General features: G+C 71.1%; 101 protein-coding genes, 1 pseudogene and 1 riboswitch (2 of these 103 only partly in view). Of the genes and pseudogenes, 58 read left to right on the forward strand and 44 right to left on the reverse strand.

The window, feature by feature from the left end:
• On the reverse strand, positions 1–1,879 hold the 5' portion of the coding sequence (locus CLV71_RS47440) for a hypothetical protein (RefSeq protein ID WP_166663900.1). Its footprint begins 104 nt before the window's first position; only the first 1,879 of its 1,983 coding nucleotides appear in the window; its start codon is at positions 1,877–1,879; its stop codon lies beyond the left edge, outside the window.
• A gap of 206 nt (positions 1,880–2,085) precedes the next feature.
• Positions 2,086–3,399 carry an aspartate aminotransferase family protein gene (locus CLV71_RS03165; protein WP_133900998.1) on the reverse strand — a complete coding sequence of 438 codons (1,314 nt, stop codon included), beginning with the start codon at positions 3,397–3,399 and terminating at the stop codon, positions 2,086–2,088.
• A gap of 122 nt (positions 3,400–3,521) precedes the next feature.
• On the opposite strand from CLV71_RS03165, the gene CLV71_RS03170 reads away from it, so the two are divergent.
• The 9 genes from CLV71_RS03170 to CLV71_RS03210 all read left to right on the forward strand — a co-directional run bounded on the left by CLV71_RS03170 (position 3,522) and on the right by CLV71_RS03210 (position 12,639).
• On the forward strand, positions 3,522–4,538 hold the full coding sequence (locus CLV71_RS03170; RefSeq protein ID WP_166663901.1) for a Gfo/Idh/MocA family protein: 1,017 nt from the start codon (positions 3,522–3,524) through the stop codon (positions 4,536–4,538).
• Positions 4,535–5,410, forward strand: coding sequence for a Gfo/Idh/MocA family protein (locus tag CLV71_RS48355; protein WP_133901000.1), 876 nt, complete (start codon positions 4,535–4,537; stop codon positions 5,408–5,410). Before CLV71_RS03170 ends, CLV71_RS48355 begins: the two co-directional genes overlap by 4 nt.
• Complete coding sequence (locus tag CLV71_RS03180) at positions 5,410–6,273, forward strand: fumarylacetoacetate hydrolase family protein (protein ID WP_133901001.1); 864 nt, start codon at positions 5,410–5,412, stop codon at positions 6,271–6,273. The genes CLV71_RS48355 and CLV71_RS03180 overlap by 1 nt, the downstream gene beginning before the upstream one ends.
• A gap of 29 nt (positions 6,274–6,302) precedes the next feature.
• Positions 6,303–7,898, forward strand: coding sequence for an ABC transporter substrate-binding protein (locus CLV71_RS03185; protein ID WP_133901002.1), 1,596 nt, complete (start codon positions 6,303–6,305; stop codon positions 7,896–7,898).
• 65 nt (positions 7,899–7,963) lie between these two features.
• Positions 7,964–8,923, forward strand: coding sequence for an ABC transporter permease (locus CLV71_RS03190; RefSeq protein WP_133901003.1), 960 nt, complete (start codon positions 7,964–7,966; stop codon positions 8,921–8,923).
• Positions 8,920–9,822, forward strand: coding sequence for an ABC transporter permease (locus CLV71_RS03195; protein WP_133901004.1), 903 nt, complete (start codon positions 8,920–8,922; stop codon positions 9,820–9,822). Before CLV71_RS03190 ends, CLV71_RS03195 begins: the two co-directional genes overlap by 4 nt.
• Entirely contained in the window at positions 9,819–10,802 is a 984-nt protein-coding gene (locus CLV71_RS03200) for an ABC transporter ATP-binding protein (protein WP_133901005.1), read from the forward strand. The genes CLV71_RS03195 and CLV71_RS03200 overlap by 4 nt, the downstream gene beginning before the upstream one ends.
• Positions 10,799–11,788: an ABC transporter ATP-binding protein gene (locus CLV71_RS03205; RefSeq protein WP_208297355.1), complete on the forward strand. Its 990-nt coding sequence runs from the start codon at positions 10,799–10,801 to the stop codon at positions 11,786–11,788. The genes CLV71_RS03200 and CLV71_RS03205 overlap by 4 nt, the downstream gene beginning before the upstream one ends.
• Positions 11,788–12,639: an IclR family transcriptional regulator gene (locus tag CLV71_RS03210; protein WP_133901007.1), complete on the forward strand. Its 852-nt coding sequence runs from the start codon at positions 11,788–11,790 to the stop codon at positions 12,637–12,639. Before CLV71_RS03205 ends, CLV71_RS03210 begins: the two co-directional genes overlap by 1 nt.
• Positions 12,640–12,641: 2 nt before the next feature.
• Here CLV71_RS03210 and CLV71_RS03215 read toward each other — a convergent pair whose 3' ends face one another.
• The gene (locus tag CLV71_RS03215) at positions 12,642–13,019 is read right to left on the reverse strand and encodes a RidA family protein (protein WP_133901008.1); all 378 of its coding nucleotides are present in this window, start codon (positions 13,017–13,019) and stop codon (positions 12,642–12,644) included.
• Between CLV71_RS03215 and CLV71_RS03220 the strand changes: the two genes are divergently transcribed.
• The 4 genes from CLV71_RS03220 (at position 13,018) to hisD (ending at position 17,861) form a co-directional block, all read left to right on the forward strand.
• A complete protein-coding gene (locus CLV71_RS03220; RefSeq protein WP_133901009.1) occupies positions 13,018–14,586 on the forward strand; it encodes an N-acyl-D-amino-acid deacylase family protein in 1,569 nt (522 codons plus the stop codon). The two genes, CLV71_RS03215 and CLV71_RS03220, sit on opposite strands and share 2 nt — an antisense overlap.
• Complete coding sequence (locus CLV71_RS03225) at positions 14,580–15,416, forward strand: amidohydrolase family protein (protein WP_133901010.1); 837 nt, start codon at positions 14,580–14,582, stop codon at positions 15,414–15,416. Before CLV71_RS03220 ends, CLV71_RS03225 begins: the two co-directional genes overlap by 7 nt.
• On the forward strand, positions 15,416–16,504 hold the full coding sequence (locus CLV71_RS03230; RefSeq protein ID WP_133901011.1) for an alanine racemase: 1,089 nt from the start codon (positions 15,416–15,418) through the stop codon (positions 16,502–16,504). Before CLV71_RS03225 ends, CLV71_RS03230 begins: the two co-directional genes overlap by 1 nt.
• 64 nt (positions 16,505–16,568) lie before the next feature.
• Positions 16,569–17,861 (forward strand): histidinol dehydrogenase, encoded by a 1,293-nt coding sequence (hisD, locus tag CLV71_RS03235; protein WP_133901012.1) that lies wholly within the window; start codon positions 16,569–16,571, stop codon positions 17,859–17,861.
• Between the two features lies 1 nt (position 17,862).
• Here hisD and CLV71_RS47450 read toward each other — a convergent pair whose 3' ends face one another.
• The 3 genes from CLV71_RS47450 to CLV71_RS03245 form a co-directional block, all read right to left on the reverse strand.
• A complete protein-coding gene (locus CLV71_RS47450) occupies positions 17,863–18,021 on the reverse strand; it encodes a hypothetical protein (protein WP_166663902.1) in 159 nt (52 codons plus the stop codon).
• A gap of 126 nt (positions 18,022–18,147) precedes the next feature.
• Positions 18,148–18,399 carry a hypothetical protein gene (locus CLV71_RS03240; RefSeq protein ID WP_133901013.1) on the reverse strand — a complete coding sequence of 84 codons (252 nt, stop codon included), beginning with the start codon at positions 18,397–18,399 and terminating at the stop codon, positions 18,148–18,150.
• Between the two features lie 373 nt (positions 18,400–18,772).
• The gene (locus CLV71_RS03245; RefSeq protein WP_133901014.1) at positions 18,773–20,254 is read right to left on the reverse strand and encodes an MFS transporter; all 1,482 of its coding nucleotides are present in this window, start codon (positions 20,252–20,254) and stop codon (positions 18,773–18,775) included.
• A 78-nt stretch (positions 20,255–20,332) separates the two neighbouring features.
• Between CLV71_RS03245 and CLV71_RS03250 the strand changes: the two genes are divergently transcribed.
• From CLV71_RS03250 to CLV71_RS03260, 3 genes are all read left to right on the forward strand, one after another.
• Entirely contained in the window at positions 20,333–20,998 is a 666-nt protein-coding gene (locus CLV71_RS03250) for a TetR/AcrR family transcriptional regulator (RefSeq protein ID WP_133901015.1), read from the forward strand.
• A 61-nt stretch (positions 20,999–21,059) separates the two neighbouring features.
• Positions 21,060–22,223, forward strand: coding sequence for a TolB-like translocation protein (locus CLV71_RS03255; protein WP_133901016.1), 1,164 nt, complete (start codon positions 21,060–21,062; stop codon positions 22,221–22,223).
• Positions 22,224–22,290: 67 nt separating this feature from the next.
• A complete protein-coding gene (locus tag CLV71_RS03260; RefSeq protein ID WP_133901017.1) occupies positions 22,291–23,250 on the forward strand; it encodes a hypothetical protein in 960 nt (319 codons plus the stop codon).
• Here the strand turns inward: CLV71_RS03260 and CLV71_RS03265 are convergent.
• Both CLV71_RS03265 and CLV71_RS03270 read right to left on the reverse strand, forming a co-directional pair.
• Positions 23,183–23,806, reverse strand: a complete 624-nt coding sequence (locus tag CLV71_RS03265) for a phosphatase PAP2 family protein (RefSeq protein ID WP_133901018.1) — start codon at positions 23,804–23,806, stop codon at positions 23,183–23,185. The genes CLV71_RS03260 and CLV71_RS03265 overlap by 68 nt on opposite strands.
• 8 nt (positions 23,807–23,814) lie before the next feature.
• On the reverse strand, positions 23,815–24,633 hold the full coding sequence (locus tag CLV71_RS03270; RefSeq protein WP_133901019.1) for an alpha/beta fold hydrolase: 819 nt from the start codon (positions 24,631–24,633) through the stop codon (positions 23,815–23,817).
• A gap of 78 nt (positions 24,634–24,711) precedes the next feature.
• Between CLV71_RS03270 and CLV71_RS03275 the strand changes: the two genes are divergently transcribed.
• Genes CLV71_RS03275 through CLV71_RS03290 form a run of 4 tightly spaced genes read left to right on the forward strand, consistent with a single transcriptional unit; the run spans position 24,712 to position 29,699 of the window.
• Positions 24,712–25,560 carry a helix-turn-helix domain-containing protein gene (locus tag CLV71_RS03275; RefSeq protein ID WP_133901020.1) on the forward strand — a complete coding sequence of 283 codons (849 nt, stop codon included), beginning with the start codon at positions 24,712–24,714 and terminating at the stop codon, positions 25,558–25,560.
• A gap of 54 nt (positions 25,561–25,614) precedes the next feature.
• Positions 25,615–28,044, forward strand: a complete 2,430-nt coding sequence (locus tag CLV71_RS03280) for an alpha/beta fold hydrolase (protein ID WP_133901021.1) — start codon at positions 25,615–25,617, stop codon at positions 28,042–28,044.
• Positions 28,045–28,062: 18 nt separating this feature from the next.
• Positions 28,063–29,067: a sensor histidine kinase gene (locus CLV71_RS03285; RefSeq protein WP_133901022.1), complete on the forward strand. Its 1,005-nt coding sequence runs from the start codon at positions 28,063–28,065 to the stop codon at positions 29,065–29,067.
• Positions 29,064–29,699 (forward strand): response regulator, encoded by a 636-nt coding sequence (locus CLV71_RS03290; RefSeq protein ID WP_133901023.1) that lies wholly within the window; start codon positions 29,064–29,066, stop codon positions 29,697–29,699. Before CLV71_RS03285 ends, CLV71_RS03290 begins: the two co-directional genes overlap by 4 nt.
• Positions 29,700–29,741: 42 nt before the next feature.
• Here the strand turns inward: CLV71_RS03290 and CLV71_RS03295 are convergent, their stop codons facing one another.
• Positions 29,742–30,602: a DUF4394 domain-containing protein gene (locus CLV71_RS03295; protein WP_133901024.1), complete on the reverse strand. Its 861-nt coding sequence runs from the start codon at positions 30,600–30,602 to the stop codon at positions 29,742–29,744.
• 150 nt (positions 30,603–30,752) lie between these two features.
• Between CLV71_RS03295 and CLV71_RS03300 the strand changes: the two genes are divergently transcribed.
• Positions 30,753–31,193 carry a hypothetical protein gene (locus tag CLV71_RS03300; RefSeq protein WP_133901025.1) on the forward strand — a complete coding sequence of 147 codons (441 nt, stop codon included), beginning with the start codon at positions 30,753–30,755 and terminating at the stop codon, positions 31,191–31,193.
• Here CLV71_RS03300 and CLV71_RS03305 read toward each other — a convergent pair.
• From CLV71_RS03305 to CLV71_RS03315, 3 genes are all read right to left on the reverse strand, one after another.
• Positions 31,126–34,311, reverse strand: a complete 3,186-nt coding sequence (locus tag CLV71_RS03305; RefSeq protein WP_243866195.1) for an AfsR/SARP family transcriptional regulator — start codon at positions 34,309–34,311, stop codon at positions 31,126–31,128. The genes CLV71_RS03300 and CLV71_RS03305 overlap by 68 nt on opposite strands.
• Before the next feature lie 94 nt (positions 34,312–34,405).
• Positions 34,406–36,406 carry a sigma-70 family RNA polymerase sigma factor gene (locus CLV71_RS50395; protein ID WP_341771423.1) on the reverse strand — a complete coding sequence of 667 codons (2,001 nt, stop codon included), beginning with the start codon at positions 36,404–36,406 and terminating at the stop codon, positions 34,406–34,408.
• 10 nt (positions 36,407–36,416) lie between these two features.
• Positions 36,417–36,737 carry a YciI family protein gene (locus CLV71_RS03315; protein WP_133901026.1) on the reverse strand — a complete coding sequence of 107 codons (321 nt, stop codon included), beginning with the start codon at positions 36,735–36,737 and terminating at the stop codon, positions 36,417–36,419.
• 138 nt (positions 36,738–36,875) lie between these two features.
• Here CLV71_RS03315 and CLV71_RS03320 point away from each other — a divergent pair, with 138 nt between their 5' ends.
• Genes CLV71_RS03320 through CLV71_RS03330 form a run of 3 tightly spaced genes read left to right on the forward strand, consistent with a single transcriptional unit; the run spans position 36,876 to position 38,422 of the window.
• On the forward strand, positions 36,876–37,532 hold the full coding sequence (locus CLV71_RS03320; RefSeq protein ID WP_133901027.1) for a DUF998 domain-containing protein: 657 nt from the start codon (positions 36,876–36,878) through the stop codon (positions 37,530–37,532).
• 12 nt (positions 37,533–37,544) lie between these two features.
• Positions 37,545–37,904: a DUF1801 domain-containing protein gene (locus tag CLV71_RS03325; RefSeq protein ID WP_133901028.1), complete on the forward strand. Its 360-nt coding sequence runs from the start codon at positions 37,545–37,547 to the stop codon at positions 37,902–37,904.
• 56 nt (positions 37,905–37,960) lie between these two features.
• The gene (locus CLV71_RS03330) at positions 37,961–38,422 is read left to right on the forward strand and encodes a P-loop NTPase family protein (RefSeq protein ID WP_133901029.1); all 462 of its coding nucleotides are present in this window, start codon (positions 37,961–37,963) and stop codon (positions 38,420–38,422) included.
• Between the two features lie 43 nt (positions 38,423–38,465).
• Here CLV71_RS03330 and CLV71_RS03335 read toward each other — a convergent pair whose 3' ends face one another.
• Entirely contained in the window at positions 38,466–41,501 is a 3,036-nt protein-coding gene (locus CLV71_RS03335; RefSeq protein WP_133901030.1) for an AfsR/SARP family transcriptional regulator, read from the reverse strand.
• A 362-nt stretch (positions 41,502–41,863) separates the two neighbouring features.
• Between CLV71_RS03335 and CLV71_RS03340 the strand changes: the two genes are divergently transcribed.
• The 4 genes from CLV71_RS03340 to CLV71_RS03355 all read left to right on the forward strand — a co-directional run bounded on the left by CLV71_RS03340 (position 41,864) and on the right by CLV71_RS03355 (position 46,751).
• The gene (locus tag CLV71_RS03340; RefSeq protein ID WP_133901031.1) at positions 41,864–42,952 is read left to right on the forward strand and encodes a SagB family peptide dehydrogenase; all 1,089 of its coding nucleotides are present in this window, start codon (positions 41,864–41,866) and stop codon (positions 42,950–42,952) included.
• A gap of 18 nt (positions 42,953–42,970) precedes the next feature.
• Complete coding sequence (locus CLV71_RS03345; RefSeq protein WP_133901032.1) at positions 42,971–44,242, forward strand: MFS transporter; 1,272 nt, start codon at positions 42,971–42,973, stop codon at positions 44,240–44,242.
• Between the two features lie 86 nt (positions 44,243–44,328).
• Entirely contained in the window at positions 44,329–45,510 is a 1,182-nt protein-coding gene (locus tag CLV71_RS03350) for a GGDEF domain-containing protein (protein ID WP_133901033.1), read from the forward strand.
• 14 nt (positions 45,511–45,524) lie between these two features.
• Entirely contained in the window at positions 45,525–46,751 is a 1,227-nt protein-coding gene (locus CLV71_RS03355) for a GGDEF domain-containing protein (protein ID WP_133901034.1), read from the forward strand.
• 10 nt (positions 46,752–46,761) lie between these two features.
• On the opposite strand, the gene CLV71_RS03360 is transcribed toward CLV71_RS03355, so the two are convergent.
• Positions 46,762–47,412, reverse strand: a complete 651-nt coding sequence (locus CLV71_RS03360) for a QsdR family transcriptional regulator (RefSeq protein WP_166663903.1) — start codon at positions 47,410–47,412, stop codon at positions 46,762–46,764.
• A 79-nt stretch (positions 47,413–47,491) separates the two neighbouring features.
• On the opposite strand from CLV71_RS03360, the gene CLV71_RS03365 reads away from it, so the two are divergent.
• Positions 47,492–48,991 (forward strand): carboxylesterase/lipase family protein, encoded by a 1,500-nt coding sequence (locus CLV71_RS03365; protein WP_133901035.1) that lies wholly within the window; start codon positions 47,492–47,494, stop codon positions 48,989–48,991.
• Positions 48,992–49,006: 15 nt separating this feature from the next.
• On the opposite strand, the gene CLV71_RS03370 is transcribed toward CLV71_RS03365, so the two are convergent.
• Complete coding sequence (locus CLV71_RS03370) at positions 49,007–49,594, reverse strand: DUF1707 SHOCT-like domain-containing protein (RefSeq protein ID WP_133901036.1); 588 nt, start codon at positions 49,592–49,594, stop codon at positions 49,007–49,009.
• A gap of 362 nt (positions 49,595–49,956) precedes the next feature.
• Between CLV71_RS03370 and CLV71_RS03375 the strand changes: the two genes are divergently transcribed.
• The gene (locus tag CLV71_RS03375) at positions 49,957–50,817 is read left to right on the forward strand and encodes a geranyl diphosphate 2-C-methyltransferase (RefSeq protein WP_133901037.1); all 861 of its coding nucleotides are present in this window, start codon (positions 49,957–49,959) and stop codon (positions 50,815–50,817) included.
• 29 nt (positions 50,818–50,846) lie between these two features.
• Complete coding sequence (locus CLV71_RS03380; protein WP_133901038.1) at positions 50,847–51,962, forward strand: family 2 encapsulin nanocompartment cargo protein terpene cyclase; 1,116 nt, start codon at positions 50,847–50,849, stop codon at positions 51,960–51,962.
• 73 nt (positions 51,963–52,035) lie between these two features.
• On the opposite strand, the pseudogene CLV71_RS49160 reads toward CLV71_RS03380, so the two are convergent.
• The 3 genes and pseudogenes from CLV71_RS49160 to CLV71_RS03395 all read right to left on the reverse strand — a co-directional run.
• Positions 52,036–52,596: pseudogene (locus tag CLV71_RS49160) on the reverse strand (glycosyltransferase); the annotation flags it as partial.
• A 489-nt stretch (positions 52,597–53,085) separates the two neighbouring features.
• Positions 53,086–53,577 carry a DUF309 domain-containing protein gene (locus CLV71_RS03390; protein ID WP_133901040.1) on the reverse strand — a complete coding sequence of 164 codons (492 nt, stop codon included), beginning with the start codon at positions 53,575–53,577 and terminating at the stop codon, positions 53,086–53,088.
• 20 nt (positions 53,578–53,597) lie between these two features.
• Positions 53,598–54,629 carry a fatty acid desaturase family protein gene (locus CLV71_RS03395; protein ID WP_133901041.1) on the reverse strand — a complete coding sequence of 344 codons (1,032 nt, stop codon included), beginning with the start codon at positions 54,627–54,629 and terminating at the stop codon, positions 53,598–53,600.
• A 594-nt stretch (positions 54,630–55,223) separates the two neighbouring features.
• On the opposite strand from CLV71_RS03395, the gene CLV71_RS03400 reads away from it, so the two are divergent.
• The 3 genes from CLV71_RS03400 to CLV71_RS03410 all read left to right on the forward strand — a co-directional run bounded on the left by CLV71_RS03400 (position 55,224) and on the right by CLV71_RS03410 (position 58,410).
• Entirely contained in the window at positions 55,224–55,445 is a 222-nt protein-coding gene (locus CLV71_RS03400; RefSeq protein ID WP_133901042.1) for a hypothetical protein, read from the forward strand.
• 58 nt (positions 55,446–55,503) lie between these two features.
• Positions 55,504–56,511, forward strand: a complete 1,008-nt coding sequence (locus CLV71_RS03405) for a methyltransferase (RefSeq protein ID WP_424923861.1) — start codon at positions 55,504–55,506, stop codon at positions 56,509–56,511.
• Between the two features lie 264 nt (positions 56,512–56,775).
• The gene (locus CLV71_RS03410; RefSeq protein ID WP_133901043.1) at positions 56,776–58,410 is read left to right on the forward strand and encodes a cellulase family glycosylhydrolase; all 1,635 of its coding nucleotides are present in this window, start codon (positions 56,776–56,778) and stop codon (positions 58,408–58,410) included.
• 52 nt (positions 58,411–58,462) lie between these two features.
• Here CLV71_RS03410 and CLV71_RS03415 read toward each other — a convergent pair whose 3' ends face one another.
• Positions 58,463–59,269: a pectate lyase gene (locus CLV71_RS03415; RefSeq protein ID WP_243866197.1), complete on the reverse strand. Its 807-nt coding sequence runs from the start codon at positions 59,267–59,269 to the stop codon at positions 58,463–58,465.
• Positions 59,270–59,660: 391 nt separating this feature from the next.
• Here CLV71_RS03415 and CLV71_RS03420 point away from each other — a divergent pair, with 391 nt between their 5' ends.
• Complete coding sequence (locus tag CLV71_RS03420; RefSeq protein WP_133901044.1) at positions 59,661–60,908, forward strand: hypothetical protein; 1,248 nt, start codon at positions 59,661–59,663, stop codon at positions 60,906–60,908.
• The gene (locus CLV71_RS47455) at positions 60,905–61,909 is read left to right on the forward strand and encodes a hypothetical protein (protein WP_166663904.1); all 1,005 of its coding nucleotides are present in this window, start codon (positions 60,905–60,907) and stop codon (positions 61,907–61,909) included. The genes CLV71_RS03420 and CLV71_RS47455 overlap by 4 nt, the downstream gene beginning before the upstream one ends.
• A 127-nt stretch (positions 61,910–62,036) precedes the next feature.
• Here CLV71_RS47455 and CLV71_RS03430 read toward each other — a convergent pair whose 3' ends face one another.
• From CLV71_RS03430 to CLV71_RS03455, 6 genes are all read right to left on the reverse strand, one after another.
• A complete protein-coding gene (locus CLV71_RS03430) occupies positions 62,037–63,443 on the reverse strand; it encodes an ABC transporter substrate-binding protein (protein ID WP_133901045.1) in 1,407 nt (468 codons plus the stop codon).
• A 58-nt stretch (positions 63,444–63,501) separates the two neighbouring features.
• Entirely contained in the window at positions 63,502–64,416 is a 915-nt protein-coding gene (locus CLV71_RS03435; protein ID WP_243866199.1) for a carbohydrate ABC transporter permease, read from the reverse strand.
• A complete protein-coding gene (locus CLV71_RS03440) occupies positions 64,413–65,372 on the reverse strand; it encodes a carbohydrate ABC transporter permease (protein WP_133901046.1) in 960 nt (319 codons plus the stop codon). Before CLV71_RS03440 ends, CLV71_RS03435 begins: the two co-directional genes overlap by 4 nt.
• 100 nt (positions 65,373–65,472) lie before the next feature.
• Complete coding sequence (locus CLV71_RS03445) at positions 65,473–66,207, reverse strand: SAM-dependent methyltransferase (protein WP_133901047.1); 735 nt, start codon at positions 66,205–66,207, stop codon at positions 65,473–65,475.
• 46 nt (positions 66,208–66,253) lie between these two features.
• Complete coding sequence (locus tag CLV71_RS03450; RefSeq protein ID WP_133901048.1) at positions 66,254–67,489, reverse strand: NAD(P)-binding domain-containing protein; 1,236 nt, start codon at positions 67,487–67,489, stop codon at positions 66,254–66,256.
• Between the two features lie 10 nt (positions 67,490–67,499).
• Complete coding sequence (locus tag CLV71_RS03455) at positions 67,500–68,057, reverse strand: OsmC family protein (RefSeq protein ID WP_133901049.1); 558 nt, start codon at positions 68,055–68,057, stop codon at positions 67,500–67,502.
• Positions 68,058–68,200: 143 nt separating this feature from the next.
• On the opposite strand from CLV71_RS03455, the gene metX reads away from it, so the two are divergent.
• The 12 genes from metX to CLV71_RS03515 all read left to right on the forward strand — a co-directional run bounded on the left by metX (position 68,201) and on the right by CLV71_RS03515 (position 81,614).
• The gene (gene metX / locus CLV71_RS03460; protein WP_133901050.1) at positions 68,201–69,400 is read left to right on the forward strand and encodes a homoserine O-acetyltransferase MetX; all 1,200 of its coding nucleotides are present in this window, start codon (positions 68,201–68,203) and stop codon (positions 69,398–69,400) included.
• Between the two features lie 19 nt (positions 69,401–69,419).
• Complete coding sequence (locus CLV71_RS03465; RefSeq protein ID WP_133901051.1) at positions 69,420–70,769, forward strand: O-acetylhomoserine aminocarboxypropyltransferase/cysteine synthase family protein; 1,350 nt, start codon at positions 69,420–69,422, stop codon at positions 70,767–70,769.
• A complete protein-coding gene (locus CLV71_RS03470; RefSeq protein ID WP_133901052.1) occupies positions 70,766–71,248 on the forward strand; it encodes a CoA-binding protein in 483 nt (160 codons plus the stop codon). The genes CLV71_RS03465 and CLV71_RS03470 overlap by 4 nt, the downstream gene beginning before the upstream one ends.
• Before the next feature lie 477 nt (positions 71,249–71,725).
• On the forward strand, positions 71,726–72,574 hold the full coding sequence (locus CLV71_RS03475) for an ABC transporter ATP-binding protein (RefSeq protein WP_133901053.1): 849 nt from the start codon (positions 71,726–71,728) through the stop codon (positions 72,572–72,574).
• A complete protein-coding gene (locus CLV71_RS03480) occupies positions 72,571–73,446 on the forward strand; it encodes an ABC transporter permease (RefSeq protein WP_133901054.1) in 876 nt (291 codons plus the stop codon). The genes CLV71_RS03475 and CLV71_RS03480 overlap by 4 nt, the downstream gene beginning before the upstream one ends.
• A 21-nt stretch (positions 73,447–73,467) precedes the next feature.
• On the forward strand, positions 73,468–74,523 hold the full coding sequence (locus CLV71_RS03485; RefSeq protein WP_133901055.1) for an ABC transporter substrate-binding protein: 1,056 nt from the start codon (positions 73,468–73,470) through the stop codon (positions 74,521–74,523).
• 48 nt (positions 74,524–74,571) lie between these two features.
• Positions 74,572–75,255, forward strand: coding sequence for a GntR family transcriptional regulator (locus tag CLV71_RS03490; protein ID WP_133901056.1), 684 nt, complete (start codon positions 74,572–74,574; stop codon positions 75,253–75,255).
• Between the two features lie 35 nt (positions 75,256–75,290).
• Positions 75,291–77,408, forward strand: coding sequence for a hydantoinase/oxoprolinase family protein (locus CLV71_RS03495; protein ID WP_166663905.1), 2,118 nt, complete (start codon positions 75,291–75,293; stop codon positions 77,406–77,408).
• The gene (locus CLV71_RS03500) at positions 77,405–78,277 is read left to right on the forward strand and encodes a fumarylacetoacetate hydrolase family protein (RefSeq protein ID WP_133901058.1); all 873 of its coding nucleotides are present in this window, start codon (positions 77,405–77,407) and stop codon (positions 78,275–78,277) included. The genes CLV71_RS03495 and CLV71_RS03500 overlap by 4 nt, the downstream gene beginning before the upstream one ends.
• A gap of 31 nt (positions 78,278–78,308) precedes the next feature.
• A complete protein-coding gene (locus tag CLV71_RS03505) occupies positions 78,309–80,393 on the forward strand; it encodes a hydantoinase B/oxoprolinase family protein (protein WP_133901059.1) in 2,085 nt (694 codons plus the stop codon).
• Positions 80,390–81,160 (forward strand): fumarylacetoacetate hydrolase family protein, encoded by a 771-nt coding sequence (locus tag CLV71_RS03510; protein WP_133901060.1) that lies wholly within the window; start codon positions 80,390–80,392, stop codon positions 81,158–81,160. Before CLV71_RS03505 ends, CLV71_RS03510 begins: the two co-directional genes overlap by 4 nt.
• 88 nt (positions 81,161–81,248) lie before the next feature.
• Entirely contained in the window at positions 81,249–81,614 is a 366-nt protein-coding gene (locus CLV71_RS03515) for an HPF/RaiA family ribosome-associated protein (RefSeq protein ID WP_133901061.1), read from the forward strand.
• Positions 81,615–81,620: 6 nt separating this feature from the next.
• Here the strand turns inward: CLV71_RS03515 and CLV71_RS03520 are convergent, their stop codons facing one another.
• Genes CLV71_RS03520 through CLV71_RS03530 form a run of 3 tightly spaced genes read right to left on the reverse strand, consistent with a single transcriptional unit; the run spans position 81,621 to position 83,611 of the window.
• Complete coding sequence (locus CLV71_RS03520; RefSeq protein ID WP_133901062.1) at positions 81,621–82,616, reverse strand: hypothetical protein; 996 nt, start codon at positions 82,614–82,616, stop codon at positions 81,621–81,623.
• Positions 82,613–83,203 carry an RNA polymerase sigma factor gene (locus tag CLV71_RS03525; RefSeq protein WP_166663906.1) on the reverse strand — a complete coding sequence of 197 codons (591 nt, stop codon included), beginning with the start codon at positions 83,201–83,203 and terminating at the stop codon, positions 82,613–82,615. The genes CLV71_RS03520 and CLV71_RS03525 overlap by 4 nt, the downstream gene beginning before the upstream one ends.
• A gap of 36 nt (positions 83,204–83,239) precedes the next feature.
• Entirely contained in the window at positions 83,240–83,611 is a 372-nt protein-coding gene (locus CLV71_RS03530; RefSeq protein WP_133901064.1) for a DNA polymerase ligase N-terminal domain-containing protein, read from the reverse strand.
• 101 nt (positions 83,612–83,712) lie between these two features.
• Here CLV71_RS03530 and CLV71_RS03535 point away from each other — a divergent pair, with 101 nt between their 5' ends.
• Positions 83,713–84,039 (forward strand): hypothetical protein, encoded by a 327-nt coding sequence (locus tag CLV71_RS03535; RefSeq protein WP_133901065.1) that lies wholly within the window; start codon positions 83,713–83,715, stop codon positions 84,037–84,039.
• A gap of 4 nt (positions 84,040–84,043) precedes the next feature.
• Here CLV71_RS03535 and pnuC read toward each other — a convergent pair whose 3' ends face one another.
• The 3 genes from pnuC to CLV71_RS03550 all read right to left on the reverse strand — a co-directional run bounded on the left by pnuC (position 84,044) and on the right by CLV71_RS03550 (position 87,146).
• Complete coding sequence (pnuC, locus tag CLV71_RS03540) at positions 84,044–84,679, reverse strand: nicotinamide riboside transporter PnuC (RefSeq protein WP_133901066.1); 636 nt, start codon at positions 84,677–84,679, stop codon at positions 84,044–84,046.
• 16 nt (positions 84,680–84,695) lie between these two features.
• Positions 84,696–84,821, reverse strand: a riboswitch (FMN riboswitch).
• 63 nt (positions 84,822–84,884) lie between these two features.
• Positions 84,885–86,126, reverse strand: a complete 1,242-nt coding sequence (locus CLV71_RS03545) for an MFS transporter (protein ID WP_133901067.1) — start codon at positions 86,124–86,126, stop codon at positions 84,885–84,887.
• Positions 86,127–86,243: 117 nt separating this feature from the next.
• Entirely contained in the window at positions 86,244–87,146 is a 903-nt protein-coding gene (locus CLV71_RS03550) for a tetratricopeptide repeat protein (RefSeq protein WP_166663908.1), read from the reverse strand.
• 343 nt (positions 87,147–87,489) lie between these two features.
• Between CLV71_RS03550 and CLV71_RS03555 the strand changes: the two genes are divergently transcribed.
• Positions 87,490–90,216, forward strand: a complete 2,727-nt coding sequence (locus CLV71_RS03555; protein WP_133901069.1) for a lectin — start codon at positions 87,490–87,492, stop codon at positions 90,214–90,216.
• Positions 90,213–91,463 (forward strand): ricin-type beta-trefoil lectin domain protein, encoded by a 1,251-nt coding sequence (locus CLV71_RS03560; protein ID WP_133901070.1) that lies wholly within the window; start codon positions 90,213–90,215, stop codon positions 91,461–91,463. The genes CLV71_RS03555 and CLV71_RS03560 overlap by 4 nt, the downstream gene beginning before the upstream one ends.
• Before the next feature lie 183 nt (positions 91,464–91,646).
• Here the strand turns inward: CLV71_RS03560 and CLV71_RS03565 are convergent, their stop codons facing one another.
• Positions 91,647–92,513 carry a sigma-70 family RNA polymerase sigma factor gene (locus CLV71_RS03565; RefSeq protein WP_133901071.1) on the reverse strand — a complete coding sequence of 289 codons (867 nt, stop codon included), beginning with the start codon at positions 92,511–92,513 and terminating at the stop codon, positions 91,647–91,649.
• A gap of 81 nt (positions 92,514–92,594) precedes the next feature.
• Between CLV71_RS03565 and CLV71_RS03570 the strand changes: the two genes are divergently transcribed.
• A complete protein-coding gene (locus tag CLV71_RS03570; RefSeq protein WP_133901072.1) occupies positions 92,595–93,044 on the forward strand; it encodes a carboxymuconolactone decarboxylase family protein in 450 nt (149 codons plus the stop codon).
• 37 nt (positions 93,045–93,081) lie between these two features.
• Here CLV71_RS03570 and CLV71_RS03575 read toward each other — a convergent pair whose 3' ends face one another.
• From CLV71_RS03575 to CLV71_RS03605, 7 genes are all read right to left on the reverse strand, one after another.
• Entirely contained in the window at positions 93,082–95,178 is a 2,097-nt protein-coding gene (locus CLV71_RS03575) for a S1 family serine peptidase (protein WP_133901073.1), read from the reverse strand.
• Positions 95,179–95,339: 161 nt separating this feature from the next.
• A complete protein-coding gene (locus CLV71_RS03580; RefSeq protein WP_133901074.1) occupies positions 95,340–98,087 on the reverse strand; it encodes a discoidin domain-containing protein in 2,748 nt (915 codons plus the stop codon).
• A 37-nt stretch (positions 98,088–98,124) separates the two neighbouring features.
• Positions 98,125–100,737 (reverse strand): hypothetical protein, encoded by a 2,613-nt coding sequence (locus CLV71_RS03585; protein ID WP_133901075.1) that lies wholly within the window; start codon positions 100,735–100,737, stop codon positions 98,125–98,127.
• Complete coding sequence (locus tag CLV71_RS03590; RefSeq protein ID WP_133901076.1) at positions 100,734–101,546, reverse strand: carbohydrate ABC transporter permease; 813 nt, start codon at positions 101,544–101,546, stop codon at positions 100,734–100,736. The genes CLV71_RS03585 and CLV71_RS03590 overlap by 4 nt, the downstream gene beginning before the upstream one ends.
• Positions 101,543–102,406, reverse strand: a complete 864-nt coding sequence (locus tag CLV71_RS03595; RefSeq protein WP_208297356.1) for a carbohydrate ABC transporter permease — start codon at positions 102,404–102,406, stop codon at positions 101,543–101,545. The genes CLV71_RS03590 and CLV71_RS03595 overlap by 4 nt, the downstream gene beginning before the upstream one ends.
• Positions 102,403–103,665: an ABC transporter substrate-binding protein gene (locus tag CLV71_RS03600; protein ID WP_208297357.1), complete on the reverse strand. Its 1,263-nt coding sequence runs from the start codon at positions 103,663–103,665 to the stop codon at positions 102,403–102,405. The genes CLV71_RS03595 and CLV71_RS03600 overlap by 4 nt, the downstream gene beginning before the upstream one ends.
• A 96-nt stretch (positions 103,666–103,761) precedes the next feature.
• Positions 103,762–104,964, reverse strand: coding sequence for an ROK family transcriptional regulator (locus tag CLV71_RS03605; RefSeq protein WP_133901077.1), 1,203 nt, complete (start codon positions 104,962–104,964; stop codon positions 103,762–103,764).
• Positions 104,965–105,196: 232 nt separating this feature from the next.
• On the opposite strand from CLV71_RS03605, the gene CLV71_RS03610 reads away from it, so the two are divergent.
• Positions 105,197–105,889 carry a GH12 family glycosyl hydrolase domain-containing protein gene (locus CLV71_RS03610; RefSeq protein ID WP_133901078.1) on the forward strand — a complete coding sequence of 231 codons (693 nt, stop codon included), beginning with the start codon at positions 105,197–105,199 and terminating at the stop codon, positions 105,887–105,889.
• On the opposite strand, the gene CLV71_RS03615 is transcribed toward CLV71_RS03610, so the two are convergent.
• On the reverse strand, positions 105,868–106,326 hold the full coding sequence (locus tag CLV71_RS03615; protein WP_243866200.1) for a MarR family winged helix-turn-helix transcriptional regulator: 459 nt from the start codon (positions 106,324–106,326) through the stop codon (positions 105,868–105,870). The two genes, CLV71_RS03610 and CLV71_RS03615, sit on opposite strands and share 22 nt — an antisense overlap.
• A gap of 67 nt (positions 106,327–106,393) precedes the next feature.
• On the opposite strand from CLV71_RS03615, the gene CLV71_RS03620 reads away from it, so the two are divergent.
• Entirely contained in the window at positions 106,394–107,332 is a 939-nt protein-coding gene (locus CLV71_RS03620; protein ID WP_133901080.1) for an NAD-dependent epimerase/dehydratase family protein, read from the forward strand.
• 104 nt (positions 107,333–107,436) lie between these two features.
• Positions 107,437–108,975 (forward strand): AMP-binding protein, encoded by a 1,539-nt coding sequence (locus tag CLV71_RS03625; protein ID WP_133901081.1) that lies wholly within the window; start codon positions 107,437–107,439, stop codon positions 108,973–108,975.
• Here the strand turns inward: CLV71_RS03625 and CLV71_RS03630 are convergent, their stop codons facing one another.
• Entirely contained in the window at positions 108,976–109,560 is a 585-nt protein-coding gene (locus CLV71_RS03630; RefSeq protein WP_133901082.1) for a TetR/AcrR family transcriptional regulator, read from the reverse strand. It lies immediately after the preceding gene.
• A 119-nt stretch (positions 109,561–109,679) separates the two neighbouring features.
• On the opposite strand from CLV71_RS03630, the gene CLV71_RS03635 reads away from it, so the two are divergent.
• Positions 109,680–110,867 (forward strand): acyl-CoA dehydrogenase family protein, encoded by a 1,188-nt coding sequence (locus CLV71_RS03635; RefSeq protein WP_133901083.1) that lies wholly within the window; start codon positions 109,680–109,682, stop codon positions 110,865–110,867.
• Here the strand turns inward: CLV71_RS03635 and CLV71_RS03640 are convergent.
• Genes CLV71_RS03640 through CLV71_RS03650 form a run of 3 tightly spaced genes read right to left on the reverse strand, consistent with a single transcriptional unit; the run spans position 110,864 to position 113,629 of the window.
• The gene (locus tag CLV71_RS03640) at positions 110,864–111,277 is read right to left on the reverse strand and encodes an SRPBCC family protein (protein WP_133901084.1); all 414 of its coding nucleotides are present in this window, start codon (positions 111,275–111,277) and stop codon (positions 110,864–110,866) included. The genes CLV71_RS03635 and CLV71_RS03640 overlap by 4 nt on opposite strands.
• A gap of 36 nt (positions 111,278–111,313) precedes the next feature.
• Positions 111,314–112,852 carry a glycerol kinase GlpK gene (gene glpK / locus CLV71_RS03645; protein ID WP_133901085.1) on the reverse strand — a complete coding sequence of 513 codons (1,539 nt, stop codon included), beginning with the start codon at positions 112,850–112,852 and terminating at the stop codon, positions 111,314–111,316.
• A gap of 12 nt (positions 112,853–112,864) precedes the next feature.
• Entirely contained in the window at positions 112,865–113,629 is a 765-nt protein-coding gene (locus CLV71_RS03650; protein WP_133901086.1) for an IclR family transcriptional regulator, read from the reverse strand.
• A 260-nt stretch (positions 113,630–113,889) separates the two neighbouring features.
• Here CLV71_RS03650 and CLV71_RS03655 point away from each other — a divergent pair, with 260 nt between their 5' ends.
• A complete protein-coding gene (locus CLV71_RS03655; protein ID WP_133901087.1) occupies positions 113,890–114,729 on the forward strand; it encodes an MIP/aquaporin family protein in 840 nt (279 codons plus the stop codon).
• 18 nt (positions 114,730–114,747) lie between these two features.
• Positions 114,748–115,343, forward strand: the 5' end (the start) of a protein-coding gene (gene glpK, locus CLV71_RS03660; RefSeq protein ID WP_133901088.1) for a glycerol kinase GlpK. Its footprint extends 919 nt past the window's final position; the window shows 596 of its 1,515 coding nt (coding positions 1–596); it begins with the start codon at positions 114,748–114,750; its stop codon lies beyond the right edge, outside the window.

Consider the following 115,343-nt stretch of genomic DNA (forward strand, 5'->3'; position numbering starts at 1 on the left):
CCTCCGCGCCGTACTGGTCACCCGTGACCGGCTTCGACGTGAAGCCGGGGATCACCTGGTTGGTGGCCGCGTCGAGGACCTCGACCTTCACCGACCCGCCGTTGCGGACGACCGTGTTCACGTTCAGCGTGGATCCCGTGAACGTCACCGGCTTCGTGACGACGAACCCGGGGTCGCCGCTGTGCGGGCGGGACGCGTTGGTCATCGACACGAACCCGTCGCGGCGCCAGGTCGCCATGCCGCTCTGCCCGAGGTAGTCGACGTGGTTCGGGTCGGTGAGGTCCGGCCCGCCGTGGTCGGCGTTGAACGCGCCGTAGTACATCGTGACCGTGCGGTCGGTGACCAGTGCGTTGGACGCCGTGTAGAGCGCGCCGTCGTCCCACGCGCCGGGCTGGCCGGGCGTCAGCACGGGGTCGCGCACCGGGCGGCTCCAGTTGACGAGGTCACGCGAGGACGCGACCTCCGGCAGGACCGGGCCGGCACCCGCGCCGGACTGCGAACCCACGGTGTAGTTGGTGATCAGGAAGACCCACGGCAGACCGATGTTCGTGCTCTCGTAGGGAAGCACTGGCATGCCGTAGATCTGACCCTCCAGGCCACCGAGTGCCTGTGCCGCACCGGTGTCGGCGTAGTCGCCGCTGACCGCGAGCACCGGGGTGGTCCAGTTCAGGAAGTCCTTGCTGGTGGACAGGAACGCGGACCGGTTGTAGATGCCCGGCGTGCCGGAGGTGAACATCCGCTTCTTGATCGTGGCGACGTACTGCCTGGTGCGGGAGTCCCACGTCACGTTGGACACGTCGCCGTCGAGCAGCACCGGTCGTTCGCCGCCCGAGGTCCAGGTGTAGCCGTCCGGCGAGAAGTAGACGTAGTAGCCGAGCGTGTCGTTGACGACGCCGGACTTGAACTGCATCAACGCGAACCGGCGGTCCGGTGCGGCGGTGGGGTTGTAGGCGATCGTGCCGCCACCCGCGATGATCAGGTTCGTCTTCGACGCCGGGATGTCCTTGTAGCCGATGTTTCCGCGCCCGAGCGGCTTGTTCCAGTGGACGCCGTCACGGCTCTCCGCGTAGCAGAGGTAGTAGCCGGGGGCGACGTCGTTGTTGCAGTCGTACCACATCCGGTACACGTCGCCGATCTTGAAGACCGAGCCGTAGATGTAGGCGGAGGACTCCCACGGCTTGTCCGGCGAGATGATCGGGTCCGGCAGCTTCTTCGCCGGGTGCACGACGCGGCCGACGTCCTTCGTGGACTCGATGCGGTAGTCGTCGAGGAACAGCTCACGTGCCGTGCCCAGCGCCGGGTCGTAGGGTGCGGGTGCCTTCACCAGTGTGACCTGGTCCCAGTAGTACTGGCCCACCTGGTCGGGGGTCGCGGCGATGCGCACGGACACGTTCGACGTGTTGGCGGGTGCGACGCCGGTGACCGTGACCGTCTGCCAGTCCAGGTTGGCCGTCGGGCTCACCGCCCGCGTGTCCAGCACGGTGTTCTCGAAGCTCGTGAACACCAGCGACAGCGTCGGCGGCACGCCGCTCCTGCCCTTGAGCCGCGCGGTCAGCGTGAAGTCGTTGCCGGGCGCGGCGACGATGCGCTGGCCGGTCACGCTCAGGCTCGCACCCGCCGTGTTGGTGGTCTGCAGCGAGCCGAGGCCCGCCGTGCGGTAGGCGGCGAGGTTGACGACCGTGGCGCCGGCGGAGTTGCCGTCCACGGCCCACGCGATCGGGTGACCCGACCGGTCGCCCATGTCGAAGCCGCCGTTGGGCAGGAGCCCGGTTGTGGTGTCCACGGTGTTCGGTGGGGTCTGGCCGGACGCCGACGCGGGCAGCACGGCGGCCGCGGTCACGATGATCAGCGTTGCCAGCAGGGGTTTGCGAAGTCTCATGGGCCCTCCAACGGGACGGCGGGGAATGCCGCTCACCCTGTATGGCACACCGTTCCATGTCAATCCCGCCTCCCCGCAAGTCTGCGTGTGGGTCGCGTCCCAGCCGACGTGCGGTTATCGAGGCGGATCGTGGCTGGGTGCCGTCACGTTCCCCTGAGACAACTGTTGATCAGGCGCAGAACTCGCACAAAGAACCATGGGGCAGGCTAGACAGTCCCGGTGGCCCGCAGCTCGACGAGCACGTCACGGGCCGCGTCGAGGGTGCGGTCCACGTCCTCGGCCGTGTGCGCGCCCGAGATGTGGTTGCGCTTCAACGCCATGGGCAGCATCAGGAAGCCGCGCTCGGTCATGCCGCGGTGGAACGCGACGTAGGCCTCGTCGTTGTTGCGCATCAGGTCCCGGTAGCCGAGGATCGGCGGCTTGGTGAAGTAGAGGACGAACACCCCGCCGAAGCCCAGGGCGGTCGCCTCGATGTCCAGTTCGGTCACGATCTCGGTCAGGCCGGTGCGCATCCGGTCGCCGAGCGCGAACGTGCGCTCGTAGAAGTCCGGGTGTTCCTGCAGGTAGCCGATCGTGGCGAGCGCCGCGGCGCAGCCGATCGGGTTGCCGTTGAACGTGCCCGCGAGCAGCACGTCCCCGGTGCGCCCGTTGAAGTGCTCCATCAGGTCCCGGCGGCCCGCGACGCCACCGGAGGCGTACCCGTTGGCCAGGCCCTTGCCGAACGTCGTGAGGTCGGGCGTGATGCCGATGACCTCCTGGTAGCCGCCCAGCGAGTGCCGCAGCCCGGTGATCACCTCGTCGAAGATCAGCAGTGCGTCGTTGACCTCGGTGAGCTTGCGCAGGCCCGAGACGAACTCGGTGGTCGGCAGCAGTGCGCCCACGTTGTGGGGGATGGGCTCCATGATGACGGCGGCGACCCGGTCCGGGTACTGGTCGAACAGCGCGGTGACCGAGTCGAGGTCGTTGAACTCCGCGATCAGCGTCGAGTCGAGGGCCTGCGGGAGGATCCCGCTCGACAGGGGGTCGCTGCCGTACGCCTTGTCCGGCGCGGAGATGACGTTGCGGGCCACGGCGTCCGACCAGCCGTGGAAACCGCCCTGGAACTTCACCACCAGGTCCCGCCCGGTGACCCCGCGGGCCAGCCGGATCGCCTGCGCGACGGCCTCCGAGCCGCTCATCGTCGCGATCATCGACTCGGCAGACGGGATGATCTCGACGACCCGCTCCGCGAGCGCGACCTCCCCCTCCGTCACGCCGAGGCCGACGAGGTCGATCCCGCCGATCGTGGCACGTACGGCGTCGTTGACCACGGCGGCGTTGTGACCGAGGAGGATCGCGCCGAACGCGGCGTGGTAGTCGAGGTAGCGGTTGCCGTCGGCGTCGACGACGTACGCGCCCTCCGCCGAGGCGAAGGAGTACGGGGCACCGATGTAGCGCGTCGAGGAGTTGACGCCGCCGGGGATCACGCGGGCGGCGGCGTCCGCGATCGCCTGACCACGCGGGTGTGCAGAGCTTGGCATACCGGCGACGCTAGATGAGCCCCGGAGGACATGGCAAGGCGTTCCATGTTTTACCTGCGAGCAACGTGCGAAGGTCACGTTCCGCCTTGACATGTCTGCCGGTCGAACTCAGGATGTCCGACATGGAACAACGTTCCGTGCCGAGTCGGATCGGCACACTGCTCGTGGGCGCGGGCTTCATCGCCGATGTGCACGCCGCCGCCGTCACCGCGAGCGCACGCGCTCACCTGGCGGGGATCGTCGACACCGACCCGGGCCGTGCCGCGGCCTTCTCCCGGTCCCACGGCGCCGTCCCCCACACCGACGACCTGGCCGAGGCGCTCGCCTGGCCGGACGTCGACGCCGTCGTCGTCTGCACCCCCAACCACACCCACCTCGGCATCGGCGCCGCCGTCGCCGCGGCGGGCAAGCACCTGCTCATCGAGAAACCCCTGGCCACGACCATCGCCGACGCACAGTCCCTCGCGGACGCGTTCGCCGCCGCGGGCCGGGTGCTCACCGCGGCCCACTCGCACCGCCACCACGGCTACGGCCGCACGGTCAAGGACGCCATCGACTCGGGCGCGGTCGGCCGCCCCGCCCACGTCCGCCTCTCCATCCTCGGTGGCTGGATCTGGACCGGCTGGGACGCCTGGGCCGCCGACCCCGTCGCCTCCGGCGGCCACGCACTGCACAACGGCGTCCACGTGCTCGACCTCGCCACCTGGTGGTTGTCCGGCGACCCCGTCCGCGTGTACGCCAGGGGCCGCCACCAGACCGCCGCCGAGCTCCGCATCAACGACTACCTGGAGATGGTCGTCGAGTACGCGGGCGGCGCCGTCGCGGTGCTGGAGATGAGCAGGGCCCACCGGCCCGGCTCGTTCGGCCTGCGTGAGCTGCAGGTCGTCGGGTCGGGCGGGATCATCGCCGAGGAGTGGGCCGACGAGTCCGCCTTCCTGTACACCGAGGGCGGCACCGGTCTCGTGCCCGCCTCGGGTGTGGACGGGTTCGGCGCCCAGTTCGAGTCCTGGTTGGACACGATCGGCGGCGCGCCACCCGCCATGCCGGTCGCCGACGCGGTCCGCGCGGTCGAGCTGGCGGTCGCCGTCGAGGAGTCGATCCTGGCTGGTCGCCCGATCTCGCTTGGAGCCGCCGCGTGATCACCGTCTACCTGGAGGGCACCGCGGGCATCGGCAGCCAGGACCACCAGAACGCCATGTACCGGCCGGCGTTCGAGGCGCACCCGGACTTCCAGCTGGTCGACGACCTCGCCAAGGCCGAGGTCGTGAGCGTCGCCGTGCCACTGGACGAGCGGGCCGAGGCCATCGGGCGTGTCATCCGCGCGGGCAAGCACGTGCTGGCCGACAAGCCGATGGCCGCGACCCTCGCCGACTGCGAGGACATCGCCAGGCTCGCCGACGAACACGGCGTCCTCGTCGTCCCGGCCCACCACCCCCGGCTCGGCGCCGCACTGCGCTCGGCCGCCGCCGCGGTCCGGGGCGGCCGGGTCGGGTTGCCGTGGAACGTCCAGTGCGACTTCCTCGCCGCGGGCGGCGACCCCGCGCCGACCGGCGAGCTGGTCAACCTCGCGCTCTACCCGATCGACGCCGTCCACGCCCTGCTCGGCCTCGAGGTGCGCCGCGTGCACGCGGTCGGCGGTGCTGACCTCGTCACCCTGCTGCTCGACCACGACCACGGCGTCACCAGCACGATCCTGTGTGGACGCACGACCGGGCTCGGCGGAGTCCGCCCCTCGGGCCTCGCCGTGCACCGCTACCGGATCAGCGGCTCCCACGGCGTGCTCGCCGTGGACGCCACCAAGCCCGCCGTCCGGGTGCGCACCGCGACGGGCACGAACGGCGTGTGGACCGGCCCGAACACGGTCGACGCACTGCTCGACGTGCTGTCGGCAGGCGTGCGCACCGGCCGCGCCGAACTGGGCGCGGCCGACGCCATCCGTGCCCAGCGCGTGGTCGAGGCGGCCCAACGCTCACTCGACTCCGGCCAACCGACCACACTGGAGGGTCGCTGATGCGTCTCGTCACCTACCGCCGCGCGGGTGCCGTGCGGCACGGCAGGCTAACCGACGGCGACCGGGTCGCCGAGCTGGGCGACGGCGACCTCGTCGGCCTCCTCGACGCGGTGTTCCCCCTGACCGAGGCCGCCCTGCCGGCCGCGACCGGCGAGCACGCCCTGGCCGACGTCGAGCTGCTGGCCCCGTTGCTGCGGCCCGGCAAGCTCCTCGCCGCCGCGGCCAACTACCAGGACCACGTCACCGAGACCGGCGGCGAGCCGCTCGACAAGTCCCACATCTCGCCGAGGCTGTTCCTCAAGCCGTCCAGCTCCATCGTCGGCCCGGACGCGGCGATCCCGCTCCCGGACATCAGCAAGGAGGTCGACTGGGAGGCCGAGCTGGCCGTCGTCATCGGCAGGCGTGCCCGCCACGTCTCCGTCGAGGACGCACTCGACGTGGTCGCCGGCTACCTGAGCTCCAACGACGTGTCCGCCCGCTCGATCGACCTCGGCTACGAGCGTGACACCGAGGACAAGGCCGTCTGGTTCTTCGACTGGCTCGCGGGCAAGTGGTGCGACGGGTTCGCCCCGCTCGGCCCGTGGCTGGTGTCGGCCGACGAGGTGCCCGACCCGCAGGCACTGTCGGTCGACCTCGAGGTCAACGGAGAGTCGAAGCAACACGGGTCCACCAAGGACATGATCTTCACGGTCGCCGAGCTGGTGGCCCACGCGTCGCGGGTGATGACCCTCGAACCGGGCGACGTGATCCAGACCGGCACCCCCTCCGGCGTCGGCGCGGCAGGCGGCCAGTACCTGGCCTCCGGTGACGAGCTGACCGTCACCGTCGGCCCGCTCGGCACGCTGCGCAACACGGTCGCCTAGGCTCCTTCCTTACCAGAGAGGCACATCCCATGCGTCGTAAGTTAGTCGTCGCGCTGGCGACCGCCGCGTTGGCGGTCGCGGGCTGCGCAGGACCGCCGCCCGCCAGCAGCGGCGGCACCAGCTCCGGTTCCGCCCTGAACGTCTACCTGTACCAGGAACCCGCCGGCCTGTTCGGCCCGCTCGCCCCGAGCAGCGGCCCGGACAACCAGGTGATGTCGTTCCTGTACGAGGGACTGCTCGGCGTGGACCCCAGCTACAAGCTCCAGCCGAGGCTCGCCGAGAGCTACGAGGTGTCCTCCGACGCCACCACGTTCACCTTCAAGCTCCGCAAGGGTCTGAAGTGGAGCGACGGCAAGCCGTTCACCTCCAAGGACGTGCTCTACACCTACAAGCTGTTGGCCGACCCCAAGTCGGGCAGCGCCACGGCCGGTCTCTACACCGCGGTCACGGGTGTCTCGGACTTCGTGGCGGGCAAGGCGACCGACATCTCCGGGTTCACCGCGCCGGACGACGACACGTTCGTGATCAAGGCCACCTCGCCGAACTTCGGCCTGGTCTCGCAGATCGGCATCGCCTACATCCTGCCCGAGCACGTGCTGTCCAGCACGCCGTCGGCCGACATCGCGAAGAACGAGTTCTTCCGCGAGCCCAAGGTGACCATCGGCCCGTACAAGTTCGTCGAGTACAAGACGAACCAGTACGTGCACGTGACCGCGAACCCCGAGTACCGGAGCCCCGCGAAGATCAAGGACGTGTACCTCAAGCCGATGACGTCGGACGCGGCCACCGCGCAGCTGGGCAACGGCGGAATCGACATCGCGTCCTACTCGCCGACCGACCTCGACACGGTCGCGAAGTTCAACGGCGTGTCCACACAGGAGAAGCCGGGTGCGGGGTTCGTGCGCATCGCGCTGAACCAGTCCAAGGACTACTTCGCGGACGTGCGGGTGCGCCAGGCGTTCCTGTACGCCATCGACCGCGAACAGATCGTGAAGACGGTGCTGGCGGGCAAGGGCGAGGTGCGGCTGTCCGACTTCGCCAAGGACAACGAGCCGTCCGGGCTCAACGACTACGGCTACGACCCGGACAAGGCGAAGTCGCTCCTCGCCGAGGCGGGCTGGGACCCCAACCGGGCCATCAACCTCCAGTGGGTGCAGGGCCAGCGTGACCGCGACGCGACGTCGACGATCATCCAGAACCAGCTCGGCGCCGTCGGGGTGAAGGTGAACCTGGTCAACGTCCAGGCCGCGCAGATCTCCAAGAGCTACACCGACAAGTCCTACGACATGACGCTCTACGGCGGCGGCAACTACGCGATCGACTCGTCGAGCATCTTCTACATCACCGCCTGCGCCCAGCGCTTCCCGGCCGGTGGCAACATCAACCAGTTCTGCGACCCGACGCTGGACGGCTACATGACCCAGGCCAACGCGACGGTCGACGACAAGGAACGCAAGTCCCTGTACGACAAGGCGGCCAAGCGGGAGAACGACCAGGCCGACCTGATGTGGCTGTACTCGCCCAACGGACTGTGGGGCGTGAACGACAAGGTCAAGGGCTTCAAGGCGCCCGGCTCCCAGGACTCCGGGTTCTTCGACCCGGCGAGCTGGAGCATCGCGGGCTGAGCCACGAGGGTGGCGGGCACCCGCCCGCCACCCTTCCCACCCACGAGCGAGCGAAGGGAGGCGAGATGGGCGCGTACCTGGTGCGCAGGCTGGCGACGAACGTGCTGGTGTTCCTCCTGATCACCGTCGCGATCTTCTGGCTGGTCCACAAGGCGCCCGGCGACCCGATCGCGATGCGGATCCCGGCCGACCAGCTCAACTCCGGCAGCACCGAGTACATCGCCCAGCAGCGCCACGCGCTGGGGCTGGACCGGCCGGTGTTCGTGCAGTACTGGTTCTGGCTGACGAGTGCCGTCCAGGGCGACCTCGGCTACTCCCTGCTCAACGGCCGCCCGGTCACCGAGCTGCTCGGGGAGCGGATCGGCCCGACCGTCGAGCTGATGCTCATCGGACTGGTGATCTCGCTGCTCATCGCGTTCCCGCTCGGCATCCTCGCCGCACGGCGGAAGAACTCGGTCTGGGACTACGGCACCGCGGTGGTGAGCCTCGGTTCGGTGTCCATCCCGGTGTTCTTCCTGGCGCTGATCGCGATCTTCGTGTTCACGCTGCAGTGGCAGTGGCTGCCGTCCTCGGGCATCGCCGACCCGGCGAACCCGAGCCTGCTCGACTCGATCCGACATCTGGTGCTGCCCGCGTTGATCCTCGGCATCGCCAACACGGGAAGCTATCTGCGTTACATCCGCGGCACCATGATCACCGAGCTTGGCGCGGACTACGTGCGCACGGCCGAGGCCAAGGGCGCGTCACGGCGCCGGGTCGTGTACCGGCACGCGTTGCGCAACTCGCTGATCCCGGTGATCACCGTGATCGCCTCCAACATGGGACAGCTGCTCGCCGGCGCGGTCGTCATCGAGCAGGTGTTCGCGTGGCCGGGCATGGGGCAGCTCGCGATCAGCTCGGTCAGGCAGCAGGACTACTCGGTGATCGTCGGGTTCGCGTTGCTCGTCGCGATCCTGGTGTTGCTGTTCAACCTGCTGGCCGACGTGCTGTACACGGTGGTCGACCCGAGAGTGAGGCTGCGATGACCGATCTCCCCGCGGACCTGCCCGCCGAGTCCACCTCGGACGCCACGGTCACCGCCAGGACCCCGTGGCACACGGGCCTTCGCCGGTTCCGGCGCCACCCGCTCGCGCTGGCCAGCGTGGTGTTCCTGCTGCTGGTGATCGTCGCCGCGGTGTTCGCGAGGCCGATCGCGGGCTTCGACCCCAACGCGATCGACCTGCTGCACGCCCGTGAGGCGCCGTCTGGCACGCACTGGCTGGGCACCGACCCGACCGGCCGCGACGTGTTCTCCCGCCTCCTGCACGCGGCCAGGGTGTCTCTGGGCGTCGGCCTGGCCGCGGCGGCCCTCGCGGTCATCCTCGGGGCGGTGCTCGGCAGCCTCGCGGGCCTGCTGGGGCGCTGGGTGGACGGCGTGGTCATGCGCCTCGCCGACATCTTCATGTCCTTCCCGGTGGTGATCGTGATCGTCGTGATCGCGGGCATGCTGGGCCCGAGCGTGCCGACGATGATCATCGCGATCGGGGTGTTCCAGTGGCCGGTGTGTGGCCGCATCGTCCGCGGCGTCACGCTGTCGCTGCGTGAGCAGGAGTACCTGCTGGCAGCGCGGGCGGCGGGTGCCGCATCGGGGTGGCTCATGTTCCGGCACGTCATCCCGGCCGCGCTGCCGCCGATCAGCGTGGCGGCGACGTTCGCCACCGCGCAGGCGATCGGGCTGGAGGCCACGTTCTCGTTCCTGGGCCTCGGCGTGCAGCCACCGACGGCCAGCTGGGGCAACATGCTCACCGACGCACAGAGCCTGACCGTCATCGCGGGCCAGCCGTGGCTGTGGCTCTCACCCGGTATCGCGGTCGCACTCACCGTGCTGGCCGTCAACTTCATCGGCGACGGCCTCCGCGACGCAGTAGACCCGAGGCAGACATGACCGAGCCGTTGTTGAAGATCGACACGCTGCGGGTGGACTTCCCCACCGAGGACGGCGTCGTACACGCCGTCGATGGCGTGAGCCTGGACGTGTTCCCCGGTGAGATCGTCGCGATCGTGGGGGAGTCGGGGTCCGGGAAGAGCGTGACGGCCATGTCCGTGCTGCGACTGCTCCGAGAGCCACCCGCGCGGGTGAGTGCGGACGCACTGACCTTCCGGGGCCGTGACCTGCGTGCGATGTCGCTCGACGACCTGCGGGCCGTGCGTGGCGGCCCGGTCGGCATGATCTTCCAGGACCCGATGACGGCGCTGAACCCGGTGATGACCGTCGGTGACCAGATCGTCGAGGCCGTGGTGCTGCACCAGTCCACACGGGACAAGAAGGCCGCGCGAAGCCGGGCGCTCGACCTGCTGGGCCTGGTCGGGGTGCCGGACGCCGCACAGCGCCTCAAGCAGTACCCGCACGAGTTCTCCGGCGGCATGCGCCAGCGCGCGATGATCGCGATGGCCATCGCCAACGACCCGGACCTGATCATCGCCGACGAGCCGACCACCGCACTCGACGTGACCATCCAGGCGCAGGTGCTCGAGCTGGTCCGCAAGGCACAGCGCGAGACCGGCGCGGCGACCGTCCTGATCACCCACGACCTGGGTGTGGTCGCCGAGCTGGCCGACCGGGTCGTGGTCATGTACGCGGGCCGGATCGCCGAGACAGCGGGCGTCAGGGAGCTGTTCGCGTCGCCGAAACACCCCTACACGGTCGGCCTGCTCAAGAGCCTGCCCAGGATGGACTCGCAGGCCGACGAGCTGGACGCCATCCCCGGCAACCCGCCCAACATGATCGACCCACCGTCCGGGTGCCCGTTCCACCCGCGTTGCCCGATGGCCCGGGACCGCTGTCGCACCGAACGTCCCGAACCCCGCGAGATCGGGGACGGCCGCCGGAGTGCATGTCACTACGCCGAGGAGGTGGGGGTATGACGCTCCTCAAGGTCCAGGGCCTGTCCAAGCACTTCCCGATCCGCAAGGGCGTCCTGCGGCGCACGGTCGGCCAGATCCGGGCCGTCGACGGCGTCGACCTCGAGCTGGCCGCCGGCGAGACGCTGTCGCTGGTGGGGGAGTCGGGCTGTGGCAAGTCCACCACCGGCAGGCTGCTCGTCCGCCTCCTGGAACCGACGGCCGGGCGCATCGAGTTCGACGGCACCGACCTGTCCACGCTCTCCCAGCGCGAGCTGCGCCCGAGGCGCCAGGACATCCAGATCATGTTCCAGGACCCCTACGCGTCCCTCAGCCCACGCATGACCGTCCACGACATCATCGCCGAACCCCTGCGCGTCCAGGGCCGCTACCGCGACGGCGGCGGCGACCGCGTGGCCGAGCTGCTCGACATGGTCGGCCTGCGCCCCGAGCACGCACGCCGCTACGCCCACGAGTTCTCCGGCGGCCAGCGCCAGCGCGTCGGCCTCGCCAGGGCGCTCGCGCTCGACCCGCGCCTGATCGTGCTCGACGAGCCGGTCAGCGCGCTGGACGTCTCCGTGCAGGCCCAGGTCATCAACCAGCTCCGCGGCCTCCAGGAACGCCTCGGCCTCGCGTACCTGTTCATCTCGCACAACCTGTCGGTGGTCCGCCACATCTCCCACCGGGTCGCCGTCATGTACCTCGGCGGCATCGTGGAGACCGGCACCCGGGAGGACATCTTCACCCGGCCGTCCCACCCGTACACACAGGCGCTGCTCTCGGCGATCCCCGTGCCGGACCCGGTGGGCCGCGACGAGCGGGAGCGGATCACGCTCACCGGCGACGTGCCGAGCCCGAGCAACCCGCCGAGTGGGTGCCGGTTCCGCACCCGGTGCTGGAAGGCGCAGGATGTCTGCGCGCAGGAGGCACCCGAACTGGCCGACCGGCTCGGCATCGGGCACCCCAGTGCGTGCCACTTCCCCGAGGTCCTCCCGGTTAGGAGCGTGTGATGGCCCGTACGACCAGACAGGTGTCGGTCGACGACTCGAAACCCGCGTCGGCGAACTACCACGCCAACGCCCTCGCTCGCGGTCTCGCGCTGCTGGAGATGCTCGCCGCCGCGTCGGAGCCGTTGACGCTGACCGACTTCAGCGCCTCGACCGCCTTACCGAAGAGCACCCTCGTGCGCCTGCTGGCCGTGCTGTCGGAGATGGAGTACGTGGTCCGCGTCGACGAGCGGCCCTCCTACCGGCTCGGGCACAAGGTGCACCGGCTCGCCGCGTCCTACGTGTCCACCCTGGACCTGACGGTCGTCGCGCAGGAGTACCTCAAGCCCGTGGCCGCGGGCACCGGGCAGACGGCGAACCTCGGCGTGCTCGACGGCGACCAGGTGCTGCACATCTGCGTCGCGGAACCCGACCGGCCGCTGCGGTTCACCGCCACGCTCGGCTCACGCGACCACACGTACTGCACCGGCCTCGGCAAGGTGCTGCTGTCCGACCTCACCGACGAGCAGCTCGCGCGCACGGTCCCGGCCGAGCCGTTCGCGTCGTTCACCGAGCACACCATCACCTCGCTCGAGGAACTGCGCCGCGACCTGCGCAAGACCGCGCGCCGCGGGTTCGCGTTCGACGACAACGAGCGCAGCAGCGGGCTGCGGTGCGTCGCCGTGCCGGTGCGGGTCGGCGGCGAGTCGCTGGCCGCGCTGTCGGTGTCCGGGCCCGCCGGCGAGTTCGCCACCGCCAAGCAGCACGAGTACGTCGCGATGCTGGACGAGGTGGCGAAGACGATGGCGGCCGACCCGGACTTCACGACAGCGTTGCGGATCGTGCACCGGTCGCTGCGATCGGCCGGCGCGTGAGCTCACCCCACGTACGCGATCGCCTCGATCTCGACCCGGACGTCGGGGTGTCCGAAGTCGACGACCACGGTGGTGCGCGCGGGCGGGGCGTCGCCGAACCGGCGCGCGTAGACCTCGTTGAACGGCGCGAAGAGCGTCGCGTTGGACAGGAACGCGCCGACCTTCACCAGCTGGTCCAGGCGTGCGCCCGCGGCCTCGAGCACCGCCTCGACGTTGTCCAGCACGCTCTCGACCTCGCGGGTGAAGTCGCCGACGTAGACCTTGTTGTCGGCGTCGGTGGCCACCTGCCCCGACACGTAGACGAAGCCGCCCGCCTTGGTGGCGTGTGAGAGCGGCACGACCGGCGCGGGGAACCCCGCGGGATGGAATCGTTCGATCATGACGACATGGAACCACGTTCCAGGTCTGGCGTTGACCGGGGGACTGGTCCTGGACGGCACCGGCGCACCCGGCCGGTACGCGACGGTCCTGGTGCGTGACGGCCGGATCGCGTCCGTCGGCGAGGCACTGCCCTCCGACGTGCGTCACGTCGACGTGAGCGGGCGGGTCGTCTGCCCCGGCTTCGTCGACATCCACACCCACTCCGACCTGACGCTGCTGTCCGACCCGCGTGCGCTCAGCAAGGTGCACCAGGGCGTCACCACCGAGGTGGTCGGCAACTGCGGGCTCGGCGTCACCGCCCCGGAGCGGGCCGACCTGCGTGCCGCGGTCAGCTACCTGGACCTCGACCCGTCCGTCGCCTGGACGTGGACCGACCTGCCGGGCTATCTCGACACGGTCGCCGAGGCGGGCCCCGGCGTGAACGTCGCCGCGCTCGTCGGGCACCTCGTGCTGCGTGCCGTGGTCTGCGGGTTCGCCGACCGGCCCGCCACCCCGGCCGAGCTGGACACCATGGGCGGGCTCCTGCGTGACGCGCTCGACGCCGGCGCGGTCGGCCTGTCCACCGGCCTGGTCTACGCGCCGCTCCCGTTCGCCCGCGAGGACGAGCTGCTCGCCCTCGCCGAGGTCACCGCGGCGGCGGGGAAGATCTTCACCTGGCACGTCCGCAGCTACGACGACGGCCTGATCGAGTCGGTCACCCAGGCCGTGACGGTGGCTCGCCGCACGGGCTGCCGCACGCAGATCTCGCACCTCGCCGCGGTCGGCAGGCGCAACTGGGGTGCCGTGCGCCAGGCGCTGGACCTGGTCGACGCGGCCAACGCCGACGGGTGTTCGGTCGGCGTGGACATCTACCCGTACCTGCACGGCAACGCGCCGCTGGCCCAGCTGCTACCCGCGTGGGCGCAGGAGGGCGGTCCCACGACGTGGGTGCCGCGCCTGGCGGACCCCGCCGTCCGTGCGCGGATCCGCGAGGGGTGGCGGAACCGGCCCACCACGTGGGACGAGATCACCATCAGCTGGACAGCGAGGCCCGTGCCCGCGCTCGGCTCCACCATCGCGGAACTCGCGGGCGGTGGTGACGGCGACGAGGTCGCGCTGGACCTGCTGGCCGAGCTGGGCACCGGCGTGATGATGACCGCGGGTGGCCGCAGTGACGACGACCTGCGGACCGTCCTCGCACACCCGAGCGCGGTCGTCGCGTCGGACGGGCAGGCACTCGACCCCGGCGGGGTCACCGGCGCGGGCGTGCCGCACCCGCGCAGCTACGGCTGCTTCCCGCGTTACCTCACCCGCTACGCCGACGACCTGGCCGACGCGGTCCGCCGCTGCACGTCCGCACCGGCCGCACGGCTCGGGCTGACCGACCGGGGCGTCCTGCGGGAGGGCGCGCCCGCGGACGTCGTCGTGTTCGACCCGGAACGCCTCGGTGACCGGGCGACCTTCACCGACCCCCACCGATTCGCCGACGGCATCGACCTGGTGCTGGTGAACGGCGCGGTGACCGTCGAGGGCGGCGAGCACACCGGCACGCGGGCCGGACACGTACTACGAGGAGCCTCATGCTGATCGACGTCCACACCCACTGCCACCTGGCCGAGCACTGGGGTTGCGAGTGGCACCGGAACTGGCAGCCGGTGTACGGCAACTCCTACCCGGACCACACGCCCGCGCAGTACGACGAGGCCATGGCGGCGGCAGGGGTCGACCTCGCGTTCGTGTTCGGCATGCGGGCGACCCGCGCCGGGGTGATCACGCCCAACGAGTTCGTCGAGAGGTTCTGCGCCGAGACGGCCACGAACACGATCGGCTTCATGGCGCTGGACCTCGGCGACGCGGACGTCATGGACCAGCTCGCCGACGGCATCGCCCGGGGACTGCGGGGCATCAAGCTCTATCCGGTGCTCGCGCACTTCGACCCGCGCGACCCGGCTCACGACCCGTTCTTCCGCGCCGCCACGGAGGCGGGCCTGATCGTGTTGTGGCACATGGGTGCCACGCCGAGCCCGGAGGGCCGTCTCGACCTGTCCGAGCCGCTGCTGGTCGACGACGTGGCACGCAGGCACCCGGACCTGCGGCAGATCATCGCGCACCTAGGGCACCCGTGGCAGCGCGAGACGATCGTCGTGCTCCGCAAGAACCGCAACGTGTTCGGCGACGTGTCGGCCGCGTGGGCGCGTCCGCTGGACGGGTTCATGGCGCTCGTGCGTGCGCAGGAGTGGGACGTCGTGCCCAAGCTGCTGTTCGGCTCCGACTATCCGATGTGGACACCCACCGAGGCCGTGGCGGGGCTGCGGGAGCTGGTCGACCTGCGCCCGTCCGGCTATCCCGCGATCAGACCGGACACCGTGGACTGGCTGGTGGACGGCGACCCGCGTGCGGCGTTGGGACTGGCCTGATGGACCTGCGCGAGCTGGACACCCCGGCACTGCTGGTGGACGTCGACCGCCTGGACCGCAACATCGCGGCGATGGCGAAGTCGTTCGCCGGCTCCGAGGTGGCGTTGCGGCCACACGCGAAGACGTCGAAGTGCTGGGAGGTGGCCCGCAGGCAGCTCGACGCGGGTGCCGTCGGGATGACCTGCTCGACCGCGGCCGAGGTCACCTGGCTGCGTGCGCACGGCGTCACGGATCTGTTGTGGGCCAACGTTCCCGTGGGGCCCGGCAAGGTCGCGCTCGCCGTGGAGGTGGCCCGACAGGGCGGTCTGACGGTCACGCTCGACTCGGTCGAGGCGGCGCGTCCACTGTCCACGGCGGCTGCCGAGGCCGGGGTGACCGTGCCGTTCCTGCTCGAGGTGAACACGGGACACGCGCGGTTGGGCGTCGAACCGGACCACGCCGTCGCGGCTGCCGAGGCGATCACCGCCCTCCCGGGGTTGCGGCTGCGCGGCGTGCTGACCCACGAGGGCCACATCGCCGCCTCTGCCGACCGAACGTCGTTGGAGGAGGCCGGAACCGCGGCGGGGGAACGGCTCGTGGCGGTGGGTGAGGCACTGCGGCTCGCGGGCCACCCGATCGACGTCGTCTCCGTGGGCTCGACACCCGGGGCCACCTCGGCGCCGTTCGTCGCAGGCGTCACCGAGGCCCGGCCCGGCACCTACGCGTACCACGACGCCAACCAGGTGCGGTTGGGCAGCACCACCATCGACCGGTGCGCGCTGACCGTGCTCGCGCGCGTGGTGTCGGTCCAGCGTGACGGCCGGGCGATCATCGACGCGGGTGTCAAGGCGATGAGTTCCGACACCATCGCGGTGGCCGGCTCGGTCGGCGTCGCGGTGGACCCGGCCGGCGTACCGCTGCCCGGTGTCACGTTCGCCGAAGCCAACGAGGAACACGGGTTTCTCTTCCACAGTGGGGGTTTCGCGGTCGGCGACCTCGTCAGGCTGGTGCCCAACCACGCCTGTGGCACCACCAACATGTGGAGCCACGCGTACGCGGTGCGTCGTACCGAGGTGCTCGCCGAATGGCCGATCGCCGCGCGTTACTAGCAGCCCTTGACATGGAACGGTGTTTCGCGTTCGCTTTTTCGTGTAGCACAACGGAAGGCAGACCATGCGTGTTCTCAAGGCCCGCACAGCGACCCCGGCCACCGGCTCCGCCGAGGTGCGCGAGACAGTCGAACGGATCATCGCCGAGGTCCGCGCGCGGGGCGACGCGGCGGTCCGCGAGTACTCCGAGAAGTTCGACTCGTGGTCCCCGGAGTCCTTCCGGCTGACCGAGGAGGACATCGAGAAGACGGTGGCCACGCTGCCCGAACAGGTGATCGCCGACATCCGGTTCGCGCAGGGCCAGGTCCGGGAGTTCGCGCTGCGCCAGCGTGAGTCGCTGCGGGACGTCGAGGTGGAGACCCTGCCCGGCGTCGTGTTGGGACACAGGCACATCCCGGTGGCGGCGGCCGGTGCGTACGTGCCGGGCGGCCGCTACCCGCTGGTCGCCTCCGCGCACATGACCGTGGTGACCGCGAAGGTCGCCGGCGTGCCGCGGGTCGCCGCGTGCACCCCGCCGATCCGCGGCGAGGTACCCGCCGCGACGGTGGCCGCGATGCACCTGGCGGGTGCCGACGAGATCTACCTGTTCGGCGGTGTACAGGCGATCGCGGCACTGGCATGCGGCACCGAGACCGTGCCCGCGGTGAACATGCTGGCTGGCCCGGGCAACGCCTACGTGGCCGAGGCCAAGCGCACGCTGTACGGGGAGGTGGGCATCGACCTGTTCGCCGGCCCGACGGAGATCCTGGTCGTCGCCGACGGCACGGCCGACCCGTTCACGGTGGCCGTGGACCTGCTGAGCCAGGCCGAACACGGCCCGGACAGCCCGGCGGTGCTCGTCTCGACGTCGGAGACCCTGGCGCGTGAGGCCATGGCCCACATCGACGCGTTGCTGCCCGGCATGCCGACCCGCGACATGGCGGGCCCGGCCTGGCGGGACTACGGCGAGGTGGTGGTGGTCGACTCACTGGACGAGGCGTACGCGCTCACCGACGAGTACTCGTTCGAGCACGTGGAGGTCCTCACGGCCAACCCGCGCGAGGCGCTGTCCGTGCTGCGTGACTACGGCGCCCTGTTCCTCGGTGCGGGTACCTGCGTCTCGTTCGGCGACAAGGTGATCGGCACCAACCACGTCCTGCCGACGCGGGGGGCGGCCCGCTACACCGGCGGTCTGTGGGTCGGCAAGTACCTGAAGACGGTGACCTACCAGGAGGTCACCGACCCCGCGTCGAGCGCGCTGCTGGGCGAGGTCTGCGGGCGGGCGGCCCGGGTGGAGCTGTTCGAGGGACATGCCCGCTCCGGTGACGTGCGTGCCCTCGCACCCGGGCAGCGACCGGAGTGGGCGCCCCGGACCTAGCTCAGAAGATCGCGATCAGGATGAGGATCACCACGATGGCGACGACGATCCCGATGATCGGGATGCTGCCTGGTGAGCGGCGGTAGTGGCTGCGCACCGTCGTGCTGCCGAAGTTGAACAGACCGGGCCTGCTGCGGCGGTGTCGACGTACCCACGGCATGGTGTTCTCCTGACTCGGCGGGGACTCAGCTGTCAGGAGAAGTACCCACGAACACCACCCGTCCAAACGTCACGGCGGCGATCGGTACGAAGAGCGGCGCTGCTCACCCGTCCGTCCACTGTGGAGTCACTCCTCGGCGGGCACCGCCTCGTCCACGGTGAGCGGGATGCTGTTCCCGCAGGCACCGGGCGTGTTGGGGTCGGCGAGACCGGTCACCGTCATGCGGGTCCCTGGCTGGAGCCCCGCCGCGCGGTCGCCCACCAGCTGGTACTGGCGTATCTGGGCGTCGAGCAGCAGACAGCCGGGCACGTCGGAGGACGTGATCGTGCCGGTGACCCGCGTGAGCTCCTGGCGGGCCGTGGTCGTGGTGGTCGACAACTGGGTGACAGTGGTAGTGGTCGGTGGTGTGGAGGACGGGGTGCCGGCACACCCACTCGTGACGGAGACGGCGCCCGCCAGCACCAGTGTCGCCACCCGAGGCCGGATTCCAGGAACCCGCTTCGTATTCATGAGATCAGCGTTCCTCCGCGGATACGTCGACGGCGCTGCCTACAGATAAGCACGTGTCGGCCCACCAGACCACCCTCGTGTGGATCACCGCACCCGTGGAGATCACTGGACGATTGTCAAGCCAGGACGGGCACACGAGCGACCGGTGGAGCGGATGTGTTTGCGGGGCAAGGATTGGCGGACGCGCCACGCGCTGGGAGCGGCTTCCTCTCCCAGCGCGGTCACCGTGTCGGCAAGGTCGTCACTGTGATGAACCCGCATGCCCCCGCGTGGTCGGTGCGGCGACAGGCACCTCGCGTTCGGCGGGCGCCGCCCGCGGTGTCGCGGTCGCGCGGCGCAGTACGGCGACGGCGACGAGGACCGCGGCGACCAGCAGTGCGGCGCCGAGGGACAGGCCGAGTGCGTAGCCCGCGTTGAGGCTTTCGGGGGAACCGGTTGCGCCTGCCCGCTGTTGTGCCGCGGTCCCGAGTGCGGCGAGGCCCAGCGAGGCGCCGAGTTGACGTGAGCTGTTGAGCAGCCCCGACGCCGTGCCCGCCTCGTGGGGCGCGACTCCGGCCGTGGCGACGGAGACCACCGGTGCGAGGCAGAGCCCGAAGCCGACGCTCGCGACGATCGACGGGCCGAGGATGTCCGCCGCGAACGTGCCGTCCGCGCTGACCGTGCCGAACCAGGCGAAGCCCGCCGCGGTCAGGAGTCCGCCGCCGATCAGGAGGGTGCGTGGCGCGACGCGGTAGCCGAGCCTGATCGCGAGCACGGAACCGGCGACGACGCCCAGTGCGAACGGCAGGAACTCGACCCCGGTCAGTGCGGGGCCGTTGCCCAGCACGCGCTGGAGGTAGAGGGACGCGAAGTAGAAGGCCGACGCCATGGCCGCACCGAGCAGCAGGTTGTAGGCGTTCGCCCCCGCGACCGACCGGTTGGCGAACAGACCGAGCCGGACCAGCGGTTCGCGGGTGGTGGTCCGTTCGACGTGGACGAACGCGGCCAGCAGCGCGGCGGCGAGCACCAGGGTCGTCACGGTGACCGGCGAGGTCCACGCGTACCGGTCCGTGCGGACGACCCCGAACACCAGCAGCGTCATGCCCGCCGTGGCCAGGACGGCGCCGAGGACGTCGGGCCTGCCGCCACGCACCGGGGTGCGGTCGGCGACGACCCCCCGCAGGGTCAGGACCAGCGCGAACGCGGCCATCGGCACGTTGACGAACATCACCCAGCGCCAGCCCGCGTACTGGGTGAGCACGCCGCCCATGAGGACACCCAGTGCGCCACCGGCGGCGTTCATGGCGCTCCACACCCCGAACGCCCGCACGCGAGCCCTGCCGGAGGGGAACGTCGCGGTCAGCAGTGCCAGCGCGGCCGGTGCCAGTGCGGCGGCCCCGACGCCCTGCGCCGCCCTGGCCGCCACCAGGTGCCCCGGCGCCTGCGCGAAGCCGCCGACCAGCGAGGCCAGGCCGAACAGGCCGAGCCCGAACAGCACGAGGCGCCTGCGGCCGTACCGGTCGGCCGCCTTGCCGCCGAGGAGCAGCAGACCGCCGAAGGTGAGGGCGTAGGCGTGGATCACCCAGGTCACACCCACCGCGCTGAACCCGAGGCCGGTGGCGATCCGGGGAAGTCCCACGTTCACGACCGACAGGTCCAGCGACACCATGAACTGCACGACGGCGACCGCGGCGAGGACCACCCCCGGCCCCGCCTTCGATCTCTTGGTTGACTTTTCGAACATGTTCCGAAAGTAGCACCGGCGGCGCGGGAGTGTCGAGTGCGATTCGAGGGACGGCCGGTGGGAGGGCATGATGGGCCGGTGGCCCGACCCAACGCACCGCACGGCCGGACCGGAAGGCCGCCGCTCACCTCACGCGCGGAGATCCTGACGGCGGCCCGTCGGCTCATCGACCGGGACGGCTGGGAGAAGCTGACTATCCGCAGGCTGGCCTCGGAGATCGGCGTCGGGGCGACGACCCTGTACCACCACGTGCGGGACAAGGAGGACCTCCTGGTCCAGCTGCTCAACCACCACGCCGACCAGATCCCGCGCCCCGACCTGCCGCCCGAGCCGAGGGAACGCGTCGTCGTGGCGGCCACCGCGATGCACGACGGCCTGGCGGACTGGCCGTGGGCCGCGGAGGTCCTCACCGCGGACGGGTTCCTGCGCCGCCTCGGCGAGTCGGCGCTGTGGCTGGTGGAGACGATCCTGGCCGGTGCGGTCGACCACGGGTGCACCCCGGCGCAGGCCGTCGACGTCTTCCGCAACCTCTGGTACTTCACCGCGGGCGAGATCCTCGTCAGGGCCCACTCCGCGCCCCGGCCGCCCGGCGAGCGCCCCGACTTCTTCGCCGGCCGCGACCTGTCCCACCTGCCCAACCTGGCCGCGCTGGGGGACCAGTGGCCGGAACTGGCGGCGCGGGACACCTACCGCGAGGGGCTGAGCGCCTTCGTCGACGGACTGCTCGCACAGGCCACCCGGTAGACGTTCCGCTGGAACGGAACATTCCGGCGCTTCTTCGCGTGTGCCGTACTAGCATTGCTCGATGAGTCGCTGGGTGGGCGTTCTGGCCGTGGTGCTGGTGATCGCGGCGTGTGCGCCGGCAGGGCCCGTGGACACGGGCGATCCGATTCCCTCCAACCCGCCGGGGCCGAAGCTGACCGGGCGCCTGCTCGCGTTCGACCAGGGCCCGGAAGCCGGCGAGGGCCGGGTCGTCGAGGTGCGCGACGGCGCGACGGCGACCGTGGCGGACGGGGTGATCGCCGCCGACCTGAGCCAGGACGGGCGACAGCTCGCCTACGCCAGGGAGGACGGCACCCTCGTGCGGCGTGACCTGGCCTCCGGCGCCGAGGCGACGATCCCGGTGAACGTGCTGCTGAGCAACGACTGCCTGAGCTGGTCGCCGGACGGCACGCGCCTCGCGTTCCTCGGCCGCGTGGACAACGCTCTCTACGTGACCACTGTGGACGGTGTGGTGACACGGGTCGACCAGCCGAAGCAGGAGCGGTACGTCCAGAGCGCGGAAGGCTACATCCTGCCGCGGGCCGATCCCGCCGGCGGCTCCGTGATCCTCTTCTCCGTGGTCGCCTGCGGTCGCTGGCTCGACGACAACAGGCTCGTGTTCGACCGGGTGGCGACCATGCCGGGCACGGTGGTCGTCGACGAGGACGAGCCGACACAGCAGGTCCTCGCCGACACGACGACGGTCGCCGTCCTCGACCCGCCGAGGCTGGTCGACTCGCCCGGGCAGTGGCGGCTGGAGGACCGGTGCGGCGACCGGGTAATGACGTTCGTCGGCGGCGAGACCTCGGGCGACCGGTATGTGGTGGAGCCGTCCGCCATCGGCGACGACGAACTCGGCGATGCCGGCTGGCCCGCGCCGGGGGGCGGGAGACTGCCGTCGGCACGGGCGGCGTTCGTCGACGGGTCGTGTGACGTGCTGCTGCTGTCGGGTGCCGCCGGCGAATGGCACACGACGAGCCGCTACGTCGTGGACACCGGCAGGACCGAGAAGCTGAGACCGACCTTCGACGACGACCACAACCCGCCGCTGCTGGAGCCGGACTCCGTCGCGTTCAACCCGGAGGGCACCGCGTGGGCGGTCGCCGACGGGGGGGCGCTGTTCGTGTTCGACCTCGAGACCGGCGGGTCGACCTTCGCCTCGGGTACGGGCAAGGTCAGCAAGGTACTCGGCTGGCTGCCGTCCTGACGGGCTTCGCGGGACGTGGACGTCGGCGGTCGCCGCGTCGGTCCTCGTCGTGGGGTTGGCCGTCGGCGTGACCCATGCCGTCCCGGGTGACGCGCCGACCGGGTCCGCGGCGTCGGTGGCGAGCGCGCCGGTGCGGTTCGATCCGCTGGTCCGGTTCGCCTCGTTCGGCTGGCTGCCCGAGGACAGGATGAACTCGCGCTTCACGACGGTCCACGACGTGGGATTCTCGACGGGGGTGTGGGAGTACGTGCCGGACCCGTCCAAAGGGCCGTTCGCGTCCCTTCCCGCCGCGAGCGTCGGCGTGACGCTCTACTCCGCGGGGCACACACCCGAGACCGAGCTGCCGCTCGAGGTGTGGGGGCCGCCCGACAGCCCGCCGGGGTCACACGCGCCGGTGACGACCGCACCTCCCGTGAACGGCGCACCCGCCTACTGGGTCACCGTGCCGGGTGAACCCGAGAAGATCATCCTGAAGTGGCGTTACGCCCCGAACGGGTGGGCCGAGGTGACCGTCTCGCGGTTGAACGGCGACCTCCACCGGATCGCGCACCGGGTCGCGCGCGAACTGCGGGTCGGTGGCACGGAGCGGCTGCGCTTCCCGTTCCACCTCACCGGGCTGCCCACCGGGCTGCGGCCGGTGATGAGCACGATCCGCGAAGGCGGGCTCCCGGGGCCGTGGGAGGGTGAACTCCTCCTCGCCACCAGCCGGGACAACCGGGGCATGAACCTGGGCGTGTCCGTCCAGCCGATGACACCCGGCGACCGCCACCCGAACACCACTGTCGACGGTTACCAGGCCAACCGCGAGATCGTCGTGGGAGACGACGGGCAGACGGTCGTCTCGGGAGCGCAGTACGCCGACCTGCTGACGGTCTACGACGTCTCCGGTCTCCAGACCGGCATCCGCGTCGACGCCCAGTCGGCCGCCGAGGTCGCGCCGCTGGGACCGGACGGCTCCGTCAGCGTGTTCCGCGGGATGACCGTCCACCCCGACCGGGCCGACTGGACCGACCGGCCGCTGCGGTGAGCAGGCCGCACACCACGAGTACGGCGAACACCGCGAAGAACGTCCCGCCGACGACGTCGGTGACGTAGTGGTACCCGAGCCCGAGCATCCCGATCGTGACGCCGGCGAGCAGCACCGCGCCCGCGGCGGCCGTGATCGCCCGGGCTCGGGCGCCGGCCAGCAGGAACACCACGGTGAGCGTCGCGACCAGGCTGACGGTGTGCCCGCTCGGGTAGACGAGCGTGTCGCCCTTCCACCGGTCGAACAGCGGTTTCAACACCCAGGTGTTGACCGCCAGGGCCACCGAGGGCCCGAGCACGACGAGCGACGCGTCCCACGGCCGCGACCTGTGCAGGCACCACGCCGCCAGCAGCGTGAGCGCGGGCAGCAGCACGTACGGCTCCGTCGGCGACACCAGTGCCCGCAGCACCCCGTGCGGCCACGCGGCGACGGCGGACGACGTGACCTCGTCGATGCCGCTCGCCGTGTGGTCGCCCACGAACAAGAGCCCGAGCACCAGGACGACGAGCCCGCAGAGTCCACAGAGGACGGCGCGGGTCGTCGGCCTGCGGAGCACGATCGACTCTAACGCGCGTGGACCGCCGCGAAGGCGAGCAGGGGTGCCGCGGTCCGCTGTGGATCCTCGAGGTTGGGTGAGTGTCCGAGGCCCGGCAGCAGCTCGACCCGCGAGTCGGGCACCGCGTAGTACTCGGCGGCGAACGACGACCGCCACCTCCGGTCGTCCTCGCCGAAGATCACCAGCAGGGGTTTGCCGAGCGTCATCAGCCGGTCGGGAAGCGGCCGGCGCACCAGGTAGTCGCGCGCGCACGCCATCGTCGTGGTGAACGTGTGGTAGGTCATGGCACGCACGTCGTCCACGACGTCCTGCGGTACCCGGTAGCCAGGGCGGCTGACGGCGGTACTCGTGGCGTGGCGGACCTGTTCGCCGGTCAGCTCCGCCCATTGCTCGGGCCCGAAGGCGAAGTCCTGCGCGATGTAGGCGCCCAGGTGCGGTCCGGTGTCGACGAGCACGAGCGCGGTCACCAGGTCGGGTCGGTTCTCGACGAGGGCGGTGGCCACCGAGCCGCCGGTGGAGTGGCCGACCACCACCGCGTGCTCGACGCCGAGCCGGTCCAGCGCCGAACCCACCCGGTCCGCCTGGTCAGGGATCTCGTAGCTCACGCCGGTGGGTTTGGCCGACCGGCCGTGCCCGAGCAGGTCGATCCTGACGACGTGGTGGGCGTCGGTCAGCAACGGGACCAGCGGGTCCCACGAACGGGTCGACGCGGCCGACCCGTGGATGAGCAGGAGCGCCGGGGCGTCGCGCGGGCCGTCCCGGCACACGTGGACGTCGCCGCCGTCCAGGGACAGGGTCGAGTGCTCGCTTCTCGCGGAGGTGGTCATGACGCCACTGTCGCCGCAGGGCCGTGCCCCTGGCTTGGACGAATGTTCCCGTCGGCCCGCGCGCGTAGCATCCGAGGAATGGGGTCCACAGTGCACGAGCGTGGTGCGACGGCGGTCTGGGACGTCGCGTCGCCTGCCCGGCCGAGTCGGCTGGGTGGTGTCACCATGGCCGGGTTCCACATCCCCGACGGCGGCCTGGCCGAGGTGGGCCTGCGCGTGGTGCCGCACCCGGCCGTGATGCTGATCCTCGAGTTCGGCGCCGACCAGCCCGTCGTCCACGCCGCCGGACGCCAGCAGCGGGGGAGCCTCCTCGCCGGCCCTGGCCTCGGGTCCGGCGGCGCGGTGTGGGCGCGGGGCGCGAGCGTCGACTGCGTGCAGGTGCGCCTGTCCCCGGTGGTCGCGCACGCGGTGCTCGGCGTCTCCCCGGCCGATCTGGACGGTGTCGTGGTCGCCGTCGACGACCTGTGGGGCCGGGACCTGGCACGGATCTGTGAACGGCTGGACACGCTGTCGTCGTGGGAGGAGCGCTTCGCGTTGACCGACGCGCTGCTCGCCGGCAGGTGTGCGGAGCGCTCGTTCGTGGACCCGGAGGTGGCGTGGGCCTGGCGGCGGATCGTCGCCGGTCGTGGCCTGGTCCGGGTCGACGGGCTCGCGGCGGAGGTGGGCTGGAGCCGCAAGCGGCTGTGGTCGCGGTTCCAGGCGCAGATCGGCCTGCCGCCCAAGCGTGCCGCGCGGCTGGTCCGCTTCGACCACGCCGTCCACCGGCTGGTCGCGGGTGACGGCCCGGCCGGGGTCGCGGCGGACTGCGGCTACACCGACCAGTCCCACCTGCACCGCGACGTCGTGGCGTTCACCGGCGTGACCCCGACGGCCGTGGTCGGCGAACCCTGGCTGACCATCGACGACACCGCGTGGCCCCGCGGGTAGATCTCTGCCTTTCGGCAGATGGCCCGCGCGCCGGGAGCACGACAGCCTCGGTTCATGCGAAAGACCATGCGGAAGACGCTGACCCTGCTCGGGGTCGTGGCCGGGGTCGTGGCACTCGGTCAGGCGCCGGCGACCGCCGAGGACCTGGCCTGGGGGCCCTGCCCGTTCGAGGGGCGTGCCGAGTGCGCGACCGTGCGGGTGCCCGTCGACTACCGGCACCCGGACGGCGATGGGCTGGACGTCCACATCTCCCGCCTGCGCAGCGAACGGCCCGACCTGCGGCGCGGCACCCTCGTCATGAACCAGGGAGGCCCAGGGCCACACCTCACCGACACCGCCCGCATCCACGAGCTGGTGCCGCGGAGCGTGCTCGACGCGTACGACATCGTCAGCTTCGACCAGCGCGGGTTCGGCACCAGCGCGCCGGTCCACTGTGGACTCACACCGGACGAGCAGTTCACCTTCCCGTGGCCGCTGCCCGGCGGGGAACCGGCCATGCGCGGGCGTGCGCGCCGGATCGCCGACAAGTGCGCCGCCCAGCCGCTCGTGCCCTTCCTGGGCACCGCCGACGTGGCACGCGACATGGACCGCATCCGCGCGGCGCTCGGCGAGGACACCATCACCTACGTCGGCGTCTCCTACGGCACCTACCTCGGGGAGGTCTACGACGCGATGTTCCCCGACCGCGTCGACCGGATGCTCCTGGACAGCAACGTCGACGCGGCCTCGGCGTGGCGGAACACCTTCCGCGACAGCATGACCACCGGCGTGGACGTCCGGTTCCGCGACTTCGCCGCCTACCTCGGGCGCGACCCCGCCGACGTGCGGCAGGAGTTCCTCGGGCTGGTGGACGGTCTCGACCGGACCCCGCTGGCCACGCCCAGTGGCGTGCTGACCGGCGCCCACCTGCGCATCACGCTGTTCGCGAGCCTGTACGACGACGGCGCGTTCCCCCTGGCCGCCCGCATGATCACCGCGGTCCGCGACCGCGACGCCGCCGCTGCCGCGGAGCTCGGCGACGAGCTGCAGGTCTGGTACGACGACGACAACGACGCGTCCGCGGAGATGGGGGTGTTCTGCGCCGACGGCACGTTCCCGCACGACCCCGAGGTCTACGCGACACAGGCGAAGGCCGACGCGAAGCGGTACCCGCTGACCGGGGGCGCCGGCGCGGCGATCTGGCCGTGCGCCTACTGGGCGAGCGACCCGGCCGACCCGCCGGTCCGGGTGAGTCCCCGCGGCCGCTCGAACATCCTGCTCACCAACAACCTGCGTGACCCCGCCACCACCATCGGCGCCGCGTCCGCGCTGCGCCGCCAGTACGGCGACCGCGCCCGGCTCGTCGGCGTCGACCAGGGCGGCCACGGCGCGTTCATGTTCAGCGCCAACGCCTGCGTGCAGCAGATCGGCGCCGACTTCCTGGTGCACGGCGCACGGCCCGAGGACATGACCTGTCCCTCGGCACACGCGGGGCTCGCCGGCGCGCTGGCGCACCTGACCACCGCGACGGGTGTCCCCGGCGCGGCGGCGGAGGTCGACGGCGTCCCGCTGGCGAGCGGGGTCGCCGACGTCAGGACCGGACGCCCGATGCGTGCCACCGACCGCGTGCGGATCTTCAGCAACACCAAGGCGTTCGTCGCGACGGTCGTCCTGCAGCTGGTGGGGGAGGGGAAGGTCGAGCTGGACGCGCCGATGTCGCGGTACCTGCCAGGAGTGCTGCCCTACCACGAGGACTCCACCGTGCGGGAGGTGCTCCAGCACACGAGCGGCGTACCCGACTTCGACTCCTCGGTGTTCGGGCCTGGCGGGTACGAGGCGCACCGCCTCGACCACCACACGCCCGAGGGCCTGGTGGCCGACGCCACCGCGAACCCGCCCCTGTCCAAGGAGTTCCACTACTCGACGACCAACTACGTGCTGGCCGGGATGATCGTCGAGGCGGTCACCGGCCACCCCTACGCCGACGAGGTCCGCGACCGGGTCCTCCGGCCTCTGCACCTGCGTGACACCGTGCTGCCCGGCGACACCGCCGCGATCCCCGGCAGGCACGCGCAGGGCTACGCACACGTCGACGCCGAGGACCGGATCAACGACCAGGGCAGGCGGATCGACGTCACCACGCTCAACCCGTCGCTGGTGTGGGCGGGCGGCGAGGCGGTGTCCACAGTCGGCGACCTGAACAGGTTCTTCTCCGCGTTGCTCGACGGCAGGCTCCTGGCACCCGCGCAGCTGGCGGAGATGCGGAAGACCGTGCCCGCGCCGGAACTGATCGCCGGCGCCGGGTACGGTCTCGGGCTGATCCGGGTGCCGCTGTCGTGCGGCGGGGAGTGCTGGACGCACGGCGGCAGCGGACTCGGCTTCCAGACCCGGTCGGGTGTCACGACGGACGGGCGGCAGGTGAGCATCGTGGTCAACACCTCGCCGAACACGCCGGAGCAGTCCAGGGCCATGCTCGACGCCGTCGACACGGCCCTGTGCGAGTAGGGACGGGATACTCGGGTGGTGCTGGTCGTTTCGGCGCTGGCGTCGCTGGCGTTCGCGGTGGGCGGGGCCCTTCGGTGGTCCCGCCCACCCGCCGTCGCCGCGATCGCCCTGTCCGTGCTGGTGACCGTCCTGTACCGGGGGCCGGGCAACAACACGACCGCGGCCTGGCTGCTGGTCGAGACGGCGGGACAGCTGGTGGTGCTGGCGAGCGCGACGCGCAGGGCGCCGGTGCTCGCCCCGTTCGGGGTCGCCGCGATCGCGGCGTCGCCGCTGCGCATCGGGCTGTGGCTCTCCCCGCCGTCACCGGTGACCGAGGTCGTGGGCGTGTGCGCGGTGTGGGCGCTGCTCGCGGTCGCGGCGGTCGGGGTCGGGGTGTACCTGCGGTCGCTGGACCGGGCCAGGGCGCGGGCGGTGGAGCTGGCTCGCCGTGAGCAGCGGCTGCACCTCGCGCGGAACCTGCACGACTGGCTGGCACACGAGATGACCGGCGTCGTGCTCGCCGCGCAGGCGGGCAGGCTCGACGACACCGACCCGGACGACGCGTTCCGCCAGATCGAGGAGGCGGGCACCCGGGGGCTGGAGGCCATGGACCGCGCGCTGCGCCTGCTGGGCACGGCGGCCGACGGCACGGCCGAGGTGACCACGCTGGACGAGGTGCGTGCGGCCGTCGACCGGTTCGCCGCCGGTACCCGCGCCGAGGTGACGTGCGACATCACGCTGCCGGAGCCGCGCAGGGAGATCACCGCGACACTGCACCGCGTGGTGCTCGAGGCGCTGACGAACGTCCGCAGGCACGCACGCACGGCGACCTCGGTGCGCGTGCTGGTGACCGGGGACGGCAACCGGGTGGTGGCCGAGGTGACCAACGACGGCGGCGGTGGCCGGTCGTTCGGCAGGGCGCGCCGCCACGGGGGCACGGGGCTCGCCGGGCTGGCGGAGTGGGTCACCGCGCTGGACGGCACGATGACCGCGGGACCCGTGCGGCCCTCCGGCTGGCGGGTGCGGGTGGTGGTGCCCGCATGATCAGGGTGCTCGTCGCCGACGACCAGGAGATGGTCCGGCGCAACCTGCGGCGGATCCTCGAGTCCGAGCCCGACCTGCGGGTCGTCGGGGAGGCGGCGGACGGGGTCGCGGCCGTCGAGCTGGCGAGGGTGCTGCGGCCGGACGTCGTGCTGGCCGACATCCGGATGCCGAAGCGGGACGGGATCGCGGTGGCACGACACCTCGCCGGGCCCGATGTCGTCGACCCGCTGCCGGTCGTGGTGATCACGACCTTCGAGCTGGACGAGTACGTGTACTCGGCGCTGCGCAACGGCGCGTGCGGGTTCCTGCTCAAGCGCTCGGGGCCCGCGCTGCTGATCGAGGGCGTCCGCGCGGCGGCCGGGGGCGAGATGCTGATCAGTCCACAGTTGACGGTCCGGCTGCTCCGCCACCTCAGGCAGGAACGGCCCGTGCACGAGGCGCTCACCGAGCGGGAGCTGGACGTCGTGCGGCTCGTGGCCGGGGCCCGCACCAACGCGGAGATCGCCGACGAGCTGTTCATCTCGCCGGGCACCGTCAAGACCCACATCGCGAACGTCCAGCGCAAGACGGGTGCCCGCAACCGGGTGGCCATCGCGACGTGGGCCTGGGAGACCGGCCACGCGGGGCCGTGAGCCCGCCCCGGCAGGCCGGCGGGGGCGGGCTCACGTTCGTGGTCAGTTGTTGTCGAGCGGGATCGCGATGCTCGTGATCGACAGCGGGAACGTGCCGATCCTCGTCACCGTGCCGGTGAGCAGGTTGACGTCGTACAGGTTCGCCTTGTTGTCCGGTGTGACCAGTGCGGCGAAACCGAAGTTCGCCACGGTCTTGCCGTTCACCGTGTCGGAGTAGATGTCGAAACCCGCGTGGAGGCCCGCGTCGACGGTCAGCGCGCCGGTCGCGGCAAGGCTGCCCGCGTTCGGTGGCGACTGGATGACCACCTGGTCCAGAAGAGTGTTGACGTCGAACAACGTGGTCGCGGTGTCGGCGTTGAGGTCGTTGTTCGTGTACGCCGCACCCGTCACCCCTCGCGCGGGCGAACCGTTGTTGTTCAGCGTGGAGTCCTCGACCGTGGTGTTGTCGTTGAGGTTGTGGCGCAGGTTCTGGCCGTTGTCGCTGATCACCCGCAGCCGGTCGGCCGCCGGGTTGAAGTCGACGCCGAAGCTGGTGCCGTACAACGGAACGGTCAGCTGCGAGACCTTCCTGGCCACCACGGGTTGTCCCGGCGTGGTCGGCACCGCGACCGTGTAGATCCCACCCTTGTCGCCCACCAGGTACAGAGTCCTGTTCTGCACGCGCCAGTCGATGCCGACCGCGGTGACGTCACCGGACAGCCCCTGAATGACCTGGACCCAGTCCAGCACCTGGGGAGTGTTGGTGTAGAAGGCGGCCATGAGCGTGCCGTCCTGGGTGATGCCCACCGCCTGCACGCTCGGGGTCGTCGCCGTACTGCTGCCCGCGGTCCCGATGGTCAGCGCCGCCGCGGCACCCACTGCCGTCACCGCCGCGATGATTCCCTTTTTGATCCGCGAAGTCATCGGATCTTCCTCTCCTGTGGTCTTCCCTGGAACCGGCGGGGAGGACGCTATTCACGGCCACTGGACATCGATTGGACGCCGTCGGAAGCGGCCTTGTGTGAATCTTTTTCGCCCGGCATATTGACGGGCACCCGAAATCGAGGGGGAACCATGCGACTCAGAAATCCGGTGTCCGGTCTGGTGGTGGGCGCGGCCCTCCTCGTCGGCGTCCCGATGGCCTCGGACGCCGCCGAGACACCGGCTCTGCCGCCCTGTGCGAGCGTCCCGCACCGGTCGGTGGAGGTGCACCTCGAGAGCCCCGGCCACTGGTCGTACGACCACTACCTCGTCTGGTGCGCGACCGACGGCACCGTCGAGTGGACGGTGCCCGTGGTCACCCACGAGGTGGTGTCGGGAAGCGGCTGTGTCTGGGCGAGCAACGAGGAGACGCAGCGGCCGGACGGAAAGGAGGTGACCGGTTTCGCCATGGGCGAGTTCTGGTGCGGGACCGAGGACTACGAATACCCGTGGTCGGTTCTCGGGGTCAGTCCCGACGGGCGGAGCTGGGTGGTGGACAAGGGGGTCGACCGGTCGTCGGCGCCGCGCGGCTGAGCACCGCGAGCGCGCGGCGTTCCCCGAGCCGGTGACCGGTCTCCCGGTGCACGGCCAGCGCAAGACCGGCGTGCGCCGCGGCGTCGGCGGGTCTGCCCCCGGCGAGGAGGATCTCGGCGAGCGCGGTCAGTGCCTGGCCCCGCAGCGCCCGGTACCCCTCCCGTTCGCCCAGCGCGAGTGCGTGTCTGGCGTGCTCCGCGTCCCCGGTCGCCGTCGCGAGGCCGACGAGGGCGTCCACCTCGGGGTAGCGGTCGCCGGTCGTGCGGATCAACGCCAGCGCCTCGCCGAAGTGGCGGATCGCGTCCTCGCGGTGGCCGTACCGGTGGTGCACGGTGGCGAACGTGGTCAGCACCTCCGTCTCCAGCCGGGGGTCGCCGGTCTCGCGGGCCATGGTGAGACCGGCGCGGCAGTGCTCGAACGCCTCGTCGCGCCGCCCGAGTTCCGCGTACGCGGCGGCCAGGTGGCCGTGCGTCTCCGCCTCGCCGCTGCGGTTGCCCGCCTCGCGGTAGAGGGCCAGTGCGGTGATGAGCAGCTCGGTCGCCTCGACCGGGTGCCCGGCCACGCGCCGCGCCCTGCCGAGGTTCGCGAGGCTGATCGCCTCGCCGTACACGGACCCGATACGGCGGCACTGCCGCAGCGCCTCCCCGAAGTGCTCCTGTGCCTCCGCCAGCCTGCCGAGGCGCCACGCGACCAGTCCGAGGTTGCCGAGCGCGACCGCCTCGCCCGCCCGCTGGCCGATGCTCCTGCTCAGCGCCAGCCCGCGTGCGAACCGCCGCGCGGCCGCCGTGAGCCGCCCGGAGCGCCAGTACACGAGGCCGAGGTTGCCGAGCACGGCCGCCTCCGCCGCCTGCCAACCCGCCTGGTGGGCAAGGAGAAGCGCGTGTGTGTAGTGCCGGACGGCCGGTGCGTACCTGCTCTGGCGGAAGTGCAGGTCGGCGAGGTTGAGGCGCGCGGCGGCCCGTGCGCGCGGGTCACCGGCCGCGTCGGCCGCGGCCAGCGCCGCCTCGGCCGCCGCATGCCACTCCATCCGCCGCATGCTCATCCAGAAGAAGCCGCGCAGCGCGTCGGCGAGCTGCCACGCCACCGGGTGCGGGCCCGCGTGCCGGATCGCGGCGACGAGGTTGGCCAGCTCGGTGTCCAGCCAGCCCGACGCACCCGCGGGCTGCGCGAACTCCGAGGGGAGGTCACCGTCGGATTCGGGCACCGGCAACCGGAGCATGTGCGGGTAGAGCCGCCCGGCCGCGCCGTCGACCGTGCGCAGGTACCAGTCGTACAGCCGCGCCACGGCCGCCTCGCGACCCGCTGCGGACTCCTCCCGCTCCGCCTGCTCCGCCGCGTACCTGCGCAGCAGGTCGTGGAAGCGGTAGCGGCCGCGCGCGTGGTGCTCGACGAGGTGCGCGGCGGTGAGGCGCTCCAGCACGTCGGTCGCGCGGGCCAGGTCCACCTCGCTCAGCACGGCGACCGCCTCGGCGCTCACGTCGGTGCCCGGCGCGAGGCTCAGCAGGCGGAACACGCGCCTGGCCGCGTCGGGCAACGCGGTGTAGGACAGGCCGAAGGCCGTGCGCACGGCCGTGTGCTCGTCGCCGCGCATCGCGAGCGCTGCCAACAGGTTGCCGGTCCGCAGCTCCGCCACGTACTCGGACACGCCACGCCACGGGCTGCCCGCGAGGTTGGCCGCCGCGATCCGCAGCGCCAGCGGCAGGTGCACGCACAGCTCGGCGAACTCGACGGCCGCCGCGTGCTCGGCACGGACCCGCTCCGGGCCGAGCACGTGTGCCAGCAGCTCGATCGCGTCGTCGCCGCTCAGGACGTCGAGGGTGAGGGTGCGGGCACCCGAGGTGGCGACGAGGCCGCCCATGGTCTCGCGGCCCGTCACGACCACCAGGCAGCCCGCACCCGAGGGCAGCAGCGGCCGGACCTGTTCGGGACACGCGGCGTTGTCCAGCAGTACCAACATCTTCCGGTCGGTCGTCAGCGTCCGGTACAGCGCGGAGGCGGTCTCCTGGTCGGTGGGCACCCGGTCGGCCGCGATGCCGAGTGCCGACAGGAACCGCGCGAGGATCTCGACCGGCGGCGCGGGGGAGCCGGGCGCGTGCCCGAGCAGGTTCGCGTAGAGCTGCCCGTCGGGGAACCGGTCCCGGACCCGGTGCGCCCAGTGCACGGCCAGCGCGGTCTTGCCGACACCCGCGGTACCGGAGATCGCCACGATCGCGGGTGCGCCGACGGTTTGCGTGCCGGGCAGCAGGGCGTCCAAAGTGGACAGCTGGGTCGTCCTGCCGGTGAACCCGTGTGGTTGGGCGGGCAGCTGTTTCGGCGTCCGGTGCGTGGGACGGGGTGCGGCTGTCACCTCGGTGTCGTGGTCGTCGGCGAGCAGCGCGGTGTGTGCCGCGCGCAGCTCGGGACCGGGGTCCACCCCCAGCTCCTCCACGAGCCGGTCGCGAACCTCGTGGTACAGCCGGAAAGCCGCCGCCCGCTGCCCGACGGCGTGGTAGGCGCTGATCAGCCGCGCCTGTGCCGGCTCGTCGAGCGGCTGTTCCTCGGCGGCCTCGGTGAGGTCGGGCAACGCGTCCGCCGCGGCCCCGCTCGCGATCATCGCGTCGCCGTACCTGGCGACCAGCTTCCTCCGCTCCGCGACCAGCGCGACGACCGTGGGGTTCTTGGCCAGGAAGGGAAGATCGGCGAGCGGTCTGCCGCGCCACAGCCGCAGCACCTTCCCGAGCAGCTCCGTGACCCGTGCGGTGTCGCCGTCCCGGTGCACGGCGGACGCCTCGGCGACGAGCCCGCGCACGTGCAGGAGGTCGACGTCCACGGCGTCCCGGTTGACCGCGTAGCCACCGCCGAGCCGGGGGAGCACCTGGCTGGAACCGCGTGGTGGCCGGTCGGGTTCCATGAGCCTGCGCAGGTGCTTCACGTGTGTCTGCAGCACGTTCAGGGCGCTGCGTGGCGGGCGGTCGGCCCATAGTGCGTCGACGAGGTCCCGGATGGTGACCGCCTCGCCGCCCGCGAGTGCGAGCAGGCCGAGTACGGCCCGCCTGCCCGGTGGGCCGAGGTCGATCTCGCCGCCGTCGTGCCACGCCCGAAGCGGGCCGAGCACCTGGACGCGTACAACCCCCACCACGTGAACTCACCCCATGTCCCCAGACGAGTCGACCGTAATTCACCCCGGCCACGCCTCACAACGACCAGTTGGTGTAACTCTCGCGGCCGAGTGTCTACTGTGGACGGCGACGCTTCGGCTGCCGGGACCTGAGCTGGCGCAGGGTGTAGCCGTCGCCCGCCGGGTCGAGGGGCCGGGTGGTGTGCTTGAAGAGGTACTCCGCCCGCTCGTAGGACAGGCGGCCGCGGCCGGTCTCGGGGCACAGGTCCGCAGCCGCGACGGGCCGGGCGGGCGCGGGGCGCCGGTCGGCGAGGAACAGGGGACCGCGGCGGCGCCCGCCCAGCAGCTCGGGCAACAGGCCTGCGGTGCCGGATCGCCAGCCGACCCACCCGGCACCTGCCCGCGCGCGGCGGTCGTCCAGGTCGAGGTCCTCGACGTCGAGCGACAGCACCGCCCGCACGCCTGCGCCCGACTCGTGCAGCAGCCGCCACAGCGTGTGTTCCCGCAGCGGGAGACCGGGCAGCCGCCACAGCGCGTCGAGCACCTCGGCGCCCAGGTACGCCGTCTCGCACGGTGTCTGCGGCCTGCGGTCCACGTTCGCGGTGAGATCGGCGAGGCCGGCCCAGGCGCCGAACGACCGCGTGGCCGACCGGTGCCGGTTCCACGTCCGCGCAGCCGTCCGCCCCCATGCCGTGTCGAACACCCGCGCCACGTCGTCGGCGGACAGCGACGCGAGGGGGAGCCGGCCACCGAGCGCCAGGCACAGTCGGCGCAGCGTCTGTCCGTAGGAGCGCGCGGTCTGGCCGTCGAGGCCACCGAGGAACTCCGCCGCGGCCTGTTCGAGGGTCGGGCCGTCGTCGGACCGCAGGCCGCTCGCGCGACGCGACAGGAAGGCCCGTTCGGCGGCGTTGCGGGTGAGGGCCGCGGCCCGCTCGAACTCGCGCCGGGCCTCGGCTTCGCGGCCGAGGCGGACGAGGAGATCACCCCGCACGGCGGGCAGCAGGTGGTAGTCACGCAGCGCCGGGTCCACGACCAGGGCGTCGACGACCTCCAGACCCGCGTGCGGCCCGTGGGCCATGCCGAGCGCCACCGCGCGGTTGAGGCGGACGACCGGTGTCGGCCGGAGCCGGACCAACGCGTCGTACAGCGACGCGATCTGCGCCCAGTCGGTGTCCTCGGCGGTCCGTGCCTGTGCGTGGCACACCGCGATGGCCGCCTGCAGCACGTAGGGCCCTGGTGGACCGCCGAGGTCGCGGGCCCGCAGCATCGCGGTGAACCCCCGGCGGATGAGCAACGGGTCCCACCGGCCCCGGTTCTGCTCGTGCAGCTGGACGGGCTCGCCGTCCTGGCCGGTCCGCGCCGCCGTGCGTGACGCCTGGATCTCCATCAGCGCGACCAGTCCGTGCACCTCGGCCTGTCCGGGCGCCAGCTCCGCCAGCAGCCGACCGAGGCGCAACGCCTCGAGGCACAGGCCGGGACGAAGCAGGTCGTCGCCCGCCGTCGCCGAGTAGCCCTCGTTGAAGACCAGGTAGACGACCTCGAGCACCGAGGATAGTCGCCCGGCCAGCTCGTCGGTGCCCGGCAGCTCGAACGGCACCCCCTCCCGCGCGAGCGTCCGCTTCGCGTCGGAGATGCGCCGGATGACCCTCGGCTCGTTGTCGAGGAAGGCGCGGGCGATCTCCTCGGGCGTGAGGCCGGCCACGAGCCTCAGGGTGAGTGCCACACGTGCCTCGGTCGGCAGCACCGGGTGGCAGGACAGGAACATCAGCCGCAGGACGTCGTCCTGGGACTCGGGCAGGTCGTCGCGCTGGTCCGCCTCGCGCGCCAGCTCGGCCTGGCGGGTCTCGAGCCGCCTGGCGCGCCGGAGGTGGTCGACCGCGCGGCGCTTGGCCGCGGTGGTCAGCCACGCACCCGGGTTGTCCGGGACGCCGCGTGCCGGCCACTGCTCCAACGCGGCGAGCAGCGCGTCCTGCGCCAGCTCCTCGGCGAGGCCGACGTCGTGCACCATGCGGGTGAGCGCGGCGATGATCCTCGCCGACTCGGCCTTCCAGACCGCGTCGACGGCGCCGTGCGCACCCGTCACGGGGTGCCGGCCCGGGTCGGGCCGGACCGGCACCGCGACCCGGTCACGGGCCGAAGACCTGCTGGATCATGCTCTCCCCGTCGCCGACGATCCGGCGGAAGCGGCGGCCCAGCTCGACCGCCTCCTCCTTGGACCGGACCTCGACCAGCGCGAAGCCGGCCACGGCCTCCTTGGCCTCGGTGAACGGGCCGTCCGTCACGGTGATCTCGTCGCCCTCGGAGGTGAGGAGGACACCGGCCGGGTCGAGGCCGCCGGTGGCGAGCAGGACACCGCTCGCGGTCATCTCCTCGATGAACGCGGCCATCTCGGTGAACAGCTTCTCGTCGGGTGCGTCGCCGCCCCTGGAGGTCATGAGGTAGCGCATGGTGTTTCTCCTTCGTCGTTCGGTCCTGCTGTCACCACCGCGTCGAACGGGTCCATGTGACAGGGAATGTACGCGTTCCCTGTCACACGGACGAGATCGACGTGGGGGTGACAGCACCACCGAGAGAGGAAGCAAGCCATGACCACCACCGCGACCGCCGTCCCGACCACCACCTCACACACGCGGACACTGCTCGTCTGCGGGGCCGTCGCCGGACCCCTGTGGGCGGTCGTGTCCCTGGCACAGGCCGCGACCAGGGAGGGCTTCGACATCTCCCGCCACCCGCTCAGCGCGCTGAGCGACGGCGACCTTGGCTGGCTGCAGATCGCGAACTTCCTGGTCGCGGGCGTGCTGACGGTTCTGGGGGCACGTGGCCTGCGCGTGGCGTTGCACGGCCGTCCGGGCGGCACGTGGGTGCCGAGGCTGGTCCGGATCAGCGGGATCGGGCTGGCCGCCGCCGGGGTGTTCGTGATGGACCCTGCCGACGGCTTCCCGATCGGCACGCCGGCGGGTGTGCCCACCGCGCTCAGCTGGCACAGCTACGGCCACATGGTCGCGGGCACCGTCACGTTCGCCTCGCTGATCGCCGCCTGCTACGTGCTGGGCCGCCACTTCGGCCGCGCGGGCGACCGCGGGGCCGCGGTCCTGTCCCGGATCGCGGGCACCGCACTGCTCGTCGGCGACTGCTGGGCCATGACCGGCGGCGCGGGCGGCTCGATCACCCTCGCCGTCGGCGCGATCGCCGCCATGCTCTGGGTCTCCACGGTCGCCGCCCGCCTGACCACCGCGCACTGAAGGGACTTCGCCATGCCGACCACCGTTTCGGACTACGTCACCACCCTCCCCGAGCCCCAGCGCCGGATCGCCGAACAGCTCGTGCGGCTCGTCGACGCGGAACTCCCCGGCACCGGCGTCGTGTGGCACGGACACCCGGTGTGGAGCCTGGGCTCAGCGCCGGGCCGGTCCCCGGTCTGTCTGATCAAGGCCCGGAGCACGTACGTGACCTTCTCGCTCTGGCGCGGTCAGGAGGTCGACGACCCGTCCGGCCGCCTGACCGCGGGCGCCCGGGCCATGGCGGGCGTGAAGCTCCGCAGCCTCGACGACGTCGACGCCGACCTGTTCACGGGCTGGCTGCGCCAGGCCGCGGCACTCGACGGCGGCAGGTGACCGACCACGAGCGGAGCGCCGGGAGACCACTCCCGGCGCTCCGCTTCAATGTGGGCATGAGAAGGGTCGTCGTCCTCGGCCGCGGTGGAGCGGGCAAGTCGACGCTCGCCGTCGACCTCGGCGCGGCGCTCGGCCTCGAGGTCGTCGAGCTGGACAAGCTCTTCTGGCGGCCGGATCTGCGTCCCACGCCCAAGGACCGGTGGGCCGCGACGCAGCGCGGGCTGTGTGCCGGAGAACGGTGGGTCCTCGACGGCGACCTCGGCCCCTACGACGTCCTCGCCGCACGGCTGCCCGCCGCCGACACCGTCGTCGTGCTGGACTTCGCGCTGTGGCGCTGCGCGTGGCGGGCACTGCGCCGCTCGCGCGAGAACCGGGCCTTCTGGCACTGGCTCGTCACCTACCGCCGCCGCGGCCTCCCCGCCGTCATGGCGGCCGTCGCGGAACACGCCAACCGCGCGGAACTACACGTGCTCAGGAACCCTCGCGCCGTCGAACGGTTCAGGAGGCGGTGGCGATGACCTCTCCGCTCGTGTCGCTCTCCTGGGTGGCGGGACCCGGGCCCTACGCCTGGTTTCCCTTTTCGTGGGTGACCCAGGCGAGGAGTGTTTCGGCATCGCCCCGTAATCGCAGAAGTTCCCCTTTGCGGGCGAGATCGATGGCATAAAGTGCGTGTTCCTCGGTCTGGTCGAGTTTTCCCTCGGACTTCGCGATCGTCGCCAACTGGAGGGTGGCTTCGACATGAGCCTTGGTGTATTCCAGCTCGTCCGACATTTTTAGCGCGGATTCGGCATGAGAGCGCGCCTGGGTGGTCAGTCCGAGCTCGTGGTAAATGGCCGCGAGCGAAATCAGGGAATCGGTGATGTCGTACTCGTCACCCAATTCTTCGGCGACCGCGAGGGCCTTCGTCGCGTTCGCTATCGACGCCTTGATGTTTCCGGTCTTCGAGTAGGCGTGCGCCAGCCCGCGCAGTGCGTCCGACTCCGAGTGCTGGTCGCCGCCCTGCCGGTAGCATTCGAGCGCCGCGAGGTGTTGTTCGATGGCCGCGTCGAACTCGCCGCGGCGAATCATGATCATGCCGAGCGTGGCGTGCGTCGCGCCTTTGGTCGAGCTGTTGGACGTGGCGTCAATCAGGTCGAACGCGGACAGCGCGTGTTTCTTGGCGGCGTCGAGCTGGTCCCGCCACTCCTCGAGGATGGCGAAGTTCAGCAGTGCGAACAGCTGGAGATCGGTGAAGTCGTGCTCCTCGGCCAGGCGTAAACCCTCGCTGATCTGGTCGGCCGCGTCCCGCAGGTATCCCTGCGTCGTCAACGCCTCGCCAAGGGTGATGCGAACGCGGGCCTCTCCTTCGACGAACCCGAGCTCGAGGTGGTGGTCCAACTCGGCCCTGATGTGGGGGAGCGCGCTTTGGATATCCCGAATGCGCAGGTAGACCGAGGTGAAGGCGTAGTGGATGGCGGCCATGGCACGGCGGTCCCCGGCGTCTCGTGCGGCCTTCAACGCGGTTTCGAACGCGCCGAGCGCCTCGATCCGGTACTCGCCGTGGGTCACGACGTACGCGCGCAGCGACTCGGACAGGTACCAGGCGATCTGCACCGGCCCGTACTGGGCGGTGTAGCGGATGGTCGCGATCAGGCTGGGCCCCTCGTCGCTCATCCACTGCGTGGCGTTCGGCACCGTGGGGGCCTCGTCGGCCGCCGCGATGCTGGGGTGGGTGCGCGGCAGGCGGATCCACGTCGGGTACAGGGCGTCCGCGGCGGCGTCGGCGGTGGTGACGTAGTAACTGTGCAGACGCGCGACCGCGGCGTGCAGGCCGGCCGGGTCGTCCTCGGTGACGCACCGGTCGTGGGCGTACAGGCGCACGAGGTCGTGGAACCGGTAGTGCCTCGGCCGGCCGGGGTGGATGAGGCTGGCCGCGGTCAGCTCACCGAGTGACTGCTCGGCCTGTGTCGCGGAGACGCCGGCCACGTGTTGGGCGCAGTTCCGGCAGAAGTCGGGGCCTGGCACGAGACTCAGCAGCCGGAACAGGCGTGCCGCGTCCGGACTGAGCGTCCGGTACGACAGGTCGAACACGGCACGCACCGTGGCGCGTGGGTCGTCGGCGATCGTCAGCGCGGCGAGTCGGTCGTGTTGTTCCAGCTCGTTGATGAAGTCGGACAGCGGGCGTGAGTTGTGCAGGTAGGCCGTGGCCGCGATGCGCATGGCGAGCGGCAGGTGCCCGCACAGCTCGATGATCTGCGCGACCTCGGTGTCGGCCGGCTGCGGGGCCGTGGCCAGGATCGAGCGGATGAGCTGTTCGGCGTCCCGCGGGGAGAGCGGCGGCAGTGACAGCAGCCTCGCCCCGCTCAGCGCGGCGAGGCTCGGCATCTGCGACCGGCTGGTGATCAGCACGGCGGACGCCGGGGCCGCGGGGATCAGGTCGCTCACCTGCTTGGCGTTCGCCGCGTTGTCCAGCACGAGCAGGATGCGGCGGTCGGCGACCAGGCTGCGGTAGGTGTTGGTGAGGTCCTCGAGGTCGGTCGGGACCTGGGTGGACGGCAGGCCCAGCGCGGGCAGGATGCGGCTGAGTACCCGCGCCGGACTCAGCGGCAGGTGCTCGGAGTAGCCGTGGAGGTCGATGAACAGCTGGCCGTCGGGGAATCTGGTACGCACCTCGTGGGCGAGCCTGATCGCGAACGCGCTCTTGCCGACCCCTGGCATGCCGCTGATGACGAGCACGGGTGCGCTCGCGCCGAACGGCGCGGTCAGCGCCGCGCGCGCGGCGGCCAGGTCGTCGGCGCGCCCGACGAAGTCGCCGATGTTGGCAGGCAGCTGCGCCGGGGTGAGGCGCACGATCGTCGGGGCCGACGCGTTGGCCACCGCGGTGGTGACCACGTTGTCGAGGGTGTCGGTGAGCACCCCGTGCTGGGTGCGCTCCAGCTCGGACCCCGGCGTGATGCCGAACTCGTCGGCCAGGTAGGCGCGGGCACGCCGGTAGGCCGCGAGCGCCTCCACCCGCTTGCCGGACCGGTACAGCGCCACCATCAGCTGGGACCACACGCGCTCGCGGTCGGGGTGGCGTGCGGTCATCGCACGCAGGTCGGTGACCAGCTCGGCGTGCCTGCCGAGGTCCAGGTACGCGTCGGCACGTCTCTCGACCGCCTGGCCGTACTCGTCGACCAGCCCGTGCACGGCCCGCGACTTCGCGGTGCTCGGCGCCAGGCTCGCCAGCGGCTCGTCGCCCCACAGCGCGAGTGCGGCGTCGAGCCGGTCGAGCTGCTCCGCACCCTGCAGCGTCTCCGCCTCCCGGAGCAGGCGGCGGAACCGCAGCAGGTCGACCGCCGTGTCCGGCACGATGAGGCGGAACCCGTCCGGCAGCGCCTCGATCAGCTCGGGGGCCTCCAGCGTGCGGCGCAGCCTGCGGACATAGGCCTTCGCGCTCTCCCAGGCGTCGCTCGGGGGCTCGTCGTCCCAGAGCCACTCGACCAGCTCGCCGACGGGCAGGACCTGGTTCGTACGCAGCAACAGGGCCGCCAGGACCACCTGCTGGCTCCCGGCGGGAACGTGCACCGGCCCGCCGGCACGCAGAACCGCGACCGGTCCTAGGACACGGAACTCCATTAGAGGCACCGCACCGCTGCCCTCTCCGTGTCCGCCCGACGCCTTTTCGCTACCCAACGCACACGAGCGGATGCCGCCCGTTCACCCGGCATGATAATCCGCGTCACCCGACTCGTGGTAAGAGTCCGGCAAACTCGAACCGAGACCCGTTGACGATTTCCTCGCGACAGCTTGGTAATCGCCGTACGCTACCCTTGTCGCGAGCCATGCCCGGCATGAGGAGCACGCGATGAACACGTCAGCCGCCGACACCGTCGTCATTGAGTTATCCGACGAATACCTGCCCGCCGAGATTCTGAGCGGCTGGGCCGAGCGGCACCCGGACGGTGACTGACCTGCACGCCTGCGCCGACTGATCGCACGTGCCCGATCCCCGGTTGCGCATCTCGTCCTGTGGCGCGTTGCTGCGGCACGCCGATCAGCTCGTCTGGCACGACACCCTGACACACCGGCGCTTCGCCATCGGCGAGGAGGCCGACCTCGTGCTGCGCTGTTTCACCGTGTGGCAACCGCTGAGCCGGCTCCGCGTGCACGCCCGCGACGACGACCACGCCGAGTTCCTGGTCGCCGTCGCCGAGCGGCTGCGCGCGGCTGGCGTCCTCGTCACGTGGCAGTCGGAACGACACCGCGTCGAGAACGCCAACGAGGCGGCCTGGGGTCGCTGGGGCCGGCTCGTCGCCCTGTTCCACACGGAGACCCGCAACCTCCGCGACCAGCGGTTCCTCACGACCGACGCCGATCAGGAACGGCTGGCCGAACGCCTCGAGCACGAGCCGCCGCCACCGGTCAGCCACGAACTGGAGACCACGCACCGGGTTCCCCTGACCGACACGCCGTTGGCGGGCGCCGACTTCCTGGACGTCCTTGCCAACCGCCGCAGCACGCGCCGGTTCAGCGGCGCACCCGTGCCGTTCGAGGCGATCAGCGCACTGCTGCGGCGGGCCGGGGGGATCACCGAGATCGACGAGCCGACCCAGACCGCCTTCAAGACCTCCCCTTCCGGCGGTGGCCGGCACCCCACGGAGCTCTACCTCAACGCACACGGGGTCGCCGGGCTCCGTGGCGGTCTGTACCACCTGAACACCAGGCGATGCGAGCTGGAGTGGGTCGGGCCGCCCGTGTCGGCCGACGCGCTCGTGGCACTGCTGGGGGACCAGGACTGGGTGGCGGGCAGTGGCTGCGTGGTCTTCTACACCTGCGTGCTCGCGCGGAGCACGTGGAAGTACTCCACGCCCCGCACGTACCGGATGCTCCATCTCGACGTCGGACACCTCAGCCAGACGGTGTACCTGCTGGCAGCCGCGCTGGGCCTCGGCGTGACCTTCACCGCGGCGATCCAGGACGAGAAACTCGAGGACCTCTTGGGGATTGACGCAACCGATGAATTGGTGATGGGCTGTTCAGTGATTGGGATGCCAACACGCGCGACCTCAATCGAACACGGAGAGTAGTCACGGGAGGGCGTCGAGTTGCCGGGGGACGACCACGCACGCGACGACCGCGTCACCTACGCGGACATCTTCGCCGAGCGTGAGTTCCGGGCGCTGTTCACCAGTCGCACGCTCTCCACCATCGGCGACTACATCGCGCGTGCCGCGCTGGTCATCGCGGTCTTCGCCGAGACGAAGTCCACGGCACTCATGGGCATCACCTTCGCACTGACCACGCTGCCGGACCTGATCGGCGGCCCGGTGCTGGCCGGTCTGGCCGACCGGTACCCCCGCCGCGTGGTCATGGTGGTCACCGACGTCGGGCGGGCGCTTCTCTTGCTGGTCATGGCGATCCCGGGGATGCCGCTGCTCGCGTTGTGGGTCCTGCTCTTCGTCGTGCGGCTGGTGGACGCGCCGTTCAACAGCGCCTACATCTCCACCATGTCCGTGGTGCTGCCCGGAAGGCGGCTCGTGAAGGGGACCGCGGTCACGCAGCTGGTCAACCACGTCGCCTACACCGTCGGTTACGCGGCAGGCGGCGTGATCGTCGGGCTCACCGGTCTGTCCGTGGTGCTGGTGTTCAACGCCGCGACCTTCGCCCTGTCCGCACTCGCGATCCTGCTCGGGGTGCTGGCCCGTCCGGCGACCGCACACGCCGACTCCGCGCCGACCTGGCTCGGCTCCACCCGCGCCGCGTTCCGTTACATCACCGCGCATCCGCGGCTGTGGCTGATCATGCTGTTCACGTTCCCCATCGCCGCGACGCTCGCGAGTGAGACGCTCGCGGCGCCGTACTCGGTCCAGATCGGCCACGGGTCCGCCGTCGGCGGACTGCTGATGGGTTCCGGTCCCGCGGGCATCGTCATCGGGCTGTGGCTGCTCCCCATGGTCATCCCGGACCAGCGCACCAAGCACGTCGTGCTCCTGTCGATCACCTGCTGTGCACCGCTGGCGCTGTTCGTCCTGGTGCCCGGTGTGCTGGCCGCCAGCCTGCTGGTCGTGGCCTCCGGGATCGCCCTGTACTTCTGGATCCCGCTCGCCGCCGAGTTCACCCAGGCCGTGCCGGACGAGATGCGCGGACAGGCGGTGGGACTGCTCACCATGACGATGCGCGTCACGCAGGGCATCGCCATCCTGATCTTCGGGCTCGCCGCCCAGAACGCGTTGTCCTCCACGGTGATCTCGACCTCCGGGGTCATCGGCACCGCGATGGTGGTCGTCCTGTCCGTGGCCTGGGTTCGCGCGAGCAAGTCCTCGCCGATCGCGGTCGCACCGCGTACTATTCCGCCTCGCGGCGACACGGTTCAGTAACGCCGCCCCCATCACCTGTGGCGACCGGCGGGTCGCTGTCCGTCGTGTGTCCGTGAACTGTCCGCGCCCATAAAGAACCTAGGAACATGGGCACAGGGGGAACAGGGGGAACCAGCCACGTCCACGACCTGATCGCGGCTCTCGCCGTCCTTTTCGGCACCATGGCCTGCGGACTCGTGCTGACGTGGTCGGCAGTGTCGTCTGTCCCGGGGGGAACGGGGCAGACGGCACTGTCGCTGGTGGTCTGCGGACTCGCACAGGCGGAACTGGCGCGCCGCCACGCGTCCCGCGCCACCCGGCAGGTGGACACTCCCGGCGTCCCGACCGTGTCCGTGTGGGTCGTCGGTGCCGCACTGACCCTGCCGCTTCCCCTGGTGCTGGTCGTGTCGTCGGTCCTGCACACGCACGACCTGGTCCGGGGACCCCGCGGCGGCGCTCACCTCCGGCGCGTGGTGGCAGGCACGGTCGGCGCGACGCTCGCGTGGTCGGTCTCGTCTGGCGGCGTACTCGGGGCGGTGCTCGGCGGACTGCTCTACCTCGTCGTCACGGACGGCCCCGCACTGGTACGCGCCACCCGTTCGCTACTGCGCCGGGAAAGCCACCGCGCGGTGGGCGATGCGGTGGCCTGCGCGGCACTCGGGGTGCTGCTGGGCCTGTTCGCACACGTCTCGCCGCTCGCGATCCTGTTCGTACTGGCCCCGGTGGCCCACCTGAACCAGGCCGCACGCGGTCGCGCACTGCGTTACGTCGCCGCGCACGACCCGAAGACCAGGCTGTGGAACCACTCGGCGTGGCAGGCACTGAGCAGCGCCGCGCTCGCGAGCCCCCGCACCCGGGCGCGCTCGGCCGTGCTCATGGTCGACCTCGACCACTTCAAGCGCCTCAACGACACCCACGGCCACCACGCGGGCGACGACGTGCTCACCAGCGTCGCGCACGTGCTGCGGACCTCCACGCGCCGCAACGACATCGTCGCGCGCTTCGGCGGCGAGGAGTTCAGCATCCTGCTCCCCGGCGTCACCGAGCAGGAGGCGTGCCAGGTGGCCGAACGCATCCGCGACCAGATAGCCGCGCTGACCGTGATCACCACGAACCTCCACGGCCGCCCGACGACGATCAGCGACGTCACCGCCTCCATCGGCGTCGCGACGACCGACCGCGCCGACACCAGCGTCGACGACCTCCTGGTGAACGCCGACCGCTGGCTCTACCAGGCCAAGGAACGCGGCCGCAACCGCGTCTGCGGGCCCGTGCTCGCCGCGGCCTGAGGCCGGAGATCGGGATGGACCACCCCCCGGTATGGGTTCGCGCGGGGCTGCTGCTGCCGCTGGCCGGTGCCATGGCGTTCGCGGGTGCCGCCCGGATCGTGCCGACCACGTCGGCGGACTGGGCACTGGCGGGGGCGATCCTCGTGGCGGCGATCGTCCAGTCGGAGATCACGCGGCGCCTGCACGCGGGTCGTCGGGAGCAGGAACCCCACAGCGTGGCGGCCATGATCTCGGCGTGGTCGCTGGCGGCGGCCGTCGCGGTGCAGCTCACGCTGGCGATCGCGTTGACGCTCGTGCTGTACACACACCACTGCCTGCGCCGGGGACACGACAGGCCGGGCGCCTTCGACACGTTCGCGGGCCACGCGGGTATCGCCGCCTGTGCGGTGGTGGCGGCCCACTTCGCCGCGTCGTTCGGCGCGTGGACCACGTGGACCCCGAGGGCGGACACCCTCGGGGTGCTGGCGGTCGCGGCGGCGGGGGCGGCGTACCTCCTGGTCGACCACGCACCCGGTTTCCTGCGTCACCGCAGGGCTTTCGCCGCCCGGGCCGCGGAGCTGGGCCTCGAGGCGGCGCTGCTGGCGACGGGTGCGGTCGTCGGCGCACTGGCCCCCGGCGGGGTGGTCGTCGTGCTGGCGGCGGTGCCCGTGGTCGTGATGCTGCACAACGCCGCGCTCACCGAGCAACTGGAGGACGAGGCCGCCACGGACACGAAGACCGGGCTGGCCACCGCGGCGTCGTGGCAGGCAGGCGCGGAACGCGCCTTCGCGGCGGCGGCGCGGGACGGTCGTCCGGTCGGCGTGCTGATGGTGGACCTCGACTATTTCAAGCGCCTCAACGACACCCACGGCCACTACGCGGGCGACGAGTTCCTCGCGGCGGTGGGGGACTGCCTGCGTTCGCAGCTACGGGCCGACGACCTGGCGGGCCGCTTCGGCGGCGAGGAGTTCACGGTGCTCCTGCCCGACACGGACATCGTCGCCACCATGACCGCGGCGGAACGCATCCGCGCCGCGATCTCGAAGCTGCACGTCACCACCACCGACAACCACGGCCGCCTCGTCGTGATCACCGGCGTCACCGTGTCGATCGGCGCCGCGACCCACCCCCACCACGGCGCCACGGCCCGCGACTGCCTCCGCGTCGCCGACAGCAACCTCTACCAGGCCAAGCGACAGGGCCGGAACACCGTCGTCGGCGTGGGCACGGAGAACGTCGCACCCTTCCGGCAGCCACGCTGACCTCCCGCGGTCAGGTCGAGGTCAGCGCCCCGGGCGGGAGGAGTGCGTCGATGACCCGGGCCGCGCGTTCGGGATCGGGGTGCTCGCCGGTGATCAGTCCCAGGTAGACGTAGGACTCGGCGATGCGGACCAGCACGTACGGCAGGTCGTCGCCGGGCACCGACGGGTTCAGGCGACCGGCCGCGACCTCCTCGCGGACGAGGTCGTCGACCGAACGGATCAGCCTCGCCTCGAAGTCGGACGCCCTGGTGGTCAGCAGGCGCAGCGCCAGCTCGCCCTCGCGGTCGAGGAAGCGGCGCATCCCGGGGTTGGCGGTGACGGCACGCACCATGCCGTTCATGACCGCCGCCGCGGGTGACCGACCCGGCACGGCAGGCGGCCCCGCGTGACAGTGGGTCTCCCGCAGCGCGGCGATGGTGGGGTCGAGCAGCGACCAGAGGATCTCGGTGAGCAGCTGGTCCCGAGACCCCACCCACCGGTACAGCGTGGCCCGGTCCACCTCCAGGCAGCCGGCCAGCGACCGCATGTCCACACGCGCCCCGGCCACGAACGTCCTGCGCGCCTGCCGGAAGGCGTCGAGCGCGGTCGGCCGCACGGTCGCGGTGCCCGCGAGCTGTCGCCGCAGCGGCGTGCCGGCCCGTCGCGGCTCCCGGGGGGACATCCGAACCCTCCCTTGACACGTGTCGGCTGCCGACGGACAGTATGCGACAGGTCAGGGGAACGTTGCAACGGAGCCACACATGAGCGAAATGCGCAGTCCGGTCGTCCGGCTCGACGACGGAGTCGTTCGCGGGAAGGCCGAGGCCGGGACCTACGCGTTTCTCGGCATCCCCTACGCCGCGCCCCCCTTCGGCCCCGACCGCATGCGCCCGCCGCAGCCGGTGACACCGTGGGACGGCGAGCGGGACGCGACGGCGTTCGGGCCCACGGTCCCCAAGGGCGACTACCCGCCGCAGTACGCCCCGCTCTTCCCCGAGGTCGTCATCGGGGGCGAGGACTGCCTCAACCTCAACGTGTGGACACCCGACCCCGGCGCGGCCGGTCTCCCGGTACTCGTGTGGATCCACGGCGGCTCGTTCATGAACGGCTCCTCGTCGGTCGCCGAGTACGACGGCACCGCCTTCGCCCGCGACGGCGTGGTCTGCGTGAGCGTCAACTACCGGCTCTCCGCCGAGGGCTTCCTGTTCCTCGACGACGGCACCGCCAACCTCGGCCTCCTCGATCAGGTCGCCGCCCTGCGGTGGGTGCGGGACAACATCTCCGCGTTCGGCGGCGATCCGTCGCGGGTCACCGTCGCGGGCGAGTCCGCCGGGGCGATGAGCGTGACGTCGCTGCTGTCGATGCCGCTGGCGGAGGGCCTGTTCGCGCAGGCCATCGCGCAGAGCGGCGCGGGCGCCCACGCACTGACCAGGGAGGAGGGCCGTACCGTCGGCGGCTACCTCGCCGACGCGCTCGGCGTCGCGCCGGATCGTGAGGCGATCCGGTCCGTGCCGCTGGACAAGCTCGTCCGGGTGGCCTCCGACCTGGTGGTCGAGGTGCAGACCGCGCCGGACCCGGCCAGGTGGGGACGGCTCGCGCTGAGCCTGCTCCCGTTCGCGCCGACCGCCGACGGCTCGGTCCTGCCCGCCCCGCCGGTCGACGCCATCGCGGCGGGCCAGGGGGCCGGGGTGCCGCTCCTGATCGGCACGAACCTGGGCGAGGCGCGGCTGTTCCTGGTCGCACCGGGCGTCATCGACTTCATCGACGAGCCGACACTGGCCGCGGCGGCGGGCGGGTACGGGCTCACCGAGGACGGTCTGTCCGTCTACCGGGCGAACCGGCCGGGCGCGAGCGCGGGCGACGTCATGTCCGCGGTGGTCTCCGACTGGTTCTTCCGGGTCCCGGCGATCCGGGTGGCCGAGGCCAGGAACGCCTCGGGCGCGGCGGCCACCTGGATGTACCGGTTCGACTGGCCCGAGCCCGGCGCCAACAACGGGCTCGGCGCCTGTCACGGGGTCGAGATCCCGTTCGTCTTCGACACCATCGCGCAGGCCGGGCTGCGGCCACGCCTCGGCGACGCGCCGTCCCGGACCGTCGCCGACCGGGTCCACCGGGTCTGGGTCGACTTCGTCACCCGAGGCGAGCCGGGTTGGGCGCCCTACGACACCGCGGCCCGCACCACCGGCCTGCTGGCGGAGGAGGTCAGCGCCGTCGACGACCCGGCAGGCGACGAACGCGTGCTCTGGGAGGGCATCCGCTGACGCCTCGGGGTGCGGTCAGCCGGGGTCGGACGGCAGGAGGACGACCTGCCCGCTGGCCGAACGTCCGGTGAGCACGAAGTGCGGGGCTCCGCCCGTGCCGACCAGACCGCCCTTGTCCCGCACCTGCGACGGCTTGCCCCTCCTGGTCACGAGACCCTCGACGTCGACGGTGGCGTCGAGGGGGAAGCGCAGCTTGACCCTCGTCGCCCCGCCGTGGAGCTCGATCCGCACCTCGCGGTGGTCGACGCGGGCGTGACCGAAGTCGAGGTCGACGGTCCCCGTGCGCGGACGCAGGACGAGTGTCTCCGGCACCTGCCAGTCCCCCCGGCGTCTGATGCCGTGACCGGCCTCCCGGAGCTCCAGCCTGCTGCCCGGCGGCGGAACCGACCTGGGCTGGTCCGCGTGCGCCAGCCCGGGCAGGTCGAGCAGCAGCGTGTTGAGGTCGCCGCGGGTGCGGGCGGCCAGTGCCAGGTCGGTCCTGGCGGTGAACTCGGCGAGGTCGATCAGCCCCCGGCCGGTCGCCGAGGTCAGCAGCGCCACGACGTGTTCCCGTTCGGCGTCGGAGACGCGCAGGTTCACGCTGTGTTCGGTCGTGTCACCCATGACGGTGAGGATATGGCCCGGCACGAGGTACGCCATCAGGGAAATCTCCTGATCCAGGGTAGGGGTCGCCGGGGGCGTTCGGCGGGGTCCACCGTGATCGACTCCCCGATCAGATGATCATGGTCCACGTTCGGCTCACCGTAGGACCGCCCTTCGGTGGAAACACCCACTTTGAGTAGCACGAATTCCCTCGAAAATGGTGTACCCAAAAGAGATCTTGTTTGGCCGGAGTAGATTGGTATGTTGGTGTCCGGCCTGGCCGACCAGTGAAAACAATCCCCGCCGCGCGCATTACGGAGCCTTTCCGAGCCGACCACGCGAGCGGGGATTCCCAATGTGTGTTAAGAGAGGAAATCCCACCTGTGACCACGACCCGATCGGCTCCCAGCGAGGTCCTGCGCAACGACTACCAGAAGTCGGTCGCCGCGTACTGGAACAAGGAGAAGGACCCGGTCAACCTGCGACTCGGGGACGTCGACGGGCTCTACCACCACCACTACGGCATCGGCGAGGTCGACTGGTCCGTGCTGGAGGGGCCTGCGGACACCCGCGAGGAGCGGATCATCGCCGAGATGCACCGGCTGGAGACCGCGCAGGCGGAGGTGCTGCTCGACCACCTCGGGAACGTCGGGCCGGACGACCGGCTGCTCGACGCGGGCTGCGGGCGCGGCGGCAGCAGCATCATGGCGAACGAGCGCTTCGGGTGCTCGGTGGACGGGGTCTCGATCTCGGAGCAGCAGGTCGAGTTCGCCAACAAGGAGGCGTCCCGGCGCGGCGTGGCGGACAAGGTCAGGTACCACTTCGCGAACATGCTCGACACGGGGTTCGAGACCGGCGCGTACCGCGGTATCTGGAACAACGAGAGCACGATGTACGTCGATTTGTTCGATTTGTTCGCCGAGCATTCCCGGCAGCTTTCCTTCGGCGGCCGGTACGTCACCATCACCGGTTGCTACAACGACGTCACCGGCGGCCGGTCCAAGGCGGTCGCACAGATCGACCAGCACTACACGTGCAACATCCACCCGCGCAGCAAGTACTTCAGCGCAATGACGGCGAACAACCTGGTCCCGATCTCGGTCGTCGACCTGACCGCCCAGACCATCCCGTACTGGGAGCTGCGTGAGAAGTCGTCCGTGGCCACCGGCATCGAGGGTCCGTTCCTGCAGGCCTACCGCGAGGGCAGCTTCCACTACCTGCTCATCGCGGCCGACCGCATCTGACCGCTCTCGACCACACCCGGAGGTGAGTGATGACGGAACCCCTCGGCGGCCTGGCCAGGCTCCTGGCCGGCCCGACCGGCCTGGGCACATCGGCCACGCGACTCACGGCCAGGCTCACCGCCGTGGCCGAGCCGGACACCACGCCACCCGAGGGTGATCCCGCGTACGCGTACCGGGAGTGGGGCGACGGCTCGGCGCCGCCGCTCTACTGCCCGGTCACCGAGCGGATCGACGACGCGCTCGCCGAGGAGGTCGACCGGCGGCTCGCCCTGTGGGCGGGGGAGTGCGGGTTCGACGACGAGGAGTGCGAGCAGCTGGGCAAGGCCGGGTTCGGCAGGCTCGTCATGCTCGCGCACCCCGACTGCGCGGACCCGGACCGCCTGCTGATCTCGGCGCGGCTCAACGCCGCGTGGTGGGCCGCCGACGACCTGTACGCGGACGACACCTCGCTCGGGGCCGTGCCGGAGAAGCTGCCGCCGCTCCTCGCGCTGGCGATGGCCGCCATGGACCCGCTCCCGCCCGTGGGCGAGTTCAGCCGCCCCCTCGACGAGACGCTCGCGGGCGACAAGGTGCTCGTCGCCCTGGGCTCGGCCGCCGACTTCCTGCGCGACGGCGGCACGCCCGCCCAGCACCAGCGCGTCTGCTACTCCACGTTCACCATGTTCGTCAGCTGGACCGCCTACGCGGCATGGCGGCACGCCGGCGAGTACCCACCCGCGTGGGAGTACATCGCGGCCCGCCAGCACGACAGCTTCTACACGTCGATGACCGTCATCGACGTGCTCGGCGGCTACGAGCTCCCGGCCAACCTGTACTACGAGCCGAGGGTCCGCCGCGCCGCCATCCAGGCCGGGACGGCGGCCGTCCTCGTCAACGACCTCCACTCGGTGAAGAAGGACCTGGCGGACGCGAACCCGCCGTGCAACATGGTGTCGCTGATCGCGGGCGACCGGGACTGCTCGATCGAGGAGGCCACCACGATCACGGTCGACCTCCACAACGAGATCGTCCGCGACTTCCAGGCCGCCCACGACGAGCTGCGGGCGGTGCCGTCCCCGGAGCTGCAGCGCTTCCTGCACGGTCTGCGTTCCTGGATGGGCGGCGGCTTCGAGTGGCACTCGACCAGTCCGCGCTACCGCGCCTGATCTCGTCGAGAGCGACGTACCGGCGGCCGAACACACGGTTCGGCCGCCACGACCGAGGGGCCTGTCCGGCGTTCGTGCCGGTGACGCGGTGGACGATGGTGTCGGCGAGCCCGCCGGTCTCGTTGGCGACGACGGCGACCCCACAGGCACTGGCCTCGAGGGCGGTCATGCCGAACCGGGGTCGCCACGGCGTGCAGAGCACCAGGTGCGCCGAGCGCAGCAGTGACGGCAGCACCGCCCTGGTCACGGGACCGTGGAGCTGGAGCCGGTCGGACACCTCGAGGCGCTGCGCGTAGTCGCGCAGCTCCCTGGCGTGCCCGCCGTGCTGTGGTGTGCCCGCGACGACCAGCTCGGTGTCCGGCAGCCCGGGTAGCGCCGCGACCGCGGTCGCGAAGCCCGAGTCCGCGGTCACCTCGCCGACGGCGACGAGGCGGTACCTGCGGCCGACCGGCACGCGGTCGCCCTCCTGGGTGAAGTGGTCGACGTCGATGCCATGGGGCACAACGGAGATCCGTTCCCGCGCCACCCCCGCCGCGATCAGTTCGGCCTGCTCGGCGGCGATGACCCGGGCGGCGCGGACGGCGGTGTCACGCTCGAAGGCCGGTGTGGTGTCGAGGGACCGCACACTGTGCACGACGGGAATGCCCTCGGACGTGGCGGCCCGGACCGTGGCCGCACCCGCGGCCCGTGACCGCGAGTGTCACGACCGAGGGCCGGACGCGTTGCCATTGTCCGGTCAGCCGCGCGATCGTGTTCTGCTCACCGCGGTGTCCGTCGTGGAGGGTCACGTCGTGGCCGAGCCGGGTGAGTGCGGACGCCAGGTCCAGCGTGTCCCGGCCGTTGGTCGCTCCGTCGACGACGATGCGCATGGGTGAGAAGTCCCGTCACGTGCTCGGTGGCTCATGAGACCTGATACGTCAGCTCATGTGATGGGCTCCGTCGCTGGCGCGAGTTCCAGGCACGTCCCGACGAACTTGCGGGTATCGTACCCGGCCCCGCGTCCCTCCGCGTGCCTCGACCGGGTGTGATGTTGCGAGAACACGACGTGCCCGTGTGCCCGTGGGCGTCGAACTCCTTGCTGGACAGGGAAAGTCGAGCCGCGTGCGCCGGAGTCCCGGTTGTCTCAGCCCGCGTTTCGCAGGCAGGGCACAGGAAGTTCCCCCGCTCCCGCGTTCAGTGCGGCGGCCTGCTCGCCCGCCCACCGCAGCAGCCCCGTGACGTCGATGCCGTGCGGCGGGTCGTCCCGGTAGCGCTCGAGGTGGTCGGCGCCGCGTCCGAGGAGGGCGACCGCGCCGGTGACGTTGCCCCTGGCGGCGTGGGTGGCGCCGACCGCCAGCTGGGCCAGGCCCTGCCACAGTGCCCGCGTCGGCTCCGGCGCCGACTTCCACGCGTCCTCCAGTACTTCGTGGGCGTGGAAGGGCATGCCGACGTCGAGCAGCCGCTGTGCTTCCTCGATCGTCTGGTCGGGAGTGCGGATGATGCCTTCCGGCTGGCGCGGAACACCGGGGACCCCACGGGGCAGGGGTCGGCCGAGTCCGTCCCGGGGACGGTCGTTGCGTGCGCGGCCTGCCGGGTCACGGTCACGGTCGGCCGGGTCGCCGCTTGTCGGAGCCACCCGGCCAGCCTAACCAGTCGTCAGCGGTTCGCCAGCCGCAGCGGTGCGCCGACGGCGTGGAGGTGCTCCAGCACGTACCCGTAGGTCCGCAGCCAGCCGCACTGGGAGTACTCGATGTCCTTCGCGGCACAGAACGCGCGCACGATCGGCTGGGCGCGGCGCAGGTTCGGCCGGGGCATGGTGGGGAACAGGTGGTGTTCGACCTGGTAGTTCAGCGCGCCGAGGGTGAAGTCGACCCAGACGCCGCCTCGCACGTTGCGGGAGGTGAGCACCTGCCTGCGGAGGAAGTCGAGTGTCTGACCGTGTGGGATGGTCGGCATGCCCTTGTGCCCCGGGGCGAACGAGCATCCCATGTACAGGCCCCACAGGCACTGGTGCACCAGGATGAAGATCACGCCGGTCAGCGGGGAGAGCACGAGGAACACCGCGGTCAGGTAGGCCACGAAATGCCCGACCAGCAGGAACATCTCCCACCTGCGGGACCGCAGGTCCTTGTTCAGCAGGGCTTTCACGCTGGAGACGTGCAGGCTGAAGCCCTCGAGGAGTAAGAGCGGAAAGAAGAAGACGGCCTGGTACTTGGCCATCCAGCGCAGGAAACCGCGTCGTTCCTCGGCCTGTTCCGTGGTGAAGGCGATCGCCCTGATGTGGATGTCGGGGTCGTCGTCCTCGTGGTTCGGGTTGGCGTGGTGGCGGGTGTGCTGCGACATCCACGAGGCGTAGCTGAGGCCGACCATGCTGCCGTGCCAGAAGCCGACGAGGTCGTTGGCCCGCCGGTTCCGGAAGATCTGCTTGTGCCCCGCGTCGTGCCCGATGAAGGACAGCTGGGCGAACATCACCGCGAAGAACACGGCGAGGAACAGCTGCCACCAGGAGTCGCCGACCTGGAAGAAGGCCACCCAGCCACCCACGAACGCCACGACGTTCAGCGTGATCTTCACGGCGTAGTAGCCGTACCTGCGGTTCAGCAGGCCAGACTGGCGGATCAGCTGTGACAGCTCACCGTAGTCCCGGCTGCCGACCGCAGTCGTGGGCGAGGTGTCGAGCGACGTCATGTCTGCCACCGCTTTCCGGGATCGTGTCGTATACGGCACCGGGGTCCCGGGTGGCGTCACGTCGTGGCGTCAGGCCGCGGTGGCCCGCGACCTGGTACCAGAGTTACACGAGTTGATCGGATCAGCAACCAACTGCGGGTGTCGGATCAGCGCCTCGGCTCCGGGAGATGGTCGATCGCCCGGTCGCCGAGCTTGGTGTTCTCGGGCGCGACGTCCCGGACGAACGACGATCAACGCGTTGGCGACGGCGGCTCGAGCGCTGTCGAGGACGTGACACACCCGTTCGACGTTTGCCGGTGAGGTGGCATCTCGAAGTGGGATGTCTTCGGTCCGGATGGCCGGAGCATACCCTGGTTCGGCACGGGGCCGCCGCCGGCCCGTCCGAACGCCGGGCGTCCGGGGCACCGGAGTGTCCTTTTCGGACTGTTCGGCACGTCCCCGCCCCGACTCGATCGGCCTGCTGTGCGTGATCGTGTGGGCGCCGGGCGGCGACTCGTCGGGGTGGAACCCGCCTTGCGTCCGCTCGTCTTCGGCGTGGTCCGGCGCACGCGCGCGGACAGTTGTCTTCGACGGCATTCCGGTGCACACTGAGATATGAGTATCTGGGGGATCTCACTTCTGTCAGCGGCTGTCGTGCTCGCCGCGGTACTGCTGGTCAAACGCGGCGACAGGGAAACCAGAGCGGCGCGCAAAGAGCTGCGTCGCCTGCGTAACGCCGAGAAACGACAGCCGAACACCTACGGGGCCGCCGAGCAACGCCGCAACATGTACATGGAGCCAATGCCGGGAAATCGCTCCCTTCCCGGCGGTCCGTGACCTTTCCCGAGCCACGGGCCGGCTAATTCCGTTGACATGCCTGGCACAGTCGAGTGTCGTGGCACAAAGCGACGCGGACGTCATCCGGACAATGGCCGGACTGGCCACACCCATGACACTGCGGGTCGCGGTGACCCTCGGGCTGCCGGACCGGCTCCGTGGTGGCGGCGCTTCCGTCGACGAGCTGGCGGAACAGCTCGACCTCGCACCGGTCGCGCTCGACCTCCTGCTCGGCCACCTCGCGACCCTCGGGGTCGTCGAACGGTGTGCCGCCGGCTACCGGACGAGCACGTTCGGCGCGAACCTGTGCGTCGACGCGGGCAACGGCCTGAGCGACCTCCTGGACCTGAATGCCGCCGGAGGCCGCGCCGAGCTGGCCTTCGTCGAGCTGGCCCACAGCGTCAGCACCGGGAAGGCGGCCTACACACACCGTTACGGACGGGACTTCTGGAGCGACCTCGCCGAGCACCCGGACCTTCGCACGTCGTTCGACCGGCAGATGACCCACCGGATCCGCGAGCAACTCCCGCGGATCGTGGACGGCTACGACTGGTCCCGGTTCACCGCCGTCGTCGACGTGGGTGGTGGCCGGGGCAGCGTCCTCGCCGCGATCCTCGCCGCGCATCCCGGGACCCGCGGTCATCTGGTCGACCTCGAACCGACGGCCACCGAGGCCCGCCGCGACTTCGGCGCGCTCGGCCTCGACCAGCGGACGGAGGTGACGGCGGCGAGCTTCTTCGACCCCCTCCCGGCGGGGGCGGACGCCTACCTGCTGGTCGACATCCTCCACAACTGGGGCGACGAGGACGCCCACGCCATCCTGGCCCGTTGCGTCGATGCCGTCGACCCGGCCGGGCGCGTGCTCGTGATCGAGCCCGTCGGCGGGCTTCGGGCGGAGACCGAGTCCGACCTTGCCATGCTGGTGATCTTCGGTGGCCGTGAACGCAGGCTGGACGAGTTCCGCGCGCTCGCCGCACCACACGGGCTGGTCCTGGAGACGATGACCGGTCTGACCGCCCGGCGCTGCCTCCTCGAGTTCCGCCTCGACTCCTCGCCGACGAGGTAGGACCATCGGCATGTGAACGATAACAGCGAGCGAAAGTGCGACGCGTTCGCATCTCTCGTGACCGGCCACCTCGGCTCCTGTCACGCTCCCTTGTCGCCGCCCCGCACCGGCTCGTCCTGATGTGAACGCACCCATTTCGGGGCAACTGCTCGTTGACTGCGGCGGGTCGACAACCCAGACTGGGAGCGCTCCCAAAACTAGCGGGCAGCCGGCACGGACAGGGGCGCGCTCGGTTCGACCATGCGTCGACGGAGGTAGATCGTGATGAGAAGAACCACATCCGCGGGCGCGGTCGTGCTCGCACTCCTCGCCTCGCTGCTGGTGCTGGTCCAGCCGGCCAGCGCGGCCGTCGGACTCCACGTCAGCGGCACGAGGATCCTCGAGGCCAACGGCAGCAACTTCATCATGCGCGGGGTCAGCCACCCGCACGTCTGGTTCCAGAACCAGACGCAGTCGTTCGCCGACATCAAGTCGTTCGGCACCAACACGGTTCGGGTCGTCCTCGGCAGCGGCCAGCGGTGGGGGCCGAGCACGGACGTCGCGAACGTGATCTCGCTGTGCAAGCAGAACCGGCTGATCTGCGTGCTCGAGGTGCACGACACCACCGGTTACGGCGAGGACAGCGCGGCCGCCACCCTCGACCAGGCGGCCACCTACTGGATCAGCCAGGCCAACGCGCTGCGCGGCCAGGAGAGCTACATCGTCATCAACATCGGCAACGAGCCGTTCGGCAACAACGAGCAGGTCAACGCCACCTGGGCGACCGCGACCTCGAACGCGATCGGCAGGCTGCGTGCCGCGGGGCTCGACCACATGATCATGGTCGACGCGCCCGCCTGGGGTCAGGACTGGCAGAACATCATGCGCAACAACGCGACGACGGTGTTCAACAGCGACCCCGACCGCAACACCGTGTTCTCCATCCACATGTACGCGGTCTACAGCACGGCCGACTCGATCATCACCTACCTCGACGCGTTCCGCACCGCGGGCCTCGCGCTGGTGATCGGCGAGTTCGGCGACGTGTTCCCCGGCGGGGACCCCGACGAGGACACGATGATGTCCCAGGCGCAGAGCAGGGGCATCGGCTACATCGGCTGGTCGTGGAGCGGCAACTCCGACGGCGCCCTGGACATGACGCTCAACTTCAACCCGGCCAACCTCACCGCGTGGGGCCAGCGGATCCTCAACGGCACCAACGGAATCCGCCAGACCTCGCGGGAGGCGACCGTCTACGGCGGTGGCGGCGGCAACGACACCCAGGCACCCACCACACCGGGCACGCCGACCACCTCGGGCGTGACGTCCAGCGGGGTGACGCTGAGCTGGGCCGCGTCGACCGACAACGTCGGCGTGACCGGGTACGAGATCTACCGGGCCACCGGCGCGAGCGGCGGCACGTTCGCACTCGTCGGCACCTCGACCGGGACCACCTTCACCAACACCGGTCTCTCGGCCGCGACCACCTACCGCTACAACGTGCGGGCCCGCGACGCCGTGCCGAACTACTCGGCCAGCTCCGGCACGGTCTCGGTGACCACCCAGTCCGGCGGCGGTGGCGGCACCGGGGCCTGCCGGGTGAACTACTCGGGGTCGAACTGGGGCGGAGGCAACGGCTTCACCGGCAGCGTCACCATCACCAACACCGGGACGGCCGCGGTCAACGGCTGGACACTGGCGTTCGCCTTCCCGGCAGGCCAGCGGATCTCCCTGCCCGGCTGGGGCGCGACCTGGGCGCAGGCGTCGGGCAGCGCGAACGTGACGGCCACGAACCTGGAGTACAACGGCAACCTCGCGCCGGGCGCGGGTACCTCGATCGGGTTCAACGGCACGTTCTCCGGCACCAACACCGCACCGACCTCGTTCACCCTCAACGGAAGTGCCTGCACCACGGGCTGAGATACGACGAGGGGCGCGCCTCCCGCACGGGAGGCGCGCCCCTTCTCGTCGGCTACTGGTAGGTGATGTTGGACGAGGAGTAGAGACAGTTGGTGCTGTCCGGGCCCGTTCCCGCCTGGGTGGGCTCGGCGCCGGTGTTGTTGCCGACGTACTTCTGACAGGGGATCATCGCCCGGCTCGGGTCGTTGACGATGACGATGCCCGACAGCCGTGCGGTGTCGCCGTAGTTGGTGTTGATGCCCGCGATCCTGCCGCCCGGCCTGGTCAGCGTCACGTTGCGGATCACCACGTCACGTTGGTACTGCGACGAGCAGTTGCCGCACGAGCGGTAGAACGTGCCGAAGTTGCTTGCCTGGAAGTTCTGGATGGTCACCGTGCCCGGCCCGTTGTGCTGGAAGACCTTGTCGCTGGCCGATCTCGCGCCGCCGCCGTCGACGAGGAACTGCGGGTCGCCGCTGCCGCGGAAGGTGGCCGCGTCCTCGCCGACGTCCTCCCACCACACGTTGCGCAGTGTGCAGGGGCCGCTGCAGTGCACGCCGTCACCGGCCGGTGCGCCGATGATGACGTTGGACAGGGTCGCGCCGGAGGCCAGGTTGAACATCGGGTCCTGGCTCTCCTCCTGGCCGCCGTCGCCGATGCAGCAGTAGCGGCGCATCCCGCCGTTCAGCCCGCCGGAGCCCACCTGGATCGTGCCGTTGACGGCGACCTGCCCGGTCGGCGTCGGCCACGCCGCGGCCAGCGGCTGAGCGGTGCTGCCGACGTCGGGACCGGTCGGTGCCGCCGATGCCGTGGACGCGGGCCACACGACGGCCAGACCGGCGATCATGGTGCCTGCCGCGATGAGCGATCTCAGTCTCATTCCGTTCCTCCATGTGTGGTGCGAACAGTCCTCTGTGGACCTGGAGGTCGGGGGCGCCGTTGCCTCCGTGGGTCCGATCGTCGAGATCGCGCCTAGGAAAGCGCTTACCTGTGAAGCTAGGGGCTGGTCGTGGTGGTGTCAACCGTGACATGGGAGCGCTCCCACGATAGTTTCGCCGCGCCGCGGACCCTGAGACGACTCCGGCCGACGCGGTGTCGGGTGGGCGAGCGACGACGGCGCGGGTGTGTGGCGCGGCGGGTTCTGGTACATCGCTTGCCCCGTTCTGTGGTGGTGGCGACAGCGTCGGTCGCCCCGGCCGCCTACCGGTCCCGGAAACCGGCACGCACGAGTCCGCCACCTGCGGTGATACCCATCGACTAGGCTCGGTCGGGTGAGCACTGCGCCAGCCGCGACGGCGACGTTTCCCCGTGGTGCGGTGGTCGCGCAGGCGTGGGCCGGGCCGGGGGAGGCGGTGGCCCCGCTGAGCAACCCGGCAGGCCGCCCCCTGACCCGCACGGTGAAGCTGATCCTCGATCCGCTGGTGCTGCGCCCGGTGCTCAACCCGGAGTTCGCGGCCGGCGCGGTCGCCGTCGCGCACGTCGACGCCCTGCGGGCCCGGATCACCGGCGCGGGACCGGTCCTCGCCGCGACCGCGAGCTGGTTCGTCGCGCTGAAGAAGGAGCGCAGGCGGCTGCGCATCACCGAGGGCAACCCGCAGGACCTCTACTTCCAACGCTGTTTCGAGGTGGCGACCGAGTACGGAACGCCGGGCCCGGACGCCCCGCGGGTCGCCGCCGACGTGCTCGCGGAGGTGCACGGGCAGGACGGCCCGACCGTCGGCGCGCTGCGCGGTTTCGTGACCGACGCGGCCAACGCGGGCGACCTGACCCGGCTGATCGAGGCGACGTGGGCGGCGACCACCCCGCCACGACCGCTGCCCGTACCCCCTGCCGTCGCGGAGTTCCTGGCCACCTGCGCCGCCACACCCGACCGAGGGCTGTTCCAGGCACTGGTGACGGGCGCGGCGGGCACCTCGGGCGCCGCCGAGCTGGACCGCCCGGGGGTGGCGCTGGCGCACGGGCTGTCCGACCGGGACCGGCCCGCGCGGCCCGCGCTGGGGGAGAGCGCGTCGAAGCGCAACCTGCCGAAGCCGTTCGACCGGTCGATCGTGGAACGCCTGTTCGCGCCACTGACCAACACGTTCCTGCGCTCGGGCCTCGCGGACGTCCCGTCGCTGGTGCGCGGGGAGATCACGCGGTCGGCCGGGCCGTGGCAGCTCGCCGACGAGGTGAGCCGCGTGGTCGTGGTACTGGGCCGGGAGGCGCCTGCGGCACTCGTCGGGCACCCGTCGCCCGGTGGCGCCGCGGCCCGGCTGCGGTCGCGGTGGGAGCGTGAGGCCTACGTGCACCGCGTGCTGCGGATGCCCGCCGCCGTGCCGCCGGAGCTCGCCGCGGACGTGCGTGGCGTGCGGGAGGCCTACCTGCGGCGGCTGTGGGTGCGGGTGCACGGCCGGGAGCTGCGGCAGGACACCGTGAGCGCCGAACAGGTGTGGGACGTGCTCGACGGCGTGCTGCGGTCGGTCATCCTCGACCAGCGCGACCGGTTGCGTTCGGCGTTGGAGCGGGAGGCCGGGGCATGAGGGTGACGCGTTCGCCGGGGCTCGTCGTCGGCGACTGGCCTGCCGGACCGGAGACCGTGGCGGTGCTGGAGGCGGCGGGTGCGGTGCTGGCGTGGGACGTCCTGGCCGACGACGCCGTGCCCGCCGCACGGGTGGACGACCCGGAACGGGCGGCCGAGTGGCTGTGGGAGGTCTACGGGGACGCGGCGGACGGGATCCTCGGCGGCGCGGCGGAGGTGGACGTGCCGCCGGCCGGTGACTGGCGGGTCCGCGACGCCTGCCGGGTCGTCGCGCAGCTGGACTGGGCGCGGGCGTGGTGGCCCGCGTCCGCGACCGCCGGGGTCCCCGCGCTCGACCCCGTCGTGCTGGAGGCGGAACGAGCCGTCGCGGTGTCCACTGTGGAGCACCTGCTCGACGACCGGGACGCCGTGACGCGTGCGTTGGCGTCGGTCGTGTCGGCCGACCATGCCGACCCGGAGCTGTCCGCGCTGGCCGAGCGGGTCGGTGCGCTCGCCGAGGACTACGGGGTGGTGCTCGCACGGGCCGAGGCGCGGGACCGGTCCGCGTTCGCGCTCGCCGCGGGCGGGACGGCGGGCCGGGGTGGCACCACCGTGTTCACCGGATCGTCCACTGTGGACTGGACGTTGCTGCCCGCCGGGGTGGTGGACGCCGCCGCCCCCGCGGAGTGGGCCGTCGTGCGCAGGCAGGGGGTGACCCTGCTGGAGGTGTCCGTCTCGCCGGGCCCCGCGCCGGGAGCCCGGCTGGCGGCCCGGTTCGGCGAGGTCGACGTGGCGCTGGACGAGGTCGACGGGCTGGGCCGGATCACGGGGTCGACGCGCGTGCCTGCCACCGTGCTGCTGCTCCCGGCGGACCGGCGGGTGGTGACCGTCTACGCGCCGGACTTCGCGGTGCCTGTCGAACCCGCCCCCGGTGCCGAGGCACGGCGTGCCGCGGTCATCGCCTACGCGCGGGCCAGGGTCGGCTCGCCCGGGGCCACGCTCACCGAGCGGACCGCGCGTTGAGCACCTGGTCGGACCTGCTTGTCGGGACCGACGCTAGGGACGACGTGACGCCTACCGGTCACAGGTTCACGGGAAAGGGCCGCCCTCGACGAGACGAGGACGGCCCTGACCCGGGGGAGAGCGGTGGTCAGCCGCCCAGCTTGTCGTTGTAGTCGGAGACCTGTTTGTTCGCCGCGTCCTGTGCGTCCGTCAGCGCCTTCTCGGCGTCCACGCCCTGCAGGACCGCCGCCTGCAGTCCGTTCTCGACGTTCTTGCGGACGTTGGGCATCTCACCGATCGAGCAGCCCTGCGTGGCGTGCGTCAGCTTCGTGCCCTGCAACTGCTCGATGGCCGTGGCGAACTGGGGCTTCTGGCTGACCCACTGCTTGTCCGCCGGGTCGTCCAGCGCCGCCCTGCTGATCGGGAAGTACCCGGTCTTGGTGTGCCAGGTGACCTGGGTCTCCTTGTCGGACAGGAACTTCACCAGCTCCCAGGCGGCCCGCTCCTTGGCCGCGTCCTCCTTGTTCACGATCCACAGCGAGGCGCCGCCGATGATCGGGCCGCCGTCGTTGGCCTCGTCGACCTTCGGGTAGAAGCCGGTGCCGACCGTGAACGGGTTCTTCGACGCCGCCGCGCCGGAGGTGAAGGTGCCGAGCGAGCCGGTGGACTCCAGGGTCATCGCGACGGTCCCCGAGCTGAACGCGTTGTCACCGTTGTCGGTGTTGCTGTCCAGCTTCATCGCGAGACCCTCGTTTACCATCTGCTGCCACCAGCGCACGAGCTTGAGGTTCGTGTCGTTGACGATGGTGACCTTGCCCGCGCGCCCGGTCCTGCCGTTGTCCGCGTCGCACAGCGTCTGGTCGGCCACGGCGTTCCACTGCTCGACGAACCAGCCGTAGAGGGAGGCGCCGAACCCGAACTGCACCGTCTCCCCGGCCGTGGCCTTGATCTGCCGCGCGGCGGCCATGATCTCGTCGAGGTTGGTCGGCGGCTTGTCCGGGTCGAGGCCTGCCTTCTGGAACGCCTCCCGGTTGACGTACATCAGCGGCATCGACGTGTTGAACGGCATCGAGTACAGCTTGTCGTCGACCGTGTAGTAGCCGGCGATGTTGGGCTGGAGGTCGGACACGTCGTGCTTGTCGACGTCGATGAACGACTGCATCGGCATGATCGTCTTCGAGTCGATCATGTAGCGGGTGCCGATGTCGTACATCTGCAGCATGTCCGGCCGCTGCTGGGTCGAGGCGTTCTTGTAGGAGGCGAGCACGCTGTCGTACTGCCCCTTGTAGTTCAGGTTGACCTTGATCTTGCCCTTGTGCTCGGTGTTGAACTGGTCGACCAGCGACTGCAGCGCCTCGCCGTTGGTGCCGCTCATCCCGTGCCAGAAGGTGATGCCGACCTCGCCCTTGCCGTCGAGCGCGTCCTTGCCCGGCGCGGCGTCACCTCCCCCGGAAGTGTCTCCCGAGGTCGCCGCCGAGGTGCACGCCGAGGCGGTGACGGCCATCGCGAGGGCGGCGGCCAGCGCGCCGATCCGGCGACGCAGTGTTATCCGCACAGTTCTTCCTTCCTGTCACAGAAAACCCACGGTGTCGACACCGTTGTCCACCGTGGGGTCATTTCACGGCCCCGGCCATGAAGCCGCGGACGAGCCAGCGCTGACCGAAGATCACCAACAGGAGCGTCGGCACGAGCGTGATCGTCACGCCGGCCAGCACGAGCGCCTGCTGTGTGCCGTTCCCGTTGGCCTTCAACGCGAACACGGCGGTCTGCAGGGTGTTCATCGAGTTGTTCGACGAGGAGATGATCAGCGGCCAGAAGTACATGTTCCAGCCCTGCAGGAACGACCACACGGCGAGCGCGGTCAGGGACGGCCGCGTCGCGGGCAGCACGATCGTGAACAGGAACCGCAGGTGTCCCGCGCCGTCGATGAGCGCGGCCTGCCGCAGCTCCTCGGGGAACTGGCGGAACGCCTGGCGCATCAGGAACACCCCGAACCCGTTGGCCAGGAAGGGAAGCACCAGGCTCCACTGGCTGTTCTCGATGCCCATGCTCCGCACGAACAACGCGTTGGGCACCACGATCGCCTCGTACGGCACCATGATCGTGGCCATGAACAGCCAGAAGACCGGTTTGCGCAGCGGCATCCTGACGAACACGATCGCGTAGGCGGCCAGGCACGACGTGACCAGGTGGCCCAGCATGATCAGCACGCCGACGAACAACGAGTTGGTGAACGCGGGCAGCAACGGCACGACCGTCTGCTTCCAGGCGGCCACGTAGTTGTCGAACGAGTACGTGCCGCTCGCCAACCCGGGCGGCTGGCGCACCAGCTGGCCCTCGGGCAGGAACCCGCCCACGACGGTCATCAGCACGGGGAACAGCAGCACGATCGCCGCGAGCGTGAGCCACACGTAGGTGAGCACGCCGATCGCCGCCTTCGGCCGCTCGGGGGAGCGGTCCCTGCGCGGTGCCTGCCTCGTACCGGCCTTGGCCGGCACGGGCGCCACGGCTGTCGTCGTCTGGGTCACCGGTAGTGCACCCGCCTCTCGATCACGCCGAACTGGATCGCGGCGAGCACGATCCCGATGATCAGCAGCACCAGGCCCTGCGCGCTGGCCAGGCCGTAGTCGTTGTTCCCGTACTCGAACGCGTTGTGGTAGATGGCGAACACCAGCGTCGTCGTGCTGCCGTTGGGTCCGCCGTCGGTCATCACCTGCACCTGCCCGAGCGCCTGCAGCGCGGTGAGCGTCGTGGTCACCACCACGAAGAACACGCTCGGCGAGATCATCGGCAGGACGACGCCGAAGAAGTTGCGGAACCCGGTGGCCCCGTCGATCCGCGCGGCCTCCAGGACCTCCTGGTCGACACCCGCCAGCCCGGCGGACAGGACCAGCAGGTTGAACCCGGCCACCACCCACACCGTCGCCCACGCCACGGTGACCAGCGGCCACGGCGACTCGGTGGTCCACCCGGGTGCCGCCACCCCGAACAGGCGCAGCGCCCAGTTGACCGGGGACATCGACGGGTCGAGCATCAACAGCCAGACCACGCTCGCCGCGGACGCCGAGTAGGCGAACGGCAGCGTGAACAGCGTGCGGAACACCCGCATGCCGGGCAGCCGCTGGGAGATCGGCACGGCCAGCGCGAGGGGCAGCAACAGCCCCACGACCACGACGAACACCGTGAACAGCAGCGTCTGCAGCAGGACCGTGCCGAACTCGGGGGTGAACAGCGCGGCGAAGTTCTCCGTCCCGACCGAGCGGGACGGGTTGCCGTTGATGTCCGTGCCCCGCGTCGAGAGGAAGACAGCCTGGAACAGCGGGAAGATCACGAACGTGCCGAGGCCGGCGAGGGCGGGCACGCAGAACAGCACGCCGAGGGTGACCTCACGGGCCGACAGGCGCTGCCTGCGTTGCCCCCGCTCCGCCGACGCCCTGGTCACGCCGGACGTGGGTGATTTGCGAACATCATCGTCCCCGACCATGGCGGCATCTTGCCACCACTCGGGCGTCCGATGACAGGATTCGACCCCGGTGTTCCCGGACGGTGACCAGCGCCGTCACCCGAGCCTGCGGATCGGCAGGTCAGCCGCCGTCCTCGCCGACGAGGATCGTGTTGGCGGCGGTGAACGGGTGGCCGTACTCGCCGGCCAGCCCCTCCTCGCGGGTGCACTCGCGCCAGTCGTTGCGCCGGGTGGTGCGGATCAGCCACGTCTCCCGGTCGAAGGTCACCGCGCCGTCGCGCAGGCCCTCGTCCATCGTCCGGTTGTAGCCGACGGGCACGGTGACCAGGAGCCGACCTCCCGGCGCCACGCACCTGCGCACCGCCTCGAACGCCCGGAACACCTTCTCCGGCTCGCGTGGGTCCTCGTCCCGGCCGACGTGCTCCAGCGTGGAGACGGTGACGACCGTGTCGAACGGCCGCTCCGGCACGTAGTCCACGATGTCGTCGTTGAGCACGCCCGGCGCGGGCTCGTACCTGTCGATCACCGTGTGGCCGGTCACGCCGTAGTACGCGAGCACGTTGCCCACCTCGAGCACCCGCCCGTCGCCGCTGCCCGCCAGGAACCTCTTCGCGATCGAGATCTCGACGGCGCGCTCGTTGCGGAAGGTGTTGTTGTACCGGTGTACGGCATACGGCAGCCGTTCACCCTGGAACGTGAAGTGCTCGCCCCGCCTCCGCGCCCGGATCAGCGGGAAGGCGAGCTGTCCCGCCGCGGTCGTGGCCGCGAGCCCCACGGTCGTCGCCAGGCCCCGCTGCCTGATCGAGCCGCGGACCGCCAGCGCTCCCCGGACCAGTTCGACACGAAGCGACTCCACCGATCCGGTCCTCTCCGACGGGAACTGGGTCGGGCCAAGCTAGCAGTCAGCCGTGGGAGAGGTAGCCCGCGAGGTGGTCGACCACCTCGCGCGCGTCTTGCTCGCTGCCGTGGATGAACGTGGACCGGCGCCGCCGCATCACGGGCAGCCCCAGCGCGTACAGGCCGGGACTGTCGACGACGCCGCCGTCGTGGCGCAGGTTGCCCTTCTCGTCGACCACGGGCACGTCCAGCCACGTGTAGTCCGGCCGGAAACCCGTCGCCCAGACGATGGTCCCGACCGCACCGCCACGCAGGTCCAGCCGCAGCCTTGTCGAGGCGGGCACACGGGTCGGCTCGAAGCGTTCGGGCGGCTTGACCTCGGAGTCGCTGCCGGACGCCGACGCCCACTCGTCGAAGGTGTTCAGCAGGCGGTCCATCTTGAGGTCGGCGAGCGACACCACGTTGCGCAGGCCGCCGGAGAAAAGCATCTCGCCGTCACGCACCGTCGCCGAACGGCCGACCAGCTCGACCCCCAGGTCGGTGAGCGCGTTGAGGTCGAGCGACGTCCGGTCCGGGGTCCCCGCGAGCTGCGGCGACGCCAGCCTGCGTGCCCTGGTCAGGTCGGGCACCTGGTCGTAGCGGGTGTCCCACACACCGGAGGCGTCCATCCACCACAGCACGTCGCGGCCCCGGTACGTGCGCGGCATCCGCACGTGCTCCCCGGTCGACAGCGTGACCTGCCGCCCCGACCGCTGGATTTCCGCCGCCAGCTGCACACCCGTCGCCGACGCGCCCACGACCAGCACGCCGCCGTCGGGCAGCCGGTCGGGACGCCGGTAGTCGAACGGCGTGACCTGCTCGACGTCGGCAGGCACTGCCTCGCTCAGGCGCGGCACGGCAGGCCGGTTGAAGGCGCCGCTCGCGATGACCACCGTCGTGCACGCGATCTCGCCCCGGTCCGTCGTCACCAGGTAGCCGTCGTCGGTGCGCCGCACCTTCGTGACGGTCGTGCCGGTGCGGACGGGAGCACGTGTGAGCACGGCGAAGCGGTCGACGAACTCGACGACCTCGCCCATCGTCATGTACCCGTCTGGCTCCCCGCCGTCGTAGCGGTGCCCGGGCAGGCGGCTCTGCCAGTTCGGGGTGAGCAGCCGCAGCGAGTCCCAGCGCTCGCACCGCCACGAGTTCGCCACCTCGCCGCGCTCCAGCACGACGTGGTCGATCGCCCGTTCGGCGAGGAAGTGACTCGCCGTCAGGCCGGCGTGGCCCGCGCCGACGACGACGGTGGTGGTGCGTTCGATGGCTCGGCCCTCAGACGACCTCGACGGTGACGTCGGTCGGGTTGGTCAGCGCGTCGAACACCGCGGAACGCTTCTGCGACTGCGCGACCAGCGCCTCGATGTCCTCCTTGGACGCGTCGGCGTCGATGTTGAACGTCACCTTGATGCCGTTGTAGCCGTTGCGCACGTCGCTGTCGGCACCCAGGATGCCGCGGATGTCGTGCGCGCCCTCCAGCGTCGCCTCCACCGAGCGCAGCTGGATGCCGCGGTTCTGCGCGACGGACGCGACACCGGCCGTGAGGCAGCTGCCGAGGCCGACCAGCAGGTACTCGATCGGCGTGATGCCGTGGTCCTCGGCCGCGAAGACCTCGGGGTGGTCCGCGGTGAACGACGACTCCGCCTTGTGGGAGTGGTCCGCGCCGAGACCGAAGTAGTCCTTGACCGTCGAGGTCGTGTGCACGCCGTTCTCCCAGCGCGTGGTCGAGCGCCAGGTGAACTGGGCGGCCTCGGGGGCGCCCTTGAGGGCTTCGCGTGCGTCGAGCAGTGCCTGGACGTTGACCCCGTTGTCGATGCTGTCGACGGTCGTCATGCGACGGTCCTCTCGCGGCTTCTGGTCTTGGATGGTTTCACATGCCGGTACGCGACCCTACACGTGCTCTGACCTGCGTCTCAGAGTCCGAGACGGGCCTGTGCCCCGGTCGCGGGGCCGACCGGGCTGGCTATGATGCGGCCATGGTTCCCGCGTCGACGGTAGCGGCCGGTTCGGTCGGTCTGGTGGAGACGCGGTACTTCGACCTGCCCGATCCCGTGCACCTCGAATGCGGCCGCGAGCTGGGGTCCGTCCGCGTCGCGTACGAGACCTACGGGACCCTCTCACCCGAGCGCGACAACGTCATCCTGGTGTGCCACGCCCTCAGCGGCGACGCCCACGCCGCCGGCTTCTCGACAGCCAGGCCCGAGGCGAGCACGCGCGACGGGTTCGCCGCCGAGGACCGCGACGGCGTGGTCGGCCAGGCGCTCGGCTGGTGGGACGGGATGATCGGGCCCGGCAAGGCGTTCGACACCGACCGCTACTTCGTCGTGTCCACGAACCTGCTCGGCGGCTGCCGCGGCACCACGGGGCCGTCGTCGACCGACCCCGCGACCGGCAGGCCGTACGGACCGGACTTCCCGGTCATCACGGTCGCGGACATGGTCCGGACCGAACGCGCGTTCCTGGACGCGCTGGGCATCGAGCGGCTCGCGGCGGTCGCCGGTGGCTCGCTCGGCGGGATGCAGGCACTTGAATGGGCGATCCTGTACCCCGACCAGGTGGACTCGATCGTGGTGATCGCCAGCACGCACGCGCTCCACCCGCAGGGCATGGCGTGGAACGCGATCGCCCGCGAGGCGATCACCCGCGACCCGGGCTGGCAGGGCGGCCACTACTACGGCACGGGCACGAGCCCTGACGCCGGCATGGGCGTCGCGCGGATGGTCGGTCACGTCACGTACCTCTCCGCACCCGCGCTGCACGACAAGTTCGGTCGCAGGCTGCAGTTCGCCGACGACATCCGCTACACGCTCACCGAGCCCGAGTTCGAGGTGGAGAGCTACCTGCGCCACCAGGCCGACTCGTTCGTCAAGCGGTTCGACGCCAACACCTACCTGACGATGTCGCGGGCTCTGACGTACTTCGACCTCGCGCGACAGTACGGCGACGGTTCACTCGCCAAGGCACTCGAAAGTGTGACGGCGCGGACGCTGCTGATCACGTTCAGCTCCGACTGGCTGTACCCGCCGGTGGCGTCGAAGGAGATCGACGACGCGTTGCGCACGCTCGGCAAGCCGACCGAGCTGCACCTGATCGACGCGCCGTACGGCCACGACTGCTTCCTGCTGGAAGAACAACGACAGACGCCGATCGTCCGCCGGTTCCTGGCCGGTCGATGAGGTCGAGGAAGAGGTATTGGTGACCGACGAATCCCCCCGGGTCGAGCAGGAGCACGACTTCGGGTTCGAGACCCGGCAGCTGCATGCCGGGCAGCGGCCCGACCCGAACACGGGTGCACGCGCGGTGCCGATCTTCCAGACGACGAGCTACGTGTTCGAGGACCCCGAGTCGGCCGCGGCCTACTTCAACCTGCAGGAGTACGGGAACACCTACTCGCGCATCATGAACCCGACCGTGGCGGTGTTCGAGGAGCGGGTCGCGAACCTGGAGGGCGGGGCGGGCGCGGTGGCGTTCGCCAGCGGCATCGCCGCGCAGGCCGCCGCGCTGTTCACGATCCTGGAGCCGGGCGACCACGTCGTGTCGTCCTCGGCGCTCTACGGCGGCACGGTGAACCAGCTCAAGCACCTGCTGCGCAAGATGAATGTCGAGCTGACGTGGGTCGACCCCGACGACCTCGACGCGTGGCGCCAGGCGGTCCGGCCCGAGACGAAGGCGTTCTTCGCGGAGACCATCGGCAACCCCGGCGGCAACGTGCTCGACATCGAGGCGGTGGCGGCCCTCGCGCACGAGCACGGCCTCCCGCTGGTGGTGGACAACACCTTCGCGACGCCGTACCTGTGCCGCCCGATCGAGTGGGGCGCGGACATCGTGGTCCACTCGGCGACCAAGTTCATCGGCGGGCACGGCACGAGCATCGGCGGCGTGGTCACCGAGGCGGGCACGTTCGACTGGTCCAACGGGCGCTTCCCCGTGGTCGCGGACCCGTCCCCGGCCTACCACGGGCTGCAGTTCCACGAGACGTTCGGGACCTACGGCTACCTGATGAAGCTGCGGGCCGAGACGCTGCGCGACCTCGGCGGCGCGCTGTCGCCGTTCAACGCGTTCCTGTTCCTGCAGGGGCTGGAGACGTTGTCGCTGCGGATGGAGCGCCACGTCGAGAACGCGCGCAAGGTCGCGGAGTTCCTGTCGTCGCACGAACTGGCGTCGCGGGTGACCTACCCGGACCTGCCCGGCAGCGCCTACCAGCCGCTGGTGCGGAAGTACCTGCCGCGCGGCGCGGGCGCGGTGTTCTCGTTCGACGTGGCCGGGGGCAGGGAGGGTGGGCAGGCGCTCATCCGGGGCATGTCGCTGTGGTCGCACCTGGCGAACGTCGGCGACGCGAAGAGCCTGGTCATCCACCCGGCCAGCACGACGCACCGCCAGCTGTCCGACGAGGAGTTGCGGGCGGCGGGGGTCGGGCCGGGGACGGTGCGGCTGTCGGTCGGCACGGAGTCGGCCGAGGATCTGTTGTGGGACCTGGAACAGGGCTTCGCACACGTCGCCGCGACCGTGGACCCGGCGGCGGAGAAGGAGGTCGCGACAGCATGACCGATCTGACGCGTTACCAGGATCCCCTGGCGATCCAGCGGGTGCTCAACACCGCGAGGACGATCGCGGTCGTCGGCCTGTCGAACAACGAGCTGCGGGCAAGCTACTTCGTCGGCTACTACCTCAAGCGGCACGGGTACCGGGTGATCCCGGTGAACCCGCGTGCGAAGGAGATCCTGGGCGAGACCAGCTATCCGAGCCTGTTGGAGGTGCCCGAGAAGGTGGACATCGTCAACGTGTTCCGGGCGCCGGACGCGCTGCCCGAGATCGCCCGGCAGGCGGTACGGATCGGCGCGGACGCGCTGTGGTGCCAGTTCGGCGTAATCAACGAGGAGGGCGCGAGGACGGCCGAGGACGGTGGGGTGACGGTGGTCATGGACCGGTGCATCAAGGTCGAGCACGCGCGTTACGTCGGCCGCATGCACTGGCTCGGCTTCAACACCCAGCGCATCACCTCGGTCCGCGCCGGCCTGCAGTAGACGAACCTGCCCGGTGGACCGAGGCCACGTGCACTGAAGGACGCCTTCGTAACGCTGGGCGTACTGAAGGCGTCCTTCGTTGCGTGGGGCGTTCTGAAGGACGCCTTCGTAACGCCTGGTGCGTTGTGGGACGCCGTTCTGACGCTCGGCTCGCGTGCACCCAGGATCTTTCCGTCACGGGCGCACCGGTTCGGCGGGTGAAAGCCGCGTCGTGGGCGGGGGATGGTCGGGACGCCTCGCGTCCGGCCCGCGAAGCGGCCCTCGGGCCACCTCGCCGCGGGTCTGCACGGTCGAACCTGACCCACCCCCACGCACTGAAGGACGCCTTCGGTACGCCCAGCGTTACGAAGGCGTCCTTCAGTGCGTTGAAAAACGTCTGGTCACCCCGTTGACCACATTCCACGATAGGCATACCCTCCGACATGCCGGTCGGTATACCGACCGGAATACAGCCTCAAGGTGGAGGTGGTCGGCCTCATGGTCGAGACGAAGGGGTCGGTCGAAGCCCCGCTCGACAACTCGGCGGACCCCGTGTCAGGGGATCCCGACGTGCACGTGCGGTGCAGCGGAGTCGGCAAGGTGTTCGTGTCCTCGAGGGGTGCGACGCGAGCACTGGCAGGGGTCGACCTCGTCATCGAGCGTGGCACGTTCGTCTGTCTGATCGGCCCGTCCGGCTGCGGCAAGTCGACGCTGCTGCGCATCATCGGCGGCCTCGACACCCCGAGCGAGGGCGAGGTCGACGTCCGCGGGCTCGACGGCCGCCAGCCGCGGCCCGCGTTCGTCTTCCAGGAGCACGGGATCTTCCCCTGGCTGACCGTCCGCGAGAACGTCGAGTTCGGACTCCGCATGGACGGTATGCGCCGCACCAGACGGCGCGAGGTCGCGAGGGAGTGGATCCACCGCGTCGGACTGGAGAAGTTCGCGTCGCACTACCCCAACCAGCTCTCCGGCGGCATGCGCCAGCGCATCTCCATCGCCAGGGCCTTTGCCTACGACGGCGACCTCATGCTCATGGACGAGCCGCTCGGCGCACTCGACGCCCAGACCCGCGCACTCATGCAGGAACAGCTCCTCGAACTGTGGGAACGCAACCGCACCACCGTCCTGCTGGTCACCCACTCCATCGAGGAGGCCCTCCTGCTCGGCGACCGGGTCGTCACGATGACCGCCCGCCCCGGCCGCGTCAAGGGCGAGATGCGACCGGGGTTCGCCAGGCCGCGCTCGATGGAGCTCGAGGCCCGCGCCGACTTCGCCGGCATGAAGGCACAGCTGTGGGGCTCGTTGCGCGACGAGGCCGAGACGACCCTGCTGGAGGGGGACCGGTGACCGGCGTCGAGACCGTGGAGCGCACCGACGGGCCCGCCGACACGACCGAGCACACCGTCGGGCGGATGGTGCGCCGCGAACGCAGGCTCGTGCTGCGGGACCGGATCGCCGCCATCCTCACCCCGCTCGTGCTGCTCGGCCTGTGGCAGGTCGCCGCGACCTCGGACTGGATCGACGCGCGCCTGTTCCCCGCGCCCTCGCTGATCGTCGCGAACGCCTGGGACATGATCCTCGACGGCGACCTGTTGACCCACACCTGGGCGACGCTGTCGCGGATCATCTACGGCTCGGTCATCGGCATCGTCGTCGGTGTCGTGCTCGGGCTCGCGATGGGGTACTACCGACTGCTGTCCGCCGCGTTCTCACCCACGCTCTCCGCGCTCTACGCGCTGCCCAAGATCGCGATCTTCCCGCTGTTGCTGGTGATCTTCGGTCTCGGGGAGACGCCACGGGTGCTCGTGGTAGCGATCAGCGTGTTCTTCGTGATGCAGATCAACGCCATGTCCGGGGTCCGCCACGTCGACCCCAGGCTGGTCGAGGCGGGCACGGCGTTCGGCGCGACGGGCTGGAAACGGTTCCGCTACGTGGTTTTCCCCGCCGCGCTCCCGTCCGTCTTCGCGGGCCTTCGGGTCAGCGCGGGCGTGAGCATCCTCGTGATCGTGGCGGTGGAGTTCGTCGGCTCCAGCGACGGTCTGGGGTTCCTGATCTGGAACGCGTGGACGCTGTTCCAGCCGACACGGATGTATGTGGGACTCGCGGTCGTCGCCATTCTCGGCGCGGTGCTCGCGGGCCTGGTGGGGCTCGGCGAGCGGTGGGCCACGCCGTGGATCAGCGCCGGCCCCCGGCGCAGGCGACGCGACGATGCGAACTGACCTAGAAGGGCTGGTAGTGGAATGAGGATCCAGAGGATCGGACGATCCCGGGTCGGGGTGTTGATCGCGGTCGTCTGTCTCGCCGTGCTGACGGCCTGCGGGAGCAGCTCCGACGACGACACCGCCAAGGACAGCGGCGGCAACCAGAAGGTGACCGTCAAACTCGCGAACGTGCGGTCGGGCCTGTTCGCCCCGCTGTACGTGGCGCAGGAGCGCGGCTACTTCGCCAAGCAGAACGTGAACCTGGAGGTGTCGGAGGTCAGCACCCTCCAGGACGCCTTCCCGCTGCTGGCGAGCGGTCAGCTCGACGCGGCGATCGGCGGTGTGTCCTCCGGCATGTTCAGTGCCATCGACCAGGGCTTCGACCTGAAGATGGTCGCCTCGATCGCGTCCGCGCCGGGCACCAAGCCGTCGCCGACCGCGCTGGTGGTGCGCAAGTCGCTCATCGACAGCGGTGAGGTCAAGTCGCTGAAGGACCTCACCGGCCGCAAGATCGCGGCGGCGGGCGGGGCTTCCGGTGGCGGCGGGTGGAACCTCATGGTGATGCTGCGCCAGGCGAAGATGTCGATCACCAAGGTCAACGTCGTCGCGCTCGCGAACCCGGACATGCTCAACTCGCTCAAGAGCGGCGCGGTCGACGCGGCCGTCGTGACCGCGCCCTTCTCCACCGCCATCGTCAAGGAGGGCATCGGCGTCGAGTTCGGCGACCCGCTGCCCCGCGGCTACGGTGCGGGCGCCCTCGTCTACAGCGCGGACTTCGCCAAAACGCCAGGCGCGCAACGGGTCTACGATGCCCTGGCCAAGGGCGAGAAGGACGTCGGTACCGAGGGGCCGAGCTCCGACTCGATCGCATCGATCGTCGCGATGGACAAGTACGTCGGGCAGGACGTGGCCGTGATCAAGAGTTCCCCGAACTACGCCTACGACCTGAAGCTGTTCCGTCCGGAGACCCACGCCAAGTGGTTCGTCGAGCTCCAGCAGGAGTCGATCAAGGACGGCTACTTGAAGATCAAGGCACCGATCCCGATCGACCGGTTCGTCGACACCCGGTTCGCCGATGCCAGCTCGGTGAAATGACCGGCCGGGCGCGACCGCCCGGCCCCGGACGGAAAAGGTGGATGACGGGTGGCCGATCCTGCAGCGGGCCCGACGAAGACGGGTCTGGCGGTGACCTCCTCCTCCGCGCTGGCGGCGGAGACCCTGCGGCAGATGATCTTCTCGGGTCAGCTCCGCGCACGCGAGTTCGTCCACGAGCAGCAGCTCGCCAGGCAGCTGGGCATGAGCAGAACCCCGGTGCGCGAGGCGATCCGGGACCTGTGCACCCAGGGACTGCTGGTGCGCAACGAGAAGGGGCAGGCGTCGGTGTTCGCACCGAGTGCCGGCGACCTGCAGGAGATCTACCGCATCCGGCTCCTGCTGGAGCCGGACGCGGTGCGGGAGTCGGTGGCCAACCGCTCCGCGGAGTCGACGGACGAGATCCGGCGCCAGCTCGAGGTGCTGGAGGGGGCGGCGCCGGGGGCGGAGTGGGCCGCCGCGCACGCCGCGCTGCACCGCGCCATGATCGCCGCCACCGCGGGCCGCAGGTTACCGGAGCTGATCATGTCGCTGCGGTTACAGAGCGACCCGTACGCCCGCATGTTCATCAGCACCGACCCGACGTTCCGGGAGGGTGCCGCGGCTGACCATCGGCAGATGGCCGTGCAGGCGGCGGCGGGGCTGGCCGACGAGGCCGCCGAGACCGTCGCGAGGCACCTGCGCCGCACGAAGTCCCGGCTCGACGAGATGGTCGAGCGGGAGATCTGGACCTGATTACCGGCGTCTGCCGGATGGGAGGGATGTCGTCCGTGGACGAGTACAGGGTGGGGGTCGACGTCGGCGGCACGTTCACCGACTGCGTGGTGGTGTCCGACAGCGGCGCGACCTGGGCGGTGAAGGCACGCACCACGCCCGAGGACCAGTCGGGTGGCGTGCTCGACTCGGTCGTCGCCGCCGCGCAGGCCGTGGGACTTCCCGATGTCGGGTCGCTGCTGGCGGCGTGCCGCACCTTCGTGCACGGCTCGACGGTGGCGACCAACGTGATGGTCACCCGCCGGGGCGCACGCACGGCGCTGCTCACCACCCGGGGCCACGAGGACGCCATCCGGATCGGGCGGGGCCGCCAGCGGGTGGCCGGGCTGCCGGAGTCACGCGTCACCCACGTCACCCACCACGCGAAGCCGCGCCCGCTGGTGGCGCCGACCGACGTGGTGGGCCTACGTGAGCGGATCGACGCGGACGGCACGGTTCTCGTCGCCCTCGACGAGAAGCAGGTCCGTGCCACCTTCGAGGCGCTGGTCGACTCCGGCGTGGAGGCCCTCGCGGTCTGTCTCCTGTGGTCGATCACCAACCCCGTGCACGAGCGGCGGGTCCGCGAGATCGCCGCCGAGGTCGCGCCGGACCTGTACATCTCGCTGTCCAGTGAGGTCGCCCCGGTGCTCGGCGAGTACGAGCGGACCACGTCGACGGTGGTCAACTCCTATGTCGGGCCCGCGGTGGCCCGTTACCTGACCTCGCTGGAGGAACGGCTGGGCAGAGCGGGACTGCGTTCGTCCATCCTCTACACCCAGGCCGACGGCGGGCTCGCCGCGGCGGAGTCGGTCATCGCGCGGCCACTGTCCATCCTGGACTCCGGGCCGGCGGCCGGGGTGCTCGGCGTCGCGTCGCTCGCGGCGGAGATGACGCGGCAGAACGTGCTGTGCGCCGACGTCGGCGGGACCACGTTCGACGTCGGCGTCGTCAACGGCGGCACCGCGGAGCAGGACGCCTACCCGGTCGTGGACCAGTACGAGCTGCGGCTGCCGAAGGTGCTGATCAAGTCGATCGGCGCGGGTGGCGGCAGCATCGCGTGGACGGACGGCCGGGGCGTGCTCCGGGTCGGGCCGCAGAGCGCGGGTGCCGTGCCGGGGCCCGCGTGCTACGGCAACGGCGGCACCCAGCCGACCGTCACCGACGCCTACCTCGCGCTCGGCCACCTCGACCCGGAAACCCCGCTGGCGTCGGGCATCCGGCCGGACATGGCCGCCGCGCGGGCCGCGCTGTCCACCGTCCTCGGGCCGGAACGCGCGACACCGGAGGAGGCGGCCGCCGCGATCGTGCGGATCGCGGAGAACCAGATGGCCGACCTGCTGCACCGGGTGACGATGGAACGCGGCCTCGACCCACGCGACTTCACCCTCGCCGTCTACGGCGGCGCGGGCCCGCTGTTCGGCGCGGCCATCGCGAACATCATCGGGATCGACACCGTGCACGTCGTGCCGCACTCGGGTGCGTTCTCCGCGCTCGGGATGCTGCAGACCGACCTCACCTGGACCGCCGAGGAGTCCTTCGTGGCCAGGGTGCCGATGGACCCGGCCCGGCGGACGGAGCTGGGCGACCGGGTCTCGGCGTTGCGCGAGCAGGTGACCGGGGTGCTCGGCAGGCACGGGAACGCGACCGACGTGCGCCTGCGGACCTCGGTGGGCGTCCGGTTCGCGCTCCAGGCACACCACCTCGACGTCGAGCTGCCCGGCGAGCCGGGTGACGACGGGTTCGACGAGCTGGTGCGCTCGGCGTTCGTCGCGCGTTACCGGCAGACCTACGGCCGCAACAGCGCCTACGAGCCCGCGCCGGTCGAGGTGGTGTACGTCCGCGTGGTCGGCTCGGTCGGCGGCGGCCGGAGCGGTCACGGCTTCGGTGCCACGACGGGGGAGTCCACGGCCGCGGCCCCGGGGGAGCGTTGCGTGCACTTCCCCGGCCACGGCTTCACACCCGCACGGATCCTCGACGGCGCCGCGCTGGTCGAGGGGACCGGGTTCGACGGCCCGGCCATCGTGCACGGCGCCGGCGAGACGACCACCGTCCCGCCCGGCTGGCACGCGGGATACACGGCCGGTCAGCTCGTGCTGACCAGGTGTGACGGCACGACGAACGGAAGTGTGCGATGAAGCTCTGTGTTGTCGACGTGGACGGTGTGGCGCACGGGGCAGTCGTGCGTGACGGCCGGGTGCTCGCGATCCCCGGCGCGACCGGGGACGACCCGCTGCTGGCCCTGCTGGCCGAGGGCGTGACCGTGGCGGAGGTGGCGCGGCGGCTCGGTGACGCGCCGACCGACCTCGGCGACGTGGCCGACGCCGCGCTGCTGACCCCGCTGCGGCGGCCCTCGAAGATCATCGCGGTCGGCCTGAACTACCGCGAGCACAGCGCGGAGTTCGGCCAGGCCGTGCCGGAGCGCCCGATCCTGTTCATGAAGTACCCCAGCAGCGTCACCGGTCCCGGTGCCGAGATCACGGTCCCGGACGGGCTGAGCACCCAGGTGGACTTCGAGGTGGAGCTGACCGTCGTGGTCGGACGTGCCTGCGGACCGGCCTCGCCGGGCGGCCTGGACGACATCTTCGGCTACACCATCGCCAACGACGTCACCGCGCGCGACATCCAGGAGGTCGAGGCGCAGTGGAGCCGGTCGAAGTCCTTCGACGGTTTCTGTCCACTCGGGCCGGTGCTCACCACCGCCGACGAGGTCGGCGACCCCCAGACCCTCGACATCTCCCTGCGGCTCAACGACGAGGTCATGCAGCAGGGCAACACCGCGGAGATGGTGTTCTCCGTGGAGTACCTGATGCGCTGGATCACCGCGACGTCCACATTGGAGCCCGGCGACCTCATCCTCACCGGCACGCCGTCCGGGGTGGGCTTCAAGCGGACCCCGCCGGTGTACCTCGGCGACGGCGACGAGATGGCCGCCGCGATCGGCGGCCTCGGCGTGCTCCGCAACACGATGCGCTTCGGCGCTCTGGCGTCGGCCGGCGTGCGTTGACCGGACCCAGACCAACCCAGGGGAGGCAAACATGGACGACGTCACGTTCGAGGTGATGCGCCACCGGCTGTGGGAGATCAACAACGAGATCGGCGTGCTGGCCGCGCGGATGGCGGCCTCGCCCGCCGTCTACGAGACCGGCGACTACAACACCGGCATCCTCGACCGGCACGGCAGGGGGGTGTTCTCCGGGGTCGGGGTGATCCGGATGGCGACCGCGCTCGACCTGGTGGTCGCCGGTGTCCGGGAGGTGTTCGGCGAGGACGTCGGCCCCGGTGACGTCTTCCTCACCAACGACCCCTTCGCCGGCGCACTGCACGCCATGGACGTCGCGGTCGTCGCGCCGGTGTTCGTGGGGGACAGGCTCGTGTCGTGGACGGGGATCGTCTTCCACGAGCTGGACATGGGTGGCCCGACGCCGGGCAGCTGGTCGGTCGGCGCCCGCGACGCCTACCAGGAGCCGCCGCTCATGCCGCCGGTCCGGGTCGTGCGTGGTGACGTGGTGCAGCGTGACGTCGAGGCCGCGTTCCTGCGCAACTCCCGGGCGCCCGAGGTGCTCGCGATCAACCTGCACGCCAAGATGGGTGCGCAGGAGCTGGCCAGGGCCCGCATCCAGGAGGTCATCGCCGAGATCGGCGTCGAGGAGTACCTGGAGCTGCTCGACCGGATCCTCGACGACGTCCAGGTCGCGGTCCGCGACCAGCTCAGGGCCATGCCCGACGGCAGCTGGAGCGCGTCGACCTACATCGACCACGACGGCGTCGACCCGGTCATCCACGAGCTGCGGCTCACCGCCGAGAAGCGCGGCGACCGGCTGACCCTCGACTTCACCGGGACGAGCCCCCAGGCGCGCGGCCCGGTCAACTGCGCACGCAGCGGCCTGGTGGCCGGGGTGCTCGAGGTGCTCGTGCCCGCGTTCTGCGTCGACCTCCCGTGGTCGCACGGCGCGGTCGCCGAGTGCGTGGAGATCATCAGCGAGCCGGGCACCATCAACAACGCGATCCACCCGGCGCCGACGAGCATGGCGACGGTCAACGGCTGCCAGTCCACGAGCGACCTGGTGTGGCAGGTGCTCGGGATGATGAGCGGCTGGGTGCCCGACCGGCGCGACGAGACCATCGCCGTCGGGTACGGCGGCGTCAACTCCGCGGTCTCCAGCGGTCGCCTCGCCACCGGCGCCCCGTTCGTGATGTCGTGCTCCGGCCTCGGCGGCGGCGCGGCCAGGCACGGTGGCGACGGCGTGGACAGCGGCGGCAACATCATCGCGCCGATCTTCGCGATCCCGAACGTCGAGCGGCTGGAGAGCCTGTCGCCGCTGCTGTGGCTGTGGCGCAGGGAGCTGCCCGACAGCGGCGGCCCCGGCCGGTGGCGTGGCGGGCTCGGCGTCGAGTTCGCGGTGACCGTGCGGGCGCCGGTCACGGAGGCGCGGGTCGTCGCGTTCAGCACGTCCTGGGCGGTCCCCGCGGCACGCGGCGCGCACGGCGGCTTCCCGGGTGGCATGCAGAGCAACGTGATCGTGCCAGGCAGGCCCGTGGTCGACCAGCTGCTCGCCGAGGACCTGCACCGGCCGTGGGTCGGCGCGGAGGACGCGACGCGGGTGGTCAACGGGAAGGTCGAGTTCATCCTGCGACCCGACGAGGTGTGGGTGTCCGCCGGCTCGGGCGGCGGCGGCTTCGGCGACCCCCGGACACGCCCGGTCGAGGACGTGCTCGACGACGTGGTCGCCGGGCGGTGCACCCGCGAGCACGCGCTGCGGATGTACGGGGTGCGGGTCGAGGAGCGCGAGGACGGCGCGGGCGGCGACCTCGTCGCGATCCGCGATTCCGAGCTGCCACCGATCGGCGACGGCGACCGCCACGCGCTGCTGCGCGGACCCTACTTCGACTTCGTCGGTGCCGAGCAGTACGCCTGCGCCCGCTGCTCGACCCGGTTCTCCGTCGGCGACACCGGGTGGGTGCTCGAGTTCGGCGACACCGCGCCGGTGAGCCGCTGGGCGGGCGACGACGGCTACCGCCTGCTGGTGACGTCGTGTCCCGGCTGCGACGCGACGTTCCGCGTCGACGTGCGCAAACCGGGCACGACCGAGGGTGACACCAGAGAGAGGCTGACGGTATGAGGTACTGCAGGTACGAGACGGCGGACGGCCCCAGGTGGGGTGTGGTCGACCCGTCGACCTCGGAGGTGACCGCGCTGCGTGGCGACCCGATCGTCTCCGTCGAGACGGACGGTCCCGCCGGTCCGGTGGCCGACCTCCGGCTGCTCGCGCCCGTCACGCCCGCGCTGATCGTGTGCGCGGGCCGCAACTACGGCGCGCTGCTCGCCGAGCGGGGCTGGGACCGGCCCGCGGTGCCGAGCCTGTTCCACAAGTCCCCGAACACGCTCGTCGGCCCCGGCGCGGCGATCCGCTGCCCGGACGACGCGCGGGACGTGGCGCACGAGGGTGAGCTGGCGGTCGTCATCGGCAGGCGGCTCAGCGGCGCGGGCGAGGAGGAGGCCGCCGCCGCGGTGTTCGGCTACAGCTGCGCGAACGACGTGACCGTCCGGGACTGGCTGCACCCGACACCGCAGTGGGTCCTGGCCAAGAGCACCGACTCGCACTGCCCGATCGGCCCGTGGGTCGAGACCGACGTCGGCGACCCGACGACACTGCACGTCCGCACCACCGTCAACGGCGAACCGCGCCAGGACGGCGACGTCGGCGATCTCGTCTTCCCGATCCCGAGCCTGCTCGCGTTCATCAGCCGCACCATCACTCTTCTGCCGGGTGACGTGGTCCTGACCGGTTCACCCGCGGGTGTCGGCGAGCTGCACCCGGGCGACGTCGTGTCGGTCGAGGTCGACCGCATCGGCATGCTGACCAACCCGGTCGAGCACTGGGCGTGACCTGTGGCGCCCCCTTTCGCCCAGCCGGGTAACCGAAAGGAGGGTACGGTCACGTGATCCGCATGCCGAAGTTCGTTGGAGGGTGCTCGTGCAGATCCAGGTCAACACCGACCACAACATCAATGGTGGCGAGAAGTTGGCTGCCTACGTGACGACCGAGCTGGAGTCGAGCCTTTCGCGGTTCGACCGGTGGTTGACCCGCGTGGAAGTCCACTTCAGCGACGACGCGGCAGGCCGGGCCGAGGCCGAGGACATGCGCTGCGTCATCGAGGCCCGCCCGGCAGGCGCCCAGCCCGTCGCGGTGACCCACCACGCGGGCTCGGTCGACGACGCCTACAACGGCGCGGCGATGAAGCTGGAGAAGGTGTTGGACACCAAGTACGCCCGCGCGCACGACCACAAGGGCGCCGACTCCATCCGCCACATGCCGGCGCCCCCGGAGGACCTGAACTGACCAGGGTCAGCTGACACCCTCGGCCAGCGCGACCACCTGCTGCCTGGTGAAGTCGGCAGGTACCTGCAGCTGGAAGGCCCGGCCGTCGGGCAGGGGAGCCTGCAGCATCCACCGCTTCCCGGGAACCAGCACGAGATCACCGGGCCGGCCGTGCACGGACACGGCGACGGACTCGCGAGGGCCGCCCTCGACCGCGTGCCCGTAGTCCGGCACGAGTCCGAGCATGGTGCTGACGTCGATGGCGCGGTCCGGGTTGTCCGGATCCCGCAGTGAGGTGACCGCGCCGTCGCCGTCCGGCCCTGCTCCCTTGAAGCCCCACAGCTCCCATCCCGCCGGGGCGACGCTGATGTCGAGGCTCAGCCGCTCGTCCGTGTCGACCAGGGTGTCGGCGAGTGAACGCACGGTCCGCTCGTCGGCGAAGTCGCCCATGCCGGTGATCCTGACCCACTGGCCGGGCGACCGTTCCCAGGTGAGCGACACGTCGTGGTAGGCGGGTTCCTGCTGGTCGACCTTCCCGACCACGGCCGGTTTGCCGTCGTAGACCGCCTCCCGGTTGGCGGCATCGCGGCTGTCCGGCCTGCTCGTGAAGGCGGTGACGTAGATGTCGCTCAACTCCTCGCCACGCCGCTCGTCGGCGTCCTTGTAGACCGCCGCGATCCACCCGTGCTCCCCGGTGAACGTCGGTGCGACCACACCGTCCGGGATCGGGTCCAGCGCGGGTGGCAGCGCCGGCATGTGGAACTCGACCAGCGCAGGCGCCCTGTCGGTCGCGGGTGGCAGGCCGGGTTCGTCGGTGCCGCCGGTCGCGACGACTCCGGCGACGGCGGCGGCTGCGGCGGCCGTCGCCGCGATGATGACCGCCCGGCGCCGGAACCGGCCGGGCGCGGTGGAGGCCGTGGCGTGGATCTCGGTCAGCAGATCGGCGCGGGCCCTGGCGAGCACGTCGTCGGTCAGCGGGGTCGGCGCGGGACCGTGCTCCTGGATCATGGTGAACTCGTTCATGCTGTCTCCTCCTCGGTAACAAGCCAGCGGTCGCCCAGGTGGTCGCGGACCCGGCCCCGGGCGCGGTGCAGCCGGGACCGGACGGTGCCGACCGGGATGCCCAGCGCCGCGGCGATCTCGGCGTAGGACAGCTGCGGATAGGTCCACAGCAGCAACACGTCCAGGTCCTCGCGGGGCAGCGCGGCCAGTGCGTCGGCCAACCCACCCCGCAGCGCCTGGGCGTCGACCCGGCCCGCCACCTCGCCCAGCTCGGTCGTCGACTCGACGTGCCCGGCCGCCCGGCCGAACGCGCGGTACCGGCGCTCCTCGTCGCGGGCGTGCCTGCGCACCAGGTTGGTGGCGATGCCGTACAGCCACGCCCGAACCGGCGCTCGGCCCGGGACGTAGCCGGTCCGGCCGCGGAACGCCAGCAGGAACGTCTCGCTCACCAGGTCGTCCGCCAGCGTGCCGACCCGCCGCGACAGGTACCCGTGCACGACCGGGGCGTACCGGTCGAAGAGCGCCGCGAACCGTTCCGGGGCGGCCAGCGACTCCGCCAGCAGGTCCTCGTCCGTGACGTCGGGAGGCGGCTGAGCCCGTGTAGACATGGTCATGCACCCTGTTGCCCGAAGTCGCGCTTCGGTTCAGCTCTCCGGCGTGGCCTCGTCCTGGTCGTTCGTGCGCCGCAGGAGCCAGTCGGTGCCGGTGTCGATGAGGACGTACCGCACGTGGCCGCGGCGGCCGTGCAGGGTGAAGATGAACCGCCGCGGTGTGCGATCGTGCTCCTCCCACCACCCGGTGTCCGCGATGCTCTTGTTCTGGTCCTCGTAGTCGAGGTGGTCGAGGTCGTGGTCGGGCACGGCGATCGCGAGCCGGTTCTGGCCCGGCGCCCCGGGCAGCCCGCGTGGGACGGCCCACGAACGCAGGACGCCGTCCTCCTCCAGCCGCAGGTCGAAGTGCGGCCGGGGCTTGCGGTGGTCGTGCAGCACGAAGGCCGGCCGACCGCGTGCGTCCATGCCCACTCCCGATCGAAGACTGCGCGTGGCTCAGCCTAACGGGGCAGGGCAGGTGTCGGGCGGTGGCCGCCGGGGCATACAGGGCCATGGACGTTGACGGGATGGAAGACCTCAGGAGGTTCGTCCTCGACCGGCTCGCCGAGGACGAGGCGCGCGCAGGCCGGGACGAGCTCCCCCTGCTGGACGAGGCGGAACGCCGGGGGACGCTGGCGGTGCTCCGCGCCGACGAGGGCGGCCTGCTGCTCGTGCCGGGGCCCGCGGAGGCACAGGACGGACAGCCGCCCGTGCCGTTCGCGGAGAAGGCGGCGCTGCTGCGCGAAGAGGTGGTGACAGGCGCCGACGACTCGACCCTGCTCCTGCTCGCGCGTGCCTACGAGACCGACCACGGCTGGCAGGAGGAGTGGCGCACCAACAGCCCCCAGCCGTGAACCGTCACGCGGTCGAGGCGACCTGGCCCGGCGCGGCCTCCCGGCGTGCCGCCCGGCGCCAGGTCCACAACCCGTTGACCACCAGGACGGCGAACACCACGTAGACGAGCGCACTGAAGTACAGGTGCGAGGAGATCTGCAGGGGAACGCCGATCGCGTCGACGACCAGCCACGTGACCCAGAACTCGACGAGCCCCAGGCTCTGCAGGAGAAACGCGAGGGCGGTCCCGACGAAGATCGCCGCGTCCGGCCACGGCGCCCACGAGGCGTCGAGCGCGTCCAGCACGAGCGCGAAGGCCACCGTGCCGACCACGAACGCACCAACGGCGGCGAGCCGCTCGCGGGTGGTGCCGGTCCGCACCGGCACACCGAGGACCGGGTCGCGCCGACGCGCCCACACCCACCACCCGTAGACGGCGATGACGCCGACGATCACCTGCCGCACGGCCAGCCCGCCGAGGTGCGCGGAGGCGTAGACCCCGAACAGCAGCGCAACGGAGACCAGCTGCACGGGCCAGGTCCAGAGGGTGCGCGAGCGGGCGAGGAACACCACCGCGATGGCGAAGATCTGGCCGATCATCTCGGCATAGGACATGGTCTGTCCCAGGAACGGAATCCCGTTGTCCAGCAAGACGTGCACGACGACCTCTCAGCCCCGCGTGTTCCTCCCATCCGGACTGTGACCGTCGGCCCCGGAATCCCACCGGGTCAACCATCCGCGGGTGCGGACGGGTCGCGGGCTGTACCGCCGGCTCGGAGTTCCACCGACCCCGGAACACGCATCACATCCACCCTGCCCCGGCCCCGAACCGCCGACAGCACGTTGTGAGCAACCCCACGACCGTTCAGGGGCGCACGTCCGCGGGGTCGAGGTGGTGGGCCTCGTTGGACGACCTCGTTGCCCGAGTGCCGCGGTCGGTGCCCGCGGACCACAGCAGGATCACCAGGCCGGCCGCGGACAGGGCCGCGCCGACCAGGGCAGGCGCGCGGTGGCCGTAACCGGCGGCGATCACGATCCCGCCGAGCCACGCGCCGATCGCGTTGGCGAGGTTCAGTGCGGCGTGGTTCATCGCCGCGCCGAGGGTGACGGCGTTGCCCGCGACGTCCATCAGTCGCAGCTGCAGGTTGGTGACCGTGACCGAGCCGATCGCGGTGACCAGGAAGACCACGGGCATCAGCCACCAGCCGTACGGCGCGACCGCCCAGAAGACGACCATGGTGACCGCGGACGCGACGCTCGACCAGATCAGCGACCTCAGCACCGACCAGTCGGCCAGCTCGCCGCCGACCCACGTGCCGAACGTCATGCCGAGTCCCAGCGCCAGCAGGAACAACGGCACCGTGCCCTCGCTCAGCCCGCCGACCTCGGTCACCGTCGTGGCGATGTAGGAGTACACGGCGAACAGGCCGCCGAACCCGATCGCGCCTGCAGCCATCGTGAGCCACACCTGCCCTCGGGCGAAGAACTCGCGGGCCTCGCGGCGGCCGTTCGTGCCACGGTCGCCCGCCACCGACGGCACGAACGCGAGGACCAGCACGACGGTCAGCAGCGCCAGGCCCGCCGCCAGCACGTACGCCGCCCGCCATCCGAAGTGCTGCCCCACCCACGTGGCCGCGGGGACACCGACCACGTTCGCGACGGACAGTCCCAGCATCACGCTCGCGATGGCCCTGCCGCGTCGCTCCGGCGGGGCCAGGCTCGCCGCCACCAGGCTGGCTGTCCCGAAGTACGCGCCGTGCGGCAGGCCGTCGAAGAAGCGGGCCGCGAACAGCAGGCCGTAGGACGCCGCCGCCGCGCTCACCAGGTTGAACACCCCGTAGGCCGCCATGAGCGCGACCAGCAGCCCACGCCGGGGCAGCCGGGCGGCGAAGAACGACAGGATCGGCACCCCGACCACGACGCCGAGGGCGTACGCCGAGATCACGTGGCCCGCCGTCGGCTCGGAGACGTCGATCCCGTCGGCGATCCTCGGCAGCAGACCCATGGTGACGAACTCGGTCGTGCCGATCGTGAACCCGCCGACCGACAGGGCCAGCACGGCGACCCCGTACCGGCGACCACCGGACGGGGCTGGTGACGATGTCATCGAGGACTCTCTGAGCGGTGTGGACCATGGACGCGCCACAGTCCAACACGCACTCGAGGTCCGACGCCGCGAAACGTCGGGACGATCACGTCCCGGCGCTGGAGTGCGATGAGGACGCTACCGGCTCAGGCCCAGCTGTCCCAGGGCCGAGTCGACGTCGAAGCCCAGCTCCTCGGCGCGGGCGAAGTACTCCTGCGCCCTGTCCCGGTCGACCGGGAGGCCGCCGTCGCCGACGAGGCACATCAGGCCTGCCGTGTAGGCGCTTCGCGCGTGGCCGGCCTCCGCCGCCCTCGTGTACCAGTCGAGTGCGACGGCGGGGTCGGTCTCGACGCCCCGGCCCGTCGCGTACATGCCACCCAGGTTGCCCATCGCCCTCGCGTTGCCCATCTCCGCGGCCCGCACCGTCCAGCGCTGCGACTCCGCGTCGTCGGCGGGGACGCCGGTGCCCGTCGCGTACAGCACGCTCAGCTCGAAGGCCGCGTCGTCGCTGCCCCGCTCCGCCGCCGCGAGGTGGTACCGCACGGCCGCCGCCTCGTCCTGGGCGCGGCCGTACCCCTGCTGGGTCAGGTAGCCGGTGAGCAGCAACAGCTCCGGGTCCTCCGGTGCCGCCGCCAGCAGCTCCGCGAGACGCGCCGACGCCTCGGCGGCGTGCTGTTCGCTCCTGGCGAAGTAGGCGACCCGGACCCAGCCGAGCGCGCCCGCCACCGAGCCTGCCCGGTCGGCGTTGCGGTAGGCCTCGACCGAGGCGTCGAGGTCCGGCTCCGGGTACAGGGCCCACGGTGCCGCGCCGTACCCCCGAAGCCTGCCCAGCTCGAGCCACGCCTCGACGACACCGGCCGCCCCCGCCCGGTCGAGCCCGGCGACCAGCACCTCGGGCGCGTCCTCCGGCAACAGCCCGACGAGGTGCTCGCTGCGGACGAAGCTGTCCCGCAGCTCGACGGCCGCCTCGAACAGGCTGGTGCCGTCGCCGTCCGGCCCGGCGAGCAGCCGGGCCAGGGTGTCGTAGCTCGGTGCGTTCATGGCGACACCTTGCCAGGCCCCGTCGGATGGCACACACCACCCGGAGGGATGAACACGGTCACCGTGCGGCGGTACCCGGTCGGGAGAGGACGGTCTCGATCGGGTTTCCGGCACCCCTGTCAGAATCCGCTGACGATTCCCGGACGCCATTTACTTTGGTCGAGCCCTGTACTAAGTCGTCCCCATTCGCAGATTGGTACAGACAACTTTGTCTTGTTTCGGACAGAAGTCGGCCGACTTTTCCCCGAAGTCATTCTCAAACGGTGAACGGTCGGCTACCTTCGGATACACCTGGGCGCCCGGATCTCACTGGTCAACACTCCTACCCCTGCGGGAGTCAACCATGTCCAGATCGCGCGTACTCACCGTCGTGCTCGCGTGCGTGGCCGCCCTGGCGGTCGGTCCACCGACGAGCGCGGCCGCGGTGACGATCGACGACCCGGCCCAGTACGTGAACCCCTTGGTGGGCACCAAACCCGGCGGCCCCGACTTCGGGCACGGCGGCGGTGGCGGCAACACCTTCCCCGGTGCGGTCGCGCCGTTCGGCATGCTCCAGTGGAGCCCCGACACGGTCACCCACCAGCACGGCGGCTACCACTACGACGACAACCGGATCAAGGGTTTCAGCCTCACCCACCTTTCCGGACCGGGCTGCAGCGACTTCGGCAACGTGCCGTTCATGCCGACCCTCGGCTCGAGCCCGGTCGGCTACTCGACGTTCTCCCACGCCAACGAGTCCACCTCGCCCGGCTACTACTCCGTCGCCTTCGACAACGGTGTGCGCACCGAGCTGACCTCCGCGCCCCGCTCGGGCATCGCCCGCTTCACCTACCCGGCCGGGCAGCGGGCGTCGCTGTCGGTCGACGCGGCCAAGGCGTTCAACGCGGCCGGCGGCACGATCACCGTCGGCACCAACACACTGTCCGGCTACACCGACGGCGGCGGCTTCTGCGGCGCAGGCAACCGCTACCGGCTCTACTTCACCGTCGTGTTCGACCAGTCGTTCGCCACGACCGGCGTCGTCGGCGCGGACGGGAGGGTCGACGAGACCAGGCGCAGCATCACCGGGGAGAGCAGGGGTGCTGTGCCCACCTCGCCGAAGACCGCCGCCCAGCAGTCCGATGTGGACACGAAGAAGGCACCCGCGCCGGAGGCCACCACCGGTGACGTGGCGCCGTTCGCCGCGGCCGCGTTCGTGTCCTTCAACGCCACCACGGTGACCGCACGCGTCGGGATCTCGTTCGTCAGCCTCGACGGCGCCCGCGCGAACGCCACGGCCGAGCTGGGCAGCAAGTCGTTCGACCAGGCCCGCACCGACGACCGCGCGGCGTGGAACGGCATCCTCGGCCGCATCGCGGTCGGCGGCGGCACCGACACCCAGCGGCGCGTCCTCTACACCAACCTCTACCACGCCCTGTTGCACCCCAACGTGTTCAGCGACCTCGACGGCCGCTACGTCGGCTTCGACGGGCAGGTCCACACCGTCGCGGCGGGGCGCGCGCAGTACGCCAACTTCTCCGGCTGGGACGTCTACCGCTCGCAGACCCAGCTGATCGCGCTGCTCGCCCCGGACCGGGCCGCCGACATCGCCCAGTCCGCCGTCAACCAGGCGGCGCAGGGCGGCTACTACGACCGGTGGACCGTCGCGAACGGCGGCACCGGCGTGATGAACGGCGACCCGCTCGCGATCATCGTGGCGAGCATGTACGCGTTCGGCGCGAAGAACTTCGACGCCGCGGACGGGCTGCGCCGGATGGTCGCGGGCAGCCACGACGCCAGGGAACGCCCCGGCTACGCCCAGTACGACGCCTACGGCTACGTCCCCGTCGGCACCGGCAACGTCTGGGGCACGGCCTCCACGACCCTCGAGTACGTGAGCGCCGACTTCGCCGTCTCCCAGCTGGCGCAACGCCTCGGCGACACCGCGAACCACGAGCTGTACCTGCGGCGCGCCCAGAACTGGCGCAACCTGTTCGAGTCGGGCAACCGCTACCTCCAGCCACGCAACACCGACACCACGTTCCCGTCGTTCAGCCCGACGCAGCAGAACGAGTACGTGGAGGGCAACGCCGCCCACTACACGTGGCTGGTCCCGCACAACTACCGGGGACTGTTCGACGCGATGGGCGGCAACGCGGCCGTCCTGCCGAGGCTCGACACGTTCTTCACCGAGCTGAACGCGGGACCGGACAAGCCCTACGCCTACCTGGGCAACGAGCCGACGCTGAACACCCCGTGGGCCTACGCCTACGCGGGCGCGCCCTACAAGACGCAGGACGTGGTCCGACGGGCGCTCACGTCGGTCTTCAAGGCCACCCCGGACGGTTACGTCGGCAACGACGACCTCGGACAGATGGCGTCGTGGGCGGTGTGGGCCGCGCTCGGCCTGTACCCGCAGACCCCGGGCCGCGCCGAGCTGGTGCTCGCCAGCCCGCAGTTCCCGGCGATCACCATCAGCAGGGGCAACGGCGTGACCATCGAGATCACCGCGCCGAACGCCTCGGACACCGTGAAGTACGTGCAGGGCCTGACCGTCAACGGCGCCGCGTCGAGCCGCCCGTGGGTGCCCGAGTCGTTCGTCACGAGCGGCGGCACCCTCGCGTTCACGCTGGGGTCGTCGCCGAACACCGGCTGGGGGAGCGCACCCTCGGACGCCCCGCCGTCGTTCGACGTGGGACCGGTGCCGGCACGCACCGGCGCCATCGGCGGGCTCGCGAGCAAGTGCGTCGACGTCAACCAGGGCGCCACCGCCAACGGCACGGCGATCCAGCTCTACGACTGCAACAGCTCCGCGGGCCAGACGTGGACCCTCGCGTCCGACGGGAGCGTGCGCGCACTCGGCAAATGCGTGGACGTCGCCGGCAGCGGCCGCGCGGACGGCACCAGGATCCAGCTGTGGGACTGCAACGGCACCGGTGCCCAGCAGTGGTGGCCGAAGGCCGGTGGCGCACTGGTGAACCCACCGTCCGGCAAGTGCCTCGACGTGCCGAACAGCAACACCGCCAACGGGACCCAGCTGCAGCTCTACACGTGCAACAACACCGGTGCCCAGACCTGGAGGCTGCCATGATCGTGCGACGACTCCTCGTGACCGTCCTGGCTGTGGCCGGGATGACGGTGGCAGGGCAGGCGAGTGCGGCGCCGCGGGTGGTGCCCGACCCGCCCGGCGCGTTCACCGACGCGCCACCGGCACCCTCGTTCGGCGTCACGGCGACGATCTGCGACGGCGACGGCGTGAGCGGCAAACGGGTCCAGGCCATCTACGTGCGCGGTGACCAGCAGGCCGACCGGTACGGCCAGTTCGTCGGCCAGTTCCAGACGTTCGCCGACCAGATCGACCAGGCGTTCGTCGAGGTCGCGGCACGCACCGGCGGCGTGCGGCACGTCCGCTTCGTGACGAATGCCGCGTGCCGTGCGGTGGTCGACAACGTGGTGATCCCGCAGTCGTCCATGTCCACCGTGGACACGATCACCGCCGCCCTCAAGACCCGCGGCTACAACAGGACCGACCGCAAGTACCTGTACTGGTACGAGAACTCGGGGTGCGGGCTCGCGTTCGGCTCCGGTGGCGACGACCGTCCCGGCGCGGACAACCCGTACAACGCCGGCCCGCACTACGCCACGCTCGGCACCGGCTGCTGGTCGTGGCAGGCGAGCGCGCACGAGCTGCTGCACACGCTCGGCGCCGTGCAACGCAGCGCCCCGCACTCGTCGGCGTTCGGCCACTGCTGGGACGACGAGGACATCATGTGCTACGACGACGGCGGTCTCCCGAACCCGCCGGGCGGCCTGGTCAAGGTGTGCCCCGGCGCGCCGGAGAACCAGATCGACTGCGGCAACGACGACTACTTCCACCTCAACCCGCCCGCGGGCAGCTACCTGGCGACGCACTGGAACGTGGCGAACAGCCAGTACCTGACCGGCTCGTCCGGCGGTGCGGGAGCGATCACCGGCGTCGGCGGCCGGTGTGTCGACGTGCAGAGCAGCAACACCGCCGACGGCACACCGGTGCAGCTGTGGACGTGCAACAGCAGCGGCGCTCAACAGTGGACAGTGCGTGGCGGCACGGTCTCCGCGCTGGGCAAGTGCCTCGACGTGTCGTTCAGCGGCACGACGAACGGGACGCAGATCCAGCTGTGGACCTGTAACGGCACCGGCGCGCAGACGTGGCAGGCGCAGTCGAACGGCTCGCTGCGCAACCCGCAGTCGGGTCGCTGCCTCGACGCGACGAACGGCAGCTCGGCCGAAGGCACCCGCCTGGTGATCTGGGACTGCAACGGCGGGGCCAGTCAGGTCTGGCGCCTGCCTGCCGGCTGATGGACCGCCTGAGCTGGGCCGTCCCCCTCGGCCCAGCTCAGGCGCACGACAGCCCGAACCGGGCGCCGATGCGCCGCCGGACCTCGGCGGACTCGCGAAGCGCGCTCACCCGCCTCGGGCAGGCCGGCGAGCACGGCGGCACTCCGGCATCGTGATCCGGTCCTACCGGGTTCGGTGGCGCCGTCACCCGGGCATGGCGGGCAGGTCCATCGCCGCGAGCCTTACCGGGTCGGCGACGGCCGCGATGGCGGTGATCCGGCCGTCGCCGATCGTGAACGCCAGGACCGAGAGCGGGGTGCCGTCCTCGCGCCAGGCCAGGAACCCCGGCAGGCCGTCGACGAGCACCGCCCGCCCACGCACGGCGCCCGCGCTTCGCGACCGGGCGCCGCCCGCGACCTCGGTGGCCCCGAGGACGACGACCACGCCACCCGGCGTGTCGACGGTCAGCCGCACCTCGGGGTCGAGTACCCGCAGCAGCTCCTCGAAGTCGCCGAGGCGGGCGGCGGCGAGGAAGGCCCGGACCACCTCCCGCTGCTCCCGCCCGACGGCCGCCGGACGCTCGCCTGCCCGCACCTTCGCCCTGGCACGGCTGGCGAGCATCTTGGTGGCGTCGGTCGACCGGCCGAGGATCCGGCCGATCTCGTCGAACGGCACGGCGAACAGGTCGTGCAGCACGAACGCCAGCCGCTCGCTCGGCCCCAGCGAGTCGAGGACGACCAGCAGCGCGAGCCCGACCGAGTCGGCGAGTGCCACGTCGTCCTCCGGCGTCGGGCCGTCGTCGACCGTCACCACCAGCTCTGGCAGCCGGTCGTCGTAGGACGACTCGGGGCGCGCCCGCCGTGACCGCAGGACGTCGAGGCTGAGCCTGCCGACGACCGTGGTCAGCCAGCCCGCGAGGTTGTCGATGGTCGCCGCGTCCTGACGGACGAGTCGCAGCCACGCCTCCTGGACCACGTCCTCCGCGTCGGCGTGCGACCCGAGCATGCGGTGCGCGACCGCACGCAGCCGGTCGCGCTGGGCCTCGAACGCCTCGGCCACCGGATCCGTCATGCCGTTACCTTCCTCCGAACCACTCCGTCATGGGTGATGACGGGCCCGGAGGGGCACGGGTAACCGACGGAGGAGCAGGACATGGCAGCACGCATGACGAACCAGGGCAGTCCCGAGGTGACGGCGGCGATCCAGCAGCTGTACAAGGCGGTGCACGCGGGCGGCGTCGACCCTCTCGTGCTCGAGCTGGTCCACCTGCGGGCCAGCCAGATCAACGGCTGCAGCCCGTGTGTGTTCGCCGGGGTCGCGTCGGCGAAGAAGCAGGGGGAGACCGACAAACGGCTGCACAACGTGGTCACCTGGCGCGAGACGCCGTTCTTCACCGAGGCGGAGCGGGCGGCGCTCGCGCTGACCGAGGCCGCGACTCGGCTCCAGGACGGCGCGCCTGGCGTGACCGACGAGATCTGGACCGCGGCGGCGGCGCACTTCGACGAGAAGCAGCTGTCCGCGATCATCCTGGACATCGCGATGACCAACTTCTTCAACCGGATCAACCGCACGATCCGCGAACAGGCCGGCAAGGCGTGGTGAGCGTGGGCGGCGACGCGTGCGTCGCCGCCCGGACCCGTTACACCTGCCGCCAGTTGAGCTGGATCGACCCACGGTTGCCGGTGCTGACGCCCTTGACCAGGAACTGGTAGGTCGTGCCCGCGACGGCGGCGAAGTCGAGTGCCGACTGTTCGCCGCCGGAGCCGTCGTTGTCGTTGACCAGGATGACGGTCAGCCCGGGAAGCGTCGCGCCTCTCGTGACCGCCAGCACCGTGTTGAACGACGAGCCCGCCGTGGTGACCCGGAACGTGCCGCTGACCGGCGCGGTCCAGCGGTACCACACCGAACTGTGGGCGCCGCCGTTGAACTCCGGCTCACCGGGCTCGCCGATGGCACGCAGGTTCGACCCGAACACCGTCCCTGCCGTGCCACTGATCGCCTGTGCGGTCGAGAACAGGTCGTTGGCCTCCGGGTTCACGGCGACCTGTGCCTCGGTGATGCCTCGGGCGCCCGCGAACCCGCCGACCTGGACGCGGTAGGTGACACCCGCGGTCACGGGCACCGTCAGCAGCGACTGGCGTGTGCCGTTGGCGTCGTCGTTCGCGCCGACCTGGGTCAGGCCGGCCAGGGTGCTGCCGGTGTAGACGGCCAGGGTCGTGTCGTAGGTCCCGACGGCGATGAACCGGCCGGTCCCGCTGGCCGGCGCGGTCCACGAGTACCAGACCGACGCGTTGGCGGCGCCGTTGACCGGGCTCGGCTCGCCCGCCTGGCCGGTGGCGCCGGTGGTGAACACGATCCCGGCCACCGCGGTCTCGCCGGCCAGGTTCGTGGCCGAGGCGAAGTCGTCGTTGGCCGGCCGGTTGACCCCGTAGCCGATCGTGAAGGGGCCGTAGTCGAAGGAGAACCCGTCGACCCGGATCCGGTAGGTGGTGCCTGCCACCGCGGCGAACTCGACCTCGGACTGGAGGGTCCCGTTGGCGTCGTCGTTGGCCGCCACCGTCGTCAGCCCGGTCACCGAGCTGCCGGTGAGGACCGCGACCTCGGAGTCGAAACCGTGCTGGTTGACGGTGACCTGGGCGGTGCCGGACTCGGACGGGGTCCACGTGTACCAGACGTCGGCCTCGGCGCCGGTCTCGCCCGGGTCGAGCGTGGCGTTCTCGTTGGTGCCGGTGGTCGCGCCGGCGTTGCCCGGCAGCACGGTCGCGCCCGCGAACCCGTCGTTGGCGGGCCGGGGAACCCTGGCGTTGACGAACGCCGCCACGTCTCCCTGGTACAGCTCGCCGTAGACGCCCGGCAGGTCGGGCTGCGCGCAGCCGTTGGCGAAGCTCACGGCACCGAGCTGGACGTCCTGCGGGGTGGCGGCGAGCACGAGCGGGCCGCCGTCGTCGCCTCGGCAGAAGCCCTGGCCGCCGGCGAGCGGGCCGGCACCGACCATGGTCGCCGGGTCGAACGCGGTGCCGTAGCGGGTCGGGTCGGCCATGGTCGTGTCGGACTGGATCGGCACGACGACCTTGCGCAGGTCCGGCGAGTTCGGGCCGTCGGGTGTCGCGCTGCCGTGCCCGATCACCGTCGCGGTGTCGTCCGGGTCGACCAGGCCCAGCTCGTTGCCCTGGGCCAGGCGCAGCCACTGCACCCGGGTATCGGCGCGCGTGATGGGGTTGGCGAGGGTCAGGACCGCCACGTCGTGCCGCAACGTGGCGGGGTCGAACGCCGGGTCGACCGTGATCGAGCCGATCTTCCGGTTCACGCCGAGGTCGGCGCCGGCCAGCGTGGTGCCGCCGATGACGGCCTGGAGGTCGGCGGGGGCGAGTCCGGTGACGCAGTGCGCGGCGGTCAGCACCTGGGTGGTCGACAGCAGCGAGCCGCCGCAACGCAGCTCGCCGCCACTCGTGCCGAGCAGCGCCACGAAGTAGGGGAACTCGCCGAAGTTCACCGGGGCGCCGCCGACGATCCGGGTGCCCGCTTGCTCGGCCGGCGCGGCGGATCTCTTGGCGGACAGGGGTAACGGCCGCGGAGCTGACGGCGGGGAGGCCTGTCTGTCGGCGGCCGGCTTGGCCGGGGCAGCGGGTTGCCGGGCCGCGACCGGGCCTGCCATCGTCAGCATCGCCGCGGTGGCGACCACGGCGACCAGACCGGTCCGACGGCGTGCGAAGGTTTCTCGACGGAACACGTACATGGTGCGACTACCTCTCGATCGGTGGATCCGACGACAGTCGCACCCACCGTCGACGGCATGTCGACAGCTCGGTTGCAGCCCAGGTCAGGGTGGGCCGAGCGCACTGAAGGCGTCCTTCGTAACGCCCAGCGTCAGGAAGGAGTCCTTCAGTGCGCCCAGTGTCAGGCCTGCGAGAACGTGTACGTCTGGCCTGCGGTGCTGTTCACCGTGACCACACCGCCCGACAGCGTGCTCGACACGGTGTTGCCCGCCGAGTCGGTGACGCGTACGCCGCCGCTCCACGGGTTGCCGACTCGCAGCTGTCCGCCCGCGTCACTGCGGATCGACAGCCCGGACACGGTGCCGCCCGACAGGGCGGCCGACACCACGAACGCGCCCCTGGTCCGCAGCCTGGCGAAGCTCGCGTTCCTGTTGCGTGGCCACACCGGGAACACGTCGATCACGCCCTGGCTGCTCTGCACCATCATGCTGTTGATCGCCTCGGTGGCGCCCGACTTCTCGATGCCGTGGGCCGAGTCGCGGATGCGCAGGTTCGGGCCGATCTTCTGGTTGATCTGTTGCGACAGCTGGCTGATCACGGTGTTCGCGTCGTAACCGACGCGCACGGCCTGCGTGAACACCTTCGGGAACGAGTTCTCCTGGCCCCACGAGCCCATCGCGCTGATCGTCCGGACCGCTCGGTCCCGGTCGGCCTGCGGGGAACGCAGACCCAGGCCCTCGGCCGGGTGCACGAACTCCAGGTTGACCGTGTTGTCGCCCGGCCGGAACACCCTCGTGTCGCCGCCGACCATCGTGCCGGGGTCCGCCAGCGCGTACACGTTCTGCCCGTTGTACGTGGTCTGCGGGATCGGCGCCAGGCGGTTCAGCATGTCCTGCCACTGCGCCCGCTTCCCCGAGTCCACCCCCAGCACCTGGCTCGCCTCCAGCATCGTGGTCAGCAGCTGACGCACGAAACCCAGGTCCGGCCCGGAGTTGCGGCCCCACGTGCCCTCGTGCGGACCGCCCCACAGGTCGAGCCGCGTGCCCGACGCCTGCAGCCACTGCTCGAAGAACGCCGTCTCCTCACGCAGCACCGGATACGCGGTGTTCCGCAGGTAGTCCACGTCCCGGGTGTAGTCCCAGTACGCGATGAACTGCGAGGTGTTGAACAGGCCGTTGCTGACCTGCTGCCAGTAGTTGTCGTCGGTCGTGGTGCCCCACGGGCCGATCCCGACCGGGAACAGCGTGCCGTCCGGCAGCCCGCCGCTGGGCCACCGCCCGTTCACGTAGTCCGACTTCACCCGGCGAAGGTCCTGCTGCGCACGGCGTTCCGCCTCCGGCAGGTAGTCCCGCACCGCCTGGAACATCGGCAGCGCCAGGTCCGCGCGGTTGCTCGAGTACACCCCGTAGAACGACGCCTGGAAGTTGTAGTTGAGGTGCATGTCGCCGCTCCAGTTCGGCGCGTCGGTCGTGTACCAGATGCCGTACAGGCCCGGCGCCAGCTTGCCCGCGCGGCTGGCCGACCCGATCAGGTACTGGGCGCCGTAGTAGTAACGCTCCAGCGTCGAGTCGCCGAGGTTCACAGAGGACTTCAGCCAGAAGTCGCGCCACCACTGGGTCTTCTGCGACTTCAGTGTGGACAGTGTCGCGTCGGTCTGCGCTGTCACCAGCTGCTGTGCCGAGCTGAGGTGGTTGGTCGGGTTCTGCCCGCCGCCGCCCACCGCGGTCACGATCTTCACCGTCTGGCCCGGGTTGAGCCGGATCCGCGCCCTCGCCGTGGCGCCGGACGTGCTCGGGCTGATCAGGCTGGTGCCACGCACCTCGGTCGCCATCGCCGCGCGGGACACCCAGCGTGTGCCCGTCGCCGTGGTTCTGGTGGCCCACAGCGTGTCCGCGTCGTTGCCCGCCGCGCTCGCGTACGTGCTCCTCGGGCTGCCCGCGCCCGCCCACGTGGACAGCTCCAGCTCCGTCGCCGCACTGGCGTTGGACGTGACCTCGGTGACGACGACCGCGTTGTTCGCGCCCTGCCAGGTGCGCATGGTCAGCGGGGCGCCGCCGATGGTCACGTCCGTGTCGATCTGCGGGTCGGCGATGCGTTGCGTCTCACGGAAGGTCGCCGCCGGCGGTGGCGTGGAACCCGGTGCGTACAGCTCGATCTGGCCGATCCTGGCCCTCGGGTTCGCCGTGGAGTCCGAAGTGGACTCCTGGGTCGGCGTCGTGAGGTTGACTCGCACGTACCTCGTGGTCACCGCGCTGATCGTCTCGTCGGTGCGGGCCGCGGTGTTGTTGGTGTAGGACCGGATCGTGGTCCAGTCGGTGCCGTTGCCGCTGGTCTGCACCTCGAAGTTCCTGGACGTGTTCGCGGTCTCCTCGGGGCGTGCGTCGGCGTCGTGACGGATCACGTAGCGCCCGATGGTCTTCGCCGAACCGAGGTCGAGGCGGACCCACTGCGGTTTGCCGACCTGCGACACCCAGCCCTCGTACCCAGCACCCCAGCCGCCGCTGACCACGCGGGAGGCCGGGAACGACTCGTGTGCGCTCGACGCCGTGGCGGTCGCGCCGAGCGCCAGGTTGGCTGCCGACGTGCCGCCGGTCGGACGGATCGAGACGCCGCCGAGGCCTGCCGTGCTCGGCGACGGGTTGGCGTTCCAGAAGTCGCCTTTGGACAGGTAGAAGGTCTTGAAGCCGGTGCCGCCGCCGGAGATGACGCCGACGTCACCGTTGCCGAGCAACGCCGTGTCGGGCATGCCGGTCGTGACCGAGTTCGCGTAGTCCTGTGTGGTCCAGGTGCCGGTGATGCCGGCCAGCTTGCCCTGGAGGTCGGACCATTCGTCGGCGGTCGCCGGGGCGGTGCCGACCACCGTGCCGACGACCGTGGTCGCGGCCAGGGCGATGATGACGGTGAGAGCGCGGGATCTTCTCGTGGTCATGGGGTTCTCCGTCGTCGCTGACGTTCTCGCTGCAGGGTCAGGCGGTGGCGCCGAGGTCTCCTTTCCGTCGTGCGGCGCCCAGACCGGGTGCCGGCAGGTCGAAGCCGGCCGCCCGGACGTTCTGGAGCGTCCCGAAGGGACAGTGCAGGGTGCCTGCGCCGATCCGGCCGAACCCCGCGGTGATGTCGAACAGTCCGGCGATGACCGCCTCGGTGCAGGCGACGGCCGCGTTGCTGTCCCGGTTCGCCACACCGCGTTCGGCCACCCGGAACCGGCCGCCGCCGATCGCCTCGACCGCCTGCCCCCACAGTGCGCCGGAACGGCTGGCGGGCAGCCGGGCGAGGAACGCGGCGGCCAGGTCGGGACGGCCGAGACGGGCCAGCCCGTACGCGGTCACCCCGGGCCAGGCGGCGAACGCGCCTGCCGCGCCGTGGTCGGGCCGGTCGGACCGCGGTGCTACGGGGTCGTCGGGGGCGAGTGCCCGCAACCAGTCGCCGTCGAGCAGGTGGTCCCGCACGAACGCGACCATGTCGGCACGCGTGTCGTCGTCGAGGTCGTCGGCCAGCTCGGCGGCCACCAGCCCGAAGTCGAGACAGTGCCCGATGATCTCGTCGCCGTCCGGGTGCGCGATCCGCCACCGGCCGCCGCCCGCGTACTGGCCGAGCACGGCCGTGGCCAGCGTCGCCGCGTCCTGTTCCGCCGTCGCGGCCTCGTCGTCGTGGCCCAGCATCCGCAGCAACGCCGCGAACGAGCGCAGGACGCCGACCTGGCTCGCGTTGAACGAGACCACGGCGTGCCGGTAGTTCGGCACGCACTCGAGCAGCTCCCACGCGTCGCCGCCGAAGTCGACCAGCCCGTGCCTGCCGGTGCGCGGCCGGTTCGCCATGGCCCGCAGGTGTGCGAGCACGGTCCGGTCGCCCGCCCGCTCGCCGAGCACGGCGAGGTCCGCGGTGACCCCGATGTAGGCCTGCGTGAGCCGGAACAGGGCGTGGAGGTTCGACGCGTAGTTGTTGCCCACGGGCAGGAGGTTGCGGGTGTCGAACGAGTGCGAACGGTCGTAGGGCTGACGCAGCGCCGCGAGCAGCCACGCCCGCAGCCCCACCGGTTCGAGCATCGCGGCGGTGCGGGCCCATTCCGAGATGTCCCAGTAGAACGTGGTCGTGGGGCCGAGGCGTGGGCCGCCGGTCAGGAACACCGGCCGGATGTCGCTGACGCCGGTGTTGCGCAGGTAGACCGCGAGCAGGGCGCCGAGGTAGTAGGTGCGCGCGAGCCCGGGGTCGGGGGAGCGGAACGTCGGCAGGTAGCCGGAGTGGTCGGGGTTGCCGGGGACGAACGCGTTGGCCCACAACGCCCGCCAGCGGTCCGCGACGGCCGCGTGCCGGACGTCGAAGTCGGCTGCCGCTGACCTGGCGTCGCCGCCGATGGCCAGCACCACGCCGAGGGTCCTGGTCTCGCCGGGTGCCAGCTCGATCGTCCACCGTGCCGCGGCGCGGGACTCGCCGTGCCGGACGGTCAGCTCGGCGGCGTCGCGGACGGCGTAGGTGGACGTGGCGGGGGATCGGGTGTCGGTGATCGTCACGAGGTCGCCGCTCACCACCGCATGCCACCGCTGGTCACCCCACCAGGGCGCGGTGCGCGCCACCTCGGTGCCGTCGACCGACAGGGTCGCGCCGGTCTCGGTGACCCTGGCCTCGAGCCGGTGGCGGCCGGTGCCCAGCGGCTCGGTCGCGCTCACCCGTTCGCCGCCGATCGCGAGCCAGACCCGGCCCGCGCCGACTCCGAGCTGCAACGAGTCGGGGTGGTTGCCGTGGGTGAGCAGGATGCCGGTCGGGTGGCCCCGCCCCAGCGTGACGTCGACGGCGACCGTGGTGTCGGCCTGGAGAGCCACCCGGCCGACGCGGTGTTCGTCGTCCGGCGCCGACAGCCGCCAGCCGTCGGCGAAGACGCGCGCCCGGCCGCCGTGCGGGGTCACCGCCACGACGTGGACGGTGGCCGCCGCGGCGGGTGCGCGGACCCGACCGGAGTCCGGTGTGGAGTGGTCGGGCAGCTCGGCGGTGAGCAGCATCGGCTCGGTGTCCTCGTCGCGCTGGATGCCGGGGAGGCGTGGCGACCCCAGGCGCAGCCACCGCTGGTCGTCGCCGAGCAGCTGCACCTGCCGGGGCCGGTCGGCCAGTACTTCTGCGCGGATCCGCTCGGTGGTGAAGAAGTCGTGGCAGTGCCCGGCGTTCCACGGCGTGCCGTAGGTCCAGCCCCAGTCCACCTCGCTGTGCGCGACGGGTGCGAGCAGCTCATGCTCGACGACCACCCGGGCGGCCTCGGAACCCGTGTTGCGCAGCTCGGTCGACCACAGCACGGTCGTGTCCTCGTAGCCGAGTCGCGTGTCGGTGCGGATCACTACCTCGCCCGACCGGCCCTCGCGTTCGACACCCCATGGCGCCCACCGGAACCGCTCGGCCGCCACAACCCGACCGTCCACACGCAACACACCCGTGTGGTAACCGCCGCTGTAGGGCGGGATCGCGAGCCACGACAGCGAGGTCAGGTCCGCGTTCACGTGTGCCTGGCCCCACTGGTTGCGCAGCGAGTGCAGGTGCACCAGCTCGTGGCGGCTCAGCCACTCCACCGCGAGGTCCTCGATGGACGGAATCACTTGGCCGCTCCCGACATCAGTCCGTGGATGAACTCCCGTTGCGCGACCAGGTAGCCGACCACCGGGATCACCGCGGCCAGGAACATGATCCCGAACAGCTGGGCGTAGTCGATCGAGTACGTGCCGAGCGACAGGTAGACACCGGTCGTGATGGTCTGCCCGCGCAGCGGCCCGAGGATGAACAGCGGGTTGAGGAAGTCGTTCCACACCCACAGCCCCAGGAAGATCCCGACGGTCGCCGTCGCGGGCCGGACAAGCGGCAGGACGATCGTCCACCACACCCGCAGGTCCGACGCGCCGTCGATGCGGGCGGCCTCGATCACCGACTTCGGCACCGTGCGCAGGAAACCGACGTACACGAACACCGCGAACGACAGGTAGCCGCCGCCGACGTTCGCGAGGATCAGCCCGGCGTGGGTGTTCGCGAGCCCGACGTCCCGCAGCAGCAACACGATCGGCTGCAACACGACCTGCGGTGGCACCATGAGCCCGAACGCGAACACCGCGAGCAGCACCGCCCTGACCTTCGGTGTGCGCTCGGAGATGTAGAGGCTCAACGCCGACGCGAGCGGGATCAGCAGACCCACCGACAACGTCGTGACCAGCACCGAGTTGAACAGTCCACGTTGGACGAGCTGGTCAGGCCGTGACAGCGCGGTCACGATGTTGTCGAACGTGAACGGCGCGGGCGGTGCGAGCGGGCTCGCGTCGATCTGGTCCTGGGTCTTGAACGCGTTGGCCAGCGCCAGGTAGATGGGCAGCACGAACGCGAGCGTGACGAGCCAGCCCGCAGCGACCCTGGTCTTCACAGGTGCGCCTCCCGCCTGCGCAGGATCGTGGTCACGCCGTACGCGACACCCGCGGTCAACGCCAGCAGCAGCATCGCGATCGACGACGCGTAGCCGAACCTGTTGTTGGTGAACGCGACCGTGACGAGGTAGTAGGCGGTCGACTTGGTCGTGTTCGCGGGCCCGCCGCCGGTGAGCACGGCGATGATGTCGTACAGCTTGAACGTCGTGATCAGGCACAGCACCACGCTGATCGTCACACCCGGCGCGATCATCGGCAGCGTCACGTGCCGGAACCGGCCGAACGCACCCGCGCCGTCGACCCGCGCCGCCTCGTACAGCTCGGCCGGGATCGACCGCAGCGCGGCGGTGTAGACGACCGTGGCGAACGCGATCGTGGTCCAGCTGACCACCACGCAGATCGACAGCGTGGCCATCTCGGTGCTGCCGAGCCACGACACCGGGTCGTCGACCAAGCCGAGGTCGGCCAGCACGGTGTTGAGCAGCCCGTGCTGGTTCAGGATGCTGCGCCACACGAACGCGACGACCACACCGGAGAGCACCTGCGGGACGAACACGACCGTCCGCATGACCCGGAAGTTGCGGCCGGGTCCGTTGAGGACCATGGCGAACAGCAGGCCGACCACATTGGACACCACGGTCACCACCACGACCACGGCGACCGTGAACCGCAGGCTCGCGAGGAGGCGTTCGTCGGTGAACAGCGTGGCGTAGTTGGTGAACCCGACGAACGCCTCGGTCGGCTTGAGCGGGCTGCGGTTGGTGAAGCTCATGACGGCGCTCCGCGCGACCGGGTACAGCAGGAAGGTCGCGTAGAGCGCCATCGCGAGCCACGCGATCGGCGCGAGGGACTTCCTCACTGGCCCGCTGCCGAGTCCCAGTCCGAGTCGAGCTGCGCGAGCTGACCCTTGACGTCACCGTTGGCGAACAACTGTTGCGACAGCGCGTAGAACAGGTCGTTCACACCAGGTGGTAGTGCGTCGTCGTTGTTGACCCAGCCGAACGCGCTGACCTTGTCGTGGTCGGCGCTCGCGAGTGTGTAGCACTCGGTGTAGAGCGGGGTGACCTTCGCGCCGAAGTCGCCGATCGACTTGTTCTTCAGCATCGGGAACGCGCCGTCGGTCTCGATCAGCACCTTGAGGTTCGCCGGCGCGAGCGACCACGCCTTGGCGAAGTCCATGGCCTTGGCCGGGTCCGCACCCTGCGTGCTGACCGACGTGGTGCCGCCGACGTTGAACGGCAGCACAGTCTTCCCGTCCTCGGTCGGCAGCGGGAAGGCACCGAAGTCGTCGGCCTCGTCCGCCGGGATCTGGCCGATCAGCCAGCTGCCCATCAGGTACATGCCGCTGTGGTGATCGAGGAAGTTCTTGTTGGCCGTCGCGTAGTCCACGCTCAGCGCACCGGACGCGTAGGCGCCCGCCTCGACCAGGTCGCGTGCCTTGTCCATGGCGTGCACGAACTCCGGGTCGGTGAACTTCACCGTGCCCGCGTACCGCTGCTGGATCCAGTCCGGGTTCTCGCCGAGCACGTCGGCGCTCGCCAGCGCCACCAGCGGCATGCTCGCCGACCAGCCCTCCAGCCCGGCGAACTCGATCGGCGTGACGCCGGCATCCTTCAACGTGGCCACTGTGGACATGAACTCGTCCCACGTGGACGGCACGGCGATGTTGTGCTGCGCGAAGGCCTTCTTGTCGTAGAACACCAGCGGCAGGACCTGCGGGTTGGTCGGCGGGATGTAGGTCTTCCCGTCGATGTCGTTGGCGCCGGGGTCGACGAAGTTCTCCGCCAGCCAGTCCTCGTCGAACGGGCTGAGCAGCCCGGCCTCGGTGAAGTCCTTCGGGTTGATGGACGCGAGCACGTCCGGGAACTGGCCGCTGGCCTGGAGTTGCTTGGCGTAGGCGTTGCGGTCGGCGTCGGGCGTGACGATCTTCTCGACGGTCACCCCGTCGACTTCCTCCAGTGCCGTGTCGATCGAGGTGTCCCAGAACTTCGCCGTGAGGGCAGGGGTCTCGAACGTCATGAACGTGAGGGCGACGTCGCCACCCTCGCCGCCGGCGGAGCAGGCACTGGTCACGACGGCCAGCGCGGCGCAGAGCGCGAGAGCGGACCTGCGGTGCACGACATCCTCCTCGATGGACCCGCAGAGAACGAATAAAGTAAAACGATAAACTTATTGCGGGACACGCTACTCACGCGGTCTGGAGGTGTCAACGCCTCAGGTGGAGATGAGCAGGCTGGACGTCCTCGGCGAGAGGCTGGTGTCCAGTACGAGGCACGCGGCACCCGCGGCGGCGACGTCGGCACCGATCGAGGACGTGCTGACCGTGACCGGATGCCGGGTCACGCGGTGGGCCGAGCTGTTGACCAGCTCGCCGATCGTGGCGAGGAACCGGTCGGCCACCCGGTCCCAGTAGGGACCGCCGAACACGACCTCGGCGACGTCGAGCAGGTTCACAATGGACACGATCGACGACGCGATGAGCCGCGCGGCCCGGTCGAGGATCGCGGTCGCGGCGGTGTCGCCCGCCTCCGCCGCGGCGACCAGCTCGGCGAACATCTCGTCGACGGGGTCGGCCCGGTCGGCGAGCACGCCCGCGTCGATCGCCTGTGCCACCAGCAGCGGCGGGGTCGCGACGTGGCCGAGCATGTCGCTCCGGCGCTTCGGCGGCAGGTCGCCGGAGACCACGAGGGTCCCGCCCTCGCCCGCGTTGCCGGTGGCGCCGCGCAGGACCTCGCCGCCCAGCGCGAGCCCCACCCCGATGCCGGTGCCGAGGTAGAAGAACGCGAAGTCCTCGCGTTCGCTGTTGCGCCACAGCTCCGCGACGACGGCGGCGGTGACGTCCTTCTCCAGGAGCACGGGGAGCCCGGTCGCGTCGGCGAGCGCGTCCCGGAGCGGCACGTTCTGCCAGCCCTCCAGCAGCGGGGGATCGACCACGATGCCGCGTGCGGCGTCGATCGGCCCCGGCGCGGCGATCCCGAGCCCGAGCAGCCGCTCGCGGTCCACGCCGGACCGCGCCACCACCTCGTCGATCGCCGACGCCATCGCCGTGACCGTCTTGGCGGGCCTGCCGCTGGAGGGGGTGCGTCTGCGCATGTGCGACACGACGTCGCCGTGCAGGTCGAGCACCGCGTAGGTGACCACGGCCGGGTCGAGGTGGACGCCGAGCGCGAAGCGGCTCTTCGGGTCCAGCTCCAGGATGACGCGTGGCTTGCCGGGACCCTGGATGCGCTTGCCGGTCTCGACGATCAGCCCGTCCTCGAGCAGCCGCCTGCAGACGTTGGAGATCGTCGGCGCGGACAACCCGGTCTGCTCCGCGATCTCGACCCGGCTCAACCCGCCGCCGGACCGCCGGATCAGGTCGAGGATGACCGTCTGGTTGAACCCACCCACCGCCGGCAGGTTCGTCCCGCGCCTCATCAGCCACCACCCTCCCTCGGGGGTGAGGGTATCGCCCGGCCCGCAGGGCATGGTCATGACTCTCGGTGGGACGGCCTTGACCGTTCGTGACATCGGTGCCATAGTCGGGGCGTTTCGACCCCGCCAACCGGGGTGTCTTCGTGAAAGTTCGTCGAAGCGCTTCGACGATTTATCGAAGCGCTTCGACGAGTCCCTGCACCTGCCGTGCAACGACGCTCGGAAGGAACTCGTCATGCGGAACCCGATACGTTCACTGGCGACGGTGGTGGCCGTGGCGGCCATCGCCGTCGCGACAGCCGGCACCGCCCAGGCGGCCGCGTGGTCCTCGACCGACAAATGGGGAACGTGGTCCAACGGTGGCTACACCGTGCGCAACGATGTGTGGGGCAGCGGCGCGGGCCCACAGACCATCTGGGCCAACTCGTACAGCAACTGGGGGGTGTGGGCCAACCACCCGAACACCGGCGGGGTGAAGGCGTACCCGCACTCGGCGAGGAACATCGGCCGCAACCTCAGCGCGCTGCGCAGCCTCTCCAGCAGCTTCAACGTGACCAGGCCCGGCAGCGGCGCCTACGCCACGGCCTACGACATCTGGGCGAACAACAACGCCTACGAGATCATGCTGTGGATGAACAAGACCGGCGCGGTCGGCCCGCTCGGCTCGAAGCAGACGACGGCGTCGATCGGCGGTCACACCTGGGACGTCTACCGGGGGAGCAACGGCGCCAACGCCGTGTTCTCCTTCGTGCGCACCGGCAACACGAACTCCGGGTCGGTGGACGTGCTCGCGGTGATGAACTGGGTCAGGGGCCAGGGCTGGTACGGCGACGTCTCGGTCGGCGAGGTGCAGTTCGGCTTCGAGATCACGTCGTCGAGCGGCGGGTACGACTTCGTCAGCAACAGCTACTCGGTGTCGTTCTCCTGAGTGCCTGACACGAGCGCCCGCAGCGCCGCACGCAGCTGCCGGGCGGCTCGGGGGTCGAGCGCGGCCAGGAAGTCGCGCTCGGCCTCGTCGCTCGCCGCGGTCGCCTTCTCCGTGGTGTCGCGTCCGGCCTCGGTCAGCTCCACCACGTTGCGCCTGCGGTCCTCGGCGTCGGGGTGGCGTGACACCAGGCCCTTGTCCTCGAGCGTGTCGAGCAGCGCGACCATCGTCGTGCGGTCGATGCCCAGGCGCCGGGCGGCCTCCTGCTGTGACGCGGGCTCGGTCCCGGTGAGCGCGAGCAGCACGGCCAGCTCGCGCCCGTTGACGCCGTGGGGCGCCAGTGCCCGCGCGTTCAGCTCGTTCATGCGCAGCTGGGCGTGTTTGAGCAGATAGCCGAGCCGCGTGCTCACCTCGGGTCCCGGCCCGTCGTTCCTCGACACCTGTCCGATCTTACGACTAGGCTGATCGTCAGTAATACTGATGATCAGCGTCAGGACAGGAGTTGTCATGATCCTCGTTACCGGGGGACTCGGCTTCATCGGCAGGCACACCGTTCGGGCACTGCTCGACCTCGGCGAGTCGTGTGTCCTCGTGCAGCGGCGCACGGCCGAGGTCCCCGAGGACCTCGCGGGCGAACGGGTGGTGGTGGAACAGGCCGACATCATCGATCCCTCGGCACTGCCCTCGGTCGGCGAGCGCCACGAGATCACCGGCGTCGTGCACCTCGCGGGCTCGGTGCCCTGGCCACCCGGCGCGCACGAACCGGTCGACGGGGCGCGGAAGGCGATCGCCAGCCTGCTCAACGTCGTCGAGGCCGCCCGGCAGTGGGGGGTGTCGAGGGTGGGCGTCGCGAGCACGGTCGGCGTGTACGCCGGCGTCGCCGAGGAGGGCCCGCTGCAGGAGGACGTGCCGCTGTCGATGTCCTCGGGCCACGTCATCCCGGCCTTCAAGAAGATCGGTGAGCTGCTGACCGACCACCTGGCGGGGGTGACGGGGCTGGACCTGGTCAACTACCGCATCGCCGCGATCTGGGGTCCGCACGGCCACGCGGCGTCGCCGTTCTTCGCGGCACCGGCCCTCGTGCGCGCCGCGGCCCTCGGCACCGAACCCGACCTCGCACCGCTGTACGCCCCGGCGCACGCCGAGGACGCCATCGACATGTGCTACGCGAAGGACTGCGGCCGTGCCATCGCGGCGCTGCAGCTCGCGGAGGTGCTCAACCACCGCACCTACAACGTGTCGTCCGGTCGGGCGACCAGCAACGCGGAGGTCCTCGCCGCCATCAGGAACGTGGTCCCCGACACCCGCGTCGACCTGCCTGCGGGCGGGTCCGGTCGGCGGCTCTGGCTGGACACCACGCGGCTGGCACAGGACACGGGGTTCCGGCCCGCGTACGACACCGAGCGCGCGGTCGCCGACTACGTGTCCTGGCTTCGCGCGGCGTGAGGAGACGATCACGTGTCCTGGCGTCGGGGGCCGTCGCGGTGGTAGGCACGGGGGATGGGCCTCGGTCCGAAGTGGAGCCACCGTGAGCGCGGAGTAGGAGAACCATGACCGAGATGTCCTACGAGCCGCTGACACCGACCGCGCACCTGGAGCGGGCCGCCTCGGCTCACCGCGACCGGGTGGCCGTCGTGGACGGTGACCTGCGCCTGACCTACGGCGAGCTGCACGCGCGGTGCCGCCGGGTGGCGGGCGGTCTCGCGGCGCTGGCCGACGGCAGGCCGGTGGCCGTGCTGGCGACCAACAGCCACGTCATGCTGGAGGCACACTTCGCGGTGCCGTGGGCAGGGGTCCCGTTGGTGGCGTTGAACATCCGGCTCGCACCAGCGGAGCTGACCCACATCGTGCGCCACAGCGACGCGACGGTCCTGTTGTACGAGGCCGAGTTCGCTCCTGTCGCCCGCTCGATCGCGGCGGAGCTGCCGGGCCTGCGGCTCGTCGAGGCGGGCGGCGCCGACGACGAGTACGCCTCCCTTGCCATGTCGGCGACACCGCTGGCCACCAGGCCCACCGACGAACGCGCACTGCTCGCCCTCAACTACACGAGCGGGACGACGGGCAGGCCCAAGGGCGTGATGTACCACCACCGGGGTGCCTACCTGCAGGCGCTGTCCCAGGTGGCACACGCGGGGCTGGACCCGTCGTCGGTGTTCCTGTGGACGCTGCCCATGTTCCACTGCAACGGCTGGGGCTATCCGTGGGCGGTCACCGCGGCGGGCGGGCGGCACGTGTGCCTGCGCAAGGTCGACCCTGGCGAGGTGTGGCGCCTGATCGCGGCCGAGGGGGTGACCCACCTCAACGCGGCCCCGACCGTGCTCACGATGCTGGCCCACGACCCGGCCGCCGCGCCGGTGGAGTCGCTGCGCGTGCAGACCGGCGGTGCGCCGCCGTCACCGGCCCTGCTGGAGAAGGCCGCCGCCCTGGGCATCGAGATCACGCACCTGTACGGGCTCACCGAGACGTTCGGCCCGTCGATCGTCTGCGACTGGCGGCCGGAGTGGGACGCGCTGCCGGCCTCGGAGCAGGCCAGGCTCAAGGCACGCCAGGGTGTGCGTACCTACACGACCGACGGGCTGCGGGTGCTGGACGCCGACGGCGCGGAGGTCCCGGCCGACGCGACGGCGACCGGCGAGATCGCGGTGCGCGGCAACACGGTGATGCTGGGCTACTACAAGGATCCCGAGGCGACCGCGGCCGCGGCACCCGACGGGTGGTTCCGCACCGGCGACCTCGCCGTGCGCCACCCGGACGGCTACGTCGAGCTGCGGGACCGGAGCAAGGACGTGATCATCTCCGGTGGGGAGAACATCGCCTCGGTCGAGGTGGAGCAGGCGATCGCGTCCCACCCGGCCGTGCTGGAGGCCGCCGTGGTGGCCGTCCCGGACGAGAAGTGGGGCGAGGTCCCCGCCGCCTACGTGACACTGGCACCGGGCGCTGAGGTCACGGCGGAGGAGATCGTCGAACACGTCCGCACCCGCCTCGCACGCTTCAAGGCACCGCGCCACGTGGTGTTCACGGACCTGCCGAAGACCGCGACGGGCAAGATCCAGAAGTTCGTCCTGCGTGAGCGGGCCCGAGGGCACTGATCAGCCGGGCGCGCCGACGATGCGCATGGCGAGGTCGCCGTAGTACCAGACGATCTCGTCCTCGGACAGCTCGCCGTCCTCGCGGTACCAGGCGGCGACGCCCATGCCGAGGTCGAGGACGGCGTAGGACGCGAGCCGCACGGACGTGACGTCGAACCGTCCCGCGTGGACACCGTCGGCGACCAGCGCGCGGAAGCGGTGTTCGTAGTCGTCCCGGCTGGCCAGGACCGCGGTGCGGTGCGGCTCCTCCAGGCTGCGGATCTCGCGGTTGCCGACGAACGCCTCCAGGCGGTGCCTGGCGTGGTAGCGGACGTGGGCCTCGACCGCGCGCCGCAGCCGCACCGCCGGGTCGGCACTGGCACGCACGGCGACACCGTGCGCTTCCCGCAGCGCGGCCATGGTGTCGAGCATGATGCGGGCCAGCAGGTCCTGTTTGGACGTGACGTGCTTGTACAGGCTGGGCCCGCGAACTCCCACGGCCGCACCGATGTCGCCCATGGTGGTCGCCCGGTAACCGTCGCGAGCGAACAGCTCCAACGCGGCGTCGCGGATCTCCGCGTCCCGCGTGCCCGCCGCTGCGGTCACTGGTCCCTCCCGGGGGCTATCGGACGGTAGCCGTACTGGGCAGCATACTGCCGGTTCTCGTTCGGAATGTTAGCCTCGTGCTGGCTAATGCTCATTAGCCTTGCGTTCGAGGAGGCCGCATGGCGATCGACCTTCGGCACGGCGACGACGTCGCGGACCTCGTCGCACGCACCGAGGCCCTGGTACGCGACACGGTGGTGCCGCTGGAGGAACGTCACGGCGGGGTGATCGCCTCGGTGGGGGAGGAGGGTCGGGTCGAGCTTCAGCGGGCCGCGGCCGACGCCGGGGTCCTCGCCCCGCACGCGCCACGCGAGTACGGCGGCCACGGGCTGGGGATGTGCGACCGCGCGCCGGTGTTCGAGGCGGCGGGCTACTCCCTGTTCGGTCCTCTCGCGCTGAACATCGCGGCACCCGACGAGGGAAACGTGCACCTGCTGGCGGAGGTGGCCACGCCCGAACAGAAGGAGCGGTACCTCGCCCCCCTCGCGACAGGCCGCGTCCGCTCGTGCTTCGCGATGACCGAACCCGCGCCCGGTGCCGGCTCGGACCCCTCCGCGCTCACCACGAGCGCGACCCGGGTCCCCGGCGGGTGGCGCATCGACGGGCACAAGTGGTTCATCACCGGCGCCGACGGTGCCGGGTTCGCGATCTGCATGGCCCGCACCTCCGGCACGCCGGGTGACCGGGGCGGCGCCACGATGTTCCTCGTCGACGCGGAGAACCCGGGCATGCGGGTCGTCCGCCACGTCGAGACACTCGACCAGAGCATGATCGGCGGCCACTGCGAGGTCCGGTTCGACGACTGCGTGGTCGGCGACGACGCCGTGCTGGGTGCGGTCGACGAGGGTTTCACCTACGCGCAGGTCCGCCTCGGCCCCGCCAGGACGACCCACTGCATGCGGTGGCTGGGCATCGGCAGACGCGCCCAGGACCTCGCCGTCGGCTACGTCGCCGAGCGAAAGGTGTTCGGCGCCCGGCTCGCCGAACTGGGCATGGTCCAGCAGCTGATCGCCGACAACGAGATCGACATCGAGGCCTCGCGCGCGCTGGTCACGCGTGCCTGCTGGGAGCTGGACCAGGGCCGCTCGGCCGCCCAGCTCACCTCGATCGCCAAGACCTTCGTCGCCGAGGCGGTGTGGCGGATCGTCGACCGGGCGGTGCAGCTGTGCGGCGCGCTCGGCGTCTCACACGACATCCTCCTGTCCCGCTACCTGCGGGAGGTCCGCGCGTTCCGCATCTACGACGGCCCATCGGAGGTCCACCGCTGGGCCATCGCCCGCCGGGTGGTGAAACGCCACTCCCACTAGCGGCGCTGGTCGGCGTCCCCGTCCGCGGCGGCGGCCTGTGCGAGCGCGGCCACGGTCTGCTCGAGCCCCTCCTGCACCTCGCCGCCGTGGGCCTCCCGGACGCTGTGCAACGCGACGGTGATGCGGGACCTGCCTGCCGCCAGCTCGTCGACCCGCAGCTTGCCGTGGTAGTCGTCCGGGCCCTCCGCACCCCACTCCAGGCGGCGGGCGGACTCGTCCGGCCGCACCCAGGCCTCACCCTCGACGTGGTGGCCGTGCACCTCGGCCTCGACGTGGACGGACTCCCCGCCCTCCGGCTCGGCGGCCGTCATCTGCGGGAAGTACCTGGGAAGGTTTCGCGGATCGGACAGGTAGTGGAACAGGACGTCGGCGGACACGTCGGCGTCGGCTGTGTGCGTGTAGGTCGTCATGGAGTCAGGGGTAGCCCGGGGGCGGGGCGTCACACCTCACCGCGGGGTCCTGCCCACCGGGACCGGGGTGTTCCTCGGCTTCGCCCAGCCGAACGTCAGCTCCACCGCCCGTTTCCAGTTCGAGTACTCGTCCTCGCGGGTGTCGGGGTCCATCTGCGGGGTCCAGCGTGCCGCGAGGTGCCAGTTGCGGCGAAGTCCCGCCAGGTCGGGCCAGTAACCGACCGCGAGTCCCGCGGCGTACGCGGCGCCGAGCGACACCGTCTCCGCGATCATCGGTCGCATCACCGGCACGTCCAGGACGTCCGCGATGCACTGCATCAGCAGGTGGTCCGCCGTCATGCCGCCGTCCACCCGCAGGACCCTCGTCTGCGTGCCGAGGTCCGCGTTCATCGCGTCGACGACCTCGCGGGTCTGCCACGCCGTCGCCTCCAGCACCGCCCTGGCCAGGTGACCCTTCGTGATGTACGACGTCAGCCCCACGATGATGCCGCGTGCCTCGCTGTGCCAGTGCGGCGCGAACAGCCCCGAGAAGGCCGGCACGATGTAGCAGCCGCCGTTGTCCTTGACGGTCCTCGCGAGCGTCTCGATCTCCGGCGCGCTGTGGATCAGCCCCAGGTTGTCGCGGAACCACTGGACCAGCGAGCCCGTGACGGCGATCGAGCCTTCCAGGGCGTAGGTCACCGGCTCGCCGCCGATCTGGTAGCCGATCGTGGTGAGCAGCCCGTGCTCGGAGCGGATCAGCTTGGTGCCGGTGTTCATCAGCAGGAAGCTGCCCGTGCCGTAGGTGCACTTGGTCTCGCCCTCGGCGAAGCACGTCTGCCCGAACAGCGCCGCGTGCTGGTCGCCGAGCGCCGCCGCGATCTCGATGCCCGGCACCACCCGGGTGGTGCGACCGTGGATCTCGGTGGTCGGGCGGATCTGCGGCAGCATCCGGTGCGGGATGTCGAAGAAGGACAGCAGCTCGGCGTCCCACTGCTGCGTGGTGATGTTCATCAGCATGGTCCGCGACGCGTTGGTGACGTCCGTGACGTGCAGGCCGCCGTTGACGCCCCCGGTCAGGTTCCAGATCAGCCAGGTGTCCATCGTGCCGAACAGCACGTCACCGCGTTCGGCCCGGTCGCGCAGGCCCGGGGTGTTGTCCAGCATCCACCGCAGGCTCGGCGCGGAGAAGTACGTGGCGAGCGGCAGCCCGCAGCGGGCGGCCACCTCGTCGGCGCCCGGCCGCGCGGCCAGCTCGCCCACGATCGACTCGGTGCGGATGTCCTCCCACACGATCGCCCGCCCGACGGGTACGCCGGTGTGCCGGTCCCACACGACACACGTCTCCCGCTGGTTGGTGATGCCCAGCGCGACGACCTGGTCGGCGCCGATGCCCGCGTCCCGCATCGCCTGCGGCATGATCCGGTCGACGTTGCGCCAGATCTCGACCGCGTCCTGCTCCACCCAGCCGGGCCTCGGGTAGTGCTGCCGGTGTTCGCGCTGCGCGACCGACACGAGCCGGGCGTTGCTGTCGAAGACGATGCACCGGGTCGAGGTGGTGCCCTGGTCGATCGCCATCACGTACCGCTGCGCCATCGTTCCTCGTCCTCAGTTCGCCGGGCCAAGCTCGCGGGACACCGCCTCCGCCGCACGGCAGACCTGGTCCACCAGGGCGGCCTTGGGGCGGTTGCCCGCCTGGCAGATCCGGTCGACGGCCCCCGAGATCCCGATCGCGCCGACGACGAGCCCGCCAGGGAGGCGGATCGGCGCGGCGACGCCGGCCTCGCCGGGCATGGACTCCTCGGCCTCGCTCGCCCACCCGGCCGCGCGCACCTCGGCGAGCACGCGCTCCAGGGCCGCCGCCCGCACGATCGTCCGCCGCGTCAGTGAGGTCAGCTCGTCGCGGCGGACCGTGGCGAACAGGCCCGCGTCGTAGGCGAGCAGCACCTTGCCGAGCGCGGTCGCGTGGAGCGGCAGCATGGCGCCGATGCCGAGGGTCTGCATGGTGTCGTCGGGCCGGAACACGTGGTGCACGACCAGTACCGCGCCGTCGAGGTGCATGCCGAGCCGGACCTCGTGGCCGCTGCGTGCGGCGAGGCTGTCCGCCCAGTTGATCGACCGCGACCGCAGCTCGTTCGCGTCCAGGTAGCTCGTCCCCAGGTGCAGTAGCGCGGCGCCGAGCCGGTACTGCCCGGTACTCTGGTCCTGCTCGACGAACTCGACCCGTTGCAGGGTGCGTAGGATGCCGTGCGCGGTGCCCTTCGCGAGGCCGAGCGCGGCCGCTATCTCGGCGAGTCCGTGATGGCCGGAACCCCGTGCGAGCAGGCGCAACATCGCCGCCGCACGTTCGATCGACTGGATCGGACCCGGCACCTTCGGAACCTATCCGACCTCATCGGCAATGTCGAACGCTCACCGAGCCCGTCGACGCGTCGCTCATGGGCCCTGAGCGGCCCGTGAACACCAACGACCAAAGACGTCAACCGGTGGGACGGTAACCGTTCGGGGGACGCGTTCGACAATGCCGACCCCGTCGCGTTCCCGCTCGCGGATCGCGGACATAGCTTCGAAAAGTTCGCGTGTCGGTGCGGCACGGGGAACACGAGCTGTTCAACGGCGAATGGAGGAAACCCGTGTCTCTCGGAGAGGTGTTCGTCAGCGAGACAGTCGGCACCGGCATGCTGATACTGCTCGGCGCGGGCGTGGTCGCGAACGTGCTGCTCGCCAAGTCCAAGGGCAAGGACGGCGGCTTCCTGCTCATCAACTTCGGCTGGGGCCTCGCGGTCATGGCCGGCGTGTACGTGTCCTACAAGTCCGGCGCACACCTGAACCCCGCGGTGACGCTCGGCATCCTGGCCAGCGGCGCCGACACCTACGCCAAGGGCGTCGACGTCACCTTCGGCTCGACGCTGGTCTACTTCGCGGGCCAGTTCCTCGGGGCCTTCATCGGCGCGTGCCTCGCGTTCGTCGCCTACCGCAAGCAGTTCGAGGCCGAGGAGGACGAGGGCCTGAAGCTGGCGGTGTTCTCGACGGGCCCGGAGGTCCGCAGTCCACTCTGGAACGTGCTCACCGAGGTGCTCGGCACGTTCGTGCTGGTGTTCGTGGTGCTGTCGTTCGCCAAGACACCGAGCGGCCTCGGCCCGCTCGCGGTCGCACTGCTGGTGGTCGGCATCGGCGCCTCGCTCGGCGGCCCGACCGGGTACGCCATCAACCCCGCCCGTGACCTCGCTCCCCGCATCGCACACGCCCTGCTCCCGACCGGGTTCAGGGCCTCGGTCGCCGAGCGGCCGCCCGTACCGGTGGGCGCGGGGGGACCGGGTGCGGAGTACGCGGCGGAGGCCGACCACGCGGGGGAGGCGGAACGCCCGCTGCACGCGGCCAAGAACTCCGACTGGGGCTACGCGTGGGTGCCGGTCGTCGGCCCGGTCATCGGTGGCCTCCTCGCCGGACTTCTCTCCCAGGTCGTGTTCTGACCCCGAAAGGACCCTTTCATGACCCAGTACGTACTAGCCGTCGACCAGGGCACGACCAGCACCAGGGCGATCGTCTTCGACCACGCGGGCACGATCGTCGCGGTGGGACAGAAGGAACACCAGCAGATCTTCCCCCGCGCGGGGTGGGTCGAGCACGACGCGAAGGAGATCTCGGCCAACACCCGTGACGTGGTCAACCAGGCGCTCGCGAAGGCGAACCTGGACACCGGCGACCTCGTCGCCGTCGGCATCACCAACCAGCGCGAGACCGCGGTGGTGTGGGACCGCAAGACGGGGGAGCCCGTCTACAACGCCATCGTCTGGCAGGACACCCGCACCCAGTCCATCGTGGAGGAGCTCGGCGCGCTCGGCGGCGGCGCCGACCGGTACAAGGCCAAGGTCGGGCTGCCGCTCGCGACGTACTTCTCCGGCCCGAAGATCCGCTGGATCCTCGACAACGTCGACGGCGCCCGGGAGCGCGCGGAGAACGGCGACCTCCTGTTCGGCAACACCGACACGTGGACGCTGTGGAACCTGACCGGCGGACCCGACGGTGGCGTGCACGCCACGGACGTCACCAACGCGTCCCGGACCATGCTGATGGACCTGGACAC

Origin of the sequence: Actinophytocola oryzae, assembly GCF_004364325.1 — a bacterium.
GTDB lineage: Bacteria > Actinomycetota > Actinomycetes > Mycobacteriales > Pseudonocardiaceae > Actinophytocola > Actinophytocola oryzae.

Coding starts and splice junctions, on each gene's coding strand:
- CLV71_RS03400 (WP_133901042.1), top strand. CDS start 55,224: ATGAGTATCTGGGGGATCTCACTTCTGTCAGCGGCTGTCGTGCTCGCC.
- CLV71_RS03510 (WP_133901060.1), top strand. CDS start 80,390: ATGAGGTACTGCAGGTACGAGACGGCGGACGGCCCCAGGTGGGGTGTG.
- CLV71_RS03565 (WP_133901071.1), bottom strand. CDS start 92,513: ATGACGGATCCGGTGGCCGAGGCGTTCGAGGCCCAGCGCGACCGGCTG.
- CLV71_RS03245 (WP_133901014.1), bottom strand. CDS start 20,254: ATGTTCGAAAAGTCAACCAAGAGATCGAAGGCGGGGCCGGGGGTGGTC.
- CLV71_RS03555 (WP_133901069.1), top strand. CDS start 87,490: ATGTCCAGATCGCGCGTACTCACCGTCGTGCTCGCGTGCGTGGCCGCC.
- CLV71_RS03300 (WP_133901025.1), top strand. CDS start 30,753: ATGCGACTCAGAAATCCGGTGTCCGGTCTGGTGGTGGGCGCGGCCCTC.
- CLV71_RS03325 (WP_133901028.1), top strand. CDS start 37,545: ATGCCGACCACCGTTTCGGACTACGTCACCACCCTCCCCGAGCCCCAG.
- CLV71_RS03395 (WP_133901041.1), bottom strand. CDS start 54,629: ATGACGTCGCTCGACACCTCGCCCACGACTGCGGTCGGCAGCCGGGAC.
- CLV71_RS03530 (WP_133901064.1), bottom strand. CDS start 83,611: ATGGACGCACGCGGTCGGCCGGCCTTCGTGCTGCACGACCACCGCAAG.
- CLV71_RS03475 (WP_133901053.1), top strand. CDS start 71,726: ATGGTCGAGACGAAGGGGTCGGTCGAAGCCCCGCTCGACAACTCGGCG.
- CLV71_RS03580 (WP_133901074.1), bottom strand. CDS start 98,087: ATGACCACGAGAAGATCCCGCGCTCTCACCGTCATCATCGCCCTGGCC.
- CLV71_RS03610 (WP_133901078.1), top strand. CDS start 105,197: ATGCGGAACCCGATACGTTCACTGGCGACGGTGGTGGCCGTGGCGGCC.
- CLV71_RS03570 (WP_133901072.1), top strand. CDS start 92,595: ATGGCAGCACGCATGACGAACCAGGGCAGTCCCGAGGTGACGGCGGCG.
- hisD (WP_133901012.1), top strand. CDS start 16,569: ATGCGTGTTCTCAAGGCCCGCACAGCGACCCCGGCCACCGGCTCCGCC.
- CLV71_RS03550 (WP_166663908.1), bottom strand. CDS start 87,146: ATGAACGCACCGAGCTACGACACCCTGGCCCGGCTGCTCGCCGGGCCG.
- CLV71_RS03275 (WP_133901020.1), top strand. CDS start 24,712: ATGGGGTCCACAGTGCACGAGCGTGGTGCGACGGCGGTCTGGGACGTC.
- CLV71_RS03365 (WP_133901035.1), top strand. CDS start 47,492: ATGAGCGAAATGCGCAGTCCGGTCGTCCGGCTCGACGACGGAGTCGTT.
- CLV71_RS03355 (WP_133901034.1), top strand. CDS start 45,525: ATGGACCACCCCCCGGTATGGGTTCGCGCGGGGCTGCTGCTGCCGCTG.
- CLV71_RS03185 (WP_133901002.1), top strand. CDS start 6,303: ATGCGTCGTAAGTTAGTCGTCGCGCTGGCGACCGCCGCGTTGGCGGTC.
- CLV71_RS03320 (WP_133901027.1), top strand. CDS start 36,876: ATGACCACCACCGCGACCGCCGTCCCGACCACCACCTCACACACGCGG.
- CLV71_RS03620 (WP_133901080.1), top strand. CDS start 106,394: ATGATCCTCGTTACCGGGGGACTCGGCTTCATCGGCAGGCACACCGTT.
- CLV71_RS03210 (WP_133901007.1), top strand. CDS start 11,788: ATGGCCCGTACGACCAGACAGGTGTCGGTCGACGACTCGAAACCCGCG.
- CLV71_RS03170 (WP_166663901.1), top strand. CDS start 3,522: ATGGAACAACGTTCCGTGCCGAGTCGGATCGGCACACTGCTCGTGGGC.
- CLV71_RS03455 (WP_133901049.1), bottom strand. CDS start 68,057: ATGACGACCGTCGACAGCATCGACAACGGGGTCAACGTCCAGGCACTG.
- CLV71_RS03270 (WP_133901019.1), bottom strand. CDS start 24,633: ATGACCACCTCCGCGAGAAGCGAGCACTCGACCCTGTCCCTGGACGGC.
- CLV71_RS03215 (WP_133901008.1), bottom strand. CDS start 13,019: ATGATCGAACGATTCCATCCCGCGGGGTTCCCCGCGCCGGTCGTGCCG.
- CLV71_RS03470 (WP_133901052.1), top strand. CDS start 70,766: ATGACCGATCTGACGCGTTACCAGGATCCCCTGGCGATCCAGCGGGTG.
- CLV71_RS03485 (WP_133901055.1), top strand. CDS start 73,468: ATGAGGATCCAGAGGATCGGACGATCCCGGGTCGGGGTGTTGATCGCG.
- CLV71_RS03290 (WP_133901023.1), top strand. CDS start 29,064: ATGATCAGGGTGCTCGTCGCCGACGACCAGGAGATGGTCCGGCGCAAC.
- CLV71_RS03410 (WP_133901043.1), top strand. CDS start 56,776: ATGAGAAGAACCACATCCGCGGGCGCGGTCGTGCTCGCACTCCTCGCC.
- CLV71_RS03225 (WP_133901010.1), top strand. CDS start 14,580: ATGCTGATCGACGTCCACACCCACTGCCACCTGGCCGAGCACTGGGGT.
- CLV71_RS03545 (WP_133901067.1), bottom strand. CDS start 86,126: ATGACATCGTCACCAGCCCCGTCCGGTGGTCGCCGGTACGGGGTCGCC.
- CLV71_RS03165 (WP_133900998.1), bottom strand. CDS start 3,399: ATGCCAAGCTCTGCACACCCGCGTGGTCAGGCGATCGCGGACGCCGCC.
- CLV71_RS03230 (WP_133901011.1), top strand. CDS start 15,416: ATGGACCTGCGCGAGCTGGACACCCCGGCACTGCTGGTGGACGTCGAC.
- CLV71_RS03575 (WP_133901073.1), bottom strand. CDS start 95,178: ATGTACGTGTTCCGTCGAGAAACCTTCGCACGCCGTCGGACCGGTCTG.
- CLV71_RS03415 (WP_243866197.1), bottom strand. CDS start 59,269: ATGAGACTGAGATCGCTCATCGCGGCAGGCACCATGATCGCCGGTCTG.
- CLV71_RS03350 (WP_133901033.1), top strand. CDS start 44,329: ATGGGCACAGGGGGAACAGGGGGAACCAGCCACGTCCACGACCTGATC.
- glpK (WP_133901085.1), bottom strand. CDS start 112,852: ATGGCGCAGCGGTACGTGATGGCGATCGACCAGGGCACCACCTCGACC.
- CLV71_RS47450 (WP_166663902.1), bottom strand. CDS start 18,021: ATGCCGTGGGTACGTCGACACCGCCGCAGCAGGCCCGGTCTGTTCAAC.
- CLV71_RS03370 (WP_133901036.1), bottom strand. CDS start 49,594: ATGGGTGACACGACCGAACACAGCGTGAACCTGCGCGTCTCCGACGCC.
- CLV71_RS03220 (WP_133901009.1), top strand. CDS start 13,018: ATGACGACATGGAACCACGTTCCAGGTCTGGCGTTGACCGGGGGACTG.
- CLV71_RS03280 (WP_133901021.1), top strand. CDS start 25,615: ATGCGAAAGACCATGCGGAAGACGCTGACCCTGCTCGGGGTCGTGGCC.
- CLV71_RS03335 (WP_133901030.1), bottom strand. CDS start 41,501: ATGGAGTTCCGTGTCCTAGGACCGGTCGCGGTTCTGCGTGCCGGCGGG.
- CLV71_RS03295 (WP_133901024.1), bottom strand. CDS start 30,602: ATGACTTCGCGGATCAAAAAGGGAATCATCGCGGCGGTGACGGCAGTG.
- CLV71_RS03200 (WP_133901005.1), top strand. CDS start 9,819: ATGACCGAGCCGTTGTTGAAGATCGACACGCTGCGGGTGGACTTCCCC.
- CLV71_RS47455 (WP_166663904.1), top strand. CDS start 60,905: ATGAGGGTGACGCGTTCGCCGGGGCTCGTCGTCGGCGACTGGCCTGCC.
- CLV71_RS03505 (WP_133901059.1), top strand. CDS start 78,309: ATGGACGACGTCACGTTCGAGGTGATGCGCCACCGGCTGTGGGAGATC.
- CLV71_RS03535 (WP_133901065.1), top strand. CDS start 83,713: ATGGAAGACCTCAGGAGGTTCGTCCTCGACCGGCTCGCCGAGGACGAG.
- CLV71_RS03330 (WP_133901029.1), top strand. CDS start 37,961: ATGAGAAGGGTCGTCGTCCTCGGCCGCGGTGGAGCGGGCAAGTCGACG.
- CLV71_RS03180 (WP_133901001.1), top strand. CDS start 5,410: ATGCGTCTCGTCACCTACCGCCGCGCGGGTGCCGTGCGGCACGGCAGG.
- CLV71_RS03195 (WP_133901004.1), top strand. CDS start 8,920: ATGACCGATCTCCCCGCGGACCTGCCCGCCGAGTCCACCTCGGACGCC.
- CLV71_RS03440 (WP_133901046.1), bottom strand. CDS start 65,372: ATGGTCGGGGACGATGATGTTCGCAAATCACCCACGTCCGGCGTGACC.
- CLV71_RS03255 (WP_133901016.1), top strand. CDS start 21,060: ATGAGTCGCTGGGTGGGCGTTCTGGCCGTGGTGCTGGTGATCGCGGCG.
- CLV71_RS03380 (WP_133901038.1), top strand. CDS start 50,847: ATGACGGAACCCCTCGGCGGCCTGGCCAGGCTCCTGGCCGGCCCGACC.
- metX (WP_133901050.1), top strand. CDS start 68,201: ATGGTTCCCGCGTCGACGGTAGCGGCCGGTTCGGTCGGTCTGGTGGAG.
- CLV71_RS03560 (WP_133901070.1), top strand. CDS start 90,213: ATGATCGTGCGACGACTCCTCGTGACCGTCCTGGCTGTGGCCGGGATG.
- CLV71_RS03500 (WP_133901058.1), top strand. CDS start 77,405: ATGAAGCTCTGTGTTGTCGACGTGGACGGTGTGGCGCACGGGGCAGTC.
- CLV71_RS03605 (WP_133901077.1), bottom strand. CDS start 104,964: ATGAGGCGCGGGACGAACCTGCCGGCGGTGGGTGGGTTCAACCAGACG.
- CLV71_RS03190 (WP_133901003.1), top strand. CDS start 7,964: ATGGGCGCGTACCTGGTGCGCAGGCTGGCGACGAACGTGCTGGTGTTC.
- CLV71_RS03625 (WP_133901081.1), top strand. CDS start 107,437: ATGACCGAGATGTCCTACGAGCCGCTGACACCGACCGCGCACCTGGAG.
- CLV71_RS03640 (WP_133901084.1), bottom strand. CDS start 111,277: ATGACGACCTACACGCACACAGCCGACGCCGACGTGTCCGCCGACGTC.
- CLV71_RS03205 (WP_208297355.1), top strand. CDS start 10,799: ATGACGCTCCTCAAGGTCCAGGGCCTGTCCAAGCACTTCCCGATCCGC.
- CLV71_RS03525 (WP_166663906.1), bottom strand. CDS start 83,203: ATGTCTACACGGGCTCAGCCGCCTCCCGACGTCACGGACGAGGACCTG.
- CLV71_RS03635 (WP_133901083.1), top strand. CDS start 109,680: ATGGCGATCGACCTTCGGCACGGCGACGACGTCGCGGACCTCGTCGCA.
- CLV71_RS03315 (WP_133901026.1), bottom strand. CDS start 36,737: ATGCGCTACCTCATGACCTCCAGGGGCGGCGACGCACCCGACGAGAAG.
- CLV71_RS03520 (WP_133901062.1), bottom strand. CDS start 82,616: ATGAACGAGTTCACCATGATCCAGGAGCACGGTCCCGCGCCGACCCCG.
- CLV71_RS03360 (WP_166663903.1), bottom strand. CDS start 47,412: ATGTCCCCCCGGGAGCCGCGACGGGCCGGCACGCCGCTGCGGCGACAG.